Below are 115,343 nucleotides of genomic sequence, written 5' to 3' on the forward strand. Positions count from 1 at the left end.
CTGGAAATGTCTTAGCACGTATGAGTTTAGCCGATGGTGAGGGCTATATCGCCGCCGAGATTAAAATCGCTGAGCCGCAGCCTTTGGATCAAGTACAACAACGCTACTGGATTCCAGATATGACAGTAACTTCAAAATTAGCATGGCATGTCGGCAATCTTCATGGCGGACTGATGTATCGTGTGAGACATCGCCTGAAAAAGTTTCCTTGGCAAAAACAGTTGAAGTAAACCAAAGCTAGCTTCTCATTCAACAAACAGCGATGGCATGGTGATCTTACCCATCGCTTTTGAATTGCAAAGACAGTATTTTTCTCAATCAAAGCTCGAAAAATCATCTTCAAGCGAGTAAATTACACCCACATTTTGAGTGTGCATGGTTGATGATGGCGTTTACTTGGATTTTATTTACCTTGATGGCTGCTTTTATGCAGGCGTGGCGCAATGCATTTCAAAAACAACTCAGCACCACAGTCGATGTTTATGGCACGACATTGGCACGCTTTCTATTTGCACCGATCTTTGCTTTTAGTTATATCGTCATTCTCTATACTCAGCAGCCTGTCAGTGTTGAAGTCAGTTTTTCTAATAAATTTTGGTTTTATGTGGTGATCGCAGGAATTAGCCAAATCTATGCAACGGCTTTAATGGTTAAATTATTTCAACAAAAGAATTATGCCATCGGGGTCGGACTCGCCAAAAGTGAAGCTATTTTAGCGGCATTGGTCGGTGTGCTGTTTTTACAAGAGCATTTAACAGCATGGGGCTGGGTGGGTGTTTCGATTGGTGCAGTCGCGGTATTTTTACTAAGTAAAGGCAGACAACATACTGAACTTTCAATGAAAACATTAATGATTGGTTTAGGCAGTGGTTTGTGTTTTGCCATCACCTCATTGTTGGTACGTGAAGCAAGTTTAGAGTTGAGCATGTTGCCATTTCTACACCGTGCCGCATGGGTGCTGTGTAGCTTGATTAGCTTCCAGTGCATTATTTTGGTGTTATATCTTGGTCTCTTCAGTCGCCAGACTTTATCTAAAATGTGGCAAAGTCTTGGACTGACTTTCAAAGTGAGTGTCTGTAGTTTTCTTGCTTCATTGGGTTGGTTTAGTGCGATGAGTATGCAAACCGTGGCAATCGTGAAAACACTAGGTCAAGTTGAGATTTTATTTAGTTTACTGATCTCTGCATTTTTCTTTAAGGAAAAATTGGCGAGAACCGATCATTTGGGTTTGTGGTTGGTGATCGTAGCTGCGATTATGGTGATTTGGGCTTAAATTTTATAGGCTCATGAAAAAATACACATGTAAATTTGAATATATCGGAATTTAAATCAGTTATTTTTTATTGAAATGGGAAATAATTCTAATTTTAAAGTTTAGTATGCGAAATTATTTCATTCATGGAAAAAAATACCATTTTTTAGGAAAACAATCCCATCCCGATCTGCCTAAACTATGTCTCAAGGGTGTGAAAGGGATCGAAAAGAGTAGCATGCACCGAAGCTTATAAAGCAAGTGTGTACGAACCCAAAAGGTCTCGATTCGGCTTAGGACGCTATAGATCAAAAGTTTATAGGCAAAGGTTATGGCTTACAAAGTCATAAGTGTTGAAGTAAACAAACACAGTTTTCCCTGGACACCCTAAAAAATTCAAATATAAACAGAATATGACCAATCAGAATAAAATAATATTAACTACGTCAATAAAATTAAAAATGAATGTGAGAGAAATCTTAAATTAGAATGAATTTGAATATAAATCGATATTTTTATATTAAAAAACAAAATGATATAATTTAGAACAAAAGTTAAAATCAAAAGATGATCATACTGGAATAGGTCAGAAAAATAATGAATGCATTCGATCTTAAAATCCGCTATCCCCATCAAATAAATCGAAATGATGCAGATCATATCGGTATATTTAATGCAGAACAGATTATGAATAAATTTGATGAAATCGGTTGGAGACAACTAATGGTTCGTCAGCTACAGTTAGACGGTGCAAGCACCTGCTTTATTGTGCGTGATGAATATACTGAGCAGACGTTAAGGATTAGTATTGATGCTTTTGCCGAATCTAAACAACTTGAATTTAAAATCGACAGTGATATTCCTGTTCTCATACCGAAGAAAGATTTATTTGGATTGGTGACACGTAAAACAAAAGAAACCATTGCATTTAAACAACTGGCTTTAAGTCGAGCGAAAGAATATTTAGTGCTATTCCTAAATCGTGATTCGATTGTATTAGAAGAGTTATATAAGAAAAGCTTAAATAAAAGTATTCAAACTGCATCTTAATTTGTGGAATCAATATTTTAATTCGCAGTGCTTAGGCATCGATAAATGATGCCTGAGAAATTCGATTTTATGGATGAAATCGCTATAATCGAGGCGCAATTTTTACTGTTTTGATCTCCATGCCTTTAAATGACAATTTTATTTACGCTCCCCCACAGCAAGCTTTAGAAATTATCTATGAAGATGATGACTTAGTGGTGGTGAATAAACCTGCGGGATTGTTGTCAGTCATGGGGCGTTTGCCAGAACATCAAGATAGTGCTTATTTACGGGTATTAGACAAACATCCGAATGCCAAAGTAACGCATCGTCTAGATATGGCGACCTCCGGTTTACTGATGTTCGCAAAGCATCGTGATGCAGAAGTCGCAGTCAGTAAAATGTTTCAAGCACGTACCGTCAAAAAATATTATGTGGCATTACTACAAGGACAAATTGAAGCTGAAGGTCGTGTAGAAGTTCCTTTAATTACAGATTGGGAAAATCGTCCGCGTCAGATGGTGCATTTTGAGTTAGGTAAGCAAGCCAAAACCCTGTTTCAGTTAATGGAATATGATGCGGAAATGGATCAAAGTCGGGTGCGTTTAGAGCCTGTGACAGGACGTTCGCATCAATTGCGTGTCCACATGATGCATATTGGACACCCGATTATGGGAGATAAGCTTTATCATCCTGAGCCTAGCAAATTCCCTTTAAACAGAATGGCATTACATGCAGCCTATCTTGCTTTCCAACATCCATTACAACACAAAGATTTAGTATTACAGTCAGATATTCCTTTTTAAAATTTTAATCAGACTAAGCTATTTTTTATTGCTTGAACTGCTTAAAATATCTGCTAAATGATGAGAATAAGAGATAAAGATGCGTCTGTTGCAAACAATATTGATTGGATTGTTGAGTAGTTTTTCTTTATCTGCATGGGCATGTTCAGATTTGCCCAATATTTGCGAAATGCATGCCCAACATCATCAACAAATGCAAGACTATGGCCGCCAAGCGGCTGAAAATTATTATTGGCAACAACAAGAGCAATATGAAGAACAAGAATCGCGTACTTACTATTCTAGCTACGATCCAATGCAATCCAGAATAGAAGTTGCAACAGATTTACTAAATTCTGATTTACAAAAAAATTTACAAGAACAAAAGCTTAAACAAGATCCGCGTTATGAACGTTATATAAATGGGGGATGGGAGTTTTTTCAAGATAGCGCAAATCCGAAAAAGGGAGAATATTGCGCTGCGTTCTTTTGGAAGAGACAAAGTTTAATTAAAGTGTCGGGACCGGGAGGTGATTACGCAGGGGCGATGCTAACCTTTTGGGGTGAAGACATCCCACAACCTGGTAAAACCGAAATGATTCAAGTCACGCTGAAACAGAGTACAGGTGATGCTCAAAGCGTTCGCGTGTTTAATTATAAATTACCAAACTACCCCTATGCCGCAATTAGTTTTGCAGTGCCAAGTGCCCAAGCCTTATTTGATAATATGCTAGAAAATGAACACTTTATCATTGAGCAAAACGGTAAAAAAATTGTAGAAGCAGAGTGGACTGATGGTTTAAAAGCGCGTGATCAATTAAAAAATTGTGTTACAGGAAATAAAATTTAATCTCAACACTAGGTCTAAAAACTGACATAAAAATAGGTTAATCTATAGCCAAATAATTAAATTGAAACCAAAACAAAGGATACTCAAATGACACGTGATTACGACCAATTTCCAGAAAACGATAATGGTAATGTACTGTGGCAGATGGTTGAAGATGGTAATGATTTAACCGAGCCACATGAGGTTGAATTTTCAATTGTTTTCGAGAAACAGGAGCAAGTTGAAAAGTGTGCCTTGCATCTGTTACATCAAGAACAAAAAATTTCACTGTTTCAAGAAGAGCTACATTCTGATGGTTCAGATATGTGGGTATTAAATATCCATATCAATATGATGTTGGAATACGAAGATATTGCAGATTTAGAAGAATGGATGACGCGAATTGCGCAAGAGTTCGATGGTGAGTACGACGGATGGGGTTGTATGAGCTATATTTATGATGATGAAGACGAATAATGATACAGATTCAGCCTGCGTTTGCAGGCTGAATAGTATGATTAAAATTTAAATTGTGCTGACAGTGAGGCGTTGATTGGTTCGCCTGGCTGAATCCAAAGGTCGCTATAACTAGACAAGTAATAGGTTTTATCGAATAGATTGTTGAGATTGAACTGATAACGCAAGCGATCTGATGGAGAATAATAGGCATTCAGATTGACCAGTGTATAACTTGGTAAATTAAAACCATTATCTAAATTATGCCCACTACGTTCACCGACATAACTGATATTGCCTCCGATTCCTGCTTTTACCGCACCTTGTTGTAAAAACTCAAAATTGCTCGAAACGGCAGCCTGATGTTTAGGAATATTACTTAAACGTGAACCTTTGGCTATATCTTGGTCTTTTTCAATTTGTGCATTGGTATAACTATAATTTGCGTTGACTGACCAACGATTATTGAGTTGGCTATTAAAATCTAACTCGATTCCTTGGCTACTGACTTCACCTGCAGCCGTTTGAAAATTAGGATCGATTTGATCTGTAGTGAGCACATTTTGTTTCTGCATTTTAAACAAGGCGAGACTGAGCAGGCTACGATCATTAAGCTGATATTTGCTTCCAATTTCATAGCTTTGACCCTTTTCAGGCGCAAAGTTTTCACCAACACGATTCATACCACTGTTCATGGCAAATGAGCGACCATAGTTACTATAAAATGCCCAATGATCTGAAGCTTTGAAGTTCACACCTAAGCGTGGGCTGGCTTGATGAAGGGTTTGCTGAAGTTGTTTGTGGGTCAGTTGGTTTTCAAATTTTTGTTCGACTTGATCAAAACGAGTACCGACTAAGACACTCCATTGATCATTCAAAAACATTTGATCTTGTAGATTGAGGGCGAAGTAACGTTGACGTTCATCAGTGTCAGTAAATGGCGCTAAACTTGGCGAATACTGGCCGTATTGTGGCTGATAAATGTTAATGGTATTCGGATTGCTGGCACTATGATTACGACGTAGTTGGTACTGACGATAATCGAGTTGCCCTATTTCAGTTGAAACTAAAAGTTCATGTCTTGCCCACGATTGTTCAAATTTACCCAGTAATTCTGCCTGAAATAACAGGTCTTCACTTTGATAATCTCGATAGCGGCGTTGACGCTCTAAGGTTTGTCCATCGGTTTGCATACGGCGAGGTTCAGTGGATAAACCAGTAAGTTGAGCATCTTTATAGCTTAACGCAGTGTTGAGTTTCCATTCATCATTGAACGCATGGCTCAAACGCAACTGATAGAAGTGATCTTTGACTCGCATATCATCATCATTCGGCTCACCTGTAAAAGTTTTGGGATTCATTACAAACTTTTTTTGCGCGGTGCTAATGCCACGATCAAATGTACCGAGTTGCTGGGTAAATTCACTATCAAAATCGAGCTGGGTTTGATCTGAGATTTTCCAAGTGAGTTGCGGTGAGAAGAACCAACGTTTGCTGCTGACATGATCGCGGAAACTTTGATTATCTTCATGGGCGACTGCAAAACGATAAGCAAGTTCATCACTTAGCGGTGCAGTATTTTCGATACTTATCCGATATTGTTCATGGCTGTTGGCTCTTAAGTTTATTTTACTCTCATTTTGCCATTCAGGTTTCTTACTATTCAAATTCAGTAAACCACCTGTTTCTCCTCGACCGTACAAGGCTGCCATAGGCCCTTTGAGGAAATCGAGTGATTCAATATTGACCATATCTTTGGGTGCGCTGATGCCTCGATTGACACTTAAACCATTGCGGATCATTGCCGCACCCCAGTTCGGGTCCGTACTAAAACCACGAATCGAATAGTTATCCCAAAAGCCACCGCCCAAAGTACTTTGATGAAAAACGCCACTGACCAGTGTTAATGCATCATCTATTCGTTGAACATCTTGTTGTTCAAGTTGTTGTTTAGAAATAAAGGCTCGATTAAAAGGCACATCCACTACACCATGTGAAAATTTTGTGCTTGCAGTGCTTTGAGTGTCACTTTCTAGCGTGCTATTTGCTTGAATCCGAATGGTCTCAAGAGTCGCAGTTGGATCGCCTGCCCATGAAAAAGTTGAGAAAAAACCAAGCCCCAAACAAGACCAAATCCTGAGTTTGTATTGCATAAATGAATCAGCCAAAGAAAGACAAAAGAAAGTAAATGTAATACTATAACATTACATTAATTAATCTAGCTTTACTATGACGTTAAAAGACAATATTCAACGTTTGCAATCGATCGATGCTCTACGTGGTTTAGTGATTTTGATCATGTTACTTGATCATGTCAGAGAAACATTTTATTTACACAAACAAGTCCCTGATCCGATGGATGTTTCAGTTACTGAACCTGCTTTGTTTGGTAGTCGTGTGTTGGCACATTTGTGCGCGCCAATTTTTGTATTCTTAACGGGTATTTCAGCTTTTTTATTTTATTCCAAAACTCAAAGTGTGCAGCAAACACGTGCATTTTTATTGAAACGTGGTTTATTCCTGATTGTACTTGAACTTACATTGGTTAATTTTGCTTGGACTGCGACTTTTCCACCTGATGTGATTTATTTGCAAGTGATCTGGGTCATTGGGATTAGCATGGTGGTGCTCGCCGCATGTATCAGTTTACCTTTGCCTGTGATTATACTCAGTGCATTTGCCATTATCTTTGGGCACAATCTTTTAGACTCCATTCATTTTACTGACGGATCTTTCATTCAAACCCTTTGGTTGATCTTACATGAGCGAGGTTGGATTGAGATCGCAGGGGTGAAGCTACGGACGTCTTATCCTGTGCTGCCGTGGATAGGGGTGATTTTATTGGGATATGCCTTAGGACATTTATTTAGTCAAAAATATACAACTCAGCAGAGGAATAACTATTTATTCGGTATCGGTTTGATCAGTATCGGCTTGTTTGTATTGTTGCGCTTCGTCAATGCTTATGGTGATCAACCGTGGCTACATTTTGATTCCTTTAAACTGACGCTGATGAGTTTCTTTAATTTGACCAAATATCCGCCATCTTTACTGTTCATTTTATGGAATGTAGGTGTGGGCTTGATTTTGTTGGTGGCATTTGATCGCTGGCAACAGCAACGATGGTTTAAACCTTTAGTGGTATTTGGTTCAGTGCCGATGTTCTTTTATTTATTGCATTTATATGTATTGAAGTTGGTCTATGTGATTGCAGTCAGTATTTGGGGCGTAAATCAGGGAGACTATCTTTCAGTCAATCATGTGTGGATGCTATGGCTCATCACGATAGCAATGTCTTTTGCGCTTTATCCAGTGGTGCAATGGTTTTCACGCTTTAAGCATCAAAATAAACAGATTACGATTTTGAAATATTTCTAAGCAACGGATCGAATGACAAGCTAAAAACCACCTTAATATTGGGTGGTTTTTATTTGCTCACATCTAAATAAAGGCTTTCTTTGACTTCCTCCATCACCACATAACTATGGGATGATGCCGAAGCAGGCAGTTTTTTCAGTAAATCACCCAATAAGCGTCGATAAGCACTCATTTCTTTGAGTCGTGCTTTGACTAAATAATCAAACTCACCTGATATCAGATGACATTCTAAAACCTCAGGGATATCCACTAAATCGCGTGCCACCTGATCAAATACATCGCCTGATTTTGCAGATAGTTTGATTTCTAAAAACACCAACAGACTGCGATCTACATGTACGGGATTAAGCCGAGCGTAATAGCCCATAATAATACCTTCACGTTCCAATCGTTTGACGCGTTCTGAACAAGGCGTGGTAGATAAGTTCACACGTGAAGCCAACTCACTAATCGCGATACGTCCTTCACGTTGCAGAATGTCTAAAATCAAGCGATCAATACGGTCTAATTTACGCATAAAACATTCCCTTTTATTTTAATTTTTTCATGATAAAAACATTAAATTACCTAGATTATAGCCATAAAAACAGTCAAAAAAACTATTGAAGCAAAAATATACTAGTTAAATAAACTAGTGGGCGAGAGGGACCTATTATGCGCGTCATCGTTTTAGGAAGTGGTGTTATTGGTGTAGCGAGTGCTTACTATCTTGCACAACAAGGTGCCCAAGTGACTGTACTTGATCGTCAGTCTGGTCCAGCAAAAGAAACCAGTTTTGGTAATGCTGGGCAAATCTCGCCAGGATATTCAACGCCGTGGGCTGCACCAGGGATCCCATTTAAAGCAGTAAAATGGATGTTCCAGCATCATGCACCACTTGCTATTAATATAGATGGCAGCATGTGGCAGCTCCAGTGGATGGCACAGATGCTGAAAAACTGTAATCCTCAAAGTTATGCAGTCAATAAAGAGCGCATGATGCGTGTGGCTGAATACAGCCGTGATTGTTTGCGTCAACTGAGAAGTGAAACAGGCATCCATTACGAAAATCGTTCCAAAGGTACATTACAGGTATTTCGTAATGAAGCGCAGCTTGAAGCAGTGCAACGAGACATCCAAGTGCTGAAAGAATGTGGTGTTGATTTTAATTTACTCAATGCAGAAGAGCTGGGTAGCGTAGAACCAGCATTGGCACACACCGATAAATTAGTCGGTGGTTTACATTTACCAAACGATGAAACGGGTGATTGTTATTTATTCACCAACGCTTTGGCAAAAGTGGCGCAAGACTTAGGTGTCGAATTTAAATTCGATCAAAATGTTGAGCAACTGATCGTTGAAGGTGACGAAATTAAAGGTGTGATGGTCAATGGGGCGATTTTAACGGCTGATCGTTTCGTACTTGCGTTTGGTAGTTATTCACGCGATTTCTTAAAACCATTGCAATTGAATCTGCCAGTTTATCCAGTGAAAGGCTATTCATTGACGATTCCAATTGTTGAACCAAAATTTGCTCCGCAATCAACGGTTTTAGATGAGACGTATAAAGTCGCGATTACACGTTTCGACCAACGTATCCGTGTGGGTGGTATGGCGGAATTAAGTGGCTTTAACTTGGGCTTAAATGATGATCGTCGTGCAACTTTGGAAATGGTCACCCAAGACTTATTCCCAGGTGGTGACTTGCAACAAGCATCATTCTGGACAGGTTTACGTCCAATGACACCAGACAGCACACCGATTATTGGTGCAACCAAATATAAAAATCTGTTCTTAAATACTGGTCATGGCACTTTAGGTTGGACCATGGCATGTGGTTCAGGCAAATTAATCAGTGATCTAGTGATGAATCATCGTACCGAGATTAGTACTGATGGTTTATCAATCCAGCGTTATTCACACGCGGCATAATTTGATTATACAAGGACGTTGATTATGCCTCGCCCAATTACTGCGGTCATTCATACTCAGGCTTTGCGCCAAAATCTTGAGGTCGTGAGAACTTCTGTTCCAGATAGTAAGATGTTTGCAGTGGTCAAAGCCAATGCCTATGGACATGGAATCGAACGAGTTTACGATGCTTTAAAAACTGCGGACGGCTTCGCTTTACTTGATATAGATGAAGCGAAACGTTTGCGTGCATTAGGTTGGACAGGTCCAATCCTATTGCTGGAAGGAATTTTTTCGCCACAAGATTTATTTGATTGTGCTGAATATCAGTTGAGTTTTACGGTACATAGTGAGCATCAAGTTGAATGGATACAACAGCATATCTATCCAGCTCAGTTTGATATTTTCTTAAAAATGAACAGTGGCATGAACCGTCTAGGTTTCAAGCCTCAACAATACCGAAAAATCTGGCAACATCTGCAACGCCTCAATAATGTTTCCAACATCACCCATATGACGCATTTCTCTGATGCTGATGGCGAACGTTTTGGTCAAGCTGGGGTTGAATATCAACTCGCAGAATTTGAAAGCACCATTCAGGACTTACCTGGCGAAAGATCGGTGAGTAATAGTGCTGCCATTCTCAGATATCCCTCGCAAGTACACTCCGATTATGTCCGTGGCGGCATCATGCTCTATGGCAGCTCTCCCGATTATCCGAAGCATAGTATCCAAGATTGGGGACTTGCACCGACCATGAGTTTGCGCAGTGAATTGATCGCGATCCAGCAGTTAAATGCCAATGAAAGTGTGGGTTATGGTTCAAGTTTCGTAGCTGCACATGCGATGACGATTGGTATTGTCGCGTGTGGTTATGCAGATGGTTATCAGCGTACTTCTCCTACAGGCACGCCCGTGTTAGTCAATGGAATCCGTACTCGAACCATTGGGCGAGTCAGTATGGATATGTTGGCAGTCTATCTAACGCCAGTTCCGAATGCTGAAATTGGCAGTGAAGTTGTGCTTTGGGGAACATCAAAAACAGGTCAAATTCTCTCTATTGATGATGTTGCAGCAGCCTCAGGCACAGTTGGCTATGAACTTATGTGCGGCGTAACTGCACGAGTTCCATTTATCACTCAAGACTAAGGAAGTCATCATGTCACATTCAGATATCCAGAAAATCAATAGCACCGAAGTGATGAGTGCAGTCACGGTTTTTAATCAGGTTGTTTATCTATCAGGACAGGTGCCTAAAAATCCAGACCTCGATATTGAAGGACAGACTCTAGATATTTTGGCAACGATTGAGCAGCTCTTGGCTTCGGCAAATAGCGATAAATCACGCCTATTGTCGGTTCAACTGTTTTTAAAAAATCTCTCAGATTTTCCGACAGTCAATGCGATCTATGTCGATTGGTTAAAAGACTGTGTAGCGCCATCACGCGCTACGATTCAAGCTGATTTGGTCAATCCAAATTGGTTGATTGAAATTGCAGTGATTGCAGCACAAAAATAAAGCGAATCGCTTTATTTTTGTTTAAATGAGATTAAAAAAGAAGAAAAGTAACGTATTTGTTATAGATAAAAGTAAGGCAAATACGTATTTTCTTGCAGTCAAAATGAATAGGTCATTTATAAAGGACAGCTGGTTAAGCTCATAAATTAGCGACCGATTCATTTTAGGAAGTAGTAAAAAGGAACTTTTTTATGACGGTGATAGATAATCAGTCTTCAGGTGATGATGCACCTCAAGACTTACAACGAAAACTTTCCAATCGCCATTTGCAATTGATTGCCATTGGTGGCGCGATTGGGACTGGACTGTTCATGGGTTCAGGAAAAACCATCTCCCTTGCAGGTCCATCAATCTTGTTTATTTACATGATTATTGGTGGCATGTTCTTCTTTTTGATGCGAGCACTTGGTGAGTTGTTGCTTGCCAATTTACAGTACAAATCTTTCGTCGATATGGCACACGATCTGATTGGACCGTGGGCTGGATATTATTTGGGTTGGACTTATTGGTTAGGTTGGGTTTTGGTCGGTATTGCGGACTTAGCCGCTGTAATTAATTATCTTGGTTTTTGGCTGCCAGATGGAGTGATGTTTACTCCAATGGGACAGGCTCTGATTAGTGCGGGCTGCGTATTGTTCGTTTTGGCGTTGAATTTACTTACCGTCAAATTGTTTGGTGAAGTCGAGTTCTGGTTTGCACTGATTAAAATCTTGGCGATTATTGGTTTGATTGGGGTTGGGGGCTATATGATTTTTAGTCATTTTACCGCACCTCATGGCACAGTGGCTTCACTCAATAATATTTGGTCGCATGGTGGTATGTTCCCGAAAGGTGTTGATGGCTTCTTGGCAGGTTTCCAAATTGCCGTTTTTGCCTTTGTCGGTGTGGAGTTGATTGGAACCACTGCGGCAGAAACTAAAGATCCACACAAGAATCTTCCTAAAGCGATTAATGCGATTCCGATTCGTATTATTTTGTTTTATGTCTTGGCTTTATTGGTGGTGATGGCTGTTACACCGTGGGATCAAATCCGTGCAGATAAAAGCCCATTCGTTGAGTTATTCCTGAATGCTGGGATTGTGACCTCAGCGATCATCATGAATTTAGTGGTGCTGTCTTCGGTGATGTCGTCGATGAACAGTGGTGTTTTCTCGACCAGTCGTATGTTGTTTGGTCTGTCAAAAGATGGTCAGGCACCGAATTCATTTGGTCGCTTATCCAAAAGTGCAGTGCCAGCAAATGGTCTGATCTTCTCATGTGTATTTATCATGGGTGGAGCCGTGCTGCAGTATTTTGTCCCGAACACGATGGAAGCCTTTACTTTGGCAAGTTCGCTGTGTGTGATCCTGTTTATTAGCGTATGGAGCCTGATCATGGTCTGCTATATTCGTTATCGCAAATTACGCCCAGAGTTGCATGAACAGTCAAACTTTAAAATGCCGGGTGGTGTGTTCATGTCTTATGTGGTGATTGCATTCTTGTTATTCGCTTTGGTGATTTTGGCACTTGAACCTGACACCCTGAAAGCACTCTATGTGAGTCCGTTGTGGGTGGTGATTTTAGCGGTAACTTATCGAGTGTTATACAAGCCACGTATGCGTAAACTTGCGCGTGAATTGGCTTAATCGACTCTTTTGCATCTCCCATAAAAAGAGCTGATCTATCTTGATTGGCTCTTTTTATATCTACGCTGAGAAGTATTAATCAACCAATAAATGCTGATATTTATCTGCCTGTTTACGTAAATAATCCCAGACCAGTTTTATCCGTGGCTCATGCTGTAAATCTACAAAGGTAAGCATCCAGAAAGTATGATTAAAACGTACTTGTTCAGCTAAAACATCCTGAAGTTCAGGTTTATCATGGGCTAAAAATTTCGGCAAAATAGCCAATCCAGCACCTGCACTGACCGCGATTTGTTGTGCCAAAATACTGCTACTGCGAAAATTTGCAGTGAGTTTTAAGGGTAAGCGTTCTAGACAATACAGCTCAGGGCTATAGACCAAATCATCAATATAATTAACAAAACGGTGTTGGGTTAAATCCTCTAATCCACGAATTGGTGGATGTTGTGACAGATAGTTTTGACTGCCATAAATCTTTAATGAGTAATCTGACAGTCGCGTGATGATATAAGGTCCAGACGTTGGGCGATCAATAGACACCACAATGTCCGCTTCACGATGCGAGAGCTTAATCATCTTTGGCACAGGAATCAGGTCAATCGTGAGCTGAGGATAGTGAATCGATAACTCTGCTAATAGTCGTGCAAGAAATGCGGTACCAAATCCTTCAGGTGTGCCAATTCGCACACGACCTTGCAAAGGTTGATGCGGTTTCTCAATCTGAAGGAATGCCTGTTCCATTTGTTCAACCTGCGGAACAAGGGCTAATCCTTCCATCGTTAGTTCATAACCTGATGCTTCACGCTTGAACAAAGTCGTGCCTAAAGCCAGCTCCAATGCTTGAATCCGTCGAGCTACAGTACTGTGTTCCACGCCAATAATGCGTGCTGCATTGGTCAAGGTTTTGGTTCTCGCTAAAACCAGAAAAAACTGTAGATGATCCCAATCCACTTTCATTGTTATTGTCATCCCTGTGCATATTTGCACATCAATCGTGCATGAATTTGCGTTGGTGGTCAAAGCATTCTTTGCTAGTCTCAAACAAATGTTAAAAAAAGAAAATACGACGAATCGCTATTTTCGAACATCTGAACACAATAAAAATAGGCCTATGGAGAGGTTATGAATACAATCCAGAAAATCGAGCTGGACACAGCTAAGCTACTCATTAATGGACAGTTGATCGAGTCTGAAACCCAACACTGGAAAGATATCGTCAATCCTGCGACACAGGAAGTCATCGGTCGTGTGCCTTTTGCAACAATGCAGGAAGTGGATGCAGCGATTCAAGCTGCACAAGATGCTTTTGCCACTTGGCGTCAAACACCGATTCAAGCACGTATGCGCATTATGCTGAAGCTACAAGACTTGATTCGTGCCAACATGAAAGAGATCGCGAAAGTACTGACCGCTGAGCAAGGCAAAACCTTAGCCGATGCAGAAGGTGATATCCAGCGTGGCTTAGAAGTGGTTGAGCACGCTTGTTCTGTCGGTACTTTGCAAATGGGCGAGTACATCGAAGGCGTAGCACGAGGTGTAGATACCTATACTTTGCAACAACCATTGGGTGTTTGTGCGGGCATCACTCCATTTAATTTCCCAGCCATGATTCCATTGTGGATGTTCCCAATGGCGATTGTTTGTGGCAATACCTTTGTACTTAAACCTTCTGAACAAGACCCATTAACCACGATGATGTTGGTCGAACTTGCGATTCAAGCAGGTGTACCTGTTGGTGTGTTGAATGTGGTTCATGGTGGCAAAGAAGTAGTCGATCGTCTCTGTACACATCCACACATTAAAGCGATTTCCTTTGTCGGTTCAACTGCGGTGGGTACGCATGTGTATAACCTCGCAGGGCAACATGGCAAACGTGTGCAATCGATGATGGGGGCGAAAAACCATGTGGTGGTGATGCCTGATGCCAACAAAGAACAAACCCTCAATGCTTTAGTCGGTGCGGCTTTTGGTGCTGCAGGACAGCGTTGCATGGCACTTTCAGTTGCTGTGATGGTGGGTGAAAGTAAGCAATGGGTTCAAGAGTTGGTTGAAAAAGCCAAAACCTTGAAGGTTAATGCAGGACATGAGCCGAATACAGATATCGGACCTGTCATTTCTCAACGTGCCAAAGCGCGTGTGATTGATTTGATCAATAGTGGTGTCGAGCAAGGCGCAGAGCTGTTACTCGATGGTCGTGATGTGCAAGTTCAAGGTTATGAGTCAGGTAACTTTGTCGGAGCGACCATTTTTAATGGCGTGACCACAGACATGCGCATCTATAAAGAAGAAATCTTTGGCCCTGTATTGGCAATTATTTCTGTTGATACTTTAGAAGAAGCGATTGAGCTGATCAATGCCAATCCATTTGGTAATGGTGTTGGACTCTTCACTCAAAGTGGTGCTACAGCACGTACCTTCCAAAACTTAATTGATATTGGTCAAGTGGGGATTAATATTCCAATTCCTGTGCCTGTACCATTCTTTAGCTTTACAGGTTCGCGTGGTTCAAAACTGGGTGATTTAGGCCCTTATGGTAAGCAAGCGGTACAGTTCTATACGCAGACCAAAACCATTACCAGTCGTTGGTTTGAAGATAGCCATGAAGTTGGCGGTGTAAATACCACCATTAGTTTACGTTAAGGGGGAATCAGGGATGAATATCGCCTTTATCGGTCTCGGAAATATGGGCGGCAGAATGGCTCATAACCTGCTCAAAGCAGGACTTACAGTTTATGGTTATGACCTCAGTGAAGTGGCGAATCAGCACTTTGCTGAAGCGGGTGGTGTGGTCTGCGACAGTCCACAAGCAGCAGCCCAACAAGCAGATGTGGTGATCACCATGTTACCAGCAGCCAAGCATGTCAAAGAGGTTTACCTCGGTGAGGAGGGCGTGCTGGAAGTCTTGAAGGCAGGGGCATTGTGTATTGATAGCAGTACCATTGACCCGCAGACCATCAAAGATATCGCTGCGCTTGCGCAAACTAAAAATATTCACATCTGTGATGCGCCTGTGTCGGGTGGCACTATTGGCGCGAAGGCAGGTACTCTCACTTTTATGGTAGGTGCCAATGATCAGACCTTTGAGGAAGTCAAACCTGTGCTCAGCCACATGGGCAAGAATGTCATTCATTGTGGCGAGGTTGGTGCAGGACAAATTGCCAAGATTTGCAATAACTTAATTCTTGGAATCTCGATGGCTGCTGTGGCAGAGGGCATGGCATTGGGTGCCAAATTGGGGATTGATCCGCAAGCATTGGCGGGTGTGGTGAACACCTCAAGTGGTCGTTGCTGGAGTTCAGAGATTTGTAATCCATGGCCACATATCAATGAAAATGCACCTGCTTCACGTGGCTATCAAGATGGTTTTGCGACACAACTGATGCTGAAAGATTTAGGTCTCGCGGTCGAGGCAGCAGGTCAGGTCAAACAGCCTATTTTGTTAGGTGGCATGGTACAGCAGATGTATCAGCAGATGTGTATGCGTGGAAATGCGCATTTGGATTTCTCCAGCATTATCCAGCAATACCTACCAGACCAAGTTTAAACATCAAGCCATTGGATGGCTTGTAAACCAATAAATGCAACTCTGTCGTAAATAACTACAAATCCAGACTGAGGGAATAGAGATGTTGAATTATAAAGATGTGGCAAACGCATTTGATTTTGAAAATACGGCTCAACACATGTTGTCAGGTTCGTTGGATGAACTCAATGCATGCTTTGAGTGTTGTGACCGACATGTAGACGGTGAAAAAGTTGCTTTGTACTGGCAAGGCAAAGATGGGCGTAAGGAACAATATACTTTTGCGCAATTCAAACAGTGGTCCAGTCAATTTGCCAATTTTCTAAAATCACAAGGTGTACAGGCAGGTGATCGTATTTCGGGTTTATTACCACGAACGCCTGAGCTGATCGTGACGATTTTAGCCGCATGGCGAATTGGAGCCGTATATCAACCGCTGTTTACGGCTTTTGGACCGAAAGCGATTGAGCATCGTATTCAACTTGCACAAAGCAAGTTAGTCGTCACGGATGTGGGCAATCGCAGCAAGCTCGATGAAGTTGAACAATGCCCAGCTATCGTAACCGTTGCTGATGCAGAAGGTTCAGTGCCCAAAGCTAGCGATTTTAATTTTTGGCAGGAGCTGAATCAGCAGTCTGATCAATGTGAATTAGTGATGCGTAATTTGCACGATCCGTTCTTATTGATGTTTACCTCAGGGACCACTGGACCTGCCAAACCGCTCGAAGTTCCACTAAAAGCCTTAATTGCATTTGGTCGCTATATGCAAGATGCGATTGGCTTAACTGAAGATGATGCCTTTTGGAATATTGCTGATCCAGGTTGGGCCTATGGTTTGTACTATGCGATTACTGGGCCGTTATTCTTGGGACATGCGACATTGTTCTATGAAGGTGGATTCAGTACGGATAGTTTGTGTCAAATCGTCAAGGATTATCAAATCACCAATTTGGCAGGTGCACCAACGGCTTATCGTATGATGATGGCTGCTGATCCAGCACAAATGGCGCCGTTAAAAGGTCAGTTCCGTGTGGTCAGTAGTGCAGGTGAGCCACTGAATCCAGAAGTGATTCGCTGGTTCAAACAAGTTTTAGATGCGCCGATTTACGATCATTACGGACAAACTGAAGTGGGTATGGTGGTCTGTAACCATCACGGTTTAAGCCATGAAATACGTGCAGGTGCGGCAGGTTTTCCAAGTCCGGGTTATCGGGTTGCCGTGGTCAATGAACAAGGCGAAGAGCTTCCGCCAGACACCGCCGGAATTTTAGCGGTGGATATCAGCCAATCGCCAATGATGTGGTTTGGTGGGTATAAAGAAAGCCGTAAATCACCTTTTGTTGGCAATTATTACTTAACAGGCGATACCGCTGAGTTACATAGTGATGGCAGTATGAGTTTTGTGGGACGTAGCGATGATGTGATCACCACATCGGGTTATCGCATCGGTCCATTTGATGTTGAAAGTGCTTTGCTTGAACATGATGCGGTGATTGAAGCTGCGGTAATTGGTGTGCCTGATCCAGATCGTACCGAACTGGTTAAAGCCTTTGTGATTTTAGCGGCAGGTGTACAGTCTACAGTTGCTTTGGCAGAAGAATTAAGCCAATTTGTGAAAAAACGTCTTTCTGCACATGCATATCCACGTCTAGTGGAATTTGTCACCGAGTTGCCGAAGACGCCAAGTGGTAAAATCCAACGTTTTTTATTGCGTAATCAGGAAATTGCTAAGCAACAAGTAAAAGCAGGGTAAGGGAAATAACAATGCAATTTACCGAAGAACAATTGTTAATTCGTGATATGGCGAAAAGTTTCGCCCAAGAACAAATCAAACCGAATGCCAGTGATTGGGATCGAGATGGCACTTTTCCCAAAGCTGCGTTAGCGCAGATGGGGCAGCTTGGTTTTATGGGGATGCTAGTCCCAGAGCAATGGGGTGGGTCAGATACGGGCAATTTGGCCTATGTACTAGCACTCGAAGAAGTTGCAGCAGCAGATGGTGCGACCTCGACCATTATGAGCGTGCATAACTCGGTGGGCTGTGTACCTATTTTAAAATTTGGTAATGACGAGCAAAAAGAACGCTTTTTAAAACCCTTAGCCCAAGGTGAAATGATCGGAGCCTTTGCTTTAACCGAACCACACACAGGTTCAGATGCCGCAGCCATCAAAACTCGCGCAGTTAAGGATGGTGATGATTATATTCTGAATGGTGCAAAGCAGTTTATTACTTCTGGCCATAATGCAGGGGTGATTATCGTCTTTGCCGTGACTGATCCAAGCGCAGGTAAAAAGGGGATTAGTGCCTTTCTCGTGCCACGTGATACACCCGGATATGAGGTCATTCGTGTCGAAGAGAAATTAGGTTTACATGCTTCGGATACCTGTCAGATTGCTTTGACCGATGTACGTGTGCATAAAAGTTTGATGTTGGGTAAAGAAGGCGAGGGTCTGAAAATTGCACTTGCTAATTTAGAAGGTGGTCGTATCGGAATTGCAGCACAAGCAGTGGGTTTGGCGCGTGCAGCTTTAGAAGAAGCGACAGACTATGCCAAAGAACGTCTGACATTTGGTAAACCAATTTTCGAGCATCAAGCGATTGCCTTCCGCCTTGCTAGTATGGCAACAGAGATCGAAGCTGCACGACAACTGGTTCATTATGCTGCACGTCTCAAAGAAGCGGGTCAGCCTTGTTTGAATGAAGCATCGATGGCGAAATTATTTGCATCTGAAATGTCAGAGCGTGTCTGTTCAAGTGCCTTACAGGTCTTTGGTGGTTATGGCTATCTGAAAGATTTTCCAATCGAACGAATTTATCGTGATGCACGAATTTGTCAGATTTATGAAGGTACTAGCGATATTCAACGTTTAGTGATCGCACGTAGTCTATAAAACTCAAACAAGGATTGAATGATGCAGTGGCAAACTATTTTATTGGAAAAGCATAATGGTGTTGGGTTAATTACCCTCAATCGTCCTAAAGCTTTAAATGCGTTAAACAGTGAATTGATCAGTGAAGTGAATCAAGCCCTCGACCAACTGGAAAAGGATCGTGAGATTGGTTGTATCGTATTGGCAGGTTCAGAAAAAGCTTTTGCAGCAGGCGCGGATATTAAGGAAATGGCACAGCTAAATTTTCCTGATATTTATTTTGATGATTTTTTCCATCTTGCTGATCGTATTGCCCAACGCCGTAAACCTTTGATTGCTGCGGTGAGTGGTTATGCTTTGGGTGGTGGTTGTGAATTAGCACTGATGTGTGACTTTATCTACTGCGCTGAGAATGCCAAGTTCGGCTTACCTGAAGTGACTTTGGGCGTAATTCCGGGAATTGGTGGAACACAACGTTTAACTCATGCCATTGGTAAAGCTAAAGCGATGGAAATGTGCCTCACCGCACGACAAATGGGTGCAGTAGAAGCTGAGTTAAGTGGTTTGGTTGCACGTGTATTCAACAAAGAAGACCTACTCCAACAAACCCTACAAGCCGCTGAACAAATTGCGACACGTTCGCTGACTGCAAACATGATGCTGAAAGAAACCATTAATCGAGCTTTCGAAGTCAATTTGACCGAAGGATTACGATTTGAACGACGCATGTTCCATTCTATTTTTGCCACTGCGGACCAAAAAGAAGGCATGCGGGCGTTTGTAGAAAAACGGCAGGCAAATTTTAAAAATCAATAAGAGATCAATAAAATGAACAAAGAAAATCACTTAATGATTGAGCAACAAGGTGGTCTAGGCATGATCACCTTAGATCGAGTGACACATCTGAACGCACTATCGCTTGAGATGATTGAGGGGATTCGAGCCCAACTTGAGCTTTGGCGAGATGATGCTGCTATCCAAGCGATTTTAATCAAATCGAACAGCCCGAAAGCCTTTTGTGCAGGAGGCGATATTCGCTATCTGTATGACAGTTATAAACTGGGCACGACAGATCATCAGGGTTATTTTAGTGCCGAATATAACATGCTCACCACCATACGTGAGTACCATAAACCTGTCATCGTTCTGCTCAATGGTTATGTGCTTGGTGGTGGTTTTGGCTTAGCGCAAGCCTGCCACATCATTGTGAGTAGTGAAAAATCACGCTTTGCCATGCCTGAAACAGCGATTGGTTTTTTCCCAGATGTCGGCGCTACTCATTTCCTATCGCGCTTGGATGACATAGGCGTGTATATGGCGATTACAGGTGAGCAAATCAGTAGCAGTGATGCCCTTTATTTGGATTTGATTGACTACCATGTACCGAGCGAAAAACTGCTTGCCTTGCAAGATGCCTTGGTTGCAGAAAACGATTTAAGTCAACAAAACATTGAACATATTGTGAGTTGCTTTATCACCCGACCAGCAGAAAGTGAATTGAAACAGTATGCCGAGGCGATTCGTAAACATTTCGGTTTCCAACATTTGGATGAGATTGAGCAAAGTCTTGCGAATGAACAAGATGAGCAGTTACACGCATGGGCCAGCAAATTATTGCATCTACTGCAACAACGCTCATTTGTGGCAAAACAAACCAGCTTGAAACTACAACATCTTGGACGTGGACTTTCTTTGCAACAATGCATGCAACTTGAGCGTGATTTGCAGGATATTTGGTTTGAGCATGGTGACTTTATTGAAGGTGTGCGTGCACTGATTGTCGATAAAGATAAGCAACCGCAATGGAAACAGGCCAATCCAGAACTAGAGCAAATATTAGAAAAGCTGAGCTAAGTACGGCTCATCCGATTGATATTACAAAGGAGAAATACAAACAGGACGTAGACTTTTGATCAAGCATGATCATCAGCATAAAAATTCAGAATAAAAATTTCCAAGAAAGGAAAATGAAGATGCAAACATTACATGGAAACGGTTCACATCCTAAAAAGTCATCACATCGTTTGGCGGGTATCTCCAGTATGGTAGGTACCACCATCGAGTGGTATGACTTTTTTATCTATGGCGCAGCGGCGGCGCTGATTTTCAATAAATTATTTTTCCCAAATCTTGACCCCTTGACAGGTGTGTTGGCTGCATTTGGCACCTATGCAGTAGGCTTTATCGGACGCCCCCTAGGTGGTTTAGTGTTTGGGCACTTTGGTGACAAGATTGGTCGTAAGTCCATGTTGTTACTGACTTTGATGCTGATGGGTATTCCCACTGTATTGATTGGACTGTTGCCTACCTATGAATCAATCGGCTATTGGGCTGCGATTTGCTTGGTCATCTTGCGTTTTATCCAAGGTATGGCAATGGGTGGAGAGTGGGGCGGTGCTGTGCTCATGGCAGTTGAACATGCACCTGAGGGCAAAAAAGGATTTTGGGGTAGTTTGCCTCAAGCAAGTACAGGCGGCGGTTTAATGCTGGCTTCAATTGCGCTCGGTTTAGTGTCCTTACTGCCTGAACAAGCATTGTTTAGTTGGGGTTGGCGCATCCCTTTTCTCGCAAGTATCGTATTACTGGCTGTAGGTTGGTATATCCGTGTTAAAGTACCTGAGTCACCTGACTTTGAAAAAGTCAAAGAGCAAGCTGAGAATATTAAAGTTCCTGCGTTACAGGTCTTCAAACAACATCCAAAACAGTTGATTACGATTATTGTGGCACGTGCTGCTGAAAATGCATGGTTTTACATTGCATCAACATTTACTTTGGCTTATACCACGACTCAACTTGGAATCCCTCGACAAGAAATTCTATTTGCTACCATTTGTGGTGCAGCAGTCATTCTATTTATGACCCCATTGTGTGGACATCTGTCCGATCGGGTTGGTCAACGCAATATGTTTATGTTTGGCTTGTGTGTGCTGGCAGTATTTAGCTATCCATTCTTTAGTATGTTAAACACCAAAGACCCTGTACTGGTGTGGACTGCGATTGTTTTGGCCATTGGTGTGGTGTTCCCAATTATGTATGCACCACAAGCACAATTGTTCGCACGGCAGTTCCCTGCTGAAATTCGATATAGTGGCATCTCAATTTCAGTGCAGTTAGCAGGTGTATTGGGTGGTGGTATTGCACCGTTGATTGCAACCAAGTTATTGAGCGTCGGTGGTGGCAATCCATATTTGATTATGATTTATATCGGTTCGATGGCAGTCGTTGCAATTATTGCGACAACCTTTATGCCGCGTGACCGAATTGCGCAAACTTATCAGCAATCAAATGAACTAGATTTAAAAACGAAGATTACCGAACAGTCTTAGCTGCTAAATGTATAGATAGGAAAAAAGCCCTCATCTTTCGATGAGGGCTTTTTTTGAATCTAGAGCGGAAAGGATACTCGGGCTCGCGACTCCAGCGTTAGCGGTAGTCACGAACATAAATTACGTTAGATAGTAATCTATGGAACTACCCTTTATTGTATTGCTAATCGTTATTTTGAGGTTTGAATATGATTGAAATTGCCCAACAGCAAGATGCAAAAGTAATCTTAAATGTTATCCAAAAAAGTATAGTGTCTTGCTCTCTAGATCATCAAGGTAATCAAAATGTTATTGATGAATGGTTATCAAATAAAACTGAAGAAAATATCATTAACTGGATAAACAACTCTTATTCATATGTATATAAAAAGGACAATAAAATTGTAGGTTTTATTTTGATATCCAAGGGTGGAACTATTCTTCTAAATTATGTTTTACCTGATTATCAAGGCGAGGGCATAGGAAGTGCAATGATTGATTTCATCATTTCTCTTTCTCACCAACTCGATAAAATTACGCTTGAGTCGACGCTAACTGCGAAAAATTTTTATGAGCGTAAAAACTTTATCATTCTGGAAGAGATCTACGAATATGAAAAGTTAGTCGGCTTTAAAATGGAATTAAGGCTAGCTGGCAATCTTGCTTAAAGGATAAGAAAAAAGCCCTCATCTTTCGATGAGGGCTTTTTTGAATCTGGAGCGGGAAAGGAGACTCGAACTCCCGACCCCAACCTTGGCAAGGTTATGCTCTACCAACTGAGCTATTCCCGCTTATTGAGCAGTTTTTACGAAAACTTACACTAAAAAATTTGAGCGGGAAAGGAGACTCGAACTCCCGACCCCAACCTTGGCAAGGTTATGCTCTACCAACTGAGCTATTCCCGCATGCCGTGTATAATACATTAAGCAAAAATAGGGTCAATAATTTTATGCAAAGAAAATGATTAATTGCATAAAATAAAAGCACTTCTAGCAGAAAAATCTAAAAAAGTGAAATTTTGTATAAGCATTTTACTGAAACGGTGCTCATGTATACTAGTAAGCTATCGCAATCTGACCTATCGAGTGACTGATGACTTTAGAACAACAATTGATTGAACGTATAAATAGCCTAACTCCAACTCATCTTGAAGTGATCAACGAGTCAGCAGGACACGGTGGTTATTTTCCGGGTAAAGAGTCCCACTTTAAAGTCATTGTAGTGAGCGAAGCATTTCAAGGCTTACGCTTAGTACAACGCCATCAAAAAATTTATGCGGTTGCGGCTGAGCTGATGAGTCCAGACAAAATTCATGCGTTAGCAATTCATGCCTATATTCCGATTGAGTGGCAAGGACAAGCACCAGCAAGCCCAGATTGTTCACATGCACCAAAAAACTAAAGGTTGATTATGGACGCTCACTTAATTACTAAAATCATTCATATGTCAGCAGTAAGTTTGTTGATACTGGTCTTTGTTGCACGCGCTGCGACTTTATTTATTGATGTAAAAAATCAGCAACCTAACTCAAATGCACGCAAAAGCTTGGTTGGAATGCAGCATCTCTCTTTAACATTGATTATCGTGACAGGTGCTACGCTCTTATTTATGAATAATTTTGATGTAAAACCTTGGTTTTATGCCAAAGTCATCCTGTTTTTTGTACTGTGGTCATCATTGATCAAAACCTATAAAAATGACGACACTATTCTTTTGGTGCAACGTCGCGCTGGTTTATTGATCGGTTCAGTCGCATTAATTGGTATTCTTGGCTTGGTGATGATTAAACCGGTTTTTGCTTAATTGTTTGACATTGTTTTAGTAATTGTTTTGGCTCTAGGTTAAACTGCGTGCAGTTTACAAAAATATTGTAGAGGGAAATCATGTTAACGCGTGTGGTATTTAACCAAAAAGGTGGTGTGGGGAAGTCGAGTATTACAGTCAATTTGGCGGCGATTAGCGCTAAACAAGGTTTAAGAACGTTGGTGATTGATCTCGACCCACAAGCAAATTCCAGCCAGTACCTTTTAGGTGAAGATGCGACATATTCTGCCGATAAAGCAGCTTTAGAGCCTAATATTGAAAATTTCTTCGAAGATACTTTAGCTGCAACTCAGCAAAAAGGATTGATTGGAAATGCAATCGGATCAATTCTGAAAGCACCACGTAGTAAAGGTTTAGATAGTTACGTTCACCGTACTGCATTTAATAACTTAGATGTTATTCCTGCGAGCCCAAGCCTAGGTGCGCTTGAACATGCTTTAGAAACCAAGCATAAAATTTATAAATTGCGCGATTCAATTCAGTCGCTGAGTGCGCGTTATGATCGTATTTTCATTGATACGCCACCTGCATTTAACTTCTTTACTTTGTCTGCTTTAATTTCTTCTGATCGCGTGTTGATCCCTTTTGATTGTGATGTGTTTTCTAAACGTGCGTTACAAACTTTGATTGAAAACGTACTCGAAACGCAAGATGATCATAATGATCGCTTAGAGATTGAGGGAATCGTTGTGAACCAGTTCCAATCTCAAGCAAAATTGCCACGTGAAGTGGTTCAGCAATTAAAAGATGAAGGCTTACCAGTGCTAGAAAGCATGTTGCCACCTTCTGTCTTAATGAAAGAATCACATCAAAAGAATTTACCTTTGATTCATTTAGCATCTGAACATAAATTGACGCAAGCTTATGTCACCTTGTTTGGCGAGATTGAATCAAATAAATAAGAGAATTTTATGAAACGATTATATTGGATGCCTGTGTTGGCAGCGGCGATGTTATTAGGTGCATGTGCATCTACGGTTAAACCAAGCTATGTTTCTCCAACGCAATACCAAACATTGAACTGCCAACAATTACAAGCTGAATATAATCGTATCCAGCTTTATATCGAAAATGGGGTTCAAACACCGAAACGCACAGGTGTAGGTGTTGGTCTAGGACTCGGTGGTGGATGGGGTAGAGGTGGATGGGGCTTTGGTCCTTCGATTTCAGTGAATATGGGACAATCGATGAATACCAAAAACACTGAACTTGCCAATGTACTCGGTCAGCAAGATGCAATTGTACAAGCTGCTCAATTCAAGGGCTGTCCAATTATCGTCAAGCAACGTCCTAAATCATAACTTTCAGACTGCTTGTCATCATAATGCTGTGGTGGCAGGCAATTAAATTTTAGCAAAATGTTTCAATAAAATATTATAAAAAACATAATATTATAATTTTCTCTCCTTAATTTCTTCATCTTTTAAAGTTTAGCCTTAATTATAAAACTTGTTTGTCTACACTAAATTCGTTTAAGGTGGCGACCATGTAAGGTTAATGGGTATATCTATGATTGAGAGTTGGTTTTTTGTTTTGGCGATGATCGCAGTGTTACTTATTCCAGGGCCTACAAATGCTTTATTAGCCAGTTCAACACATCAACAAGGTGTTTTAAAAACAATCTCATTCATTCCTGTTGAATGGTTGGGTTATGTCTATGGCATAGGTTTATGGGCACTGTTCATTCATTTATTTGACCCGATTTGGCCAGCTTTAAATATCATCTTGCATGTGTGTAGTGTGGCATATGTATTGTGGTTAGCCTTTCACTTATGGAAAAGCTCGCATTTACAGAAACATTATCAACACCATCAGCAAATTAGTCGGGCTAAGCTGTTTATCTCGACCTTAAAAAATCCAAAAACGCTACTGTTGGCTGCGGGTATTTTTCCCGTAGAAACATGGAATTCTGCCGAAAATTCAATACTTGTATTTGCTGTCTTTACCGTTGTGCTTATTCCAGTTTCTATATTTTGGATGATCTTTGGACGTGCGTTACTAGCAGGAAATCTGATAGGAATTAATGCCGACCATTTATATAAAGGATCGGCAATGTTGCTGATGATTTGTATGCTACCAATGATTTTTCGATTCTTTTAAAACAACTACTTTAAGCTTTATTGCTTTTGATTTTCTGGCGAATAAAGCCAATAATTCCCGGTAGAATACTGATGATAATAATACCGAAAATTAAGTGGGTGAAATTATCTTTCACAATGGGCATGTTTCCAAACAAATAACCTAATGTAATAAATGATGCAATCCAACAGAACGCACCGACGACATTATAGGTTAAAAAATACTTATAATTCATGCTGCCAGCACCCGCAACAAAAGGTGCAAAGGTTCGTGCAAAAGGAACAAAGCGAGCAAAAATAATGGTTTTACCACCATGACGCTCAAAAAATTGCTGTGTTTGAAGTAAATGTTTTTTATTGATGAAGCGAGAATTGGTTTCAAAAACACGCGGGCCAATATAACGACCAATATGATAATTCAAGGTATCGCCCAATACCGCCGCAATAAATAGCAGTATACCCAATAACCATGGGTCCATCGCTCCAGTTGAAGCAGCCAAAGCACCCGCAGCGAAAAGCAAACTGTCGCCTGGCAAAAATGGCATGACGACCAGACCGGTTTCAACAAAGATAATTAAAAACAAAATGGCATATATCCATACACCATAGTTTTTGATAAATTCTAAAAGATGTTCGTCAACGTGCAGAATAAAATCAATCAGTTCCATGAAACTTTTAACAGTATAAATTTGAGCTAAATCCTAGCAGTGCGGTTATAGAATGTCAGTATAAAAAGCAAATTAATTAGTAACAGCGATCGAAGCGTGATAAGTAAAAAATAAACAGAAATTCATGGTTTTTGTTGCAAATATAGAACAATGCATTCACTAATTTGATGTTTATTGCAATATAAAAGATACATACACTGTTCTTATGTTAAAAAACAAACAGAGTAAAACAATCATGTTAAATCCAAATGTTGTTGTAAAAAATATCGTCACTCAGTCAGGTGTAGAGAATACGGTGACACTGATCGCTCGTATCCTAATGGCTTATATTTTCATTATTGCAGGCTGGGGTAAGCTGACGGCTTATGGAGCAACGGCAGGCTATATGGAGTCAATGGGTGTCCCTGCTGCACTTTTACCGCTGACTATTTTAGTTGAATTTGGTGGTGGTTTGGCATTGTTATTTGGTTTCCAAGCACGCTTTGCAGCATTTGGCTTGGGCGTTTTTAGTATTATCACGGCGTTTATTTTTCATGGCGCAGATGATCAATCTCAACAAATTAACTTTATGAAAAATTTAGCAATGTCGGGTGGATTATTTTATTTGATGTTACATGGCGCGGGTCGTCTCAGCCTTGATCACGCAATCGAAAAATAACACGCATACCATGCACACCCCGTAACCAACGGGGTGATGCGATTTAAGAGATAGTGAAAGAAATCGTTTGATTACAAATAGAAGCCGACATCGCTTTGAATTTCTGTTTAGATCTTCATAAATGCATAATTTAGGAGATGACAATGAAGAAAACGATTTTAAGCTGTGGTTTTGCCATATTAGCGGGTTTATCGACATTCACATGGGCTGGTAAAGACGATCATGTCATTGTGCAAGAAGCAGCGAAAAATATTGTGAGTGTTGCTCAGGCTACGAAATTGGCAGATGAAACAGGCGTGACGCTCACTGGTCAAATTACAAAGCACCTAAAAAGTGATCACTACGAGTTTAAAGATAAAAGTGGTGTGATTAGTGTTGAGATTGATGATGATATTTGGCGTAAAGCTGCTTTAAAGGTCGGCGACCATGTTCGCTTAGTGGGTGAGGTGGACACGCATCGCTATAAACCAACAGATATTGAAGTGATTAGCATTGAAAAAATTGTCCATTAAGCAAATAAAAAAGGAAGCTGAAGCTTCCTTTTTTATAGCCTATATAGTTTTAAAGCATAAAGTGAATTTGCATTTCCCCTACGAGGAAACCTAGCACTGCACCGACAATAATCAATGACCATTCATCTTCTTTAAAAGCAGGGCGAAGCATTCCTTCAAATTCTTCAGGGCTCAGCTTTTGCATACGCTCTACCAAGGTGTTGCGTACATTCATCGCATCTTCTGCATAAGATTCGACATAGCGCATGGTATCGGGTAGTTGTTTTAAAATACGTTCAGCTACTTCTGCTTTTAGGTTTTGATACTTTTCACCACCAATGGCATAAACCACCAATGGACGAACAATACCAGCTTGTAAATCAATTTCTTGTTTAACTTGACGGCTGACCAATTCAATGACTTTATCTGAATGTGTGCCAGAAAAAAGCTCTTCCATCATATTGCGAGAGGTGAGTAATTGTTTTGAGATTAATGCAGCGTAATCTGCGGCAACTTCATTTTGACGTTTAATGAAAAGACCTTGCCATGTATAACCCAGAATCTTTTTTGGGTACAACGGTCTGAACATCATTTGTAAAGCCATCCAGTCACTGAAAAAGCCGACAAATCCACCAAACATTGGCAACATCCACGGATATTTACCTTGGGTCACGATCCAACACAGCATTTGTACAACGCCGATTGCAAAACCAAAGACGAAACCCACGTTACTGAAAAATTTAAATTCTTGTTTACCCACTTTTTTAAAGATTTCGTTCAGAAGACGTTTATCTTTAAGTAAATTGTTGACCACCATATGCTTAATATCGAAGTACTTGGTCACATCTTTTTGTACTTCACTCATAATATGTTCAACAATTTCAGGCGCTTTAGTCTGAACTCGTTTAATTAATTTTTGACGGGCAAATTCAGGCATACCTTCCCATAAACCCGGTTGATATTGTTGCGCAACTTCACGGGTAATATCTTCGGCAGCAGCCATGAGAGGTTTTTCAATTTCTTTGGCAATACGTTTGGGATCGAGTCGTGCAAAAATTTCTTCAGGTTTGATCAGCTTTGAGGTCATCAGCTCAACAGCTGTCGTTGCCATTTTTTCCGCTTTACGTGGAACAATCCCTTGCCAACCGAGTGGTAATCCAAATAATCGTAAGCCTTTAAATTCAAGTGGGGCAAACATCATTTGAATGGCAATGACTTTGGTTATATAACCAATAAAACCACTAATAAACGGGATTGAAATATATAACCAGAAATTCTGTTGAAAATCCGCAATCATTTCTTGAAACATTATTTTATTGGTCCTTCAAGTCCTAATTGTTGCTCGTAATACGGCAAGCCATAGATGATAGTGAAAATTTTTTAGGATATCGGCAATTTGCCAATATCTTTAGGCTTTAATAAATTTTTAGTTACCCTTTTTTTAAGGATATCGCGATCGCATAAAACGCAAGCGATGATGCTGATTGAATACCTTTCCATGGTAAAGCAAAATTTCGCTTTATCATCTTAGCACCAATTTTTGCTTTGTGTTGAGCAGAATCGGCAAGAATTGTTGATTTAACTCTCTCTATTGGCAATGACTTTATGAAATTTTAGTTTAAATATCAGTGTCAATTTACAAGCACATCTAAAAAATAAGATAGATGATGAATTGCGATGCGTCAAAGCGTGAAAAATGTTAGAATGTGGCGCTTAATTCTCTTGCCATTCTGATTAGCCATGACGACCAATACTCAAATTACTGAAGATCGCATCCTTATTTTGGATTTCGGCTCTCAATATAGCCAGCTCATTGCACGTCGTGTGCGTGAAGCAGGTGTCTACTCTGAAATGTATGCATTCGATATGTCTGAAGAAGATATTCGAGCGTTTAATCCTAACGGGATTATTTTATCAGGTGGCCCTGAGAGCGTACATGAAGAGGGGAGTCCACGTGCACCTCAGATCGTATTTGAATTAGGTGTACCAGTTTTAGGTATCTGTTATGGTTTACAAACCATGTCTGAGCAACTTGGCGGTAAGGTTGAGCCGGGTACAGTACATGAGTTTGGCTATGCAGAAGTTGATATTTTAGTTCGTGATAAATTAATTGGTAACTTACAAGACCGTGAAAACCAACTGCATGTTTGGATGAGTCATGGCGATAAAGTCAGCGCGATTCCTGAAGGTTTCAAAGTAACTGCAAGTACACCAAGCTGTCCGTTTGCTGCGGTAAGTGATGAAACTCGCCGTTTCTATGGTGTTCAGTTTCATCCTGAAGTAACGCATACAGCTAAAGGTGCAGAACTTCTTTCTAACTTTGTACATCAAATTTGTGGTTGTCGTGGTCTTTGGACACCTGAACACATTATTGATTTACGTGTAGAACAATTGCGCCAACAAATCGGTGATCAAAAAGTTCTTTTAGGTTTATCAGGTGGTGTTGATTCATCTGTTGTTGCTGCGCTTTTGCATAAAGCGATCGGTGATCAACTGACGTGTGTATTTGTAGATAATGGTTTACTTCGTTTAAACGAAGGTGATCAAGTGATGCAAATGTTTGCAGATAACATGGGTATCCGTGTGATTCGTGCAGATGCAGAACAACGTTTCTTAACTGCGTTAGCAGGTGAAGTTGATCCTGAGAAAAAACGTAAAATCATTGGTCGTGAGTTTATTGAAGTATTTGCAGAAGAAGCACGTAAATTAGATGGTGTTAACTTCCTTGCACAAGGTACGATTTATCCAGATGTGATCGAATCTGCTGCAAGCAAACAAGGTAAAGCGCACGTGATCAAATCACACCACAATGTGGGTGGTTTACCTGATGATTTAGAGTTTGAATTGGTAGAGCCGTTACGTGACTTGTTTAAAGATGAAGTACGTAAATTGGGTACAACTTTAGGTTTACCGCATAGCATGATTTACCGTCATCCATTCCCAGGTCCAGGTTTGGGCGTGCGTATCTTGGGTGAAGTGAAAAAAGAATATGCAGACATTCTGCGTCTTGCGGATGACATCTTTATGCAAGAGCTTCGTGCAAGTGGTTGGTATGACAAAACGGCTCAAGCATTCGCTGTATTCCAACCTGTAAAATCAGTCGGTGTGGTAGGTGATGGTCGTCGTTATGCATGGGTGATTGCACTTCGTGCAGTTGAAACCGTTGACTTTATGACAGCGCGTTTTGCTCACTTGCCATACGACTTAGTTGATAAAATCTCAACCCGTATCATGAATGAAATCAAAGATGTTTCACGTGTTGTGTATGACGTGTCATCTAAGCCACCAGCAACGATTGAATGGGAATAATTCAGGGATTTCAAGAAGCGAAGCTTCTTGCCTGAATTGCGCCAAGAGCTGTGCTCGAGGCAGTAAAGATTTCTAAAAATCAAGGAAAGCCGACTTGGAAAAGTCGGTTTTTTTATTTATTAAAAGGTTGGTTATAAAATTAAGTGGGTTCAAACAGAATATATAGTTTTTAAGTCGTATCAGTAGAATTAATTTTATCAAGTAAGTTGAATTTATATCATAGAATATTAGGCATCGTTTCGAAAAGCAAACATGAGAAAAATTATAAAATAGGTTGAGAAGTATCCCTTTATAAAAACATGCCTTAAGCTTTCTTCAAAATACATGGGATATACTTTTCTTATAAAAATAGAGAAAGAAATTGAAAAGCACATAAACACCAAAATGTAGAATGATTTTGAAAGCATTATGTAATTTTCAGAAGGAGCTTTTTTATTAAAAAATATATTTGTTATTTTTTCTGTAAAAAAGATGGAGACTATGGAAGATAATATACCAGACAGAATACTAAAAAAAATTATATTTAACATGTAAAAATCCTATTTTTAAAGAGTAATTTGATTCTGGTACTTCCTTTATAAATCATAAAGAGACAAAGCTTGGCTACCATGTATTTTTATCATCAGACAACTTAAATTATATATTTAAGCTATTGAAATATTTATTAATTATATAAATCTCTCATTCTTTTACATTTTGACAAGAAGCATCAATACATATATTAACATAGGAGAGTGGAGTATTTATAAATTTCATAAACTACAGGAAAACAGCCTTTCTCATAAGTATGAGTTACTGCTGCTTTTAATCCCTCTATATAAAACTCGGAAAGATTAAGATTCTGTTTTTCACAAAATTTATAAATATCAAAATTTACTGCCAATATTTTTTGATCACCTTTTTCAGACTAAATCGACTCTGTCATTATTAACATTCTACTTTATGCTTGAAACTTAGGAAGTGGGTTTGCGTAAGTGTGCCTTGCTATAAATCCCTACATCTCACCACTTCTTTGAATAAAGCTAATACTCTGGAACTATCCCAAAGTCTATGAAAGATCCATACATCACCATTAATTCATTTTTTAATGCGATTTTAATTTCAGGCATCTCAAACTTGGTCACTTGCATGACATTATCGAGTTGTTTGGCGCCAAGAAATATCTTTAATTACACCCGTAATCACAAATCTAAGCAGCTCCATCTTTACACAAATCATTGTTAATAAATAATAAATTTACAAAGATGAATTTCACTCACTTTTCTATGAAACTAAATCATTTTTATTCATGTTGTGAATCAGGTATAAATCACATCATAAAGAAATTAGATTTATCACGGAAATTAGGGTGTCAGATCAATGAGTAAAGAATTTAAATTTACGATAAAGAGTATTCGTTTCGATGAAGACTATCGCCCTTCAGACAATACTCGCATTACCACCAACTTTGCGAATTTGGCTAGAGGCGAAAGTCGTCAAGAGAATTTGCGCAATACTTTAAAAATGATCGACAATCGTTTCAATACTTTGGCACATTGGGATAACCCAAATAGCGATCGCTATTCTGTCGAACTTGAAATTATTTCCGTTGAAATGAAAATTGATGCTGAAAGCAATACAAACGCATTGCCTTTGATTGAAATATTAAAAACCAACATTGTTGATAAAAAAACCAATCAGCGCATTGAAGGCATTGTCGGGAATAATTTTTCTTCTTACGTACGTGATTATGATTTTAGTGTGTTATTGCTTGATCATAATAAAAATCAGTCTGAATTTAAAACACCAGAAAATTTTGGTGATCTACATGGCAACTTATTTAAGAGCTTTATTAACTCAGATACATACAAAGAAAACTTCAAAAAACAGCCTGTGATCTGCCTCAGTGTTTCGAGCAGTAAAGTTTATCGCCGTAGCGAGAATCAACATCCAGTTTTGGGTGTCGAGTATCTCCAAGATGAATACTCTTTAACGGATGAGTATTTCCAAAAAATGGGCTTAAAAGTTCGTTACTTTATGCCGCCAAATAGTGTTGCGCCTTTGGCTTTCTATTTCTCAGGTGATTTATTAAGTGATTACACTAACCTCGAGTTGATCAGTACGATCAGTACGATGGAGAGCTTCCAAAAGATTTATCGCCCTGAGATTTACAACGCTAACTCTGCTGCAGGAACGTCTTATCAACCGAGTTTGAAGAACCAAGATTATTCACTGACTCGCATTGTATATGACCGAGAAGAGCGAAGCCGACTGGCGATTGAACAAGGCAAATTTGTTGAAGAGCAGTTTATCAAACCCTATCAGAATATTCTTGAGCAGTGGGCGAAGGGCTACGCTGATCAAAACTGCGTTGCCGTATAACTATTCCTATTGAGAAGATGATTGAAAATGAAAATATTATTACCGACTTCAACAGCTGGCAGCTTACCAAAACCATCTTGGCTTGCAGAACCAGAAAAGCTTTGGTCACCTTGGAAATTGCAAGATGAAGAGCTGATCCACGGCAAACAAGATGCGTTACGTTTGTCATTGCAAGAACAGCAGCATGCAGGCATTGACATCGTTAGCGATGGGGAGCAAACCCGTCAGCATTTTGTCACCACTTTTATCGAACACCTTGATGGTGTTGATTTTGAAAAACGTGAAACCGTACGAATCCGTGATCGTTATGATGCAAGTGTACCGTCAGTTGTAGGTGCAGTGAGTCGTCAAAAACCTGTTTTTGTTGAAGATGCTAAGTTTTTGCGTCAACAAACCACGCAACCGATTAAATGGGCGTTACCAGGTCCAATGACAATGATTGATACACTTTATGATGGTCATTACAAAAGCCGTGAAAAACTGGCTTGGGAATTTGCCAAAATTCTTAATCAAGAAGCAAGAGAGTTAGAAGCCGCAGGTGTAGATATCATCCAGTTTGATGAGCCAGCATTTAATGTCTTCTTCGATGAAGTAAATGATTGGGGCGTTGCGACTTTAGAGCGTGCACTTGAAGGGCTTAAATGTGAAACCGCTGTCCATATTTGTTATGGTTATGGCATCAAAGCCAATACCGATTGGAAAAAGACTTTGGGTTCAGAATGGCGTCAATATGAAGAAGCCTTCCCTAAGCTGCAAAAATCGAAGATTGATATTATTTCGTTAGAATGCCAAAACTCTCGTGTACCCATGGATCTGATTGAATTGATCCGAGGTAAAAAAGTGATGGTCGGTGCGATTGATGTAGCAACCAATAATATTGAAACGCCTGAAGAAGTTGCTGATACCTTACGCAAAGCACTCCAGTTCGTTGATGCTGACAAGCTCTATCCATCGACCAACTGCGGTATGGCACCTTTAGCGCGTGAAGTCGCACGAGGTAAACTCAATGCATTAAGTGCTGGTGCAGCCATTGTGCGTAGAGAACTTTCTGCTTAATATGCATCGAAATCTTAATATGTAATAGATTGCCGATTTTATTTGATTGAATCGGCAATTTTGGACTTGATTAAAAGCACATATCACTTCACTCAGTATTTATTTAAATCAAATATTTATCTGTACAAATCGAATGGTCTAGCTCAGTTAAAAGCACGGCTCAATTGCAGGAACTCAATGATGATTGAATCAACAGACTTTAAAAATGCGATGTCTTTTTTGACCAGTGCCGTGAGTGTTGTGACGACTACAGGTTTATCAGGTCGTTATGGATTTACTGCATCCGCAGTATGTAGTGTGACGGATTCACCGCCAACATTATTGGTTTGTATGAATAAAGCATCGAGTTCACATGCACATTTTGTCGAAAATCAAATTTTAACTGTGAATGTTTTAGGCGCACATCATGAACATATTTCGAAAGTATTTTCGTCTAAATTAATGCCAGAAGAGCGTTTTAAACATGGCATTTGGACAGAGTTGGAAACAGGTGCTCCTGTTTTGGATGATGCTTTGGTAAGTTTTGATTGCGAGATTGAACAAATCCAAGAAGTTGGAACACATACTATTTTTATTTGTCCTATTGTGGCGATTCAACGCAGTCAGCATGACCAAAGTTTGGTTTATTTTAATCGTGCTTATCATCAGGTGGGACAAACAGAAACTGCCTAAAGCTTTTTCATTACAGAAATAAGTTCTGAACAGCTTATGCCATTTGATCAATATGGTTAAGAATCATTAAATCAATAATTTTATAAAAATATAATTTTCAATCATTTATACATTTTTAGATCAACATAATATGATGAGCTTTTTAGCTCATTTTTTATTTAATATTTTAAGATATATCTTTTTAATAAATAATCCATTGAATATCAATTGAATAAAACAAAAATAATATCTTAACTTGATTAAAGATTTATTAAGATATATCTTTATACGCATAAATTAAGCAATTGCGAAAAATAAAAATGAGACATCACTTCAATCATCATGAAAATGAACGTGACACTCACCAACGAACAGGTCGTCGTGGGCGATTGTTTGAATCTGGACGGATGAAACTATTGGTTTTGCATTTAATCCAGCAAAGGCCAAAGCATGGTTATGAAATTATTAAAGAAATTAGTGATCTTGTGGGTGATGGCTATACCCCAAGTGCAGGGACGATCTATCCAACACTCACCAGTTTAGAAGAAATGAACTGTATTGCTCTTATTAATACTGAACGCAAGCAATACCAAATCACGGAATATGGTGAGGCTTATTTGCTTGAGCAAAAAGAGATGCTAAGCGCTTTATTGGAAAAGCTGCGAGTGAAACGAGAAATTCATAATAATGACGATTTGATTGATATTCATCGTGCGATGGAAAATCTCAAAACAGCATTGCGTTTAAAATTGAATGTCTCGGATTTATCGCAACAACAGATTCACCAAATCGCTGAAAAGATTGATCAAGCTGCGATAGCAATAGGTCGGTTATGAATTGGGAGTCAGTATGCCAGAGCTCAAACAAAAAAATAAACAGGCTGGTTTGCGTGAGACGCATCCTCGCATTGCGGTTTTATCTTTGCTCACTCAACAGAAAGCAGATCTTACTGTTAAGCAAATTTACCAACGCTTAAATTTACAAAAGCAGCAATTAAGTTTGCCAACAGTGTATCGAGTTGTGATTGATTTGGTTCTAGCAGGATTATTGGTGAGTTATCAATTTCATCGTGCTGAAACCAAATTTAATCTCCCCAATATGAGCAAGAATCAATTGCTACAAATTTACTGTGCAGACTTGACCAAGGCAAAGCAGGGGCGATTTTTACAGTCCTTAGAAGCGGTGTTTAATCAGTTTCAGATTGATCTTATGCAGATTGAAATCAAAGAAAGTACTTAAAACGTTTTTGGAGTAACTAGATGAAACAACATCAATATCATGTCACCTTGCAGCATTTAAAAGATGCGCAAGGGCAAGTGTCTAATTACAGCGAGCGATTAGAATTTTATACAGGTAATCATGATGATATTTTTGAGATCGTTGAACGGTTGAAGAAAGCAGCTTTATTTGATGATCAAACCACTAAATCATTTGCGGTTGGACTTAAATTATTTAGTGAGGTCATGCTGGAAAATCGAGATCATCCTTTATTTGAGGAATTTCTGCCGCAGTTCGGTCAATTTATGAAACATTTAAAGCAACAGGTAAAGAAATAGTGCCGAATTTAAACGATATGAATTTAATGGATAAAAAACGATTTATAAAGAAACTACCTGCAAAATATGCAGCTTGGATATTGCCCTTAATTCTGTCCTTTTTTATGAGTGGCGCTTTGTCATTGATTAATATGTGGATGAGTATTGGCTTCATTCCAGCATTTTTAAGTAAATGGTCAGCAGTATGGATGTTCTCTTGGCTGATTGCTTATCCATTGGTTTTGTTTTTATTGCCAATTGTAAGACGTTTAACTGGATGTATTGTTGATATGCAAACTCATTCATGACAATGTGGAGCCCTTCTATGGGCAGGAGGTCAGAAAGATAAGTTTGAATAAAGATTGTCTCATTGATAACACTCTGCGTATTACTAAAAGACTATATTGATTCATATTTCTGTTGATAAGATCAATAAAACAACTCATTGCAATAGCATAGGTAAAGAGAGCGACATCATGAGCAATAATAACGATTACGATATTTCTGATTCAAAAGATTGTGAAACTTATATTAATCAATTTATTCAAGATTTTACGATTCGATCTGCGGAGATTGGTAAAGGAACGATCATTAAGCGTGCTTTACCGAGTCGACAAAAACGCTTAGTGGGTGCGTGGTGTTTTCTTGACCATGCTGGTCCAGTCAGTTTTCCTGCTGGTGATGGCTTGGATGTGGGACCTCATCCGCATATTGGTTTGCAAACGTTTACATGGATGATTGAAGGCACCATGATGCATACCGATAGCCTAGGTTCAAAACAACTGATTCGACCAAAACAAGTGAATTTAATGACTGCGGGTCATGGTATTTCACATACTGAAGTTGCGCCTGATACTGAAACCAAAATGCATGCTGCACAACTTTGGATTGCTCTGCCTGATGACAAGCGCGATATGCAGCCTGATTTTCAGCATTATCCAGAGCTGCCAACTGTGGTCAAAGATCAGGTTGAATTCACCGTGCTCGTGGGTGATTTCTTAGATACAGTTTCTCCAGTTCAAGTGCATACTCCGTTATTAGGCGTAGACCTCACAGCTCAAGCTGATACCAAAACTCGTATTCCACTCAACCCAAAATTTGAATATGCATTTATGGCGCTTGAAGGCACAGCACGTGTAAACGGTCATGAATTAAATGCCGATAATATGGTGGTGCTAGAAACTGGATTGACTGAGATTGAGGTTGAAATCAATTCTGCTAATAGAGTACTTCTGATCGGTGGAGAACCGTTTGAATCACCTATTTTACTTTGGTGGAATTTTGTTGGAAGAACGCGTGAAGATTTAGATCAAGCACGTGAAGATTGGATCAATCATTCAACTCGTTTTGGTGAAATTCCAGATTATCAAGGCAAGCGCTTAGAAGCACCAGTATTACCAGAGCAGATGAGGGCGTCGAAATGAGTATTATTGCAAGTGCGAAAGTTTTGACTTTGGCTGAACCTTGGAAAGGTGAGGTTAGCAGTGGAACACACCAATTTTTGACAGATAAACCAGAATCTTTTGGTGGTCATGATACGGGACCAGCACCTTATGATTTTCTGACAAGCAGTTTGGCCTCATGCACCATGATTACCTTACGAATGTATGCACAACATAAAGAAATCGACTTGGGTGAGTTTAGTGTTGAAGTCGATTTTCATACCAATCGAGAACAACAGGAACGAATAGAGCGTCGGGTAATATTTGTACAACCGATTTCACAAGACTTAAAAGAAAAACTTCTTAATGTCTGTAGTAAGACACCAGTTACTAAAACTTTGTTACGCAGTTTAGACATTCAGACGGTGATTCTTTAAGGTGATAATGCTATTGTGCTTGGGCAAAACATAATTCTAAACGCAACTGTTAGAGGGATTGAAGCAGCAGTTGCGTAGCACAAAGCAGGCACACAAATGATTACCTTACATTATCTGCAATGCTCACGTTCGTTTCGAATACTGTGGGCATTAGAGGAGCTTGGTATGGACTACCAAGTTGAGTATTATCAAAGGTCGCCCAGTTACGCAGCTCCTGAAAGTCTCAAACAAATCCATCCATTAGGCAAAGCGCCAATATTAGTGGATGAGGATGATGTGATTGCCGAGTCCGCTGTGATCTTGGATTATCTGCAACAGCAGTATGATGCGCTTCAGCAATTTAAACCTCAGCAAGCTAAAGATCAAAGACAATATGCTTACTGGATGCATTATGCAGAAGGTTCTTTAATGCCGTTATTGGTGATGACTCTAGTCATCAACAATGTAAGTAAACATGTGCCTTGGGTGATTCGTCCAATTGCTGAAAAGATTACTGATGGCATAAAAGGTGGATTTATTCGTCCTCGTGTTAAAGAGCATATCCTTTATTTAGAGCAGTTCTTATCTGAAAATGATTATTTTGCAGGTGATTTTTCATTTGCCGATATTCAAATGGCATTCCCATTGATTGCCTTGCAAAAACGTTTACATGGTAAATATCCGAATATACAAGCTTTTGTACAACGTGTTCAGGAGCGAGCAGCTTTTCAGCGTGCGGAACAAAAAAGTTTGGATTCTGAGTGTTCTTAATATCCAAGCAAAAATAAAAAGGAACGATTTATCGTTCCTTTTTATTATCAATACAATTTTTTAACGTTTAATCACAATTGAATCAATACCACTATGTTGTAAGGTTTGCTGCGCTGCAAGGGCAGCATCTTGGCTATCATACGGTCCTGAGAAAACACGATACCAAGTTTGCCCATTTTCAACACTTTTCACCACATCAGCAGATAATCCATTCAGAATAATTTCTGCACGACGTGCATCGGCACTATCAGGATCAGGATAACTTCGTACTTGTAAAATATACGTTGCTGGCGCAGGAGCTGTTTGTTCAGAAGAACCGATAACAGCTGGATCTTCTGTTGTCGTTTCTGGTTTTGGCGATTCGATAATGACCACATTGCCCTGTTGTTTGGTTTCAGGAACAGCTTGTTCAGGAATTGGGGTCACTTGCTGTTGAGGCAATAAATCATAGAAGCGATAATCTTTGTTGGTATCTTCTTCTTGATAATGTTCCGATGGAACTTGATTCTTGGCAGGAACAGGCTGCCAAGGTTGCCAAAGCATGAGCATCACGCCTACACACAGGATCGCTAGAATTGCGACAAGCATGCCTAGCCACTTTGGAATAAGCGGTTTTTGCGGCTTGTTTGGTCGTTCAGATACACCACGTTGCGTTTTTCCAAACACCTGAAATTCCTCTTGATCCTATTATGCTATTTGTAACTTGAATCTTCTGAGAAACAAAGCATTATGTGTAAAATAATGCTTTGTTTACGATATAAAATGTAGCAACTTGAGTGGTTTCAAACCTTTCTTTGCATCTTGACTGCTATATAGCCAAATATGACACAAGGGCCTAGGTGATGTATTACATTGACTCAGGTGCTGATACACCTAGTAAGTCTAAACCATTACGTAAAACTTGCTGTACGTTAATTGAAAGTAATAAACGTGCTTGAGATAAAGGGATATTAGCTTCATCAACAAATTTAACGCCATCTTGTGCATACCATCCATGAAATAACGCAGCAAGATCTTTCAAGTAGTTACCAATTTGATGCGGTTCACAGACATTTGCAGCACGAATTACAATTTCAGGATAAGCTGCTAATTTAGCTAGAATTTCTGTTTCAGTATCCAATGCTAACAGGTTAGCAACTTGGCGTGCAGATGCGACGTCAAATGCAATGCCTTTCTCTTTGGCACGGTTCACAATACTGTTGACACGCGCATGCGCATATTGAATGTAATACACGGCATTATCTTTACTTTGTGAAACTGCAAGGTCTAAATCAAAGTCGATGTGTTGTTCAGATTTACGCATTACATAGTAGAAGCGTGCTGCGTCATTACCGACTTCTTTACGTAGGTCGCGTAAAGTCACGAACTGACCTGAACGAGATGACATTTGTACCATCTCGCCACCACGCCACAAGCTCACGAACTGAACTAAAAGTACAGTCAGTTTCTTCGAGTCATAGCCCATAGCATCGATTGCCGCTTTCACACGCGAGATATAACCGTGGTGATCTGAACCCCAAATATCAATTAGGTCAGTATAACCACGTTGTAGTTTATTCAGGTGATAGGCAATGTCGGATGCAAAATAAGTGGTTTGACCGTTACGACGTTTCACAACACGGTCTTTTTCATCACCAAATTCAGTCGATTTAAACCAGATATTGCCATCTTTTTCGTAAAGGAAGCCACGTTGATCTAAAGTTGTAAGCGCTTCATCAATTTTTTCAGCGAGAGATGCTTCGCTAAACCATTTGTCAAAGGTTACACCAAAGTCAGCAAGGTCGTCTTTAATATCATCTAAAATTGCATGTAATGCGGTTTGATGAAAAACGCGATAGCCTTCGCCTAAATGTTGTTGTGAGTTGGCAATTAAGCCATCGATATGTTTTTCTTTATCCCCAGAAAGTACGACTTTGTTGCCATCAGCATCGAGTTCTTCTGCGTATTGAACATCTTCGGGTACATCTTTGTAGATGTCAGCGACTGGACGAACCAGTGTTTCACCATGTTTATCTATAATGCTTTGTGCAATTTCTTTAACGTAGTCGCCTTGATACGCATTTTTAGGGAAAACTAATGTTTGTCCTGTGAGTTCTAAGTAGCGCAAATAGGTTGAGGTTGCCAAAATGTCCATTTGACGACCAGCATCGTTTACATAGTATTCACGATCAACTTTTGCGCCTGTTGCTTCAAGTAAGTTCGCAACAGTCATACCGTAGGCTGCACCACGACCATGTCCAACATGTAAGCTAGACGTTGGGTTGGCAGATACAAATTCAACTTGGATTTTCTTTGCTGCATTTGCTTGGCTACGACCGTATTGATCTTTTTGTGCTTGAATTTGATCAAGAACGACGAAGCGCTGATCTGCATTTAAAAAGAAGTTAATAAAACCAGGACCTGCAATTTCAGCTTTGCTGATATCAATCACTTCTGGCAGCGCAGCTAAGATTTTCTCAGCAAGATCACGAGGTTTCATGCCAGCAGCTTTAGAGCCGATCATGGCAATATTTGAAGCAAAGTCTCCGTGACTTCGGTCTTTAGTACGGGTTAAATGGCTCGTATTGGTAAAATCTGAAGGAAGGATCCCTTGTTGTTGAAGGGATTGCACCGCATGATCAAGAGCTGCTTGTATTGCCGTATTCATAGTTACCGAAATAAATGTCGCGGAAAAACGTTAAATATAGCAAATTTCACTCAGTTTAGGGGAGTGATTTGTACATGAGAATATATAAATTTAGTTAGATGTCATCTGTAGCTTTTTCCGATGACTAAGAGCGATATTATGATTTTGGGCTAATGTTATGAATCAATCAAAGGGCGATCGAATAAGACTAAAGTAAGGTAAATGCTATTGATAGCAGTATTTCACAAAACAGTTCGATCATTTATTTAAAAAATGGCTTAAGTGCGGCAGAATTAATCTAAATCAGTTTCTATTTTCTGGATGTAAAATATAATTATATTGATATGAATATGAAAAATATATTAATTTTGTAAATTATCAACAGTGTATATATTTATTAAATACTGTTGGAGATTGGCATCACTTTTTAAAATATCATTTTTATAGAAAATAGTATTAAGCTAATAGGCACACTGAGTTCTAGGAGAATTCGCAATGAATTTCCTTCGACTCTTAGCTGGAAAATGAGATAGGCAATGACATCAGGAAATCATAGTAAACACCCTCTTTACATCCCTTATGCTGGTTACACGTTATTAGAATTACCACTATTAAATAAAGGTTCTGCTTTTACGGAAGAAGAGCGAACTAATTTTAATTTACACGGTTTACTTCCTCATATTATCGAAACGATAGAAGAACAAAGTCAGCGTTCGTATCAACAATTCCGTGCTTTTAATGATGATATTAATAAGCATATCTATCTTCGAAATATTCAAGATACCAATGAAACTTTGTTTTATCATTTAATCGAAGATCATTTAGAAGAAATGATGCCTGTGATTTATACACCGACGGTAGGTGAGGCATGTCAACGTTTCTCTGATATTTATCGTCGTCATCGTGGTATTTTTATTTCTTATCCAGATCAAGATTTTATTGATGATATTTTACAAAATGTGAATAAAAACAATGTAAAAGTAATCGTGATCACCGATGGTGAACGTATTTTAGGTTTAGGTGATCAAGGCATCGGAGGGATGGGAATCCCAATTGGTAAACTGTCTTTATATACGGCTTGTGGTGGTATTAGTCCCGCTTACACGCTGCCAATTACCATTGATGTTGGTACCAATAATCAACAATTATTAAATGATCCAATTTATATGGGATGGCGTCAGCCACGTATCAATGGTGATGAATATTATGCTTTTGTTGATAAGGTCATTGAGGCAATTAAACGCCGTTGGCCAAAAGCATTAATTCAATTTGAAGACTTTGCACAAAAAAATGCAATGCCGCTTTTAGAGAAGTATCGCGATAAAATTTGCTGCTTTAATGATGATATTCAAGGTACAGCTGCGGTTTCCGTAGGCAGTTTGATTGCAGCAAGTAAAGCGGCAGGCAAACAATTAAAAGATCAAACCGTCGCATTTTTAGGTGCAGGTTCAGCCGGTTGTGGTATTGCTGAACAGATTATTGCGCAAATGGTGGCAGAAGGTTTGACTGATGCTGAAGCACGTGCTCGTGTCTATATGGTGGATCGTTTTGGATTAATTACGGAAAATCAGCCGAATTTACTCGATTTCCAGCGTAAGCTTGCTCAAAAAGCAGAAGTTGTTGATCCTTGGGCGAGTATCGACAATATCATTTCATTATTAGATGTTGTGAAAAATGCCAAGCCAACGGTTTTAATTGGTGTTTCAGGACAGCCGGGTTTGTTTACTGAAGAAATTATCAAGACCATGGCTGCACATTGTGAGCGTCCAATCGTGATGCCACTTTCCAATCCAACATCTCGTGTAGAAGCTGTGCCAGCAGACATCATTGAGTGGACAGAGGGGCGTGCTTTAATTGCAACAGGTAGTCCATTTGCTCCAGTGAATTATCAAGCGAAACTTTATAATATCGCTCAATGCAATAACTCTTATATTTTCCCTGGTATTGGTTTGGGCGTTGTGGCAAGTGGAGCAACCCGCATTACTGAAAATATGTTGATGGCTTCGAGTCGGGCATTGGCAGATTGCTCACCTTTATTGCAAGATCCTGAAGCAGATTTGCTTCCGTCTTTGGGTGAGATTCAACAAGTATCCAAAATTATTGCATTAGCAGTTGCTCAAGCAGCAATATTGGATGGTGTTGCAGTCAATATCAGTGATGATTTATTGCAACGGAAGATTGAAGAATCATTCTGGCAGCCGGCTTATCGAAAATATAAACGTATTCCATTCTAATGAAATGAAAAAAGGAGCTTAAAGCTCCTTTTTTATGCATCCAAAATTTCTTCTAATAGTTCATCACTTGGTGCAAAATAATAAGCGCCATCAATTGCGGTGGTGAAATGTAAGAGGCGATCATGGATACCATCCCCTGATGTGCCGAACATGCGTTGCAGCATGGCATCAATAATACTTAGGTTGTTGGTATAAGCGACAAAAAATAATCCTTGTTCTCCTTTACCATCGCCGTAAGGTAGGCTGTGACGCAAGATTTCCATCTCTTCACCATCTTCATCTTCGATGACTGTACGTGCAATATGTGCATTTTGGGGTTTAATATCATCATCTAACTCAATGGATTCAAGTTTAGTTCGACCAAAAACTTGTTCTTGAGCATCGACTTTCAGTTGTTGCCATTTTGCTAAATCATGAATATAGCGCTGAGCAAAAATGAAGCTTCCATCGGCAAAAGCTTCTGCATCTTCAGGCAGTAAGGCGGTTTCAGCACGATCATCTGGAAACTGTGGGTTTTCAGTGCCATCAATAAATCCTGTCATATCGCGACCGTCAAAAAATCTAAAACATGGGCGCTCATCCAGTACCTCAACTTTAGTTTGGATGCCTGTGAAGAAAGCTTGGCTCATCGCAAAACAAATATCGGCCCGAGCACTGGCGATGTGAATAAAAACATCTGCTGGTTCCACAGGCATATTAAATGCGCCTTGCTCTGGATTCAGTTGTTTAAAACCTGTGGGTGTTTCAGTGTAGAGTTGCGACCAAAGTTCAGGACCAAAAGCAATCGCAGTTTTAATTTGGTCATTGGGGTGTTGGGTGATTAAGCGATCACGCGTGGAGAGTAATGCTGCAATTTGTTGCTTTAATTCAGAAATAGTTAAATCTTTTAAACGAAGAACAATAAAACGTGCATGATCAGAGGGTAATGGAAGAATGACAGATTGCGCAGTCATTAAAGTCTCCTGAGTTATTTTTTAAAAATTTAAAAAGAAATGATTGTGCCTGATCTAAGCATGGCTTAATAGTTTATTTGCTCATTTTATTGAATGAAATATTTAAGATTAGACTTAAATAAAACGGTATAATTCAACTTTTATTGTGCTTGTTTATTATGTCTTTTCAGGTTTGGTTTGCTTTTATGTTGGCATGCTGGGCGATTAGTGTTTCGCCTGGCGCAGGTGCTATTGCCTCGATGTCCAGTGGCTTAAACTATGGTTTTAGGCATGGTTATTGGAATGCGTTAGGATTACAAATTGCACTTTTGATTCAAATTTTGATTGTGGCAGCAGGAGTGGGAGTGCTTTTTGCGACAACACCACTCGCTTTTCAAATCGTGAAGTGGTTCGGGGTGGCTTATCTTATGTATTTAGCTTATCAACAATGGACTGCGCCTATTAAAACTATTCAAATTGAACATGAACAGAAGAATAAATCAGCGCTCACTTTAGTGTTTCATGGCTTTGTGGTGAACATGAGTAATCCCAAAGCGATTGTTTTTTTATTAGCGGTGTTGCCGCAATTTTTAGATTTATCTCGACCTCAAGCATTACAATATTTGATCATGGCGATAACGATGGTGACGATTGATCTGATCGTGATGGCTGCTTATACAGGTTTAGCTTCAAAAGTACTGAGATTATTACGCTCGCCTCGGCAGCAAAAGTATTTGAATCGAGGCTTTGCGGTAATGTTTAGTTGTGCTGCGCTATTGCTGAGTGCAATACAGCAATCAAGCTAAACAGATTGCGATCGACTTTTTAATTTTTGCGCCATGAAGATGAATGCGAAACAAAGAGACATGCACAAAACGATACTCAAACCTGTGGCAATATCGAGAGCAGCGCTAGACCATAAGCCAACTGTTACTCCAATTTGAGCGAGAATAAAGGCCCAAATCACCATTTGCTTAGGTGAGTTAGCAAGCAAGCGTGCACTCAATGCAGGAATAACCAATAATGCGCCCATCAGTAATGAGCCAACTGCACGTAGAGCAAGGACTGTAAAGAGTGCCAATAACAACATGAAAATCAAACGCTGCCAATGAGCATTTACACCTTCACTCATCGCAATATCCGGATCAATCGCGATCTGAATTTGGGCAGACCATGAGCGATAAAGCACGACTAATGCTGCTGCGATAACAATTGCAAATAGCGGTAAATCAGCCCACTCAATACTGAGTAAGTCTCCAAAAAGATAACTTAATAATTCTGGTCTTAAACTCGGAAGCTGTTGAATAAGTAGTAAGCCACTACAAAGCAGAGTTGCTGAACATAACGCTAATAAAGCATCATTTGGCAATCGAGAATCATGCAAAATCCATAAGATTGCAACCAATAATGCCGCCAAACAACCGACACCTAACCAAAGCGGTAAGTGCAAAATACCTGCAATCGCGACACCTAGTAACGTACCATGTGCCATCGTGTCAGCAAAAAAAGACATGCGACGCCACAGCATTAAACAGCCTAGTGGAGCAGTGAGAAAAACTAACAATGTTCCCATCATCCAAGCGGGTAATAGTAGTTGTAACCATTCCATCATGGCTTAGACCTTTGGTTCTGGATGAATATGAGGGCGAGGATCATGTGTGCATGGTTCGGCATGATCACTATGACCGCAGTGGTTATGATGATGTTGATAGAACATGCGTTGAGTACCAAAGATCGCTTGATACTCTGGATGTTGTTGGATGCTTTCAGGTAAGCCACTGCAACAAATATGTTTGTTGAGACAGACCACACGATGTGTGCCCTGCATCACCCATTGTAAGTCATGCGAGACCATGAGGACTGCACATCCATAACGTTCAGGCAAACTGCGTACATATTCATACAGTTCAGCTTCGGATTGAATATCTAAGCCTTGCATCGGCTCATCCAGTACCAAAATATCTGGTTGACGTAGCAAAGCACGTGCTAATAGCACCCGTTGCCGTTCACCACCTGATAGCTGTTGTACTTTTGATGATTGCAGCTTTTGAATACCAGTATCTCGAATAATTTCTTCGCGTAGCGTGGCTGTACAAATTTCTAAATCTAATAAATCTTGCACACGTAAAGGTAGGCTGGCAGAAGGGTTAAATTTCTGTGGAACATACGCCATTTTTAATTTCTTAGAAAAATGCACTGTTCCTTTATTGGGCGACATGATACCTAATAAGATTTTTATTAATGTCGATTTACCAGCACCATTAGGACCAATAAGCGTGACGATTTCTTTTGCGTCTAAAGCAAAATCAACATTTCTTAAAATATCTCTTTCGTCACGTTGGACTGAAATATTTTCGAGTCGAATAAGCGCGGAACTCATTGGCGTGCGTTGCACTGATGACATTTTCCAGAAATTTCAATAATACTGTGTTGCGCTAAGAACTGATCAGACGCAGCCAACTGATCAAGTTGTTGAATGAGTCCTTGTGCAGAAGCTTCTTTCACAGAATGGCATTCAGTACAAATCAAAAATGCAGCCTGATGACCTTCACGTGGGTGACAACAGGGAATGTAGGCATTAATCGAAGTTAATCGATGGATTAAGCCCTTTTCTAATAAAAAATCTAAGGTTCGATAAACCGTAGGTGGTGCAGCAGGGCGATCAGCTTGACCTTTGATTTTAGCCAACAAGTCATAAGCACCCATCGGTGCGGATGCATTCAAAATGAGTTCAAGTACTTCTTTGCGTAAAGGAGTCAGACGAGCGCCAACCGCAGTGCATAATATCTCTGCTTCTGCGAGTCGCGTTTTAATATCGTGATGACCGTGAACGCCATGTAAAGCATTATCATGTTCATGTGAACAAGAACTCATAAGTTGACCTCATTGTTTTTGTAGGATCTATTGATGCTTCTGCTGAGTTTAAGTCGCTTAATCGAATATTTGATGTTTGCTTTTTCAGAAGATCTGAATCGAGCAAGCCACACTGATATCTACTAAGATACTTTCAACGAAGAGTGATTTTTTCACAATCAATAGACTGTCTATAATAACATGCAATTAAACGATAACTATCTATATATAGTTGCTGTAGAAGTACATCGGTACATGCAGCAAAAATAGGCATAGGTATTTTTTAACTTTTGTTATATTATAACATGCTTAATTCTGCTGAGTAATATTGAAATGTTGCGCCTTTTTATCTTTGTTTTCTTTTCGATGTTCAGTACATGGGGGTGGACTCAAAGCTTAGTGGTGTCAACACATCCAATTTACTTAATTGCTAAAGAAGTTACCGCTGGCGTTGAAGAGCCAGTCCTTTTGTTGAATGATCAAACAGGGCACGATGTACAACTTACACCTGCACACCGTAAGCTAATTCAAGATGCCAGTTTAGTGATCTGGTTAGGAAAGGCGCACGAAGCACCTTTAGATAAATTATTACACCAAAACCGAAAAGCGATTGCTTTGTTGGATTCAGGAATACTAACCGTATTGCCACAAAGAAGTTTGCGCGGTGCAGCATTAGCAAATACTATAGATAGCCATGTTTGGTTAGATCCGAATAATGCTGTGCGTATTGCATTTTTCATTGCCACTCTACGTTCTCAGCAATATCCTGAAAACAAAACTAAATACTTGGCCAATGCAAAAAACTTCTCTCAGCAGATGTTGCAAGCTTCGCAGCAGTATGACAGTTCCAATAAAAGTAAGCCGTATTGGTCTTTTCATGATGCCTATCAATATTTAGAGCGAGCGCTGAATTTAAAATTTGCGGGGGCCTTAACAAATGATCCACATATTCCGCCAACAGCCGCTCAAATTAAATACTTAAATGATAATCGTCCTAAAATAGAAATGTGTTTATTGGCTGAAACTTCAGCAAGTAAAAGTCAATATCAAAAGTTGAACCCTGTCATCTTTGAGTCGGTAGATGAAAGTATGCGTGGAGAAGATAGTTTTATCTCAGCTTGGAAAAAATTGGCTTCAAAAACCGATAAATGCGTATTAAGTGCTCAAAAATGATGAAAAAAATAAAAATCAATTGACTCTATCGTCAGTAAATATGCTAGTGAAAAAAGCAGACTTAAGTCGAGAAAAGATTGCATGTTCAGGGGTGTAACTCTATAATGCGATCGATTCGAAACGATCATCAATAAAACTTGTCAAGCAGTTACGCTGTAAGTGGATAAAAAATGAGCCAAACTAGTCGCTTGATTGACCGACGATTAGCAAAAGCTTTGGTCTTCTTACAAGCAAGTATGATTCCTGTTGCAACATTGATTGCATGGGGTCTTAAAGATACGACTGCTGCTTTGAGTGCCGCGCTTGGGGCTTTGGTATGTTGGTTAGCACATTGTTATTTTGCTTGGCAGTCGTTTAGAACGGCAGGCGCAAGAGCATCAAAACAAGTCATGCTAAATATGTATCGAGGTATGCTCGGTAAGTTTGCGATAGTAATCGTAGGATTTATATTAATTTTGAGCAATGTTAAACCGCTGTCACCGGTTGCGTTGTTTGGTGGATTTATCCTCGTTCAAGCGATGTCGTGGGTCGCGCCATTTTGGGTGTCACGTCTACAAAAACGAGTATAAAAACACATTTTAGATTTTTGGGAGTAGGGGCGAGATTATTGCAGTACGCATGATTCGTTTTACTTCTTTTTAATGATTGACATTGACCAGGTGTGATTTATGGCTGCTGAAGAACATGCCCTGACTTCGACCGAGTACATCAAGCATCACTTAACTAATATGACCTATGGCAAAATGCCAGATGGAACATGGAAGTTGGCTGAGACTGCTGAAGAAGCTCAATCGATGGGGTTCACTGCAATTCACTTGGATTCAATGGGTTGGTCTATCGGACTTGGTGTAATTTTCTGTTTGTTGTTTTGGACAGTTGCGAAAGCTGCAAATGCAGGTGTTCCAACTAAATTCCAATCAGCGATTGAAATGATCATCGAATTTGTAGACTCAAGTGTACGTGATACTTTCCACGGCAAATCACGCTTAATTGCGCCATTGGCATTAACCATTTTCGTGTGGATTTTCCTCATGAACGCAATGGACTTAATACCTGTTGACTGGATTCCATATCTAGCTCAACAAATTGGTGCAAGCGTGTTTGGTATGGATCCTCACCACGTTTACTTCAAGGTTGTACCATCTACTGATCCAAACATTACCTTAGGTATGTCTTTGTCAGTATTTGCACTGATCTTGTTCTATAGTATTCGTGAGAAAGGCATCGGCGGTTTCGTTGGTGAATTGGCACTTAACCCATTTAACCCAAGTAACAAATTTGCAAAAGCGTTATTGATTCCAGTGAACTTAATTTTGGAATTAGTAACTTTTCTTGCTCGTCCAGTTTCGTTGGCTCTACGACTGTTCGGTAACATGTATGCGGGTGAGTTAATCTTCATCTTGATCGCGTTATTACCGTTCTGGATCCAGTGGGCGTTATCTGTGCCTTGGGCTATCTTCCACATTCTTGTAATCACGCTGCAAGCATTTATCTTCATGATGCTGACCATCGTTTACTTGAGCATGGCAAGCGAAAAGCATTAATGGTATTGCCTGACTGTCACCTGATGGTTGGGCTTAAATTTTAGTTTAATTTGGTAATAACCTAACCTCTGAGGAATTTTTCATGGAACTCACTTTAGGTCTAGTTGCAATTGCATCTGCTATCTTGATCGCTTTCGGTGCTTTAGGTACTGCGATTGGCTTCGGTCTTTTAGGTGGCCGCTTCTTAGAAGCTGTTGCTCGTCAACCAGAATTGGCTCCACAACTTCAAACTCGTATGTTCTTAATTGCGGGTCTTCTTGATGCTGTGCCTATGATCGGTGTTGGTATTGGCTTGTTCTTCATCTTCGCTAATCCATTTGTAGGTTAATAGCTTAATTCCTAAATCCACATATTGAGGAATAGCGAAATGAATATCAACCTCACATTGTTCGGTCAAGCGATTGCATTTGCGATTTTTGTCGCATTCTGCATGAAGTTTGTTTGGCCACCACTAATCAATGCGATTAGTGAGCGTCAGCGTAAAATCGCTGATGGCTTAAATGCTGCTGAAAAAGCAAAAGCTGACCTTGCTGATGCGCAAGCACAAGTTAAGGCAGAATTAGATGCAGCAAAAGCACAAGCGGCTCAATTGATCGAACAAGCGAATCGTCGTGCAGCGCAATTGGTAGAAGAAGCGCGTACCCAAGCTTCGGCTGAAGGTGAGCGTATCCGTCAACAGGCGAAAGAAACTGTTGATCAAGATATCAATGCTGCTCGCGAAGAATTACGTCAACAAGTTGCTGCCTTGGCAGTTGCTGGCGCAGAGAAAATTCTGAACCAACAAGTTGATGCAGAAGCTCATAATGCCATGCTGAATCAGCTGGCTGCTAAACTTTAAGCGAGGCGAATATGGCTGAACTCTTGACGTTAGCACGCCCGTACGCCAAAGCAGCATTTGCTTACGCTTCTGAGCAAGGTGCAACTGACAATTGGTCGAATGCGTTACAAGTGCTCAGTGCTGCGGTGCAAGACGAAGCATTTTCCGCTTATTTAAATCGCCCTGAGCTGACTCCTGCGGAACAAGTAGGTCTTTTTGCAAAGGTTTTAGGTGAAGATCAAACTCAATCAGTGTCTAATTTTTTGACATTGCTTGCAGATAATGATCGCTTGGTTTTATTGCCTGAAATCGCAGCAGAATATGAATTACTTAAATCGCAGAACAACAACACATTGGAAGTTCAGATCGAATCTGCTTTTCCAATTGATGCGAAACAAGAGCATATTTTAGCTCACGCGCTTGAAAAACGTTTTAACAGAACCGTTCATGTGACTGTTAGCGTTAATCCAGCGTTAATCGCGGGTGTTGTGATTCATGCAGGCGACCAAGTGATAGATGACTCTGCGCTTAACAAGCTTGAAAAAATGCGGACTCGTCTTCTTGCGTAATAGCAATAAGACTGAACTTAAAAAAGATTGAGGAATAGCGCAATGCAACAACTGAATCCATCCGAGATCAGTGCGCTCATTAAACAGCGTATCGGCGATCTGGACACCAGCGCGACCGCGAAGAATGAAGGTACTATCGTCATGGTATCTGACGGTATCGTGCGTATTCACGGTCTTGCAGATGCAATGTACGGTGAAATGATCGAATTCGACGGCGGCTTATTTGGTATGGCACTGAACCTAGAACAGGATTCAGTGGGTGCCGTTGTTTTAGGTAACTACCTAAGCCTTCAAGAAGGTCAAAAAGCTCGTTGTACAGGTCGTGTATTAGAAGTTCCGGTTGGTCCTGAACTTCTTGGCCGTGTCGTAGATGCTTTGGGTAATCCAATTGATGGTAAAGGCCCAATTGATGCGAAATTAACTGATGCTGTTGAAAAAGTAGCACCAGGCGTAATTTGGCGTCAATCGGTCGACGAACCTGTTCAAACTGGTTATAAATCAGTTGATACCATGATCCCTGTAGGTCGTGGCCAGCGTGAGTTGATCATTGGTGACCGTCAAACTGGTAAAACAGCAATGGCGATCGATGCGATCATCGCTCAGAAAAACTCTGGCATTAAATGTGTATACGTTGCGATTGGTCAAAAACAATCAACAATTGCAAACGTTGTACGTAAGCTAGAAGAAACTGGCGCTATGGCGTATACAACTGTTGTCGCAGCTGCGGCAGCTGATCCTGCAGCAATGCAGTATTTAGCTCCGTATTCTGGTTGTACAATGGGCGAATACTTCCGTGATCGCGGTGAAGACGCGTTAATTATTTATGATGATTTGTCTAAGCAAGCTGTTGCTTACCGTCAAATTTCATTGTTATTACGTCGTCCGCCAGGTCGTGAAGCGTATCCAGGTGACGTATTCTATCTTCACTCGCGTCTTCTTGAACGTGCTTCTCGCGTTTCAGCAGATTATGTTGAGAAATTCACGAACGGTGCAGTAACTGGTCAAACTGGTTCTTTAACTGCATTGCCGATCATTGAAACTCAAGCGGGTGACGTATCTGCATTCGTACCAACCAACGTAATTTCGATTACTGACGGTCAGATCTTCTTAGAAACATCATTATTCAACGCAGGTATTCGTCCTGCGGTGAACGCGGGTATCTCTGTATCGCGTGTTGGTGGTTCTGCTCAAACGAAGATCATCAAAAAATTGTCTGGTGGTATCCGTACTGCTTTAGCACAATACCGTGAATTGGCTGCGTTTGCTCAGTTTGCTTCTGATCTTGATGAAGCAACGCGTAAGCAACTTGAGCATGGTCAACGTGTAACTGAGTTAATGAAGCAGAAACAATATGCTCCATACTCAATTGCTGACCAAGCTGTTTCTGTATATGCATCTAACGAAGGCTATATGGCTGACGTAGAAGTGAAGAAAATCGTAGACTTTGATGCTGCGTTAATCTCTTACTTCCGTTCAGAACATGCTGCGTTAATGCAACAGATCGATGAAACTGGTGATTACAACAAAGACATCGAAGCAGCATTCAAAGCAGGTATTGAGAGCTTCAAAGCGACTCAAACTTACTAAGTTTAGATTTAGTTAAGTTTGGTTCACGGATCAACCTTCGGAAGCTCGAAAGGGCTTTCGAATACTAGGTTAAGCGTATGGCAAATTTAAAAGAAATTCGCGCCAAAGTAGCTAGTATCAAGAGCACGCAAAAGATTACTCGCGCGATGCAAATGGTAGCTGCTTCTAAAATGCGTCGTGCGCAAGAGCGCATGGCTCAGGGCCGTCCGTATGCCGATAATATGCGCCGTGTAATTGCTCACTTGGTACAAGCGAATCCTGAATACAAACATCGTTATATGGTTGATCGCCCTGTTAAGCGCATCGGTTATATCGTGGTGTCTTCAGATCGTGGTTTGGCAGGTGGATTGAACATTAACTTGTTCAAGAAAGTTGTGCAGCATGTCAAAGCACAACGTGAGCAGTCAATTGAAGTTGAATTTGCTTTGATTGGTCAAAAAGCGGTTTCGTTTTTTAAGAATTACGGCGGTAAAGTGCTTGGTGCAACCACTCAGCTTGGCGATGCGCCAAGTCTGGAACAGTTGACGGGTTCAGTACAGGTCATGCTTGATGCATTTGATAAAGGCGAACTAGATCGAATCTATCTCGTATCAAATGGCTTCATCAATGCGATGACCCAACAGCCTAAAGTAGAACAACTTGTTCCTTTAGCACCAGCAGAAGAAGGCGATGACCTCAACCGTACTTATGGTTGGGACTATATCTACGAACCAGAAGCAGAAGTATTGTTAAATGGTTTGTTGGTTCGCTATATCGAGTCTATGGTTTATCAAGGTGTGATTGAGAACGTTGCATGTGAGCAGTCAGCTCGTATGGTCGCTATGAAAGCAGCGACTGACAATGCAGGCGATCTCATCAAGAGCCTACAACTCATTTATAACAAGCTGCGTCAAGCCGCGATTACTCAGGAAATTTCCGAGATCGTTGGTGGTGCCGCTGCCGTTTAACATTATTTTTGAATTGAGGAGACAGCAATGAGTAGCGGTCGTATCATTCAGATCATCGGCGCGGTTATCGACGTCGAGTTTGAACGTAATAGCGTTCCTAAGATCTATGAAGCTCTCCAAGTTGATGGTACTGAAACGACTTTGGAAGTTCAGCAACAGCTTGGTGATGGTGTAGTTCGTACTATCGCAATGGGTTCTACTGAAGGACTTAAACGCGGTCTTAACGTGACTAGCACAGGCGCACCGATTTCTGTTCCAGTTGGCCCAGCTACGCTTGGTCGTATTATGGACGTTTTGGGTCGCCCAATTGATGAAGCAGGTCCTGTAGCGACTGAAGAGCGTTTGCCAATTCACCGTCAAGCACCTTCTTATGCTGAACAAGCAGCTTCTACTGATCTTTTAGAAACTGGTATTAAAGTCATCGACTTACTTTGCCCGTTTGCGAAAGGTGGTAAAGTTGGTTTATTCGGTGGTGCTGGTGTTGGTAAAACCGTTAACATGATGGAGTTGATCAACAACATCGCGAAAGCACACTCAGGTTTATCTGTGTTTGCTGGTGTTGGTGAGCGTACTCGTGAAGGTAACGACTTCTATCACGAAATGAAAGATTCTAACGTTCTTGACAAAGTAGCAATGGTCTACGGTCAGATGAATGAGCCACCAGGTAACCGTTTACGCGTAGCGTTAACTGGTTTGACCATGGCTGAATATTTCCGTGATCAAAAAGACGAAAATGGTAAAGGTCGTGACGTATTATTATTCGTCGACAACATCTACCGTTATACACTTGCGGGTACTGAAGTATCAGCATTGTTAGGTCGTATGCCATCTGCAGTAGGTTACCAACCGACACTTGCAGAAGAAATGGGTGTTCTTCAAGAGCGTATTACGTCTACTAAGTCTGGTTCGATCACTTCGATCCAAGCAGTATACGTACCTGCCGATGACTTAACAGATCCATCGCCTGCGACAACATTTGCTCACTTAGATGCAACAGTTGTATTGAGCCGTGACATCGCATCTTCTGGTATTTATCCAGCGATCGATCCACTTGACTCAACTTCACGTCAGTTAGATCCATTGGTTGTTGGTGCTGAGCATTATGAAATTGCACGTTCTGTACAGAACGTATTGCAACGTTATAAAGAGCTTAAAGACATCATCGCAATCTTGGGTATGGACGAGTTAGCTGAAGAAGATAAATTGGTTGTTTACCGTGCGCGTAAAATCCAACGTTTCTTCTCTCAACCGTTCCACGTAGCTGAAGTATTTACTGGCGCGCCTGGTAAATTAGTACCACTTAAAGAAACGATTCGTGGCTTTAAAGGTCTATTAGCTGGTGAATACGATCACATCCCAGAACAAGCGTTCTATATGGTTGGTGGTATTGACGAAGTGATTGCTAAAGCTGAGAAACTCTAATTCGAGGAGATCATCTCATGGCGACTATGCAATGTGACGTCGTAAGTGTTAAAGAGTCAATTTACTCTGGTACAGTGACGATGTTAATCGCTAAAGGTGCGGGTGGCGAGCTTGGTATTTTACCAGGACATGCTCCACTTGTTACGTTACTCCAACCAGGACCGATTCGTGTTCAGTTGGAAAATGGTACAGAAGAAATTGTCTATGTATCAGGCGGTGTGTTAGAAGTTCAACCTCACGTTGTGACTGTGCTTGCAGATACTGCAATTCGCGCTGACAACTTGGATGAAGCGGCAATTATGGAAGCTCGTAAACAAGCTGAACAATTGTTAGCAAATCAAAAAAGTGATTTGGACTCTGCTGCTGCTCTTGCTGCGCTTGCAGAAACTGCTGCTCAGCTTGAAACGATCCGTAAAATCAAGAATCGTGCAATGTAATTGTAGATTCAAGATTGAGAAAGCCACCGTAAGGTGGCTTTTTTATTTTTAGGCATCTTGAATAATTATAAATTTGCTATAAATTACAAATCTTAATTTAGAATTATTAGTCCAAAGAGAAAATCATCATGAAAATGATAAAAAGTCTTCCATTCTTTATCGCTATGGCTTTTGTAGGGTGTGCATCAGTACCAACAGCAAATAACCAACTGAATGAGCAAGCCAAGAACTTAACAGCACCTTCTGAAGGCCAAGCAGCAGTTTATGTATATCGTTCAAATAGTGTGGTTGGCGCTGCACTTAAAAAAGATGTATGGATTGATGGTGATTGCCTCGGAGAAACGGCTCGTGGAACATTCTTTTTAAAAGAAGTTTCCGGCAATCAGAAGCATACAGTTTCTACAGAGTCTGAATTTTCTCCAAATCATTTAGAACTTATGACTGAAGCCGGTAAACAATATTTTATCCAACAATACATTAAACCTGGTGTATTAGCGGGTGGAGCAAATCTAAAACAAGTCGATGAGCAGACTGGTAGAAAAGCTATAGCTCAATATCAACTTGCACAGTCTGGTAAATGCAGTAAGCAAACAATCACACTTGATAAAAAATAATAAAAAACCATCCTTAGATATTTTTTGATTATTTAGTACGAAGATTAACACTTAGCATGAAAAGGAAGATTGTGCTAAGTGTTTGAATCTGCATTATTTCCCAATAATAATGTCGCTAGCTTTACCATGTCCATTTGGATGGTATTAAGTTGTTTTTCAACTTGAGCAAAATCAATTTTTGAAAGATCAACTTGTCCTTGTAACAATGGCATATTTAACAGCTGCTGATTCGCAGTTAATAAGCTTTGGCGAATTTGATCTACTTCACCGCTTTTCAAATTTAATGATAACAAAATATCTCGAAGCCCATTCAATTCTTGCTTTAAATTATTAGTCGCGCTGTCTAAACTTTGAATATTTTTGTCTTGAATGGCTTGTTGAAGATCGAGCTGTGATTGCTTAAGTGCGGTTATATAGTTATCAGTTCCGATTTGTAGTTTTGCAATATCATAGGCAATATTGAGCATATTGCCATCACTTAAGTTTTGAACTTTTTCAGAAATTGTTTGAGTGTTTTCAGAATTTGTAATTGTCTTTTCACTCTCGGTCTTCTGTTGGTTTTGTTCATTTTCTTGAGGGACTTGGTCACAACCCACAAATGTAAAGACTGTAACAAATGTAAATACCGTTAGAATAACTTTAGTAGAAAGTTTTGCCATCATTATTAACAGCACCGAATTACAAGAAGATCGTCACTATAATAGGAAAATATGAATAAAATAATGATTTTTGCAATTCAGCAACAGTCTAATGCTTTAGCCTATTGCTAGAAATATTTAGGTTTTAAAATAGAAAAGAACAGATTAACTGCTCTTTTCTATCATTATAAGTGCTTATTTTGCTAATTCAGCTTCAATCGCAGTGATGATACGCTCATCATCGGCAGTGATATCGGGTGCAAAGCGTGCCACAATTTCACCATTTTTATTCACTAAGAATTTTTCAAAATTCCACAATACTTCAGGTGGATTATTTGGAGTTAAACCATAATCAACCAGATCTTTCCACCAAGGACCTTCACCAATCCGTTCAGGAATTGCCTGTGTTAGTGTTTGATATAGCGGATGTTTGTCATCACCTGCGACTGAGATTTTTGCAAATAAAGGGAAATGTACATCGTAGTTGAGTGAACAAAATTGTTCGATTTCATCATTTGTGCCTGGCTCTTGCTCTAAGAAATTATTCGCAGGGAAGCCTAAAATTTCTAAACCTTGATCTTTTTTCGCTTGGTAAAGTTTTTCTAAACCTTCGTACTGTGGCGTTAAGCCACACTTAGATGCAACGTTAACAATCAGCAAAACCTTACCTTGGTATTGATCAAGATCAACCTCTTGACCTTTAATATCTTTCACTGGAATGTGATAAACCGATTGACTCATTGGCTACGTCCTAATTTGTTGTTGTGAAAATACTTGTTTGTTTTAACTGCTAATTTCGTGGAGTGCAATGCTCTTGAGATGAATCCATACAAATTATGCGTAAAAGTAGGAATGACCTCTATATTGAGGCATTTTTAAGTTGGATTGGAGTTTGTCCAGTATAGCGTTTGAAGAATTCAATAAAGCTAGAGCTATGGTGATAACCTAAGCGATATGCCAATTGTTTAATGGTCATACCTTGACGTATTTGATTGATGGCAAAAATGATTTTGGCTCGATTCCGCCATTCTGATAATGAAAGTTGTAATTCCTGTTGGCTTAATCGCAATACGTGGCGCTCGCTTACAGCAACCTTATGCAACACTTGTTGTAGGCTCAAGTTGAATAAATCGGGATCTGCAAGTTGCTCTAAGATTGGTGCGAGGATGGGATGGGTGCTTTGAGGTAAATAATGAGAGTGTGCAGGTGCTTGCTTTAATTGATCAAATAAGACTTGCAATAGGTGTTCAAGATACGCAGGTGATGAGTTCTTTTTTTGTTGTTCTAAAATTTGAATGACTAATGCACGAAAAAACGGTTCAATGCTAAAACAACGACAAACATCTCCTAATACATTGCCAAATTGAGGGTGTAATCGGATACAAATGTAATGAATTTCATGTGCCACTGGTAATGATTGATGTTCAGTGCGTGGTGGTAGCCATAGTCCATAACTTGGCGGCGATAAATAGTATTTTCCTTCTATATCAAATTCTAAAGTACCATTTAGACTGAAATTAAAATCGCCCCAAAGTGAAGTATGTGGACTGACAATATCATCTTTTTGGTAAAGAAATTCATGTACTTCAATACCTGTTAAAAAGGGGGATTGTTCAGCTTTTACATACTTCATTTGGGGTTCTCATTTAATTTTCACAAGTCATTTTAGGGTTATTTAAGCCTTTAGCTAGCGTGAAAATACTGATGAGTGCTAAAGCAACAAAGCTAATCACACCATAAATTAAGATATTTTCATTGAAGTGGTCAACCACGTAGCCTCCTAGCAATGAACCTACAGCAATCATGACTTGGAACATTCCCACAAATAAGGGCATCCCTTTTTCAACTGCATTTGGTGCATGAACAAACATCCAAATATTAGCTGAAGTTGGGAATGCTCCAAAAGCAAAACCCCAAAGCGCAGTCAGTACGATGGCACCAAATTCATGGATTGCAAAGATTGGAAAGCCAAAAAATACCACAGCGAAACAGACACTCACAAAAGCCAGCGTATAGCGAACATTTAAGTTGCCGCTATAGCCTGCAAAGGCATTTCCAAAAATACCTGCAATACCGTAAAGCAAGAGTAGGGAGCTGATGGTGGTGCCATCAAATCCTGCAATATTTTTAAAGAAAGGTGCTAAATAGCTATAGGCACAAAAATGGGCAAGACCTATTAACAATACAATCAACATACCACTACGCGCTTTGGGAATTCTAAGTAAAGCAGGTAGATCACGTAAATGAATGGCAGATTCTGGAATTAACTTGGGTAAAAAGACGATTTGTAATAGCAACACAATCAAGCCAATTGCAGCTGTGATTCCGAAGGCACTGCGCCAACCATAAAATTCGCTCAGCCATGTACCGATAGGAACACCTAAGACCGTTGCAAATGTGACACCTGCCATCACGACCGCTGTTGCTTTAGCGATAGGAAGGTGAGCAGGAGCGAGTTTACCGCTTAGAGCAATTGCTGTTGCCCAGAATCCACCTATGGCAATTCCGAGCACCAAGCGACTCAGCAGCAGAACATTAAAACTCTCTGCAAATGCAGTAATGGTATTGGCGATGACCATAATTGCGGTGAGTACGATTAAAACGTAGCGTCGATCAAGTTGTTTAACATAAATGGGCAGTAAGGGCGCGGCAAATGCTGCCATGACGCCAGGTAAAGTGATGATTAAACCAGCTGTACCCACAGAAATATTCAGATCTGTTGCGACACTATTAAGCACACCAACAGGAAGAAATTCACTGGTGACTAACGCAAAAGCGCCAATTGCAACAGCTAAAATTGCATACCAACTCCCTTGAGTTTTCGATGACTCGGTCGTGGGTATTTCGGGAGAATGAGAGTTTTCCATAAAAATTCCTTTATTGTTAAGGGTATAACAATAAAATTCTGAACAAAGTTTGTTTTTTATAACGATCGTTAGGAAATAAAATAGTTGATAAAAATCGATGCGTCAATTAATTTAATAATGATCGTTATGAAAATATCTGTGACCTTTATGACAAATGTACATGAGACTCTGCCGATACCTTGTGATGACAGCTTGAAAAAAAAGCGTGGTCGTCCGAAGTGTTTTAATGAGCAACAGGCTTTAGAAAAAGCAATGTTGTTATTTTGGGAGCATGGTTATGAAGCGACTTCAATTAGTGATTTAACCCAAGCTTTAGAACTCACTGCACCAAGTTTGTATAGTAGCTTTGGAGATAAAGCTGGGCTGTTTTATAAATGCATCGATTATTATTTGGCACATGAAGCTTGTCCGATTGTTCCTATTTTTTTAGAAGCCAAAACGGCTAAAGTTGCATTTGAGCTTTATTTATATGACAACGTTAAGCGTTTGGCCCAACCCAATAAACCAGCAGGTTGTATGTTGGTTGTTGCGACCATGAGTTGTTCCGACAATGCGCAGGCAGTGCAACACAATATTCTGGAAAAACGTTTGCAGACCAAGCAAAAACTGTTTGAGCGTTTAGAGCAGGGAGTTGCCAACGGTGATTTGTCAGCAACAGCACCTTTACAGGAAATGACAGACTTCTATGCAACAGTTGTGCAGGGTCTGACCATTCAAGCACGAGATGGGGCGACTGTTGAACAACTTCATAAGGTAGTTGAACATGCGATGCGTGGGTGGGATTTATTCTCATCTTAATGTCCATACAGCGATATAAATGTCTGAAATACGATATTTAAATTATTTTAGACATCTTTCAGAATACTCTTGTTGTTGAGATTTTGTGAGAGCGCGGATGAGTCAGTTAAATAAATATCAAAAATGGGCATTTGTATTACCTTTAATTGCAGTCTTGATTTGGTCACTCAACATTGCGGTGACGCGCTATGTTGCAGACTTTATTTCTCCAGTGAGTATTAGTTTTTATCGTTGGTTTGTTGCATTTTTAATTTTGACACCATTCATGCTACCGGAAGTATGGAAACAGCGTGATTTGATTGGTCCTTATATACCGAAGTTAGCCGTTCTAAGTGCTTTTGGCATGGTGCTCTACCAAGGTCTCTCGTATACAGCAGCACATTATACAACTGCGACTAATATGGGGATTGTTAACGCATTTGTGCCTATTTTCACGATTTTTATTTCATATCTTATTTTGAAAGATAGACCTAATCGTTTTGCAATCTTTGGCAGCTTATTGTCGTTCGCTGGTTTAATTTATGTGATGAGCCAAGGCCATCTATCGAGTTTATTTGCTCAAGGTGGGCATTGGGGCGATGCGGTGATGGTACTCGCAGTTGGCTTTTATGCTTTTTACGGCGTGTTCTTAAAAAAATGGCAACTACAACTGCCACTCATGACGAGTTTATATATACAAATTTCGTTTGCATTGTTGTATCACCTCCCATTTTTGTTATGGCTTGGACTAGATAGCATTAATGCAGAAAATGCAGGAAGTGTACTCTATGCAGGCGTGTTTCCATCGCTGATTGCACCTTTATTATGGATGGTTGCTGTTCAATCGATTGGTCCAAATAGAACCAGTATTTTTATGAACTTGATGCCTGTTTTTACCGCACTGATTGCTAGTTTTTGGTTATCTGAGCATTGGACAATTTACCATACGATCGGAGGCATCATGATTCTGATTGGTATTATCTTGGCACAGAAGAAAACAATCAAAATGCCAATTCAGATGGCTAAATCGAGCACATAAATACTAAAATATGAGATGCGTTCGGTTAAAATATCAACAAACGCATCAAAATATTGATCTAATGATTATTCTTTCTATATGATTTACAAATATATTTTTAACAGACACGAAATTTATGAATAAAAAAAAGCTGAATAAAAATATAAATATAATTTTATTTCACTTTTAAAACTGACAAAAATAGTACGCTTTTCACTTTTTTTGTTAGATAAATAATATATTTGTATAAGTTGAACGATTGATCCATAATACTTCACACAGCGAACTTATTCGTTATTAGAATGAATGAGTTGCTCACCAAATTTACGAACCCTCTGGATGTGATTATACACATCCTTTTTATGCTCAGTTATCCCTATATAACTGAGCTTTTTTTTGTCTTTTATTCACCTAACTAAGCGCGAATGATTTCACCTGTGAGAGCATTCAAAATTCGGCTTGGTTCTTGGCTGAGCCCGAGTTTACCTTCTAAATAGTTTAACGATTGGCCAAAATAATTTTGGGCTTGCTGTAATGTATGGGCAGGACTTAATCCAGCAGGATTTGCACTGGTCGAGACAATAAATCCGCCAAAAGAATCGCAGAGCTGTACACATAAAGGATGTGTGGTGACACGAACAGCAACTAAAGGATGCTGTCCTTTAATCCAAGTCGGAATGTGCTGGTCAGCAGGAAGTAACCATGTTGTCGCACGTTCAGTTGCTTGTCGATTTGACCAACTAGCAATAATTTGTTTACGAAGATCAGAACTAAGATTCTCAAGTAAATGCTCGACTTGTTGTATATGTCCAGCCAATAAAATCACCCCTTTTTCTACGGGACGATGTTTTAGTTCAAGAATGGTTTGAAAAGCTTGTTCATTATAGGGATCACACCCTAAGCCCCACACAGCCTCAGTTGGATAAGCAAGAACTTGCCCTTGTGTTAAAAGTTGAGCGGCTTCAAGAGGTGAGGTGGTGATCATGGAGGCTTAGAACAGATTTCAAGAAATGGTCTTAATTAGTTTACCGAATTAAATCACTTGGTAAAGCCTATTTACTTTTAAGAAAGCTGTTTAATTCGTTTGATGTTCAAGCATATTGCAAAAAGCAAGATGAGTTGTTTTCTCATCAGACGCATTTTCTAGTTCTAAAAAGAACATTTTTTCTTCTTGTTTGGTTGCATGTACGGTTTGTCGATAATTTTCTTCAGATAATGATTCAATGCGTGCTTGAGGATTAAAAACACGATATATAAGAATAACTTGAACTTAATTTGCTATTATCAAAGTGAATATTGCAATGCTGATTTTAGACATGTATCGCACCAACTGATTAAGTGATTTAGCTTCTAAAGTTTTATGTATTTGTTTTATCTATAATTAGTATTCTAAACGATTGGACGACAACGCAAATAGCGACCGCCTTGTTGCATACATAAACCCAGTAATTCAAGTTCCATTAATTGAGAAGTCAGCTCCGCAATTGAAGTCTGATAACGTTGAGCCAATTGATCAAGATCCTGTCCAACCCAATCCAGTATTTGATAAAGTGCAATCAAATGAGTCGGAAGATTCATTGGTTCAATAGAAAGATTCTCAGATGGTTTATGTTGAGTCTGCCAATGGGTGGGTAATGCTAAATCTTCAATAATTTGCTCAGGATGATCAACTAAAGTTGCTCCTTCACGAATGAGTTGGTGGCAACCTTGATGATGTTCACTATAAATATGCCCAGGTATTGCGAAAACCATTTTCCCTTGATTGGCTGCTTCATTTGCTGTGATCAAAGAACCACTTTTTAACGCGGCTTCAACCACCAATACCCCTAAGGTTAAACCACTGACAATGCGATTACGTCGTGGGAAATGTTGCTGTAATGGCATGGTAGTTGGAAGGAACTCGGTGATAATCGCACCTGTTTGAGTAATTTCTTGTGCTAGTTGTTTGTGTTGAGCGGGGTAGACGCTATCTAAACCTGTTCCAGTCACGGCAATGGTTCGATGATGTGCTAAGCCACCTTGATGAGCAGCATGATCAATGCCATGTGCTAGACCACTGGTGATATAAAAACCTTTTTCACTTAAATAATAGGCAAAATCATAAGCGACCTGTCGTCCATGTGGACTGGGCTTACGGCTACCAACCATTGCGATTTGAGGCTGTAACAATGCTTGTGCTTGACCTTGTCCAAATATAATCGGTGGATGATCTGAGTAGGGCAGTAATTGTGTTGGATAACCGATATCTTCAGTGGTTAAAATAAAATCCGTATGCTTGTAAATGAGTTCTATCAGTTGTTGAAATTGTTGTTGACCTTGTGCTGTTTGGAATTCTTCTAAACGTTTTAAATGATTAGCATGTAAGCCTAGTTTTTGCCATTCAGTCCAATGATGAGGTTGAGTTGCTTGTTCACAATCACCAAAATGACGCAGAATTTTTTGAAAGCTAGGTAGGGAATGTTGAACCAGATACCACACCATTACAGTGTGGTAGTGGTGTGGTTGTAATTGCTTTAGCATAGAGTTAGCAATTAGTCTTCAAGACGTGGTGGCTTAATGTCTGAACCAATTTTAATTGGCAATTCACTCTCTAAGACATAAGCGTAGCTGATACGATCAAAGCTCTTAAAGATCATTACACTACCTAAATACTGCCCAGGTAATTTCACTTTTTCTTTCGTTTTTGGATCTTTAACCACTTCGCCATCTTGATAGATACTGAAGACTTGTCCAGTTTCAACGCCATCCGCCGTACCACGATCTACGGTAACTACACCATTTTTAGCTGCAGTACCAATTGATCCCATAACTCGAATGATTTTACCGCCATCTTTCACTTGATTCGCATCAATCGGATAGAACAGTGTTGGTAACATAGCATCTTGTTCAGCCATGATACGATCGCCACGACGGACTTCACCATTGTAGCTGTCGGTCAGTTCTAAAGTAGTGATGTCATTTTCATTACGAATAGTCACACCAGAAGCAACTTGAGTCAGTTCAACACCAAGATTCTGCTTTTTACCATTTTGATCAATCGCAAAATAAGGTTCGCCTTCGCGGAATACGCCGTAACGTTGTCCATTTTCAAGACCTTTACCGCGCACATAAACGCTTTGACCTTTACCTGCTAAGACACGGTTATCAGCAGTACCTAAAATATAAGGTGTATTGGTAATCGCATCAGCTGGAAGAATAGTCGTACGCTCTAACCATTGTTGAATATGCGCCAATGGAATGACAGGGACGCTATTGTTTAATGCTTCGATACGAACACGTGGACGTAAAGTTGTAGAAGAATTTCCAGAATAGCGACGAATAATTCCTTCACAACCATCACCTTCGTCTTTACCGACCAAGGGCTTACCATTCAATGTACAGAGTAATAAGCGGTCACCTGGATAAATCCAATGTGGATTTTTAACGTGTTTGTTGCTTGCCCAAATTTCAGGCCAACGCCAAGGTTTACTTAAAAACTTGCCTGAAATATCCCAAAGCGTATCGCCTTTTTTAACTACATAGACATGAGGTGCGCCCACTTTTACCGAAGGAGGGTTCACATTTGGACTCGCAGCATGCGCAATATTCACGCTCATGCCTAAACCCGCACAAATTGCGGCAGCAATCAGTTGTTTTTTTAACCCCAAGGCATGAAATGCGTGTATGCCGTTTAAAACCTTTTTCATTATCATAATTCCTAAAAATTATGTGTGTAGTTGCGTTATAATAACGACCTTACACACAATTTTTTGATCAAGCATTCCCTTCAGTTGGTTTTCTGATCAATGGCATAAATGAGGAACAGTATGGCCTTATTACCTATTTTAAGTTTCCCTGATCCCCGTCTTCGAACCATTGCTAAGCCAGTCGAAGAAGTCACTGATGATATTCGTCAGCTTGCAGCAGATATGTTTGAAACCATGTATGAGGCACCGGGTATAGGTTTAGCGGCATCTCAGGTTGATCATCATATTCAGCTTATTGTTATGGACATCTCTGAAGAGAAAAACCAACCGATGGTGTTCATTAACCCCAAAGTCACTCCACTGACCGAAGATACTCAGCCTTATGAAGAAGGCTGTCTCTCTGTGCCTCAAATATACGACAAAGTTGAGCGTCCGTCACGCGTAAAAATCGAAGCAATTAACCTTGAAGGTCAAGCATTTGAGTTAGAAGCTGACGAACTTCTCGCTGTTTGCATCCAACATGAAATGGATCACTTAAATGGCAAACTTTTTGTTGATTATTTATCACCATTAAAACGTCAACGTGCACGTGAAAAAGTAGAAAAAGTGGTACGTCAACGTGAAAAAGAGAAAGTAGCAGTTAAACGCTAACGACATTTAGGTTCATTTAGATGCCTTTATTGTTTCGTGCTGGTTTGTTGCTTGCATTTACCGCAATCTGTTTACAGGTTGCGGTTTTCTTGCAGCCACTACTACCGAAGCAATATCAAATTGCACCAGTCTGTGAAACGATTACTCAGGCATTATTTATAAGTAAGATAAGCACTGATGCCCAAAGCTCAGCGCATTCTTCTCATCATCATTCGCATCAGTTTGAGCAAGATCAAGTATCGATGCCCAAACATGATCATCATGATCCGAATCATCAATGTCAGTACTGTACGGTATATGCCAATTTAGTCTTGCCACCTGATTTAGGTATCAAAGAAGTGTTGGTTCGTATTCAAATTCGTCTGATTGCCTATCAGCACGCTTTTAAGCATGTTTATTTTGCACTTCAACGTCTTTTCTTATTGCCACAAGGTCGGGCGCCGCCGCTCTTTGCATAAATTAAAACTTTATTGTCGTTAGGGTTTTAAAACCCTGACCCCGTTTTATCTATGTTTTAAGAGAGACCGATAATGGCTCAACCTAAATTTTTATTACAACCGCTGACGGTTGCGATTCTTGCTGCTTCAAATTCTGCGGTGCTATCGGCAAATACTGAAACTCAGTCACAAACTCAAATGGCGCAAGTCACACTTGCACCTATTGTTGTCACTGCACAACTCGCAAATGATGCGAATGGTTTGATTGTACACAGTGACCCTAAACAACCGATTCAACCTGTCCCTGCTTCGGATGGTGCTGCATATTTGAAAACTATTCCTGGTTTTAGCAGTATAGGCAGTGGGGGAACGAATGGTGATATCAGCTTTAGAGGAATGTTTGGTTCACGAATTAAAGTATTGAATGACGGTTCTGAGGAACTAGGTGCGTGTCCAGCACGTATGGATAATCCAACTTCATATATTTCACCTGAGAGTTTTGATCGTATTACCGTGATTAAAGGACCTCAAACCGTTCGCTATCCAACACCTGGTTCGGCAGCAACGGTTTTATTTGAAAGAGATCCAGTGAAATTCGATCAGAATCAAAACTATAAAGGTCAAGCGAGTGTGGTTGCAGGCTCATACGGTCGATTAGATCATAATGTAGATGCGGCGATTGGTAATGACACTGCTTATGCACGTATTAATGCGAACCGTTCTGTCGCCAATGACTATCAAGATGGTGATGGTAAGGATGTTCATTCAAATTGGGAACGTTGGGGTGCGGATATTGCATTAGGATGGACACCAACTGAAAATACGTGGATTGAATTGCAAGGTGGAAAAGGCGATGGTGAGTCGGCTTACGCGGGGCGTTCACTTGATGGATCGCAATTTAAACGTGAAAGTCTGGGACTACATCTGGAACAACGCAATATTAGTGAGGTGATTAAAAAGATCGAAGCACAAGTTGATTATAGTTTTAATGATCACATTATGGATAATTTCAGTTTGAGAGATGTGCCAGCAGGTGGTATGCCTATGGCAATGGACGTCACTCGCCGTACGCTTAATGCAAGAGCAGCGATCACGACAGATTGGGATAAAATCAGTCTCGTTTCAGGACTTGATTCTCAGCATAATAAGCAAGCGGGTAATATGTACATGCGTGGTCAGTTGCCGCCAGCAATGGATGAGACTCTCAGCTTTCAAAGTTATGGTACATTTACTGAAGCGACTATTCCTGTAAATGATAACAATAAAGTGATTACTGGCGCTCGTATTGATCATGTGGAAATCGAAAATCTAGCGAGCAATAAATCGCGTAAAAATACTGTGCCTAGTGGTTTTATTCGCCTAGAAAATCTCATGCCGCAACATGATTTGAAAAGCTATATTGGTTTAGGTTATGTAGAACGTACGCCTGATTTCTGGGAAATTTATCGGACAGTATTACCATCGACAAATGTGGGTATGGATGACATGAATGGTCATGGCGGTCATGGCGGTCATGGCGGTCATGGCGGTCATGGCAATATGCCAATGCCAAGTGCAACCAGAACAATGGATGACTTGGAATATCTAGACAATGAAAAAACGCTCCAACTTGATTTGGGTTATCAACTTGATCATGGGAAATACAATAGCTGGGCATCTGCTTATGTTGGTGTGATTAAAGACTTTATGTTGATCAGCTATGATGATCCTGATAATGAAATGCTTACCCCGAAAATTCGTAATGTAGATGCCACGATTGCAGGTGCAGAATTAGGTGTAGGCTATAAATTTACAGATCAAATCCAAACCGATGTGAGTGCAATGTATGCGTGGGGAGAAAATACAACGGACAATAAGCCATTACCGCAAATCGCACCTTTGGAAGCACGCTTGAACTTGCGTTATATTGCTGATCATTATTCTTTAGGTCTGTTATGGCGTGTTGTTGCGAAACAAGATCGTATCAGCAAGAACGAAGGAAATATAGTTGGCTATGACATGGGTGAAAGTAAGGCTTTTAACACGCTGTCTTTAAATGGTGCCTATAAACTAACTCAAAATGTTGAGTTGTCGGTCGGGATTGATAACATCCTTGATGAGACATATGCCGAACACTTAAATAAAGGTGGTGCTGCAACAGGTTTTTATCCTGCTGATACTCAATATAACAATATTGGTCGAAACTATTGGACTCGAATCAGTATGAAATTCTAAGCTATAAAAAATAAGGTGGCTCAGCCACCTTATTTTATTTTTAAGTTAAGCCAAACAGTCTTGTTTAGGCATTAAGCTATCGCAGTACAACGGATTAAGTGCGCATTGCAAATCATCAATTTGTTCTTGAGTGACATAGCCTTTGGCTGTGAGATATTCAGCCACACGATCATCGCGCAAGCTTAAAAATGCCGCATCATAAACGCCTAAATCTACAAATAAAGCTGCTGTTTCCAAGCTATTGAAATGATCTAAAAATACATCGTTTTCATGCATCAAAAAAATGTGTGTTAATTCTGCATTAGCATCTACATTTAAACGTTGTGCTAATTGCTCTGGGCGAGTTTTAATAAATAATAAATCGGAAAGCTCATCAAATTGGCTTTTATCTAATTGGTTTTCACCATCTTTCACATGCCCCAACCATGCTTTGAACACTAATACTGCACCGCCACGTAGTAACATGCTCCACATCTGATGACGTGTTTCATGGTCAAGATGGGAAGATTCTGCCTCTAGGCTATCTAAAAACTTTTCTTCTTGTTGTGCCAGTTTTTCAAATAAGCCTAAACCTTGAGGTTGATAAGCGGTCGGTGCAAACACATCGAAATTAAGTTCATTAAATACATTTAATGCTAATGGCACAGCTGATTGATAAAGTGTATCTAAAGCACGTAAATGTGTTTCATCAAGATTGCTTTGAGTGAAAATATTCTTCCAAGCGAGTTCTGGTAATAAAGCATTGGCGCTGTATTGGCGATAGAACTGTAACGCATTATGTTCTGAAGTGGCTTGATTGCTATTCATGATCATTGTCCTTTATGACGTTTGTGTTAGAAACCCAAAAGGAAAGACATAGGTTTCTATCAATTCGATCAATTTATGCGTGATTCAGAAAACAAGTAGAATACGACTAAAGTTGTATGTGTGGTTTTTGGTGTTAAATATCCCAATAAAAACAGAATATTAACTAATTGTAAGTAAGTGTACAAACGTTCACTAATGTAAGTGAACGTTTTTGCCATAGTCAAAAATTATTTGAGCATATTGGTCAATTTTTTATCAACCCACCTCTAGGTTTATGAAGTATTTTGCCTATGTTGCAAAATATTATGCTAATTCAGCCGAATTTAAGGCAGTGGCATAATTTTTAAACCAGATAACCATGCTCTCAAGCCTGCGGGTTTGAGTGGCTTTCTGAGTAAAACAATATTTTGTTGTTTTAAACGTTGTGGTAATTCTGGATCAGAGTCCGCCGTAATCAATGCGACAGGAATATGAGCAGGACGATACCGCTCTATAAAATCTAATCCACGTTGATCATTATTCAAATGCTGATCAATCAACCAAACTTGAATGTCTTCACTTTCAATTAGTTTGAGTGCTTCCGATGGTTCAGTGGCGGTAAAGATTTGATAGCCCCATTTACTGAGCAATGTACGCATACCTTCAAGGATCGTCTCATCATTGTCTAAACATAAGACTTTATAAGCGGTGTGTTGAAGTGCAGTTACTTGTGTTACAGATACAGGAATGACAGGAGCTTCGACCAAGGGTACTTCAATCAGGAAGCAAGAGCCTTTTCCGAGTTCAGAATAAACATGTACAGGAAAATCGAGCAGGCTCGTCATGCGTTGTACAATTGCAAGTCCTAATCCAAGACCTTGTTCACCCCAAGGGGATGTATGCCCACAGCGCTCAAATTCTTGGAATAATTTAACGCGTTGTTGCTCATTAATCCCTGGGCCGGTATCCCAAACGCCAATCCGAATATGGTTTGGACGTTGTGCAGTACGTAGTACGCCCACCACAACACGACCTTGTGCTGTATAACGTAATGCATTGCTGACAAAATTTTGAATAATGCGTCGCATCCATTGCGGATCAGTATCAATCCAAAAGTTAGTGTCATGAACATTGAATTGAATATTACGTTGTGCAGCAATGGATTTGAATTGCAGTTCTAAATCATTCAATAAGTCATGTAGTGAATATGCTTGACGCTTAGGTTGAATAGTTCCACCTTCCAAACGAGCAATATCCAAAAGGGCAGAAAGCATGCTTTCTGCGCCGTATAAGGCACGATCTAACTGTTGTAAAGTCTGTTGATCTTCGAATGAATGTACACTTTGTTCGAGTGCTGTACTAAATAAACGTGCAGCATGCATGGGTTGTAATAAATCATGACTAGCTGCTGCAATAAATCGACTTTTTGATTGATTAGCTTTATCTGCTTGCTCTCTAGCAAGCTGTTGTTCAGTCAGTGCATCTGCAAGTTGTTGGGTTCGGTCACTGACTCTTTCTTCTAACACCGCTTCATTTTCACGGAAAGCGGTAATATCAGCGAAAGTTGTGACAAAACCACCACCTTCAATCGGATTTCCACGCATTTGAATGACTAAACCATCTTTACGAATGCGCTCAAATTCATGTGCGCTACCGACTTTCATCCAATGAATACGTTTGCGAACATGTTCTTCCACAGGGCCAGGTCCGCATTCGCCACGTTCAGCGTTATAACGAATTAAATCTGCAATTGGACAGCCGACATAAACCAAATCTTTGGGATAATCAAAAAGTTTCAAATATTGATTATTCCATGCAACTAAGCACATATTCTTATCAACCACACTCACGCCTTGCGTCATGTGATCAATCATGGTCATCAGTAGATTTTGATTAAAGCGTTGCCATTGTGATGCTTGATCGAGGATGTTGGCGACTTGTCCTAGCGCTAAGCCATTATTAATCATTGCGGTTGTGAGCAGAGTACGAGCAGAGGCAGCACCAATAATTCCTGCTAAGTACTGTTCGGTAAAGCGCCACCACATTCCATTGGCAACATGGTTTTCATTGAGTATGAGATGATTTTGCTCACAAAATTGTTGAAATGCTTGAATGGTGGGTTTGTCACCAGTAATTCGTTTGGCTAAAGCGAATAAATCGCCAACTTTTAGGCGCGCTGCATTTTGTGGTAAATCATTGAGATCAATTGATGATGGTGTGGATGGCAGCGGTTTACTTTCATAGTAAAAAAAGCTTTCAGCTTGAATTTGTTCCGCGACACTTGGGCGATAAAGTCGAGAGATCCAAATATAAAAAACAATATTAAGTCCTAGTGCCCACATCACCCCATGTGTAAGAGGAGCAAATGATTCAAATCCCAGAATCGCTTCAGGACGTAAAGCATTGATATCCCAAGGACCAAATAATAATAAATGCTGTGAAAATTGTTGATATTGCTCAGGGAGGCTACGCAATACCGTTGGAAATAACAGCGTGTAGCTCCACATGATGAAGCCCACAATTAAACCGGCATAGACACCTTGTCGACTTGCTCCGCGCCAGTACAAACCACCAATCAGGGCAGGAGAGAATTGTGCTACGGCACTAAATGCCAGTAAGCCGAAAACGGATAATTGATTAATATCATTAAAGAAATGGAAAAATAAAAAACCTAATAGCATGACACTAACAATGCTAATTCGACGAGTTAGCTTCAAGACTTTAGGTAATTGCTGATCATGCCTAGAGATCACATTAAAACGCCATAAGGCAGGCATAATTAAGTCATTGCTGAGCATAATTGAGAGTGCAACAGAGGCAACCAATAACATGCCAGTTGAAGCAGAAAAACCGCCTAAAAAAGCCAATAATGTCAGCCAATCTTGTTGGTAGCTAAGCGGCAGCGCCAAAACCGCGACATCAGGCGTTCCCAATGACTCAGGCAGTGAATGCAATGCCCAACTGGCAATTGGGATAATCGCCATGATGGTCAATATCAAATAGGCTGCGAACCAACGACGCGCCCCTCGGATGTGTTTTTCATCACGTAATTCGACCACCGCGACATGGAACTGGCGGGGTAAACAGATCATGGCCAGAGCAGCGAGTAGCGTTTGAATCCAGAATGTTTCAGGAACGCCAAGTTGCTGTAAGTCATGAAAGTGCTGACTGACATCTGAACTAACTTGTTTGATATTATCGGGCGACTGTAATAAGAAAAAACCCGCAACACACAGCAGTGCGAATAATTTTACAAAAGATTCAAACGCGACTGCCAACATCAGACCACCATGTTGTTCTGTATGAGCAATATGTCGTGTTCCAAAAATCATCGCCAATATTGCTAGTACAGCAGTCAACATCAATACCCCATTGGTGGTGGTATCAACATGAGCATTTTGTTCAAGAATAACCGAAGCACTTAATGCAATGGCACGTAACTGCAAAGCCAGATAAGGCACAATTGCAATTACAGCTAAAATTGTAACCAGTGCGGCTAGGCTGCCGCTCTTACCATATCGTGCTGCAACAAAATCGGCGATCGAGGAAATAGCATGATTCTGACGGATTCGACCTAAGCGCTTCCAAATATCATAACCAAACCAAATGAACAGCAGTGGTCCTAAATAAATGGGTAGAAAAATAATCCCTTCACGAACGGCTGCTCCAGTTGCGCCATAAAAAGTCCATGAAGAGCAATAAACGCCTAAGGTTAAGCTGAACATGAGCATACGACCACGAGGGCTTAATCGGCTTGCATGTTTTTCGCCGAAGAAAGCACAGCCGAATAACAACACAATATACAGGGCCAAAACCCCAATAATCAGCCAACTGTTCATATTGCCTACATGATCAAATTCCATTTTTTATCATACCCGATACGATGACGCTGGTAAGCAGAGTGTGTGCATTTAGAGACCAAAGTCTAAGTTACGAGTCAAGCATAATCTTGTTACTTTGGATAATGAAAAATCCCATGCGAAATGGGGTCCACGGCTGGACACAAAAATAAGGAGTTAATTATGGATGACTCACAGGTAGAACGTATTCTACAAAATCCAAAGTTTCAAGAAATGGTTAGCAGAAAACGCACTTTAAGTTGGACATTAACAGCAATTATGTTGTTTATCTACGTCGGATTTATGCTTTTAGTTGGCTATAACAAAGAGTTTCTAGCAAGTTCATTTAGTGGTGGCATTACAACCTGGGGCATGCCCCTCGGTTTAGGCATCATCGTGTTGTCATTTTTATTATGTGGTGTGTATTCATATATTGCCAATACGAAACTTGATCAACTCAATGAAGAAGCACTCAAGGAAGTTGAGGCAATCACACATGAAAAAGGGATGCACTGAGATGAAAGGGACGTCTATTAAAGCGATCATTTTCGCACTCGCAACGTTGTGTAGCTCAGGTATTGCATTTGCTGGTCCTGATTTAGGAGCAGCTGAGCAGCAAGCCACCAACTGGCATGCGATCATTATGTTTATGATCTTTGTTGGTTTCACGCTTTTTATTACCAAATGGGCAGCTAAGCAAACACAATCTACCCAAGATTTCTATACTGCGGGTGGTGGAATCAGTGGTTTCCAAAACGGTTTAGCGATTGCGGGTGACTATATGTCAGCAGCATCGTTCTTGGGTATTTCAGCATTGGTGTTTAGTTCAGGCTTTGATGGCTTGCTCTATTCACTTGGTTTCATGGTCGGTTGGCCGATTGTTTTATTCCTTGTTGCTGAGCGCTTACGTAACTTAGGAAAATATAACCTTTCTGATGTGGTGTCATTCCGTTTGGAAGAGAAGCCAGTTCGTACTTTAGCGGCAGTGAGTTCATTGGTTGTTGTTGCTTTCTATTTGATTGCTCAAATGGTGGGTGCAGGTCAGTTAATCAAACTATTATTCGGTTTGAACTATAATATCGCGGTTGTGATTGTCGGTTTATTGATGATGGCATACGTGATGTTTGGTGGTATGTTGGCAACGACTTGGGTTCAAATCATCAAAGCGGTGATGCTACTCAGTGGTGCAACATTCATGGCATTCATGGTGATGAAAGCTGTGGGCTTTAGCTTTAGCAATATGTTTAACCAAGCGATTGGTGTATACAGCCAAGCGCATAATATGAGCTGGGATGAAGCTGCAAAAATCATGGGGCCGGGCAAGCTTGCTGCGAATCCAATTGATGCACTTTCTCTTGGTTTAGCATTGATGTTTGGTACAGCAGGTTTACCGCACATCTTAATGCGTTTCTTCACAGTAAAAGATGCGAAAGAAGCACGTAAATCAGTTGTTGTTGCAACAGGCTTTATTGGTTATTTCTATCTTTTAACTTTCATTATTGGTTTCGGTGCAATCTTATTCGTTGCAAACAATCCTCAGTTCCTTGATGTTGCGAAAGCGGCTATGACAGGAAAATTAGAGTTGGTTGGTGGTAACAATATGGCGGCAGTTCACCTCAGTGATGCGGTTGGTGGTGACCTATTCATGGGCTTCATCTCAGCAGTTGCTTTTGCCACAATCCTTGCGGTTGTAGCAGGCTTAACGCTTTCAGGTGCATCTGCAATTTCTCATGACCTTTATGCAAACGTATTCAAAAAAGGTAAAACCACTCCTGCATCTGAATTGAAAATGTCAAAAATTGCAACTTTAGGTTTAGCAATCTTTGCCATGATCTTAGGTATTTTGTTTGAAAAGCAAAACGTTGCATTCATGGTTGGTTTAGCATTCTCTGTTGCATGTTGTGCAAACTTCCCAGTTCTCGTCTTATCTATGTTCTGGAAAGGCTTAACCACGCGTGGTGCGGTAATTGGTGGTGTGGTTGGTTTGGTTGGTGCGGTAAGTTTAATTATCTTATCAAAAGCAGTTTGGGTTGATACTTTGGGTATTTCTGAAACGGCACCGAATCCATTTAATGGACCTGCATTATTTGCAATGCCATTATCATTCCTTTGCTGTTGGTTCTTCTCTGTAACAGATAAAACTGCTCGTGCAGAGAAAGAGCGTAAAGCTTTCGATGCTCAGTTTGTTCGTTCGCAAACAGGTATTGGTATCTCTGGTGCATCAGATCACTAATTAAATTCAATATCGAAATCAAAGCCCTCAATATTGAGGGCTTTTTTGTTGCTTAAATTTTATTGATGCATGCTCGCCAGTTGTTGTGATTGATTGCGATATAAAGACAAGCCCATTTTCTGTAAATGTCGTCCTTTATTTTCTAGAAAATGATTTAAGGATGGGAGATATTTTGCGCCTGTATACAGCGTTAAGTTTCGTCCAATCAGATAATAGGCAAACCATGCGGCAGATTGAGGTTTTAAACCTAGTTTCTGCATTTTATTGCGACCAATAAAAAATTGGGTAATTTCTAAATGTTGTTTATACGCTAACTTCTGTTGGAAAGAGCGAAGATAACGATATTTACGTTCAAAAGGTTCTTTCGATAGACTAGAGCCGAGTGAAATACTACTTGCATCAGATTCGGGATGTACAAATTGCATCCAATAAATCAATTTCCACCCTTCTGATTCTTTATTGACGAGCCATTTTTCTTCAATACCCATCAGCCAGCCAGCGTATTTCCAGAAATGTAAAAAGCTGTCGACTTCATTCGCACTAGGAAAAATTCCTAAAGCACGAATACCAATTAATACCACACCGCTAAACGCGATATTGGTCATGGCTTGATCATATTGATTAATCGGTAAGCCCCACGTTTCTGCATCCCATTTCTCAGATTTATTTAGTTGTAGGCGAACAAGCGAGTGAATAAAACGAACAAAAATCGTCGAGGTAAACCCCTTGCTAAAACGTTCAAAACCGTTTTGTTCAGTGATATCTACCCACCATTTTGTTGTCTCAGCTAGTCGTGTTCCTGCCTGTTTTTTTAATGCACCAGTAAGTACCAAAGGTTGGTTAAAACCTGGATACATATAACCCGTCATTAAAGATAAATCACGAAGAATTAATCCATTATTGATGCCTAATCGATAAGTAAATTTCAAGGCTGCATCAATTTTAGTTTGATCATACCAAATTGGTTTTTGTTCGATTAGATTAAAGAATGCCGTAAGTTCAGGAATCTGCTGCGGTAGTTTATCTAAACCCTCATACAGCGCTGTTTCAAAATACTTACGATGTTGTTTTGGATTTTGTAAAACCCATTGCATAAGCTGATCCATGGGCTCATCACCACTCTGCAAAGCAGTATTGAGTGCAAGATACTCTTCATAGCTGGGTTGAATCTCTTGTTGAGTCATATAACCGAGAATTTTAGTTTTGATATTGGACTGAATCATGTCCTCAAACGAGGCGAGACGTTTTGGTTTGACAATGCTTTGCATGAGTTAAAGCCTTTGATTGTTATTTAATCAAAGCTTAATATGAATAAATATTCGTATTCAATTCGCATTTTTATTGAGGCCTTGTATGAGAAAAAGACCACAGCAGCAACGTGCCAAAATGATTGTCGACAGCATATTAGAAGGTACACAAAAATGTATTTCTGAGTATGGAGTGTTACACGTGACTACACCTAAAATTTCAGAAAAATCAGGGGTGAGTGTTGGATCGATTTATCAGTATTTTGAAAATAAAGAACAAATTGTGGCAGAGCTTTTATTGCGCAAAAGTGAACATTTGGGACAAGCATTAAAACAACTGGTGATCTTACAACAACAAAGTTCTATTCAAGACATCATCACATTAAGTATCGCCTTTGGCTTTGAATCTTTGAAATCCGATCAAGGTTTTTTTATTGAAATTTTAAAAAATTGGCATGCATATAGTGATTCTGAAGCAGCACAAATATTGGAAAGACATTTTCTAGAAATCGGGATGTATTTATTTGGACGTTATTATCCGCATTGGGATTTTGAGACTTTAAAGCATAAGTCTTTTGTGATTATTAATAGTACTTTATTCACGATGATGCGCTATGCAAGTAAAAATACTTTCTTAATCGAAGAACAGCGATTACAACAAGAATTATCTAAAATGATTGTTTCATTTCTCGATACAGTATGATGCTATGAGCAAAATGACAAAGATAACAAGCGCTAGGAAAACAACATGCAAACGCTAAAGCTTTTTTGGAAAAATTTTCGTGTATTACCCTCGGCATGGTTGTTATTGGTCCAACTCGCGCTTTTGATTTTAGCTGTATTTACCTATTCAGATAGTGAATATCGCGCTTTAACGTGGTCACTTGGTGTATTAGCACTATTGATTATTGCGAAGGTGATCCGCCAAACGCCAGTATTTACATTTTGGGGATTGTTTTTTGTCGTTGGCGCTTTTGCTTTTTCGATTTTAATTTTTGCAGGCTATGACAATAAAACAATTCAAATTACTGCTTATAGCTTTGAAGCCCTTGCATATTTTTATGCAGCTTATGGTTTATTACGTTATATGTTTGCAGATCGTTATTTGACTAAGGATGAATTGTTTGCAGCAGGTGCAGTCTTTACCTTAATTGCTTGGGCATTTGCATTTTTATATAGCATTTGTCAGCTTTTACTACCGAATAGTTTTCAAAATCCGAATAATCCACAAGAATTACAGCGTTGGTTGGATCTTTTGTTTCTTAGCTTCAGCCTTCAATCTGCTACAGGCTTGTCTGATCTTTTACCGATTCGCCCTGCTGCACGCGTATTGGCAATGTTACAGATGTTCTGTGGCGTAATGTATTTAGCAGTAATCGTGTCTAGATTAATTGCATTGCAATATATTCCACACTCAAATGCTCAATCTACAGATAAAGAATAGTGTGTTACAGCTTTACAACTGCGTTAATTTTCACGTTTCTTATAATAAATATCGAGTTTTACATTTTTTAAACTCGCTTTTATTCACATTGTGAATGTCTTATTTGACCAATAGGTCTATCCATTATCATTACAATAACGTGGGGGAATTATGCCTTCCAAGCCATCTTCGCAGTTTGCGAATGTGAATCCAAACGTGTTTTTAAGCACGGTCATTATCATTGCAATTTTTCTTGCAATCGTGGTGATCGCACCAAGTTCATTTGAAATTTTGACTCAACAGTTAAAGCAATGGATTACAGATTCATTTAGCTGGTTTTACGTTCTATCTGTTGCAGTCTTCTTGATCATGCTGATTTATATTGCATGTTCTGCCAGTGGAAAAATCAAATTAGGTCCTGACCACAGTCAACCTGAATACAGTAATGGTTCTTGGTTTGCCATGTTGTTTACCGCAGGTATGGGTATCGGTTTGATGTTCTTCGGGGTAGCTGAACCGGTTATGCACTATGTGAGCCCACCCAGTGGTGATCCTGAAAGTGTAGCCTCGGCTCAACAAGCTTTGCGGATCACTTTTTTCCACTGGGGTTTACATGCTTGGGCAATTTACGCCGTGGTTGGTTTGGCTTTAGCTTATTTTGCCTATCGTCATAACTTACCGCTCAAAACACGTTCAGCCTTATATCCACTTATTGGTAAAAAAATCTATGGTCCATTAGGCGACAGCATTGATACATTCGCAACTATAGGAACTGTATTTGGTGTTGCGACCTCTTTAGGTTTTGGCGTAACTCAAATCAATTCTGGGCTACATTACTTATTTGGCGTAGAGCAAAATAGCTATGTACAAGTTGGTCTCATTATTTTTGTCAGTATTCTGGCTTCGATGTCGGTATTTCTCGGTTTGGACAAAGGCGTAAAACGCCTATCAGAGTTGAACCTCATCTTAGCTTTAACCTTATTGGCATTTGTGTTTATTGCTGGGCCAAGTATTTATCTATTACAAACCACAATCCAAAACACAGGTTCATATATCTCTAATTTATTTAGTATGACCTTTAACCTATATGCTTATCAGCCGAGTGGATGGATAGGTGGATGGACCATTCTCTATTGGGCTTGGTGGATTTCATGGTCACCATTTGTAGGAATGTTTATTGCGCGCGTATCACGTGGAAGAACCATTCGTGAATTTATCATTGGTGTACTTCTGATCCCAACAGGTTTTACCATCATTTGGATGGGTTTTTTAGGCAATGCTGCATTGTTCAGCATCATGCAAGAGCATAATTCTCTTTTGTTAGGAGCTGTCCAAAAAGATTCATCGGTAGCATTATTTGAATTCTTAAACCATTTACCTTTTTCTGGTGTAATGAGTTTACTTGCCACAGTTTTAGTCATGCTGTTCTTTGTCACTTCGGCAGATTCAGGTGCTCTAGTAACAGACTATTTGACCTCGAAAACTGAAAATTCGCCGACATGGCAAAGATTGTTTTGGACTATGTTAATGGCAGTTTTAGCCATTATTCTCTTACTTGTCGGCGGTTTGGCTGCGCTACAATCCTCCATCATTATGAGTGCATTGCCTTTTACAATTGTGATGTTGCTAATGAGCTGGGGATTGCTCAAAGCTTTGAAGATTGATGTCACCAAAATGAAAGCGATTCAAGAAGCACGTATTACGCCTCGAGCAATCAACAATCCACGCAGTTGGCAACAGCGTTTAGGATTAATCATGCATTATCCACATACGCAGGCTGAAGTGCAGCAGTACATTGATAATGATGTGCGTAAAGCGTTTGAAAGTATTCAACGTGAATTTAAACGTCGTCATTTAGAAGTGGATATTCGAGAAATTGAAGATGGGCTGCAATTACATGTAGATCATCATCATGAAATTAACTTCACCTATAAGGTGATCAATCATACGACTGTGCCGCCAAGTTTTATGCTCGGGAGAGCAGAAGCAGATGACACAAACTACTTTCAAGCGGAAGTGTTTTTGCGGGAAGGTGGTCAAAATTATGATGTGATGGAATGGACGCAGGAAGATTTAATTCAAGATATTATTGATCAGTATGAGCGTCATCTTTACTTCTTAAATATTGTGAGAGGCAGCGCTTCTTAACAAAAGATGTGTAGGGCAGTATTGAAAACAACGGTTTTGAGTGATCAAAACCGTTGTTTTTATTTTATATGATCAAATTTCAATCATAGTCTTCTTGCAATGAAAATTTTTTCTCGTGGATTGACTTACTTAAAATGACGGAAAAATATAAAAAAGACATTTTCTTGCTGGTAAATAAAACAGATTTAAAGATAAATTTATTAAATAACAGGCACTTAATTTATTTTAATTCTTTTTTGAAATAATGAATAAATTTTAAATTATATAAATCAGTGAATTAGATAAGCTAAAGTTTAAAAATAAAACAACCGAATTATTAAATTTTTAAAAGTGCTTGCACCTGTTTGGAAATGCTGTAGAATGCACATCCATCGGCGGTGATGCAGATAAAAACTTGTTGAGAAACAAGGATTTGGCTAGAAAGGTTGGATTCTTGGATTGGTTGATAAGTTTGATAAATATCTAAATTACCTGTTGACTTTGAAGAAATTCAGAGTAATATAGCCGACCTAGCTTGATGATGACGAATCATTGAGAAGATCATTAAGAGAATAGAAGAACAACTTGTGTGGATTTTTACTGGTTAATCGATCGAAAATATTTCATTGATTAGATGGTAGAAATTACTCGAAGTTTATTTGAGAAATTAAAGTCAGAAAATTGATGAGCCAAGATTTGTAGCCATAAGCTACTAATGATTATAAACTGAAGAGTTTGATCATGGCTCAGATTGAACGCTGGCGGCAGGCTTAACACATGCAAGTCGAGCGGGGAAAGGTAGCTTGCTACCTAACCTAGCGGCGGACGGGGGAGTAATGCTTAGGAATCTGCCTATTAGTGGGGGACAACATTCCGAAAGGAATGCTAATACCGCATACGTCCTACGGGAGAAAGCAGGGGACCTTCGGGCCTTGCGCTAATAGATGAGCCTAAGTCGGATTAGCTAGTTGGTGGGGTAAAGGCCTACCAAGGCGACGATCTGTAGCGGGTCTGAGAGGATGATCCGCCACACTGGGACTGAGACACGGCCCAGACTCCTACGGGAGGCAGCAGTGGGGAATATTGGACAATGGGGGGAACCCTGATCCAGCCATGCCGCGTGTGTGAAGAAGGCCTTTTGGTTGTAAAGCACTTTAAGCGAGGAGGAGGCTACTAGTATTAATACTACTGGATAGTGGACGTTACTCGCAGAATAAGCACCGGCTAACTCTGTGCCAGCAGCCGCGGTAATACAGAGGGTGCGAGCGTTAATCGGATTTACTGGGCGTAAAGCGTGCGTAGGCGGCTGATTAAGTCGGATGTGAAATCCCTGAGCTTAACTTAGGAATTGCATTCGATACTGGTCAGCTAGAGTATGGGAGAGGATGGTAGAATTCCAGGTGTAGCGGTGAAATGCGTAGAGATCTGGAGGAATACCGATGGCGAAGGCAGCCATCTGGCCTAATACTGACGCTGAGGTACGAAAGCATGGGGAGCAAACAGGATTAGATACCCTGGTAGTCCATGCCGTAAACGATGTCTACTAGCCGTTGGGGCCTTTGAGGCTTTAGTGGCGCAGCTAACGCGATAAGTAGACCGCCTGGGGAGTACGGTCGCAAGACTAAAACTCAAATGAATTGACGGGGGCCCGCACAAGCGGTGGAGCATGTGGTTTAATTCGATGCAACGCGAAGAACCTTACCTGGTCTTGACATAGTAAGAACTTTCCAGAGATGGATTGGTGCCTTCGGGAACTTACATACAGGTGCTGCATGGCTGTCGTCAGCTCGTGTCGTGAGATGTTGGGTTAAGTCCCGCAACGAGCGCAACCCTTTTCCTTATTTGCCAGCGGGTTAAGCCGGGAACTTTAAGGATACTGCCAGTGACAAACTGGAGGAAGGCGGGGACGACGTCAAGTCATCATGGCCCTTACGACCAGGGCTACACACGTGCTACAATGGTCGGTACAAAGGGTTGCTACCTAGCGATAGGATGCTAATCTCAAAAAGCCGATCGTAGTCCGGATTGGAGTCTGCAACTCGACTCCATGAAGTCGGAATCGCTAGTAATCGCGGATCAGAATGCCGCGGTGAATACGTTCCCGGGCCTTGTACACACCGCCCGTCACACCATGGGAGTTTGTTGCACCAGAAGTAGGTAGTCTAACCGCAAGGAGGACGCTTACCACGGTGTGGCCGATGACTGGGGTGAAGTCGTAACAAGGTAGCCGTAGGGGAACCTGCGGCTGGATCACCTCCTTAACGAAAGATTGATGGCCGGTAAGAATCCACAACAAGTTGTTCTTCGAAGATGTATCTGAGGGTCTGTAGCTCAGTTGGTTAGAGCACACGCTTGATAAGCGTGGGGTCACAAGTTCAAGTCTTGTCAGACCCACCACTACTGACGAAGTGATGAATAATCACAAGCTGCTAGATTGAAAGATATGTCGTTCATTATGATTTAAGCTGGGGACTTAGCTTAGTTGGTAGAGCGCCTGCTTTGCACGCAGGAGGTCAGGAGTTCGACTCTCCTAGTCTCCACCATGAATTAAAAAGAGTTTGTAAAAACGAAATTAATTCAAAGCTAAAGTAAATTATAGAAATTAATAAATGCCTAAATAAATCAAAAGAGATTTTGATTTGAGTTTATTAACTTCTGTGATTTATCACAGTTTACTACGCACCGACGAGGTGGTAGTTAATCATTAACAGATTAGAAAATTGAGTCTGAAATAAATTGTTCAAACTCGATTAATTCAACACTAACAGTAATACGTAAGTATTTCAGTTGGATGAAGAGTTAATCTGAGAACTAGCAAAAACACTGAATCAAGCGTTTTGGTAATGAATTTAGATTGAAGCTGTATGGTGATTAAGTTCACAGACAACGAATAGTAGCAATTAAGTTTGCAACGCTAACACTCACTTGTATGTGTTAACGACTGTTTGGGGTTGTATAGTCAAGTAATTAAGTGCATGTGGTGGATGCCTTGGCAGTCAGAGGCGATGAAAGACGTGATAGCCTGCGAAAAGCTCCGGGGAGGCGGCAAATATCCTTTGATCCGGAGATTTCTGAATGGGGGAACCCACCCGCTATAAGGCGGGTATCATAAACTGAATACATAGGTTTATGAAGCGAACGAGGGGAAGTGAAACATCTCAGTACCCTTAGGAAAAGAAATCAATTGAGATTCCCTTAGTAGCGGCGAGCGAACGGGGAGCAGCCCATTAAGTTATGTGTGTTCTAGTGGAACGCTCTGGGAAGTGCGAACGTAGAGGGTGATATTCCCGTACACGAAAGGGCACACATAATGATGACGAGTAGGGCGAGGCACGTGAAACCTTGTCTGAATATGGGGGGACCATCCTCCAAGGCTAAATACTCCTGACTGACCGATAGTGAACCAGTACCGTGAGGGAAAGGCGAAAAGAACCCCTGTGAGGGGAGTGAAATAGATCCTGAAACCGCATGCATACAAGCAGTGGGAGCCGACTTGTTCGGTGACTGCGTACCTTTTGTATAATGGGTCAGCGACTTACATTCAGTAGCAAGGTTAACCGCATAGGGGAGCCGTAGAGAAATCGAGTCTTAATAGGGCGTTTAGTTGCTGGGTGTAGACCCGAAACCAGGCGATCTATCCATGAGCAGGTTGAAGGTTGGGTAACACTAACTGGAGGACCGAACCCACTGTCGTTGAAAAGCCAGGGGATGACTTGTGGATAGGGGTGAAAGGCTAATCAAGCCTGGTGATAGCTGGTTCTCCCCGAAAGCTATTTAGGTAGCGCCTCGGACGAATACCATTGGGGGTAGAGCACTGTTTCGGCTAGGGGGTCATCCCGACTTACCAAACCGATGCAAACTCCGAATACCAATGAGTACTATCCGGGAGACAGACTGCGGGTGCTAACGTCCGTAGTCAAGAGGAAAACAATCCAGACCGCCAGCTAAGGCCCCAAAATCATAGTTAAGTGGGAAACGATGTGGGAAGGCATAGACAGCTAGGAGGTTGGCTTAGAAGCAGCCACCCTTTAAAGAAAGCGTAATAGCTCACTAGTCGAGTCGGCCTGCGCGGAAGATGTAACGGGGCTAAAACTATGTGCCGAAGCTGCGGATTTACGCATTAGCGTAAGTGGTAGGGGAGCGTTCTGTAAGCCGATGAAGGTGTATTGAGAAGTATGCTGGAGGTATCAGAAGTGCGAATGCTGACGTGAGTAACGACAAAACGGGTGAAAAACCCGTTCGCTGAAAGACCAAGGGTTCCAGTCCAACGTTAATCGGGGCTGGGTGAGTCGACCCCTAAGGCGAGGCCGAGAGGCGTAGTCGATGGGAAATTGGTTAATATTCCAATACTTCTGTGTAATGCGATGAGAGGACGGAGAAGGTTAAGTCAGCCTGGCGTTGGTTGTCCAGGTGGAAGGCTGTAGGCATGCATCTTAGGCAAATCCGGGGTGCTCTATGCTGAGAGCTGATAGCAAGCTGTACTTGTACAGTGAAGTGGCTGATACCATGCTTCCAGGAAAAGTCTCTAAGCTTCAGTTACACAGGAATCGTACCCGAAACCGACACAGGTGGTCAGGTCGAGTAGACCAAAGCGCTTGAGAGAACTCTGCTGAAGGAACTAGGCAAAATGGTACCGTAACTTCGGGAGAAGGTACGCTGCTGACGGTGATGGGACTTGCTCCCTGAGCTATTGGCAGCCACAGAAACCAGGCCGCTGCAACTGTTTATTAAAAACATAGCACTCTGCAAACACGAAAGTGGACGTATAGGGTGTGATGCCTGCCCGGTGCTGGAAGGTTAATTGATGGGGTTAGCGTAAGCGAAGCTCTTGATCGAAGCCCCAGTAAACGGCGGCCGTAACTATAACGGTCCTAAGGTAGCGAAATTCCTTGTCGGGTAAGTTCCGACCTGCACGAATGGCATAATGATGGCGGCGCTGTCTCCAGCAGAGGCTCAGTGAAATCGAAATCGCTGTGAAGATGCAGTGTACCCGCGGCTAGACGGAAAGACCCCGTGAACCTTTACTGCAGCTTGACATTGAACTTTGACCTTACTTGTGTAGGATAGGTGGGAGGCTTTGAAGTTGGAACGCTAGTTCCAATGGAGCCGTCCTTGAAATACCACCCTGGTAATGTTGAGGTTCTAACTCTGCCCCGTAATCCGGGGCGAGGACCATGTCTGGTGGGTAGTTTGACTGGGGCGGTCTCCTCCTAAAGAGTAACGGAGGAGTACGAAGGTGCGCTCAGCGTGGTCGGAAATCACGCGTAGAGTATAAAGGCAAAAGCGCGCTTAACTGCGAGACCCACAAGTCGAGCAGGTACGAAAGTAGGTCTTAGTGATCCGGTGGTTCTGTATGGAAGGGCCATCGCTCAACGGATAAAAGGTACTCTGGGGATAACAGGCTGATACCGCCCAAGAGTTCATATCGACGGCGGTGTTTGGCACCTCGATGTCGGCTCATCTCATCCTGGGGCTGAAGCAGGTCCCAAGGGTATGGCTGTTCGCCATTTAAAGAGGTACGCGAGCTGGGTTTAGAACGTCGTGAGACAGTTCGGTCCCTATCTACCGTGGGCGCTGGAAATTTGAGAGGATCTGCTCCTAGTACGAGAGGACCAGAGTGGACGAACCTCTGGTGTACCGGTTGTCACGCCAGTGGCATCGCCGGGTAGCTATGTTCGGAAGGGATAACCGCTGAAAGCATCTAAGCGGGAAGCCTACCTCAAGATAAGATTTCCCTAGGACTTTATGTCCTCTAAAGAGCCGTTCGAGACTAGGACGTTGATAGGTTGGGTGTGGAAGCACGGTGACGTGTGAAGCTGACCAATACTAATTGCTCGTGAGGCTTGACTATACAACACCCAAACAGTTGTTGTATTCAAGATAAATTCAATACTTAACTTGATTTAGTGTATAAACTAGTTACAATACAGACCAATGATCTAATCCGTTAATAACTCTTTCGGTACTAAGTGGCAAAGAACTTAAAATTAAGTTCAAGAGTAAGACCACCGAAAGCCAAAACAGTTTGCTGGCGACAATAGCAAGAGTGAACCACCTGATCCCTTCCCGAACTCAGAAGTGAAACCTCTTCGCGCTGATGGTAGTGTGGCACTTGCCATGTGAGAGTAAGTCATCGCCAGCTTTTAAATTCAAAACACCCCTAACCTAACGGTTAGGGGTGTTTTTTATTTGCTATTAATTTTAATTATATGATTGTGATTGATTAAGAAGATGTTATGGATGAAATCTCATTAGAAAAAATTAAATCAAATCTTAAACAAGTAGAAAATATACTATCTAATTCTACTCGCGTACACATTGATCGAATTGAATATAGGACTTTCGATGAAGGGATGTGTGATGCTGTCTATTTTATTTGTAAAAAAGCACAAGGTTTGAATTCATTAGAAGCATTTATAACACTGGTTATTCATGAACTTCATTTTTATGAAGAATGGGATATTCTTGAAACAACTACAACAGATTTAAAAAATATTTTTGATATTTGGTTGTTACCCATATTAGAGAAAGCTAATTTTAAAAAATTGACTGAATTAGAAGTCCAAGAACAAACACAATGGATAATGTATTCTATTCAAAAATTAATAAAGGAAAGTCAGAATGCAAAAAATCTAAAATATTTTGATCGTTGGGGAATTTATCATAATGGCGGCAAGGTTCTTCCAATTGAAAGTTTTATTTTGCCTATTTCTTCAGATCTAAAATTAGCCTTAGAATTAACAGCAGAGTGGAATGAGGTAGAAATATTTTATGAAACGTCCGATGAGTATGTGTTGTTCTCATGGTTTACGGGCGCATAATCAGTGAATAAAGCTATAAATATGGGGAGAGCTTTTCATAAATCCTACGTTTTCTACTTTCCTACTCAGCTGACAAGCCTATAATGATTGAGAATCATTCCAAATCTAATAAGGAAATAACATGTCGACCGATCAACAATTTCCAACGCCTGCAAACTTAGGGATCGCAGTATATTCAAACAATGCTGAAGCGATTGGTAATACACCATTGGTTCGTATCAATCGTCTGATTAAAACTGGCGCAACAGTATTGGCAAAAGTTGAAAGTCGTAACCCTGCATTCTCAGTGAAATGCCGTATTGGTGCAGCCTTGATTGTGGATGCAGAAAAACGTGGTGTGTTGAAAGCGGGTATGCATATTGTTGAACCAACCAGTGGTAATACAGGGATTGCATTAGCATTCGTTGCAGCGGCAAAAGGTTATCCAATCACTTTGACGATGCCTGCTAGTATGAGTCTAGAGCGTAGAAAAGTACTAAAAGCTTTAGGCGCGAATCTTGTTTTAACTGAACCTGCCAAAGGTATGAAAGGTGCAGTAGATGAAGCGGTTCGTTTAGCAACGGAAAATCCTGAGCTTTATTTTCTACCACAACAATTTGAAAATCCAGCCAATCCACAGATTCATGTCGACACTACAGGTCCAGAAATCTGGCAGGCAACCAATGGGCAAGTTGATATTCTAGTTGCAGGTGTTGGCACTGGCGGAACAATTACAGGCATTTCCCGTTATTTTGAGCAAGTTCAGAATAAGCCAATTTATTCTGTCGCAGTTGAACCTGCTGAATCTCCAATCATTACTCAAACTAAAAATGGCGAAAGCATTTCACCTGCACCGCATAAGATTCAAGGCATTGGAGCGAACTTCATTCCTAAGAACTTAGATTTAGATTTGGTAGATGAGGTTGTACCAGTGAAGAGTGCTGATGCGATTGAGTGGGCAAGAAAGTGTGCAACTCAAGAAGGCATTTTGGTTGGTATCTCAAGCGGTGCAGCTTTAGCAGCAGCAGCTCAAATTGCAGAACGTCCTGAAAATACAGGTAAAACCATTGTGGTGATCTTGCCTGATAGTGGTGAGCGTTATTTATCTTCTGTTTTATTTGAAGGTTTATTTGACGAAGCTTGATTGCATTGTTCAGTAAGTAAAAACCATGCCTAAGCGCATGGTTTTTTTATTTTTACTTCATCTTATAAGGCTTTCTTTAAGGTCTTTTCATGGCGCTTAACTGAGCGTGCATATTTCTTTGCTTTATGGCGAGTCCAAAAACTACGTTCATAGCCAGTCGGTCCGACATTGTAATACGCTACTGCCTTAGACCAACTGCCAGCAGACTTGTAATAGCTAGAAAGAATATAAGCACCACAGTTGATATTGGTATTTTCATCATACAAATTTCCAGGGCAAGATGTACTCCAATAACTGGAAATAATTTGGCTTAAACCAATCGCACCTGTAGGAGAGCGCGCTGAACTATTATAATTTGACTCTTGGCGAATTAGTGCAGCGAGCAAAGTCGGTGAAATATCATAACGTTCGGCACTTTGTACAATCATGGGTGATAAACGATTGGCAGTATTTGGAGCAACAGAATAGGCATTTTGCAAACCTGAAGATAATTGACTAGATCGATTGGCAAATGATCCACTTAAACTACTGCATGCTGTCATACTGATCGCTATCATGATCAAACTAATTTTTAAAATCATTCCATTGAATTTATTGATACGACTATATTGATCAGTATGATTGAATAAGAATTGCAAAATAATAAACCAAAAGTACAAAGATGAATTGATGGTATTAACACCCTGTAAATGAGTCAATAATAGTTATTTTATGATCATGTGAATATCGTCTTCATCTATAAGAAAAGCCCCGACATCCTGTCGAGGCTTTTTCATATTTGGTTTATTGCCGTTAACTCCTGTCAACGACCACGTCCTGTGCTTCTTGTTGTTCTGAATGAGACTTCCTGTCTCTCTATAATTGCTATGATAGAGCTTAATACTTTAGTCGTATATTCGCCAATCACCACAACTGATGTACGTTTATGCGTACATGATGTAATCATAACGCTTCTTTTAAAGTTTGCTCATGACGTTTTACCGAGTTGGCATAGCGATGTGCTTGATTGCGCATGTAGAGACTTCTTTTATAACCTGTTGGACCGACATTGTAATAACCGAGTGCTTTAAACCAATCACCTGTCGCTTGATAGTATTTTGCAAGAATATATGCGCCACAATTAATATTAATCTGTTCATCATAAAGATTTCCCGAACAAGTCTGTTGCCAAAACTTGGGACGTACTTGGGTCAAACCCACAGCATCTGCTGATGATCTGGCATTGGCGATATAGCTAGATTCTTGTCGGATCAGTGCAGCAAGCAAATGAGGCGAAATATTATAAGATTCAGCGCTTTGTAGGATCATCGGTGCGACACGATTTGCAGTCGATGGATGAACAGAAAAAGCCGTTTGAATGCCTTGTGAAAATTGTTGTGAATGGCTGATTGTTGGTGATTTTGTTGTTGAACATGCAACGATGAAGTAGGTACTAACAACAATAAAGCTGAGTTTAAGACATTTGTTTTGAAACCGATTAAAAGAAAATCTGTATCGCGTTATCATCTTGAAAAAAGTATATCCATCCTATAAAAGCACGCGGATAGTAAAAAGTGAACTAGTTTGGGTCAATGATGGTTCATAGGCAAAATCGTTGGTTTTTATATTTTAGGCTTGACTTAATTTAGAAAAAAGAAGCCTCGACATCCTGTCGAGGCTTCTTCGTATTTGGTGCTATCATCAACTCCTGTCGATGACCACGTCCTGTGCTTCTTTTTGTTCTGAATGAGACTTCCTATCTCTATGTCTTGCATTCTAGATAAGTATTGGCATGCTGTATATGCGTCAATCACCTGATTTCGTGTAGGCCGTGGCTTACATAGTTGAATATCTCAGTGCTTCAAATTTGCCGTCTTTATTATCCATGCCACTAGCTTTTGAGCAATCGGTGCACAGACTAATACACTTGGAAACGCAAACATCCACGCCACAATCCAAGCTGACATCCACATTGAAAAGAAGTTATCAATTAAACCGACCGCTTTAAAGGTGGTAATTCCTGAGATGAGAAATGACATCATGCAAGATAATATGAATGGAAATAAAAGACTTGCTACTTTCACGTAATCACCTCTGAATTGCATTTAAATTTAATGCAAAATTTTGCCCGAATAATTGGGCAGTTTTAATATCACCAAAATCAAAAGCATTGGCTGCACTTTGATGTTCAGCTTGTGCCATTAAACCTGACCAAGAACCAAGACGATTGAGTGCTTGAGTGTAAGGTACACCTTGATGTTGTTCAGGTAGAACAGGATTACCAATCCATATCATACCGTGTTGCATACAAAAGGTGAAAAGTGAAATGAGTGTAGACTGTTTATCTCCAGCAGGAAGTGATGAAACCGTAAATCCTGCCGAGAGTTTTCCTTTTAGGCTTTGCTTTTTCCATAATGGTCCTGTGAGATCCATCAATTGTTTGAAGATGCCTGAGACACCACCTAAATAAGTTGGACTACCCCAAATGAGTCCATCATATTGGGTGATGAGGTCTGGATGAGCCATCAATGATTCCGCTGTAAACAAATCAATTTGAATATTCTCTACTTGTGCAGCACCTATTTGAATTTGCTCTGCAATAAATTGTGTATGACCTTGGCGGCTATGGTAGATAATTGCAATAGATTTCATGGTTTTGTCCTCGATTAGAAAAAATTAAATAATTCAGCGGTGAGAAATAAACCACACCCAAAAATACTGTGATTGATCAAACTTTTGATGCGGTTAATAAAAGGCTGATGTGTCTTTGAGGCAGCGATACCTAAACCCATCGCGGGTTGCATGATCAGGAAAGGTATCAAAATAGTGATCACACCAAAGGAAAGTGCAGAAGGAAATTGAGGTTGAGCCAACCAATTTTGGCCTACCACTAAAATAAAGCTAAAAGAGAAAATGACACCAATACTGTAATGAGCAATCCAGCCAAGTAGATATTCATGTCGAATTTCTGGACTTTGAGCAATGGATTGATGCTGGATTTTTCCACGGAAAATCCAGCCCACCCAACGTCCAAGTAAAGTAAAATTTAACGTTGGGATATTGAATCTTTTTAATATCAACAACCAAATATCCATGATCATTGTTGCACCAATACCAAGTCCAAAAATGTAGATCAATCGTTCCAAGATATTCATTTCATCACCTTGAGCCTTGCCAATAAAATCTGATAAATTGATTGTGCAAGTTCAAGTAAACTTGAAGTCAAGGGGTATTTATGGATATTGGTGAAGTCGCAAAAAAAGCAAAGCTCACGACATCGACATTGCGCTTTTATGAAGAGAAAGGGTTAATCAAATCGATTGGTCGTCATGGCTTACGTCGTCAGTACGGTAAACAAGTTTTGGATCAACTGGCTCTCATTGCATTAGGGCGAGCAGCAGGCTTTTCATTGGATGAAATTGCAAGCATGTTTGGGCAAGATGGAAAGCCTGAGTTGAATCGGAAAATGCTGAATGATAAGGCAGAACAATTAGAGCAAATGACACGACGTTTACATTTCATTAGCGAAGGATTGAGACATGCTGCGGTATGTCCCGCAGAAAATCATATGCAATGTCCGACTTTTCAGAATTTTTTAAAAGCTGCGATTGCAGGCGAATATCAGCCCACAAAACTCTAAATAAAAATGATTTTTAGAGAGTACTGGATTGTATCGCCATAAAGATTTCATTTTATTGAAGTCAAAGCTTCATAAAAACTTGTTCTAATTTTTCTTAATTTTTACCAAATGTATAAAATCATGAACAAGAAAACTTTATTGGCTTTATTGTGCTGTAGTGCTTTGGCTTTAACGGCATGTAATGATGATCAAGATCAAAAAACATCGGTCGATCAAGTGACTGAGCCAACCTTGATCTCTTTTGCTAAGCTGCCTGTAGAAACCTATGCGATTGGACCAGATTCAGGCAACGCTGTCAGTGGCGCTAATGGTATTTATCCACCATTTAAAGGGCAACCTGTACAAGGTTTCTCGGCTGCTTTGAAGAATGAAGATGGTAGTTATATGGCGATGTCTGATAATGGTTTTGGTACGCAAGACAATTCAGCGGATTATTTATTGCGTATTTATCAAATCAAAGCCGATTTCAGAACAAAAAATAAAGGCACAGGGCAAGTGTCCGTCCAAAGCTTTATTCAATTACGTGATCCCAATAAGCGTATTCCTTTTGAAATTGTGAATGGAAATACTTCAGAACGTTTATTAACGGGTGCCGATTTTGATCCTGAGTCGATGCAACGTGCAGCAGATGGCAGCTATTGGATCGGTGATGAGTTTGGTCCTTACTTATTACATTTCTCAGCAGAAGGAATTTTATTGGATGCACCAATTGGATTGCCTAATCCTTTAAATTCAATCCAAGAACTACGTTCTCCTCAAAACCAATTTAACAAAGCCAACATCAATTTTGTTGAGCCTTTGGTACAGCGCAGTGGCGGCTTTGAGGGAATGGCGATTTCTCCGGATGGCAAATATCTATATCCTTTACTGGAAAAGCCATTACTGAATGATGCTACAGGTCAACTTCTGATTTCTCAATTTGATATTCAGAAGAAAAGTTATACGGGACAATATTATTGGTTCGCTTTAAATAGCAAGGCAACCAATATTGGTGATTTCCAATTGTTTAGTGACAAAGAGGGTATCATCATCGAACGTGATGCGAGCCAAAATAACCTAGGCGGGTATAAGAAGCTGATACGAGTTACATTGACCGAGCCTAAACAAATGGTTGTGCGTGAAGATTTGGTGGATTTAATCAAAATTGCCAATCCAAATTTACTCTATGGCACAGCGCGTGATGGGGATATTGGAACAGGTCAGGTCTTTGCTTTCCCGTTTGAAACGATTGAAGATGTAATTATTGAAAATGGAACGACATTAACTGTATTGAATGACAATAATTTTCCAGGTTCATCGGGGCGTAATGCCAAACTTGCGGATGATAACGAAATTATTCAGATTCGTTTGCCGAAAGCATTATTTTAAACGTCGGGTAAAATTAGCCGAAATGGTCATTCCGCATTTCGGCTGAAAGCGTATACTGATCAGGCAGAAGGAGTCCTCATGTCTGAATCAGTTACGCGCCCAACCCATATTGAATATGGTTCAAAATCGTTTACTGCGATTTTATGGTCTTTGTTCTTTGCTGGTTTTGCTTCCTTTTCATCCCTGTATTGTGTACAGCCGATGATGCCGATCTTTGCAAAATTCTTTCAGGTCACACCAACGCACAGTAGTTTCCCTTTATCTTTTTCAACCATTGCACTCGCGATTGGTTTGTTGTTCACAGGATTCATATCTGATCGTTACGGACGCAAAAGGATTATGGTGTTTGCCTTATTTTTTGTTTCCGTATTATTGTTGATTAGTGCTTCATTTCCGATTTGGGAAATTTTTCTGACTACTCGAATTTTTATTGGCTTAGCAGTGAGTGGTGTGGCAGCGGTTGCAATGACTTATATCGGAGAGGAGATCGCACAAAAAGATATCGGTTTTGCCATGGGATTGTATATTTCAGGTACGGCAATTGGTGGAATGGGAGGGCGTTTAATCGCAGGGGTTTTAGTTGATTTTATTTCTTGGCAATCTGCTACTTATATTATTGGTTTTCTAAACCTCATTATCGCTTGTTTGTTCTATTTTTTATTACCTAAATCGCAGCATTTTAAGCCTTTTCCCTTTCGATTTTCTCGTTTTAAGGCAGCATTTGAGCAGAACTTAAAAGATCCAAAACTAAGGATTTTATTTGCCCAAGGTTTTATCTTAATGGGCTGTTTAGTGACAGTGTTTAACTACATTAGCTATCATTTATTAGAAGCACCATTTCACTTATCACAAGCATGGATTGGTGTGATTTCGATTGCTTATCTGGCAGGCATTTATAGTTCGCCTAAAGCCGCGCAATGGGGCTTTAAGTATGGACGAGATAAAGTTCTGCCTGTATTGCTAATGATGATGATGGTTGGGTTATTGATTACCTTAATTCCATCACTTTGGATGATTTTGTTAGGTTTGACGATTTTTACCTTTTCATTCTTCGCGGCACATTCGACCGCAAGTAGTTGGGTTTCTGTACAAGCGGTTCAATATCGTGCAGTGGCTTCTTCGCTGTATTTATTTTGCTATTACATGGGTTCAAGTTTGCTTGGTAGTAGTGGTGGTTTAATTTGGGAAAAATTCGGTTGGATAGGAATTAATTTGGGTGTAGGGATTGTATTGGCTTTAGGGCTGATTCTAGCATTACGGTTGAAGTCACGGGATGCTTGAATAAAAACAGAAGTATTTCAGTTTGCTGTAGATTCTCCCTTTTCTGAGTATCATGGTCATTCATGAATAGAATTTGATAGAGTCTTTATTGAAAGCATTGATATGCTTAAGTAGAAAATAATGCATAAAATATGAACATTAATGTTGTTTAAATGTAAAATATAAGGATAATGATTCTCATTTAATTGGAGAGTCTCATGCATTATCCTATTTCTCAATTTGGTATTTTCCCTAGAAGTGCACTTTATCTTGCTGTCTGTAGCTGCTGGTTTGGGGCGGCAGCACATGCTGCAACGGAAGTAATCACAGCTCAAACAGAGGTTTTGCCTACGATTGTCGTAACAGCAGATGAGTCATTAGAGAATAATTACACTAAGAAAAATGCCAGTACCTCGACCAAGCTCAATTTGAATATTAAAGAAACGCCACAGTCAGTATCCGTGATTACACAAAAACAAATCGAAGATATGGGAGCAACGAATTTAGGCGAAGCTTTATTAAATACCACGGGGATTATTTTAACGGGGGATAATACCGAGCGAACCAATTTCTCCATACGTGGTTTCAATATGGGGGATGGATGGAACTCCAACTTGATGCAATATGATGGTGTTGCGGTAAATGCAACAAATGTTGCCTCCTCAAAACCAGATATGGCAATGCTAGAGAGTGTCGAGGTTTTACGTGGAGCAGCAGGACTATTACAAGGCTCAGGAGAACCATCAGGTACAGTTAATTTGATTCGTAAAAAGCCAACCGCTGACTTTCATGCCAGTGGTGCTGTGAGCTATGGTTCATGGAATACAGTTCGTGGTGAAGTTGATGTATCTAACCGCTTAAATGAATCAGGAAGTGTAAGAGGGCGACTGGTTTTAGCTTATCAAGACGGTGATTCTTGGATGAAGGCGGTCACACGGGATACTAATTTACTTTATGGGATTATTAGTGCCGATCTGACAAAAAATACCTTACTTAATTTTGGTTACTCGCAACAAAAAGAACATGCTGTGCCAGTCAATAGTTTGCCTCGCTATTCAGATGGTTCTGATATTGGTTTAGATCGAGACAATTGTGGCTGTGATTATCGAGATTTTTGGGATAAGAAAAATAGCCAAGCCTTTATTGATTTAACGCATCAGTTTGAGAATGGGTGGATGCTAAAGGGAAGTTATTTAAGAGCTGATATTGATATGGATATGGCTTTTACCAGTTTTGCCTTTGCTTCATCAGGCTCAATTGATAAAACTAACTCAAATGCAACCATCAATAAATATGGCTATCGTTACAATCAACAACTCGATGTATTTGATCTTTTTACCAAAGGAAAATTCAACCTGTTGGGACGTGAGCATGAGCTAGTTGCAGGGATCAATCATCAGAAAAATGATACTCCTGGACAATGGACCAGTTGGGATACCATGATGGCGGATGGATCATTATGGGATAGACAGCTCAGCACCAAACCTACTGGTATTGAGCAAATGCAGATCAATGTGTTTAATTTTAATCCTTACGCTTTGCCTTATGCTGCACCACGATATGATCAAGATGGTGGTCGTTCTTATTTAAAAACTGAACAAACGGGTCTTTATCTGACCACTCGTTGGAACTTGGCTGATTCATTAAAATTGATTACAGGTGTACGAGAAAGTAATTTTAAATATGATTCAAAATATCAAAGTAATGTCTCTGGTAAGTTTGTCGACGGTCGTGCCGTTGATTATAAGAAAGATAATATTTGGACACCTTATGTCGGCTTAACTTATGATTTTAATGATACTTATACGGGTTATGCGAGTTTCACCGATACCTTTGTGGTACAGAATGTCAAAGATCGTAATCAAAGATTGCTTGATCCGGTTCAGGGTAATGTCTACGAAATTGGGGTGAAAGGAAGTTTTAATGACGACAAACTGATTGCATCAGTTGCAGCTTTTAGAACCAATCAAATTAATCGATCCATCCAAGATCAGAGCAGCAAAGGGCAATGTACATTTAATGGTGGAGAGGGATACTGTAATGTCTCTGCTGGTGAAGTGATTAGCGAAGGGATTGAAACGGAATTACGTGGAGAAGTGTTACCTCATTTAAATCTGTCAGCAGGTTATACCTACAATACAACGGAATATAAAAAAGATCTGACTAAGCAAGGGCAAACCTTCAACGAAACCACGCCTGAACATATTGCTCGTTTATTTGCGACTTATAAACTAGCCAATAACTTAACCGTGGGTGGTGGGGTAAATTATCAGAGTGAGTGGTTAGTGGGTCGTTATGGTTCTAAGTCTGCAAAGCAGGAAGGCTATGCATTGGTCAACCTGATGGCAAGTTATCCATTGAGTGAAAATATTACGATTGCTGTCAATGCCAATAATGTCTTTGATAAAAAGTACTATTCATATTTAACCACGGACTCGAATCGGTATGGTGAACCAAGAAATATGAAGCTAACGCTACGCGCAAAGTTTTAAAATAGGCTTCCGTGAATGGTTGTAATTTACACAATCATTCACGACTAGCAGCGTCTTGCTTGTACAGGATTTTGATTTTGTTATGTATTGAATGAATATAAACCAAAATAAAACGACAACTAGAGTCGCAGAAACTTGATCAAAGTCATTAAAATTGAGTAAGTTAATCAAGTGCCTTGTTGGGTATCAATATCATATTTAAATTGGGGAAAAATATGGAATTACATAGTCGAGTTTATTATAAACATCCTGATGCAAAGGTAATGGGGCAGCTGGAAACGCTATTCAAAGATCATGATGGAAGTTCGGAGAGATTTTTAGAAGTCGCATTGACGATCAACCCAGAAAGTACTGAACTGGCACAAGATTTATTGGATCAAGTCGATTCGATTCAATATGATTTGGGACCAGAAACTTTAAACTATATTGCTGGCTATGCCGTTTTAGATTTTACGCATGGTTCAGAAGGTGATGAAGTCATTGAAAATATTTTAGTCTTTTTAAAGGCTTTAATTCCTGAAATTTCAGTACAAGCATGGGGCTGTGGTGATGATGATCCGTGGGAGTTTTGGTTCAAATTTGATGGGGATGAACTTATTCGTGAAGATGATGAACCATTCAATGATCCTGACGAAGATGAAGAGATTAAAGCTTCTATTTATACATGGTGGCATCAAGAGCTACCTTCAGAGATTAAAGAAGGTTTCTTGAACGAAGAACAATAATTATCAACAAGTTATGCCTATATTCCCTCAAGTGGTTACAAATAGCTGCTGAGGGAATATCTTTGTTTGTTTTTTAACCTATAAAAATGAATCAAATTCATGTTAAAATGATCGGCTTTCATCTTTGATGCTATCCCAGCATTTCAGCTAGCCGAGATTCGCAAGCCATGTCTACTGCCTATACCATGCAGACCGCGCCAAAAGCGTTGTTTGATTACGACAAATATTGGGCGTCGTGTTTTGAACCCGCACCATTTTTGCCGATGTCACGAGAAGAAATGGATCTGCTTGGCTGGGATGCGTGTGACTTTATCCTCGTTTGCGGCGATGCTTATATTGATCATCCATCCTTTGTTTCAGGTGTGATTGGACGTGTATTAGAGGCGCAAGGCTTTCGTGTTGGTATTATTGCGCAACCTGACTGGACCAATGCAGAAAGTTTCCGTGTATTAGGAAAACCAACGATTGCTTGGGGCGTGACCGCAGGTAATATGGATTCAATGATCAACCGTTATACGGCAGATCGTAAAATCCGTTCGGATGATGCCTATTCTCCAAATAATGAAGCGAATAAGCGTCCAGATCGTGCTGCAACGGTATATTGCCAACGTTGTCGTGAAGCTTACCCAGATGTGCCTGTATTGCTGGGTGGGATTGAAGGTAGTCTACGTCGTATCGCACATTATGATTATTGGTCAGACAAAGTTCGCCGTTCAATCTTGATGGATTCTAAAGCTGATTTATTGATGTATGGTAATGGTGAGCGTGCCATTATTGATGTGATGCATCGTTTAGCCAAAGGTGAAAAAGTTCACGAGATCACAGATGTTCGCGGTACAGCATTTATTATCAATAAACATAATAAAAAATCGAAAGCAAAATTCGTTGAAATCGCCAGTAACGATGTCGATACCATCGGACGTGTTGATCAAATCATCAATCCTTATGTGATGACTGAAGATATTGATGGCTGTGAAGTTGAAAAAGAAAAAGGCAACTCACTGGCGCAGTATCAAAACTTCCAAAAAGAATTTGTGGCAAACCCAATTGTACGTGAAGGCGACAATCTAGATCCAGATACGCAGATCGTACAGCTGAAACCTGCACCATCAAAAGCAATTAAACATAAATTACCGCCACGTGAATTGGCGGTAATTCGGTTACCTTCTTATGAAGAAGTGGCTGAGGATCAGGTACTCTATGCACATGCCAACCGTATTTTGCATCTAGAAACCAACCCAGGTAATGCTCGTGCATTGGTACAACGTCATGGTGAGCGTGATGTTTGGATTAATCCACCACCGATTCCGTTAACCACGGAAGAAATGGATTATGTATTTGATTTACCTTATGCACGTTTACCGCATCCGTCTTATGAGAATGCGCGTTTCCCTGCTTTTGATATGATCAAATTCTCGGTCAATATCATGCGTGGTTGTTTTGGTGGTTGTACTTTCTGTTCGATTACAGAACATGAAGGTCGTATTATTCAAAACCGTTCTGAAGAATCAATTCTTCGTGAAATTGAAAAGATCCGTGATACTGCACCTCAATTTACAGGCATTATCTCAGACTTAGGTGGTCCAACAGCAAACATGTATCGTTTGCATTGTAACGATCCTGAGATTGAAAAGAATTGCCGTAAACCATCTTGTGTCTATCCGGGCGTTTGTCAAAACTTACACACCGATCATGCACCATTGGTTCAGCTTTATCGTAAAGCACGTGAAATCAAAGGTGTGAAGAAGATTTTGATTGGTTCAGGTCTCCGTTATGATCTTGCAGTATTAAATCCTGAATATGTCAAAGAATTAGTCCAGCACCATGTCGGTGGCTACCTGAAAATTGCGCCTGAACATACCGAAAATGGTCCATTATCGAAGATGATGAAACCGGGAATTGGTACCTATGATCGTTTCAAACAAATGTTTGAGCGTTTTAGTAAGGAAGCAGGTAAAGAACAATATTTGATTCCATACTTCATTGCGGCGCATCCTGGAACGACCGATTACGACATGATGAACTTGGCAATTTGGTTGAAAAAGAATGGTTTCCGTGCCGATCAGGTACAGACTTTCTATCCTTCACCAATGGCGACAGCGACCACGATGTATTACACAGGCAAAAACCCATTGTCTAAAGTGGCGCGTTATACTGAAAATGTTGATATTGTAAAAGGTGAAAAACGCCGTCGTTTACACAAAGCATTCTTACGTTACCATGATCCAAACAACTGGCCATTATTACGTGAAGCGTTAAAGGAAATGGGACGTGTTGATCTGATCGGTAATTCAAAACAGCATTTGATTCCAACCTATCAACCACAAGGTACTGCTGAGGGTGAGTATAAGTCTGCGCGTAAAAAGAATTCGACCGTTGCTGGAGATTCGGTAAAACGTGGACAACCACAAACTCGTTCACAATCGGGTCAGAAGCATACACAAAAGGGACAAGTTTTAACTCAGCACACGGGTTTACCACCGCGTGAGACTGGTGAAAAAAGACCATTTTCTGGAAAGCCAAAGTCCAAAGCGAAAACCAATCGTTAATTTCAAACAAAAAAGAAGGCATTAAAAAATGCCTTCTTTTTTATGTAAATTTGAGGTCGATCACAATTTACTCATAAAACTATAAGTTATAGAAACATATACTGACAATAACGACTTGAATCTTGAGCCTGTAATGATTATAAATAAAGGGCAGAGGGCTTTTATGACTTTGGTCTACTTGTCAAATACCATTAAAAAATTTAAGTTTGAACTGCTAAAATTACTTTGCTATCGCTCGTTGTTGATTAGAAGTGTTGATTAAAAAAATGGCTTGAAGCCAAACGATTATAAAAAATCTAAAGGGATTCGTTAGAAATGTATTATTTTATAACAATAGTAGGACTACTGCTGATTGCAGCGCTTGCATTACGGCGTTTACATCAAAACCAACGTCAAGACAGTCCATTAAAACGTCGTGGTATTCTCAATATCTCTGAGCAAATCACCTTGATGCGTTTACAGGCTGTGCTACCACGTCATACAATTTTGGCGCATGTTTCTTTTGATGCGCTATTGACCACTAAATTTGTTCATACACGCAAAAAGTACCAAGGTTTGGTTGCTGATTTTGTTGTACTCGACCAGCAACATCAAGTGCTCGCGATTATTGAAATTGCAGATGAATCGTATGTGAATCGTCTGCATCAAAAACATTATCAAGATAGCTTATTGGAGTTAGCGGGTTATCGCGTGTTGAGATATAGCAGCATTCCAACTGAACACGAGTTAAGAGTGGATTTGGTTCCTGATTTATTTGAACCAAATATCGCTACTGCTACTTCTCACACGACCATGCCGCAGACAGATCGTATGATGAAATACAATAATATTCTTGCGGTGAAGTCTACTTAATCTGGGCGAACTGCGGTAACGGTCATTTCGACTAAAACATCAGGTGTATAAAGTTTAGATTCTACACAGGTACGTGCTGGGGGATGACCTTCAGCAATCCATGCATCCCAAACCGCATTCATCGCTGCATAATCTTTCTCGATGTCTTTAAGAAAAATAAGTACAGATAATATATGAGTTTTATCTGTACCTGCTTCTGCAAGTAAACGATCGATATTATCTAATGTTTGCTGTGTTTGAGCGGTCACATCTACACTGGTATCATCTGCTAATTGACCTGCTAAATGAACCAAATTTCCACAAATTGCGACTTCGCAGTAACGAGAAGTGACATGCAAACGCTGCACAGACATAAGATTTACCTGATTTAAAAAACGATAGAAAAGATTGTACTTGATACAATTCTTACGCAGTGTAAATTAGTTTAAATTAGGCTGAAAAAGTTTCTATTTCCATTAATTTACGTTGTTTGAAAATCAAAATAGAGTGGAATTGTGGGCAAATAATAATATTGCCAAGATTCAAAAATTGAATTTTGGCTTGTCGAAGTTGATTTAAGCAAACCGCAATTGAACTCTGGTTCGGACACAGTTGTTTGAGTTGGCTTAAAGCTGAAGTGGTCGTGTGATGCATGGTGTTATTCCTTATCATCATCGTAAAAAATTGGGCAAAGATATGACTTTGCCCGATTCGTTTATATGTTTTGTTGTTCGGATTGATACCAATTGACATGGCGTGTGATGTACATGACGGATGCAATTAAGATGAAAGATAAAATGGAGCCAAATAAGAAAGTTTTTCCGCTAGATTGTAGTAATAGATACATCATGCCGTATAAAGCACTGAGCAAAACACCGAAGAGTATGGCTGCTTTAAAACCTTGAACAACGAAGTATAAATACCACGTAATTAAACCAATACATGCGACTGCCGCAATTAGATAAGCGAGGGAAAAAGCGTAATATTCGCTGATAGATAGCAGTAAAACAAAGAACACACCTTGTGCCATGGCAACCAAAGCATACTGAACAGGATGAATTTTAAGATTCTTCAAAACTTCGAATAAAAAGAAGCAACCAAAGGTAATAATGATCACCATAATGCCATATTTGATGGCACGATCAGTTTGGGTATAAATATTGACGGGTTCTAAAAACTGAGTCGAAATGCCCGAAATATTGTTTGAAGATGTATTTGAAGCAGCATAAGCAGCTTCAACATCACTGATCAGATTGCTTTGAGTATTTAAAGCTTGGTAAAAACACTGACTGTTTTCACAAGTTGAGAGACGATCTAAATTACGTTTACCTAAAGCAATATTTTTCCAATCTGCTTCAAAAAGTTGTCTTTTGCTGAGTTTCTTAAACGGTAAACTTTGACCATCGTATTTCACATCACCCCAATTGCCTTTAGCTTGATATGTCATTTCGTAACTGGTTGGGATAAAGGCAAATTCGCTTAAACCTTCTAGACCAAATTGCAGATTAAAGCTAAAACCTTGTTGGAATTTTTGGATCAGTTCAGGATATTGCTTGCTGGTGATATGCAGTAGATCAAAGCCATGTTGCCCTTGGCTTTGCTCAGAAAAGTCAAATTTATAATTTTTTCCATCAATATTAAAGGTTGGCTTGGCGTTTAGACCGCGAGCATCTTGGATAGGAAAAATGATTTCAGCTTGATCCCAAAGATAGTTGTGTTGTGGTTCAATCGTAGCGCCTTTAAATACGCCTTTTCCTTGCATGTGATTTTGATAACTAATCGCTTTATACATACTACGTTTGTAGGTATTGTCTGAAACTTTAAATTGAGCTGTCCAGTCTGTTGTTTCTGCACCTAAGCTAATAAATGCCGTTTGCGTACAATCGTAAGTTTTCTTTTTTTCATCGGTACATGTAGTTTGAATTTGATAGGGAAGTTTTAAATAGGGTGCAATCACTTGTTGTGGGCGAATTTGTTCTTTTGCGATGTCCTGAATCACTTGTTGTTGATAGCTTTGGCGTTCATCTACTAAGTTAGAGATGAAAAAAAGACCAATATAAAAAATCAAAATCAGGAACAAAATCGCTCCTATTTTCAGATTAATAAAGTTTCTGCGCATGGTGGATTCCATTGTCATTGTGCTATGACAAGTATCTCGAATCGATATGCGTTCTAAATGAGTTGTTATTGAAGCTTATGTGAAGTTTCGATGAAGTATAATTTTTACCAGTATCCCTGATTTGTGTTTCTCTAAGAAATTCAAATCATTTTCAGGGATATTTTGAATGCTGATGTGACCTTGATGCTGTTGGATAATCTGCTGCACGATACTCAGACCAATACCTGTGCTTCGTTGCTGATTATGCGGACGTGGTAATGAAAAATAGGTTTCAAAGACACGATTTAAAGCGTATTCAGGAATAGCTTCCCCCTCATTGAATAATAGAATTTCAATGTCATTAGTAACGGTAATTTCCCTGAGTTGAATGGCGAGAACACTTTGTTCAGGGCAAAAGTCTCTTGCGTTATCTAAGACATTATTGATGGCTTGTTTCAGCCAAAAGGGATCAGCATAGATTGAGCAATCTTCAGGAAGATTCAGCTCTATTTGAATCTGTTTAATTTGAAGAGCACTCTGTTGTTGTATCACACAATCCCGAATCAATTTTGATAAATCAATATTTTGAAACTCTAAAGCATGCTGATTCTTCTCTAGGCGTGTTAGCAATAGCATGCGTTCGATTAAGGATTGCAAGCGATGACTTTGCGCAACAATATGTGCTGCAAATTTTTGTTGATCTTCTAATGGTAGATCATCTTGTAATAGTTCCGCACTGGCTTGAATTGCCGTGAGTGGACTTTTTAACTCGTGGGTTAGCGTATTGACATAGTTCTCGACATAAGCGCGATCTTCGAGTTTTTCTCGCATTTCACTTAATGCTTGAGTCACTTGGTTAAGCTCTTTGGCAGAATAAAAGAATGGAGCCTGATTGACGGGTGCTAGCGCCTGAGCATAACGACGCACTTTATCAATACTGTGTCTTAACCAATATGCCACCATGCTTGCGAGTAATAAACTCAGTGCAGCGATCCATAGTGCTTGATGAATGAGTTGACGTTCTGCGCGAGCAATATAAGGCTGTACGGATTGATTCGGTTTACCAATACTGACTACACCAAGTAATTGTTGTTTGTAGATAATAGGTGCAGCAATATGCATCACGCTGCTGTTTCGATCATAAGGATTGGTTGCAGTAGATCGTGCGCCGTATTTACCTTGCAGCGTCAAATAAACATCATTCCATTTTGAATAATCTTGTCCAACCGCTTGTCCTTCTGAGTCGTAGATGACAATACCGTGCTGATCTGTAATATACAGTTGTTGGTTAATTTCATCTTTTTGATGCTGCCAAATTGTGGCGTTGATTTGGCGAGATAATGCTGCTTGAATTTTTTGATCAAATTCAGGTGTACTAACTTCTTGTTGCGCCACATCTTCTGCAATCAGTTGGGCAATAATATTGGCATTCTCGGCGAGAGTATCTTCGACCACTTGGCGGACATTTGGTTTAACCTGTTGATTCAACGTATAAGCAATTAAACTCAGGCTTAGCACGACCACCAAGCTAAAGAAAAACCAAATGCGGATAAAGATGGACATAGTTTTACTTCAAGAATTTAAGTCATTAGATCAAAAGGTAATTGAATCTTTTTAGCTTCAATCTCAAGTATATCTCCAGATTGTATTTCTATTTTAAGATATGTATTACCATTCAATAAAGTAGAATAATTTAATATCTGGTTGATAGAAATACTTTCTCCCCATTCATTTTTTCTTGAAAGGTTGAAAGCTGTAAATTTTTCTACTAGATAAATTTTATCTTCTGACTGAGTATTTTTAAGATGAATTTTAAGATTGGATTGAATCCAATCTATATGAATAGAGATGAGTGACCAATCATGCATAATATTATTTTCTTTATCTGTGATGATTCATAATTATAACTTCTATTAAGTACACTTTAATTTAAAAAATTAAATCAATCTCTATATTTATAAATTGCTATGAATAGTAAACAATCGTGCGTTCTATCCTTCTTAAATTCTATTGCGATTGGGTTGATCCATTTTTTTGTAAAATATATTGGTAGAGTATTTGGAAATCCTTCAACAATAATAATTGATTTTGAGGCAGAGCTTTGTTTTATCTTAAAATAGTTCTGATTTATAACCTTATCTTTCCCATAGTTTTCTATTGCAATATATCTAATAATATTAGCTAAATCATCTTTTGATTCATACAAATAGCAGTCTTTGTTTAACTCTTTTATATAATTTTTAGATATATCTTCTATTAGAATGATTTTATATGAATATATATAAGTAAGATAAATGAATGAGGTAAATATCAATATATATGCTGAAGTTTTTAAATTAAAGTTCATGCTATGATTAATTTATTGTGCTGGAATTCTAACCAAACTATACCCAAACCCTCGATGCGTCCGAATTGGATCATCATCAGGGGTAATTTGTTTAAGCTTTTGTCTTAAACTTTTGATATGTGTATCGACTGTACGTTCTAAGCTATGTTCAGGATGTTCCCAAATATGATCCATCAATTGCTGACGGCTAAAGACTTGTTCAGGATGTTGAATCAACAAAAACAACAAGCGATACTCATAACGTGTTAGTTGTAGTATTTCCCCATGATATTGAATCTGTAATGACTGTGGATTGCACGTCCATGTCGCAGATTGCAGGATAATTTCTGCTTGGGTGATTGATGGTTGTGATGAGATATTTTGCGCCTGTATTTCCATTCTGCGCCAAATAGCTTTGATTCTTGCCACAATTTCTCGTGCGCTAAAAGGTTTTGTACAATAATCATCTGCGCCGATTTCTAAACCAACAACGCGATCAATTTCGTCATCACGTGCGGTGAGGAACAATAAAGGTGTTTGATATTTTTGGCGTAGCTGTTTGCAGACTTCAAAACCATTCAGATCAGGTAAGCCGACATCTAAAATAATAAAATCAAAAGCTTGTTCCGAAAGAAATTGTAATGCCTGAGCACCTGTATTTGCCCAGCTTACACTCCAGCCTTCGCGCTCAAGCGCATAACGTAGCGGAAGAATAATCGCAGCTTCATCTTCAACACAGAGAATTTGTTTTTGATTCATCATGATTAACTAATCAATATTTTCTAATTTTATTGAAGTAGTTTAGCGGAAGATACGGTACAGAAAAGTAGGAATACTCATTTTTATAATTATTTAATAAAACAAAGGACACTTGAAGTGCCCTGTAATATTCGGATTTGATCGTCACGCCAACCACAGGAGCAAATGCTAAAAGCGAGGATTTCTTTAGCAAGAGCAAGCAACATGGATAATGTCACTGCGTTGCTTAGAGTACTGAAAACTGCATAAAAAGCAAACATAAATTTGAACAAGGATTGTGCTTTTGCCTAAAAAAGCAACGTTACCACAAGGAAAGCTGTGATTCTTCTTGTTTACTCTGTAATTGATAGACACCAACACCCACCAAGCGAAATTGAAAACTCGAATCAATATGCATCTCTGCGAGCAACTGCAAAACCACTTGCTCTAAATCTTGCTGAGAGCCAAGAGGGAGTTTAAAACTTTTACTATGCTTTAGCGTTTGAAAATTTTTGAGTTTGAGTTTGATGTTAACCCCACGAGCAGTCAGTTGCTTTCGTTCTAAGCTGCGCCAAACCTGTTCGGCTAAAGGTTGCCAAGCATGATTACATTGGATCAATGTGTAGTCATCATCAAAGGTAATTTCCTTCGATATTTGTTGTCGCTCACGCTCTGCTTTTACTGGACGATGATCAATGCCTTGCGCATACAAATACAGTTGTTTGCCGTATTTGCCGAAATGGTGGATGAGTATATTTTCTTCGATTTTTTGCAGATCGCCCAAAGTATGTAGATTTAATTGAATTAACTTTTCATGCGTGACTTTGCCCACACCAGGAATTTTATTCAGTGCTAAGTCTTGAATAAAATGTTGAATTTGATGGGGTTTAATCACGAATAACCCATCGGGCTTGTTCCAGTCAGATGCGATCTTAGCCAAAAACTTATTCGGTGCAACACCTGCGGAGGCAGTCAGTCCTGTGACGGCAAAAATATCTGCGCGAATTTGTGCCGCCACCTCAGTTGCACTCGGAATATTTTTCAGATTTTCAGTTACATCCAGATAGGCTTCATCCAAAGACAATGGTTCGATGAGGGGAGTATATTGCTGAAATATTTGATGAATTTGTGCAGAAACCTCGCGATATTTTTCAAAATGAGGTTCAATCACCACCACTTGAGGACAAAGCTTTTTTGCTTGTCCCATCGACATCGCAGAACGTAAGCCAAAAACGCGGGCTGGGTAGGAGGCTGCTGCAATGACTGCACGTGGATGATGTGAGGAAATGACCACAGGTAAATCTTTAAGTTCAGGTCGCTCACGAAGTTCAACTGAAGCATAAAAAGCATCCATATCGATATGAATGATTTTGCGTTGCTCAATCGGCATTGCTGATGCCTTGTTCTTTCAGAAAGATGCGCCATTGTTTCGGTGAATCTGCATACACATTTAAATCCACAGGTTTTGAAATACCTGCTATTTTTCCAGTTTGGGTGTGTTGCCAAAACAGCCATTTACGTCCATCTTTTAGCTCAGGTTTAGCCTCGTAATCTCGTACCCAAAGTGGCGTGTCGGTAAAATTACCCATCAAAACGATGTGATAAAAACTCTTAGAAATATAGAAAATAGGTTGCTTGCCATAATGTTGCTGTAGTTGATCATGCATGACCTGAATTTCTTTGAGTAACTGCTCTTTGGTATAGGTATTAATACAATTACTGTCGTATTCCAAGTCAATCACGGGTGGCAACGCATCTGCTTTTTTTGGCACGGTTGCAATAAAATTCTCAGCTTGGACTTTACCGTCACGACACAGACGATAGAAATGATATGCACCGACATGCAACCCCTGTTCGCGAGCTTTTAGCCAGTTATCCTGAAACTTACGATCTTTAAAATCTCCACCTTCTGTGGCTTTGAGATAGACAAATTGATATTGCATCGGAGAGATTTTTTTCCAGTTAATCTCACCTTGATGATGTGAAACATCAAAACCACGAATGGAATAATCATGTGCAGAAGCTTTTTGTTGGTAGAACAAACCGAAATAACTGACGAGACCTAGCATGAGCGCTAAGCCGATACTGGTAAAGGTTGGATAATGTTGAGAAAGTAAGTATTTCGTCGATTTTTTTGCCATGTTGTCAGAGATTACGCGATATCTAAATGAGAGTCGGATTTACAATACTGATCATGGATAGATTGTACTCGTTTTGCTTTGGGATGAACCATCTGACTACCAAATTGTTCCACAAATCTACAGGATGCATAATCTTCAGCCTGTCGCTGATATTCACGAACCCAATTTTCTCTGAGAGCTATGCGCTCGTTTGGTACGGGCCATATATCTTGTCTTAAACGCTCTACACCTATTCGCCAAGGTTTAGGGCTGATTCGGGCACGAAAGCAATTTTGATTTTGGCACATCAGGTCATAATAAGGATCAGCATAAATCGCTTTAAAAAATAATTGAACTTGCTCACCTCGAGGTTCAAAGATTTGATGCATAACCAAAATCCGATAACCATTCGGAGTGCGATAAACACGTAAATGCCATGTTGGATAATGGGTTGAGAATGTTCTAATTTTCTCTAAAGCGAGTTGTTCAGGTGTGCCTTTACGTTTCTGTTGGAATTTAAATATCCATTTTGCAATCGTGCTTGTGAGCAAAAGCGAAAGGACAAATCCAATGCCAAAGATAAACCAAGAAGAAAAATAGAATGCGCCAAAACCGCTGCAAGCCAACAATACAAAGAAAGCGATTAGATACAAGTTGGAATGAGGTTGCGTCACAAAATCAATATCAGCAAATAATACATCAGGTGTGTTTAGACATAAGGCACCATAGCTATTACGTGTAATAATCATATCATCGTATCGGCTAATGATTTCCTCTCGAATGGGTAAACCCTCTGCGCCGTTATAAGCAACTTTATGGTCGATACGTCGAATTTTTTGATCAATTTTAAGTTGTTCGATCGCTTCAAGGACACGCTGCTCAGCATGCTGTTGAGCAGCTTCTAGACTTATATCAGACCAACCAAAGCGTTTAATCGTATATTGACGAGCTTCAAATTTAGTTTTGGTTTTGGCTTCAGCCCAATATTTTGGGATTACCATCTCGAAATCCTTATTCTTATTTAATAGCTTAGTCTTAAATTAATCGATCGTTTCTTTGGGTATTTGCCAAAAAACCGCAGCAGTAATGATATTAATACAGCCTAAAGTAATTAATGTGGCATGAAATGCAGTGGTGATGGATGCGGTTGAAAAATGCTGACCATATAGATTGATCAGTGTGCCTGCCAAAGCAACCCCGATACTCATTGAAAGCATCATAATCATTGATAAGAAACTATTACCACTACTCGCATCATGCTGTGGTAAATCTTTAAGGGTGAGGGTATTCATGCCAACAAATTGCAATGAGTTGAGCGTTCCAAATATAAATAAATGCAGTACTTTTAACCATAATGGCGTAGCCACGGTCATTAATGAGAAACTGGCAATACACAAACCGACTAAGATTGTGTTCGTCAGGAGAAAGCGTCGATAGCCGACGCGTTGAATCAGCGGACGAATCATTGGTTTAGAGAATAATGAACCAAGAACCATTGGGATCATCATTAAACCTGTAATGAACGGCTCGAATCCAAAAGCCACTTGCAGCATCAGCGGTAGAATAAAAGGAATTGCATTGCTGCCGAGTCGAGCAAAGAAATTCCCTAACACCCCAATCGAAAAAATCTTATAGCGAAATAAACGTCCATGAAATAAAGCATTTTGATGGGTATGCGCATGATATGCATATGCAATTGTCGCAATCGCCCCCGCAATCAATAAAACGATACTAACTAAACCTGAATATTGAGATGCTGCAATATTTTCAATCCCTAAAGAAAGCCCAACCATCGCAATCATGAGCAGAACAAAACCACTCAAGTCAAAGGTTTTGACGGTTGGTTCTTTTTGATTTGGCATGACTTTGAAAGTCATGATCATGCCTAAGATTCCCATCGGAATATTAATCAGAAAAATCCAATGCCATGTGGTGACTTCGACTAGCCAACCACCCAATGTCGGACCCATGAGTGGACCAATCAAACCAGCTAAGCTCATCAAGCTCATGGCAGAGAGGAACTGAGAGCGGGGAATGAGTTTGAGTAATGCCAAACGTCCAACAGGCATGAGCAGCGCACCACCAATCCCTTGAATGACGCGGAAAAATAATAGTTGTTCTAAATTTTGAGATAAGCCACAGCCCAATGAAGCTAAACTGAAAATGACCATCGAACTGAGATAAATATTACGGATACCAAAACGATCAGCAAGCCAACCACTTAATGGAATACAGGCTGCAACAGATAATACATAAGCGACAATAACGCCATGCATTTGCAGCGGATTTTCATTAAGTTGAACCGCCATCGCTGGAATCGCAGTATTGACGATAGTGGTATCTAAGGCTTGCATAAAAAAGCCAATCGAAACCAAAAGCACCAACAAGCGATATTCAGGTTGTACAGTTTGGTGGGTGGTGGTCGTCATGAGCCGTCATGAATGAGAAATCAGTTTAAGTTTAATGCAACTGTGCTTGAAATAAAGACAAAAATTGTCAAAGAGACGTCATTGAACTGACATCAAAGTGTCATCGAATTTGAATCTCAAAACACTAGATTAGCCATACAAAATAAATGTATGGAATTTGATCATGAAATTTAAGATTTCTGTTTTATTGACAGCATTACTGTCGGTGGGGCTTGTTGCTTGTAATGATGATAATAACACTCAAGCTAATCTAGTCGAAGTGGTTGAACCTACACCTGAAAACATTAAGTTAAGTTTATTGGGACGTTACGAAACAAATATTTTTGCACAAAGCGCAGCAGAGATTCCTGCTTATGATGCGGCTAGCAAACGTTTATTTGTCGTGAATGCACAAAAAGGCTTAGTAGATGTTTTAGATGCGAGTAAGCCTGAGAAACCTGTACATATCGCTGAGTTATCGGCACGGACATATTTAGCTAATTCTGAAGTAAATAGTGTCGCGGTAAAAAATGGCATTGTTGCACTTGCAGTTCAAGCACAAAATAAGACAGACACGGGTATTGTTGTTTTGTTTAATGCCAAGGATTTAAGCTTTATTAGTCAAGTGAATGTCGGTGCGTTACCTGATATGTTGAGCTTTAGTCCTGATGGTAAAACCATTTTGGTGGCAAATGAAGCTGAACCAAATGATGACTATTCGATTGATCCTGAAGGTTCAATCAGCATTATTGATATTAGTAATATTAAACAACTGAAAGTCCGCACGGCTGACTTTAAAGCATGGAACACTCAAAAAGCAGATTTAATTGCAAAAGGTGTACGTATTTTTGGACCGAATGCAACAGTCGCTCAAGATCTTGAGCCTGAATACATCACCATTTCGCATGACAGCAAAACGGCATGGGTTACACTGCAAGAAAATAATGCAATTGCAAGAATTGATATTGCTCAGCAGAAAGTCACTGATATTTATCCATTAGGTTATAAAGATCATGGCGTAATTGGGAATGAACTGGATGTCAGTGATCGAGATAGCAAAATAGACATCAAAAACTGGGCTGGTTTGGTCGGTATGTATCAACCTGATTCGATTGCTAATTATCAATCCAATGGTCAAACCTATTTAGTGACTGCTAATGAGGGTGATAGTCGTGAATGGTTAAAAGATGGAGATGCTTATTTTGCTGGAGATATAAGTAAAGGTTATGTTGAAAATATTCGTATGAAGCATTTATTTAATAACAAAGGCTTCAATACGGATGGGGATTATCCTGCTCATTTACAAAAGATTGCAAACGGTGTGAAAGGTGCGAAGCTTAATCCAGTTACATTTGCATATTGTGGGGCGACCACAACAGAAGCAGGTGATTGCCGTAAAGATGCAAATCTAGGTCGTTTAAATATCGCTTGGAATATGGGATATCAAACCAATGCAGATGGTTCAGCAAAACTCGATGCAAATGGACGTTTAACTTACGATAAATTGTACGCCTATGGCGCACGTTCATTTAGTATTTGGAATACGCAAGGTCAACTGGTTTGGGACTCTGGTAGCGAGTTCGAAAAGAAAATTGCTGAATTATTTCCAAACTATTTTAATAGTGACCACGAAGCTATTGCTCTAGATGATCGCAGTGATAATAAAGGACCTGAACCTGAAGGGATCACTGTTGGAACAATCGGCAAGAAAACCTTTGCATTTATTGGTTTAGAGCGTATGAGCGGTATCATGGTTTATGACATCACTACTGCAAATAAGCCAAAGTTTATTGAATATTTCACAACGCGTAATTTTGTTGAAACCGATCCGAAAAAACAGGGCGATTTAGGGCCTGAAGGTTTAACCTTTATCTCAGCAAAAGATTCACCTAATGCGAAGCCACTACTCGTGGTAGGTAATGAAGTCAGTGGTTCTACAGCAGTTTATCAAATAAACGTGCAATAAAAGAACAATAAAAAGCGGATCAACTTGATCCGCTTTTTTTGTAATCTAGATTTTTAAATTTCAATATGTACAGGAGCATTGAGGTTTTTGATGACATTAGAAATTTGTTCAGGATTTTCACAAATAATCACTTTGGCACGATGCTGTGGCGGTATAAAACCCTCCTCCACTGCATGATCCAATTGCGCAATCAATGCATCATAAAAATGATTGACGTTGTAAATGATCATCGGTTTTTGATGCTGATTAAGCTGTCCCCATGTCGCAATTTCCAAAATTTCTTCAAAAGTACCGAGACCACCAGGTAGCGCGATAAATGCGCTAGCACGTTCAGCCATTAATGCTTTACGCTCATGCATAGTTTGGACGACATGCAACTCCGTTAATTTATTGTGCGCAATTTCATAATCCAACATAAATTCAGGAATCACACCGACAACTTCACCGCTATGTTCCAATACGGTATCTGCAACTTGTCCCATTAAACCAATACTGGCACCGCCATAGACGATTCCGAAACCTTGATTGGCAATATGTTGTGCTAACTCAATGGCTTTCTCACGATAAATGGGTTTATTACCCGTACGAGAACCGCAATATAAAGCAATAAGAGATTGAGTTGTTTTCGGGAGAGAAGAGGTCTTGTTTTCAGTCATTCTTAATACACTATTCATTTCGTTTATTTTTCACCTTATCATTTTCATTGTGCTTGTCTAGGCTAAATGACTTTTATGACAGTTTAATGCACACTTTACATACAATGTGCTTTTACAAACTTTAGAAAAAATTTGAAAACATCATCCACATAAAATAGATGAATTTCGATGAAATCTTGCCTATACTGAAAATCCTTTTATTAATTTATGTCCCTCTATGAGTAGTGGTTGTTGTCGCTCCGCTTTGATCTTATTTTCTAAAAAAAATGTTTTGGCTGTTTGTGCCGATCTTTTAAATGTTCAATTTAATAACCATATTGCTGATTTTGCAGAGGAGTCATTTTAATGATGTTCGAATGGATGTCTGACCCTTCTGCATGGGTAGGTTTAGCAACGTTAGTGGTACTAGAAATTGTACTGGGTATTGATAACCTTGTTTTTATTGCAATTTTAGCTGAAAAACTCCCTCCAGAACAACGTGATACTGCTCGTAGAGTCGGCTTGATTCTCGCTTTATTAATGCGTTTGGGATTACTCGCTGCCATCGCATGGGTGGTAACACTGACTGAACCATTATTTTATGTGTTCGATCATGCTTTCTCTGGACGAGACCTGATTCTATTATTCGGTGGTGTGTTCTTATTATTTAAGGGAACCATGGAGCTTCATGAGCGAATCGAGGGTCATCAAACGCATAAAGAAGAAAATCCTGTACATGCGACTTTCTGGATGGTTATTGTTCAGATTGTCGTTTTGGATGCAGTCTTCTCTTTAGATAGTGTGATTACTGCGGTTGGTATGGTGAAGCACCAAAGCGTAATGATGCTCGCAATGATTATTGCTGTAGGTATTATGCTGTTGGCAGCAAAACCTCTCATGGACT

The 115,343-nt window shown here is 40.0% G+C and carries 108 protein-coding genes, 4 tRNA genes and 3 rRNA genes (2 of these 115 cut by a window edge); 76 read left to right on the forward strand and 39 right to left on the reverse strand.

The window, feature by feature from the left end; all coding sequences use genetic code 11:
- The 6 genes from F933_RS09435 to F933_RS09460 form a co-directional block, all read left to right on the forward strand.
- Positions 1 to 230, forward strand: the 3' portion of a protein-coding gene (locus F933_RS09435) for a carbon-nitrogen hydrolase family protein (protein WP_034710682.1). Its footprint begins 736 nt before the window's first position; the window shows 230 of its 966 coding nt (coding positions 737-966); its start codon lies beyond the left edge, outside the window; its stop codon occupies positions 228 to 230.
- A gap of 155 nt (positions 231 to 385) precedes the next feature.
- Positions 386 to 1,273: a DMT family transporter gene (locus tag F933_RS09440; protein ID WP_034710964.1), complete on the forward strand. Its 888-nt coding sequence runs from the start codon at positions 386 to 388 to the stop codon at positions 1,271 to 1,273.
- Positions 1,274 to 1,849: 576 nt separating this feature from the next.
- A complete protein-coding gene (locus tag F933_RS09445; protein ID WP_005060664.1) occupies positions 1,850 to 2,302 on the forward strand; it encodes a hypothetical protein in 453 nt (150 codons plus the stop codon).
- Positions 2,303 to 2,421: 119 nt separating this feature from the next.
- The gene (locus F933_RS09450) at positions 2,422 to 3,087 is read left to right on the forward strand and encodes an RluA family pseudouridine synthase (RefSeq protein WP_005060665.1); all 666 of its coding nucleotides are present in this window, start codon (positions 2,422 to 2,424) and stop codon (positions 3,085 to 3,087) included.
- Positions 3,088 to 3,166: 79 nt separating this feature from the next.
- Positions 3,167 to 3,916 carry a hypothetical protein gene (locus F933_RS09455; RefSeq protein WP_005060667.1) on the forward strand — a complete coding sequence of 250 codons (750 nt, stop codon included), beginning with the start codon at positions 3,167 to 3,169 and terminating at the stop codon, positions 3,914 to 3,916.
- 87 nt (positions 3,917 to 4,003) lie between these two features.
- Positions 4,004 to 4,372 carry a ribonuclease E inhibitor RraB gene (locus F933_RS09460; protein WP_005060671.1) on the forward strand — a complete coding sequence of 123 codons (369 nt, stop codon included), beginning with the start codon at positions 4,004 to 4,006 and terminating at the stop codon, positions 4,370 to 4,372.
- 41 nt (positions 4,373 to 4,413) lie between these two features.
- On the opposite strand, the gene F933_RS09465 is transcribed toward F933_RS09460, so the two are convergent.
- A complete protein-coding gene (locus F933_RS09465) occupies positions 4,414 to 6,504 on the reverse strand; it encodes a TonB-dependent receptor (RefSeq protein WP_005060673.1) in 2,091 nt (696 codons plus the stop codon).
- A gap of 76 nt (positions 6,505 to 6,580) precedes the next feature.
- Between F933_RS09465 and F933_RS09470 the strand changes: the two genes are divergently transcribed.
- On the forward strand, positions 6,581 to 7,729 hold the full coding sequence (locus F933_RS09470; RefSeq protein ID WP_005060675.1) for an acetyltransferase domain-containing protein: 1,149 nt from the start codon (positions 6,581 to 6,583) through the stop codon (positions 7,727 to 7,729).
- Positions 7,730 to 7,778: 49 nt separating this feature from the next.
- Here the strand turns inward: F933_RS09470 and F933_RS09475 are convergent, their stop codons facing one another.
- Positions 7,779 to 8,246, reverse strand: a complete 468-nt coding sequence (locus F933_RS09475) for an Lrp/AsnC ligand binding domain-containing protein (RefSeq protein WP_005055512.1) — start codon at positions 8,244 to 8,246, stop codon at positions 7,779 to 7,781.
- 137 nt (positions 8,247 to 8,383) lie between these two features.
- Here F933_RS09475 and F933_RS09480 point away from each other — a divergent pair, with 137 nt between their 5' ends.
- The 4 genes from F933_RS09480 (at position 8,384) to F933_RS09495 (ending at position 12,763) form a co-directional block, all read left to right on the forward strand.
- Positions 8,384 to 9,640: a D-amino acid dehydrogenase gene (locus F933_RS09480; protein ID WP_005060678.1), complete on the forward strand. Its 1,257-nt coding sequence runs from the start codon at positions 8,384 to 8,386 to the stop codon at positions 9,638 to 9,640.
- 24 nt (positions 9,641 to 9,664) lie between these two features.
- The gene (gene alr / locus F933_RS09485) at positions 9,665 to 10,768 is read left to right on the forward strand and encodes an alanine racemase (protein ID WP_005060680.1); all 1,104 of its coding nucleotides are present in this window, start codon (positions 9,665 to 9,667) and stop codon (positions 10,766 to 10,768) included.
- A 10-nt stretch (positions 10,769 to 10,778) separates the two neighbouring features.
- On the forward strand, positions 10,779 to 11,138 hold the full coding sequence (locus tag F933_RS09490; protein WP_005060683.1) for a RidA family protein: 360 nt from the start codon (positions 10,779 to 10,781) through the stop codon (positions 11,136 to 11,138).
- 191 nt (positions 11,139 to 11,329) lie between these two features.
- A complete protein-coding gene (locus F933_RS09495) occupies positions 11,330 to 12,763 on the forward strand; it encodes an amino acid permease (RefSeq protein WP_005060686.1) in 1,434 nt (477 codons plus the stop codon).
- A 75-nt stretch (positions 12,764 to 12,838) separates the two neighbouring features.
- Here the strand turns inward: F933_RS09495 and F933_RS09500 are convergent, their stop codons facing one another.
- A complete protein-coding gene (locus tag F933_RS09500) occupies positions 12,839 to 13,720 on the reverse strand; it encodes a LysR family transcriptional regulator (RefSeq protein ID WP_005060688.1) in 882 nt (293 codons plus the stop codon).
- 165 nt (positions 13,721 to 13,885) lie between these two features.
- Between F933_RS09500 and F933_RS09505 the strand changes: the two genes are divergently transcribed.
- The 8 genes from F933_RS09505 to F933_RS09540 all read left to right on the forward strand — a co-directional run bounded on the left by F933_RS09505 (position 13,886) and on the right by F933_RS09540 (position 23,130).
- Positions 13,886 to 15,403 (forward strand): CoA-acylating methylmalonate-semialdehyde dehydrogenase, encoded by a 1,518-nt coding sequence (locus F933_RS09505; RefSeq protein ID WP_005060690.1) that lies wholly within the window; start codon positions 13,886 to 13,888, stop codon positions 15,401 to 15,403.
- Between the two features lie 13 nt (positions 15,404 to 15,416).
- A complete protein-coding gene (gene mmsB, locus F933_RS09510) occupies positions 15,417 to 16,307 on the forward strand; it encodes a 3-hydroxyisobutyrate dehydrogenase (protein WP_005060692.1) in 891 nt (296 codons plus the stop codon).
- 82 nt (positions 16,308 to 16,389) lie between these two features.
- Complete coding sequence (locus F933_RS09515) at positions 16,390 to 18,039, forward strand: AMP-binding protein (protein WP_005060695.1); 1,650 nt, start codon at positions 16,390 to 16,392, stop codon at positions 18,037 to 18,039.
- 11 nt (positions 18,040 to 18,050) lie between these two features.
- Positions 18,051 to 19,178 (forward strand): acyl-CoA dehydrogenase family protein, encoded by a 1,128-nt coding sequence (locus F933_RS09520; protein ID WP_005060697.1) that lies wholly within the window; start codon positions 18,051 to 18,053, stop codon positions 19,176 to 19,178.
- A 21-nt stretch (positions 19,179 to 19,199) separates the two neighbouring features.
- Positions 19,200 to 19,973 carry an enoyl-CoA hydratase gene (locus F933_RS09525; RefSeq protein WP_005060700.1) on the forward strand — a complete coding sequence of 258 codons (774 nt, stop codon included), beginning with the start codon at positions 19,200 to 19,202 and terminating at the stop codon, positions 19,971 to 19,973.
- A 12-nt stretch (positions 19,974 to 19,985) separates the two neighbouring features.
- Complete coding sequence (locus F933_RS09530) at positions 19,986 to 21,011, forward strand: enoyl-CoA hydratase/isomerase family protein (RefSeq protein WP_005060702.1); 1,026 nt, start codon at positions 19,986 to 19,988, stop codon at positions 21,009 to 21,011.
- 119 nt (positions 21,012 to 21,130) lie between these two features.
- Positions 21,131 to 22,483, forward strand: coding sequence for an MFS transporter (locus F933_RS09535; protein WP_005060705.1), 1,353 nt, complete (start codon positions 21,131 to 21,133; stop codon positions 22,481 to 22,483).
- Positions 22,484 to 22,671: 188 nt separating this feature from the next.
- Positions 22,672 to 23,130: a GNAT family N-acetyltransferase gene (locus tag F933_RS09540; protein WP_005060707.1), complete on the forward strand. Its 459-nt coding sequence runs from the start codon at positions 22,672 to 22,674 to the stop codon at positions 23,128 to 23,130.
- Positions 23,131 to 23,177: 47 nt separating this feature from the next.
- On the opposite strand, the gene F933_RS09545 is transcribed toward F933_RS09540, so the two are convergent.
- Positions 23,178 to 23,253 (reverse strand) — tRNA-Gly (locus tag F933_RS09545).
- 41 nt (positions 23,254 to 23,294) lie between these two features.
- Positions 23,295 to 23,367, reverse strand: a tRNA-Gly gene (locus F933_RS09550).
- A 187-nt stretch (positions 23,368 to 23,554) separates the two neighbouring features.
- Between F933_RS09550 and F933_RS09555 the strand changes: the two genes are divergently transcribed.
- The 5 genes from F933_RS09555 (at position 23,555) to F933_RS09575 (ending at position 26,386) form a co-directional block, all read left to right on the forward strand.
- The gene (locus F933_RS09555; protein ID WP_005060708.1) at positions 23,555 to 23,863 is read left to right on the forward strand and encodes a BolA family protein; all 309 of its coding nucleotides are present in this window, start codon (positions 23,555 to 23,557) and stop codon (positions 23,861 to 23,863) included.
- 9 nt (positions 23,864 to 23,872) lie between these two features.
- A complete protein-coding gene (locus F933_RS09560) occupies positions 23,873 to 24,265 on the forward strand; it encodes a SirB2 family protein (protein ID WP_005060709.1) in 393 nt (130 codons plus the stop codon).
- An 80-nt stretch (positions 24,266 to 24,345) separates the two neighbouring features.
- Complete coding sequence (locus F933_RS09565) at positions 24,346 to 25,188, forward strand: ParA family protein (protein WP_005060712.1); 843 nt, start codon at positions 24,346 to 24,348, stop codon at positions 25,186 to 25,188.
- A 9-nt stretch (positions 25,189 to 25,197) separates the two neighbouring features.
- Entirely contained in the window at positions 25,198 to 25,587 is a 390-nt protein-coding gene (locus F933_RS09570; protein WP_005060714.1) for a hypothetical protein, read from the forward strand.
- A gap of 208 nt (positions 25,588 to 25,795) precedes the next feature.
- Complete coding sequence (locus F933_RS09575) at positions 25,796 to 26,386, forward strand: LysE family translocator (protein WP_034710691.1); 591 nt, start codon at positions 25,796 to 25,798, stop codon at positions 26,384 to 26,386.
- A gap of 10 nt (positions 26,387 to 26,396) precedes the next feature.
- Here the strand turns inward: F933_RS09575 and F933_RS09580 are convergent, their stop codons facing one another.
- Positions 26,397 to 27,032, reverse strand: coding sequence for a DedA family protein (locus tag F933_RS09580; RefSeq protein WP_005055536.1), 636 nt, complete (start codon positions 27,030 to 27,032; stop codon positions 26,397 to 26,399).
- 235 nt (positions 27,033 to 27,267) lie between these two features.
- Here F933_RS09580 and F933_RS09585 point away from each other — a divergent pair, with 235 nt between their 5' ends.
- Both F933_RS09585 and F933_RS09590 read left to right on the forward strand, forming a co-directional pair.
- Positions 27,268 to 27,690: a DoxX family protein gene (locus tag F933_RS09585; RefSeq protein WP_005060717.1), complete on the forward strand. Its 423-nt coding sequence runs from the start codon at positions 27,268 to 27,270 to the stop codon at positions 27,688 to 27,690.
- Between the two features lie 143 nt (positions 27,691 to 27,833).
- Complete coding sequence (locus tag F933_RS09590; RefSeq protein WP_005060720.1) at positions 27,834 to 28,202, forward strand: NirD/YgiW/YdeI family stress tolerance protein; 369 nt, start codon at positions 27,834 to 27,836, stop codon at positions 28,200 to 28,202.
- 49 nt (positions 28,203 to 28,251) lie between these two features.
- Here the strand turns inward: F933_RS09590 and F933_RS09595 are convergent, their stop codons facing one another.
- Complete coding sequence (locus F933_RS09595; protein WP_171065796.1) at positions 28,252 to 29,478, reverse strand: DUF445 family protein; 1,227 nt, start codon at positions 29,476 to 29,478, stop codon at positions 28,252 to 28,254.
- A 443-nt stretch (positions 29,479 to 29,921) separates the two neighbouring features.
- Here F933_RS09595 and guaA point away from each other — a divergent pair, with 443 nt between their 5' ends.
- From guaA to F933_RS09650, 11 genes are all read left to right on the forward strand, one after another.
- Complete coding sequence (guaA, locus tag F933_RS09600; protein WP_005060724.1) at positions 29,922 to 31,490, forward strand: glutamine-hydrolyzing GMP synthase; 1,569 nt, start codon at positions 29,922 to 29,924, stop codon at positions 31,488 to 31,490.
- A 1,359-nt stretch (positions 31,491 to 32,849) separates the two neighbouring features.
- Entirely contained in the window at positions 32,850 to 33,851 is a 1,002-nt protein-coding gene (locus F933_RS09605; RefSeq protein WP_005060726.1) for a DUF1852 domain-containing protein, read from the forward strand.
- A gap of 27 nt (positions 33,852 to 33,878) precedes the next feature.
- A complete protein-coding gene (locus tag F933_RS09610) occupies positions 33,879 to 34,907 on the forward strand; it encodes a methionine synthase (RefSeq protein WP_005060728.1) in 1,029 nt (342 codons plus the stop codon).
- 180 nt (positions 34,908 to 35,087) lie between these two features.
- Entirely contained in the window at positions 35,088 to 35,579 is a 492-nt protein-coding gene (locus F933_RS09615; protein ID WP_034710966.1) for a flavin reductase, read from the forward strand.
- 299 nt (positions 35,580 to 35,878) lie between these two features.
- Complete coding sequence (locus F933_RS09620; protein ID WP_005060733.1) at positions 35,879 to 36,394, forward strand: PadR family transcriptional regulator; 516 nt, start codon at positions 35,879 to 35,881, stop codon at positions 36,392 to 36,394.
- Between the two features lie 13 nt (positions 36,395 to 36,407).
- Entirely contained in the window at positions 36,408 to 36,797 is a 390-nt protein-coding gene (locus F933_RS09625; protein WP_005060736.1) for a Fur family transcriptional regulator, read from the forward strand.
- Between the two features lie 20 nt (positions 36,798 to 36,817).
- The gene (locus F933_RS09630) at positions 36,818 to 37,114 is read left to right on the forward strand and encodes a DUF3861 domain-containing protein (RefSeq protein ID WP_005055551.1); all 297 of its coding nucleotides are present in this window, start codon (positions 36,818 to 36,820) and stop codon (positions 37,112 to 37,114) included.
- A gap of 17 nt (positions 37,115 to 37,131) precedes the next feature.
- Positions 37,132 to 37,401: a DUF2798 domain-containing protein gene (locus F933_RS09635; protein ID WP_155757861.1), complete on the forward strand. Its 270-nt coding sequence runs from the start codon at positions 37,132 to 37,134 to the stop codon at positions 37,399 to 37,401.
- Between the two features lie 168 nt (positions 37,402 to 37,569).
- A complete protein-coding gene (locus F933_RS09640) occupies positions 37,570 to 38,517 on the forward strand; it encodes a pirin family protein (protein ID WP_005060742.1) in 948 nt (315 codons plus the stop codon).
- Positions 38,514 to 38,912, forward strand: coding sequence for an OsmC family protein (locus tag F933_RS09645; protein ID WP_005060744.1), 399 nt, complete (start codon positions 38,514 to 38,516; stop codon positions 38,910 to 38,912). Before F933_RS09640 ends, F933_RS09645 begins: the two co-directional genes overlap by 4 nt.
- A 96-nt stretch (positions 38,913 to 39,008) precedes the next feature.
- On the forward strand, positions 39,009 to 39,662 hold the full coding sequence (locus tag F933_RS09650) for a glutathione S-transferase family protein (RefSeq protein WP_034710699.1): 654 nt from the start codon (positions 39,009 to 39,011) through the stop codon (positions 39,660 to 39,662).
- Between the two features lie 60 nt (positions 39,663 to 39,722).
- Here the strand turns inward: F933_RS09650 and F933_RS09655 are convergent, their stop codons facing one another.
- Both F933_RS09655 and argS read right to left on the reverse strand, forming a co-directional pair.
- Positions 39,723 to 40,328 (reverse strand): SPOR domain-containing protein, encoded by a 606-nt coding sequence (locus F933_RS09655; RefSeq protein ID WP_005055557.1) that lies wholly within the window; start codon positions 40,326 to 40,328, stop codon positions 39,723 to 39,725.
- A gap of 181 nt (positions 40,329 to 40,509) precedes the next feature.
- Positions 40,510 to 42,309 carry an arginine--tRNA ligase gene (gene argS / locus F933_RS09660; protein ID WP_005060746.1) on the reverse strand — a complete coding sequence of 600 codons (1,800 nt, stop codon included), beginning with the start codon at positions 42,307 to 42,309 and terminating at the stop codon, positions 40,510 to 40,512.
- Between the two features lie 515 nt (positions 42,310 to 42,824).
- Here argS and F933_RS09665 point away from each other — a divergent pair.
- Entirely contained in the window at positions 42,825 to 44,522 is a 1,698-nt protein-coding gene (locus F933_RS09665; RefSeq protein WP_005060749.1) for an NAD-dependent malic enzyme, read from the forward strand.
- A 32-nt stretch (positions 44,523 to 44,554) separates the two neighbouring features.
- On the opposite strand, the gene F933_RS09670 is transcribed toward F933_RS09665, so the two are convergent.
- Complete coding sequence (locus F933_RS09670) at positions 44,555 to 45,475, reverse strand: Dyp-type peroxidase (RefSeq protein ID WP_005060751.1); 921 nt, start codon at positions 45,473 to 45,475, stop codon at positions 44,555 to 44,557.
- A 158-nt stretch (positions 45,476 to 45,633) separates the two neighbouring features.
- Between F933_RS09670 and F933_RS09675 the strand changes: the two genes are divergently transcribed.
- Positions 45,634 to 46,260 carry a LysE family transporter gene (locus tag F933_RS09675; protein WP_005060753.1) on the forward strand — a complete coding sequence of 209 codons (627 nt, stop codon included), beginning with the start codon at positions 45,634 to 45,636 and terminating at the stop codon, positions 46,258 to 46,260.
- On the opposite strand, the gene znuB is transcribed toward F933_RS09675, so the two are convergent.
- The 3 genes from znuB to F933_RS09690 are packed head-to-tail and all read right to left on the reverse strand — an operon-like array spanning position 46,257 to position 48,328.
- A complete protein-coding gene (gene znuB, locus F933_RS09680; protein ID WP_005060755.1) occupies positions 46,257 to 47,066 on the reverse strand; it encodes a zinc ABC transporter permease subunit ZnuB in 810 nt (269 codons plus the stop codon). The two genes, F933_RS09675 and znuB, sit on opposite strands and share 4 nt — an antisense overlap.
- A gap of 3 nt (positions 47,067 to 47,069) precedes the next feature.
- On the reverse strand, positions 47,070 to 47,858 hold the full coding sequence (znuC, locus tag F933_RS09685) for a zinc ABC transporter ATP-binding protein ZnuC (protein ID WP_034710702.1): 789 nt from the start codon (positions 47,856 to 47,858) through the stop codon (positions 47,070 to 47,072).
- Complete coding sequence (locus F933_RS09690) at positions 47,831 to 48,328, reverse strand: transcriptional repressor (protein WP_005055565.1); 498 nt, start codon at positions 48,326 to 48,328, stop codon at positions 47,831 to 47,833. The genes znuC and F933_RS09690 overlap by 28 nt, the downstream gene beginning before the upstream one ends.
- Positions 48,329 to 48,640: 312 nt before the next feature.
- Here F933_RS09690 and F933_RS09695 point away from each other — a divergent pair, with 312 nt between their 5' ends.
- From F933_RS09695 to F933_RS09745, 11 genes are all read left to right on the forward strand, one after another.
- Positions 48,641 to 49,480 (forward strand): metal ABC transporter substrate-binding protein, encoded by an 840-nt coding sequence (locus tag F933_RS09695; protein WP_005060760.1) that lies wholly within the window; start codon positions 48,641 to 48,643, stop codon positions 49,478 to 49,480.
- Between the two features lie 170 nt (positions 49,481 to 49,650).
- Positions 49,651 to 50,049, forward strand: coding sequence for an ATP synthase subunit I (locus F933_RS09700; protein ID WP_005060761.1), 399 nt, complete (start codon positions 49,651 to 49,653; stop codon positions 50,047 to 50,049).
- A gap of 99 nt (positions 50,050 to 50,148) precedes the next feature.
- Positions 50,149 to 51,024 (forward strand): F0F1 ATP synthase subunit A, encoded by an 876-nt coding sequence (gene atpB, locus F933_RS09705; RefSeq protein WP_005055569.1) that lies wholly within the window; start codon positions 50,149 to 50,151, stop codon positions 51,022 to 51,024.
- Positions 51,025 to 51,106: 82 nt separating this feature from the next.
- Positions 51,107 to 51,352 (forward strand): F0F1 ATP synthase subunit C, encoded by a 246-nt coding sequence (gene atpE / locus F933_RS09710; protein ID WP_000424060.1) that lies wholly within the window; start codon positions 51,107 to 51,109, stop codon positions 51,350 to 51,352.
- Positions 51,353 to 51,391: 39 nt separating this feature from the next.
- Positions 51,392 to 51,862, forward strand: a complete 471-nt coding sequence (locus tag F933_RS09715) for a F0F1 ATP synthase subunit B (protein ID WP_005055570.1) — start codon at positions 51,392 to 51,394, stop codon at positions 51,860 to 51,862.
- 11 nt (positions 51,863 to 51,873) lie between these two features.
- A complete protein-coding gene (locus tag F933_RS09720; RefSeq protein WP_005055571.1) occupies positions 51,874 to 52,410 on the forward strand; it encodes a F0F1 ATP synthase subunit delta in 537 nt (178 codons plus the stop codon).
- A 42-nt stretch (positions 52,411 to 52,452) separates the two neighbouring features.
- Positions 52,453 to 53,997 (forward strand): F0F1 ATP synthase subunit alpha, encoded by a 1,545-nt coding sequence (gene atpA, locus F933_RS09725; RefSeq protein ID WP_004656522.1) that lies wholly within the window; start codon positions 52,453 to 52,455, stop codon positions 53,995 to 53,997.
- Positions 53,998 to 54,074: 77 nt separating this feature from the next.
- The gene (atpG, locus tag F933_RS09730; RefSeq protein WP_005055572.1) at positions 54,075 to 54,944 is read left to right on the forward strand and encodes a F0F1 ATP synthase subunit gamma; all 870 of its coding nucleotides are present in this window, start codon (positions 54,075 to 54,077) and stop codon (positions 54,942 to 54,944) included.
- 27 nt (positions 54,945 to 54,971) lie between these two features.
- A complete protein-coding gene (gene atpD / locus F933_RS09735; protein ID WP_004801985.1) occupies positions 54,972 to 56,366 on the forward strand; it encodes a F0F1 ATP synthase subunit beta in 1,395 nt (464 codons plus the stop codon).
- 17 nt (positions 56,367 to 56,383) lie between these two features.
- Positions 56,384 to 56,803, forward strand: coding sequence for a F0F1 ATP synthase subunit epsilon (locus tag F933_RS09740; RefSeq protein ID WP_005055573.1), 420 nt, complete (start codon positions 56,384 to 56,386; stop codon positions 56,801 to 56,803).
- A gap of 128 nt (positions 56,804 to 56,931) precedes the next feature.
- On the forward strand, positions 56,932 to 57,417 hold the full coding sequence (locus tag F933_RS09745) for a DUF2846 domain-containing protein (RefSeq protein WP_005060766.1): 486 nt from the start codon (positions 56,932 to 56,934) through the stop codon (positions 57,415 to 57,417).
- 74 nt (positions 57,418 to 57,491) lie between these two features.
- Here the strand turns inward: F933_RS09745 and F933_RS09750 are convergent, their stop codons facing one another.
- The 4 genes from F933_RS09750 to F933_RS09765 form a co-directional block, all read right to left on the reverse strand.
- Positions 57,492 to 58,079 (reverse strand): hypothetical protein, encoded by a 588-nt coding sequence (locus F933_RS09750; protein ID WP_005060768.1) that lies wholly within the window; start codon positions 58,077 to 58,079, stop codon positions 57,492 to 57,494.
- A 171-nt stretch (positions 58,080 to 58,250) separates the two neighbouring features.
- On the reverse strand, positions 58,251 to 58,796 hold the full coding sequence (locus F933_RS09755; RefSeq protein WP_005060771.1) for a glutathione peroxidase: 546 nt from the start codon (positions 58,794 to 58,796) through the stop codon (positions 58,251 to 58,253).
- A 118-nt stretch (positions 58,797 to 58,914) separates the two neighbouring features.
- Entirely contained in the window at positions 58,915 to 59,688 is a 774-nt protein-coding gene (locus F933_RS09760; RefSeq protein ID WP_005060773.1) for a helix-turn-helix transcriptional regulator, read from the reverse strand.
- Between the two features lie 13 nt (positions 59,689 to 59,701).
- Complete coding sequence (locus F933_RS09765; RefSeq protein ID WP_005060777.1) at positions 59,702 to 60,922, reverse strand: MFS transporter; 1,221 nt, start codon at positions 60,920 to 60,922, stop codon at positions 59,702 to 59,704.
- A gap of 138 nt (positions 60,923 to 61,060) precedes the next feature.
- On the opposite strand from F933_RS09765, the gene F933_RS09770 reads away from it, so the two are divergent.
- Together F933_RS09770 and F933_RS09775 are read left to right on the forward strand one after the other, a co-directional pair.
- Complete coding sequence (locus F933_RS09770) at positions 61,061 to 61,720, forward strand: TetR/AcrR family transcriptional regulator (RefSeq protein WP_418654836.1); 660 nt, start codon at positions 61,061 to 61,063, stop codon at positions 61,718 to 61,720.
- A 97-nt stretch (positions 61,721 to 61,817) separates the two neighbouring features.
- Positions 61,818 to 62,738, forward strand: a complete 921-nt coding sequence (locus F933_RS09775; RefSeq protein ID WP_005060780.1) for a DMT family transporter — start codon at positions 61,818 to 61,820, stop codon at positions 62,736 to 62,738.
- Positions 62,739 to 63,132: 394 nt separating this feature from the next.
- Here the strand turns inward: F933_RS09775 and tsaC are convergent, their stop codons facing one another.
- The 3 genes from tsaC to F933_RS09790 all read right to left on the reverse strand — a co-directional run bounded on the left by tsaC (position 63,133) and on the right by F933_RS09790 (position 66,403).
- A complete protein-coding gene (tsaC, locus tag F933_RS09780) occupies positions 63,133 to 63,702 on the reverse strand; it encodes an L-threonylcarbamoyladenylate synthase type 1 TsaC (RefSeq protein ID WP_005055581.1) in 570 nt (189 codons plus the stop codon).
- 404 nt (positions 63,703 to 64,106) lie between these two features.
- Entirely contained in the window at positions 64,107 to 65,237 is a 1,131-nt protein-coding gene (gene dprA, locus F933_RS09785) for a DNA-processing protein DprA (protein ID WP_034710713.1), read from the reverse strand.
- Between the two features lie 11 nt (positions 65,238 to 65,248).
- The gene (locus tag F933_RS09790; RefSeq protein WP_005060785.1) at positions 65,249 to 66,403 is read right to left on the reverse strand and encodes a LysM peptidoglycan-binding domain-containing protein; all 1,155 of its coding nucleotides are present in this window, start codon (positions 66,401 to 66,403) and stop codon (positions 65,249 to 65,251) included.
- 120 nt (positions 66,404 to 66,523) lie between these two features.
- Here F933_RS09790 and def point away from each other — a divergent pair, with 120 nt between their 5' ends.
- The 3 genes from def (at position 66,524) to F933_RS09805 (ending at position 69,705) form a co-directional block, all read left to right on the forward strand.
- A complete protein-coding gene (gene def, locus F933_RS09795) occupies positions 66,524 to 67,054 on the forward strand; it encodes a peptide deformylase (protein WP_005055584.1) in 531 nt (176 codons plus the stop codon).
- 20 nt (positions 67,055 to 67,074) lie between these two features.
- Complete coding sequence (locus F933_RS09800; RefSeq protein WP_005060787.1) at positions 67,075 to 67,512, forward strand: DUF2946 family protein; 438 nt, start codon at positions 67,075 to 67,077, stop codon at positions 67,510 to 67,512.
- A gap of 72 nt (positions 67,513 to 67,584) precedes the next feature.
- The gene (locus tag F933_RS09805; protein WP_005060790.1) at positions 67,585 to 69,705 is read left to right on the forward strand and encodes a TonB-dependent receptor domain-containing protein; all 2,121 of its coding nucleotides are present in this window, start codon (positions 67,585 to 67,587) and stop codon (positions 69,703 to 69,705) included.
- A gap of 45 nt (positions 69,706 to 69,750) precedes the next feature.
- Here the strand turns inward: F933_RS09805 and F933_RS09810 are convergent, their stop codons facing one another.
- Together F933_RS09810 and F933_RS09815 are read right to left on the reverse strand one after the other, a co-directional pair.
- Positions 69,751 to 70,512, reverse strand: a complete 762-nt coding sequence (locus F933_RS09810; RefSeq protein ID WP_005060791.1) for a hypothetical protein — start codon at positions 70,510 to 70,512, stop codon at positions 69,751 to 69,753.
- A gap of 323 nt (positions 70,513 to 70,835) precedes the next feature.
- A complete protein-coding gene (locus F933_RS09815) occupies positions 70,836 to 74,330 on the reverse strand; it encodes a hybrid sensor histidine kinase/response regulator (RefSeq protein WP_167539087.1) in 3,495 nt (1,164 codons plus the stop codon).
- A 183-nt stretch (positions 74,331 to 74,513) separates the two neighbouring features.
- Between F933_RS09815 and F933_RS09820 the strand changes: the two genes are divergently transcribed.
- Both F933_RS09820 and F933_RS09825 read left to right on the forward strand, forming a co-directional pair.
- Complete coding sequence (locus tag F933_RS09820; protein ID WP_004680029.1) at positions 74,514 to 74,846, forward strand: DUF485 domain-containing protein; 333 nt, start codon at positions 74,514 to 74,516, stop codon at positions 74,844 to 74,846.
- Position 74,847: 1 nt separating this feature from the next.
- Entirely contained in the window at positions 74,848 to 76,563 is a 1,716-nt protein-coding gene (locus F933_RS09825; protein ID WP_034710716.1) for a cation acetate symporter, read from the forward strand.
- A gap of 59 nt (positions 76,564 to 76,622) precedes the next feature.
- Here F933_RS09825 and F933_RS09830 read toward each other — a convergent pair whose 3' ends face one another.
- A complete protein-coding gene (locus F933_RS09830; RefSeq protein WP_005060798.1) occupies positions 76,623 to 77,831 on the reverse strand; it encodes an oxygenase MpaB family protein in 1,209 nt (402 codons plus the stop codon).
- Positions 77,832 to 77,916: 85 nt separating this feature from the next.
- On the opposite strand from F933_RS09830, the gene F933_RS09835 reads away from it, so the two are divergent.
- From F933_RS09835 to cysK, 10 genes are all read left to right on the forward strand, one after another.
- Positions 77,917 to 78,513 (forward strand): TetR/AcrR family transcriptional regulator, encoded by a 597-nt coding sequence (locus F933_RS09835; protein ID WP_005060800.1) that lies wholly within the window; start codon positions 77,917 to 77,919, stop codon positions 78,511 to 78,513.
- A gap of 45 nt (positions 78,514 to 78,558) precedes the next feature.
- Entirely contained in the window at positions 78,559 to 79,254 is a 696-nt protein-coding gene (locus F933_RS09840; protein WP_005060802.1) for an ion channel, read from the forward strand.
- Positions 79,255 to 79,404: 150 nt separating this feature from the next.
- Positions 79,405 to 81,381 (forward strand): BCCT family transporter, encoded by a 1,977-nt coding sequence (locus F933_RS09845; RefSeq protein ID WP_005060805.1) that lies wholly within the window; start codon positions 79,405 to 79,407, stop codon positions 81,379 to 81,381.
- Positions 81,382 to 82,083: 702 nt separating this feature from the next.
- A 16S ribosomal RNA gene (locus F933_RS09850) occupies positions 82,084 to 83,621 on the forward strand.
- 59 nt (positions 83,622 to 83,680) lie between these two features.
- Positions 83,681 to 83,757 (forward strand) — tRNA-Ile (locus F933_RS09855).
- A gap of 70 nt (positions 83,758 to 83,827) precedes the next feature.
- Positions 83,828 to 83,903, forward strand: a tRNA-Ala gene (locus F933_RS09860).
- Between the two features lie 414 nt (positions 83,904 to 84,317).
- Positions 84,318 to 87,211: ribosomal RNA gene (locus tag F933_RS09865) — 23S ribosomal RNA — on the forward strand.
- Between the two features lie 176 nt (positions 87,212 to 87,387).
- Positions 87,388 to 87,502: ribosomal RNA gene (rrf, locus tag F933_RS09870) — 5S ribosomal RNA — on the forward strand.
- The 16S, 23S and 5S rRNA genes sit together here with 2 tRNA genes alongside, the layout of an rRNA operon.
- Before the next feature lie 94 nt (positions 87,503 to 87,596).
- Positions 87,597 to 88,181 (forward strand): hypothetical protein, encoded by a 585-nt coding sequence (locus tag F933_RS09875; protein ID WP_005060808.1) that lies wholly within the window; start codon positions 87,597 to 87,599, stop codon positions 88,179 to 88,181.
- A gap of 121 nt (positions 88,182 to 88,302) precedes the next feature.
- A complete protein-coding gene (cysK, locus tag F933_RS09880; protein ID WP_005060809.1) occupies positions 88,303 to 89,304 on the forward strand; it encodes a cysteine synthase A in 1,002 nt (333 codons plus the stop codon).
- 62 nt (positions 89,305 to 89,366) lie between these two features.
- Here cysK and F933_RS09885 read toward each other — a convergent pair whose 3' ends face one another.
- The 5 genes from F933_RS09885 to F933_RS09905 form a co-directional block, all read right to left on the reverse strand.
- A complete protein-coding gene (locus F933_RS09885; RefSeq protein WP_005060812.1) occupies positions 89,367 to 89,885 on the reverse strand; it encodes a lytic transglycosylase domain-containing protein in 519 nt (172 codons plus the stop codon).
- 361 nt (positions 89,886 to 90,246) lie between these two features.
- Positions 90,247 to 90,810 carry a lytic transglycosylase domain-containing protein gene (locus F933_RS09890; protein ID WP_034710719.1) on the reverse strand — a complete coding sequence of 188 codons (564 nt, stop codon included), beginning with the start codon at positions 90,808 to 90,810 and terminating at the stop codon, positions 90,247 to 90,249.
- Positions 90,811 to 91,136: 326 nt separating this feature from the next.
- Positions 91,137 to 91,367 carry a DUF2798 domain-containing protein gene (locus tag F933_RS09895; protein WP_005060817.1) on the reverse strand — a complete coding sequence of 77 codons (231 nt, stop codon included), beginning with the start codon at positions 91,365 to 91,367 and terminating at the stop codon, positions 91,137 to 91,139.
- A 4-nt stretch (positions 91,368 to 91,371) separates the two neighbouring features.
- Positions 91,372 to 91,935, reverse strand: a complete 564-nt coding sequence (locus tag F933_RS09900; RefSeq protein WP_005060819.1) for a flavodoxin family protein — start codon at positions 91,933 to 91,935, stop codon at positions 91,372 to 91,374.
- A gap of 14 nt (positions 91,936 to 91,949) precedes the next feature.
- Positions 91,950 to 92,438, reverse strand: coding sequence for a DUF2938 domain-containing protein (locus F933_RS09905; RefSeq protein ID WP_005060821.1), 489 nt, complete (start codon positions 92,436 to 92,438; stop codon positions 91,950 to 91,952).
- An 80-nt stretch (positions 92,439 to 92,518) separates the two neighbouring features.
- On the opposite strand from F933_RS09905, the gene F933_RS09910 reads away from it, so the two are divergent.
- From F933_RS09910 to F933_RS09940, 7 genes are all read left to right on the forward strand, one after another.
- Positions 92,519 to 92,923, forward strand: coding sequence for a helix-turn-helix domain-containing protein (locus F933_RS09910; protein WP_005060823.1), 405 nt, complete (start codon positions 92,519 to 92,521; stop codon positions 92,921 to 92,923).
- A 120-nt stretch (positions 92,924 to 93,043) separates the two neighbouring features.
- Complete coding sequence (locus F933_RS09915; RefSeq protein WP_167539079.1) at positions 93,044 to 94,291, forward strand: esterase-like activity of phytase family protein; 1,248 nt, start codon at positions 93,044 to 93,046, stop codon at positions 94,289 to 94,291.
- Between the two features lie 78 nt (positions 94,292 to 94,369).
- Complete coding sequence (locus F933_RS09920; RefSeq protein ID WP_005060826.1) at positions 94,370 to 95,572, forward strand: MFS transporter; 1,203 nt, start codon at positions 94,370 to 94,372, stop codon at positions 95,570 to 95,572.
- Between the two features lie 197 nt (positions 95,573 to 95,769).
- Positions 95,770 to 98,043, forward strand: coding sequence for a TonB-dependent siderophore receptor (locus F933_RS09925; RefSeq protein ID WP_005060829.1), 2,274 nt, complete (start codon positions 95,770 to 95,772; stop codon positions 98,041 to 98,043).
- A gap of 215 nt (positions 98,044 to 98,258) precedes the next feature.
- Positions 98,259 to 98,768, forward strand: a complete 510-nt coding sequence (locus F933_RS09930) for a hypothetical protein (protein ID WP_005060831.1) — start codon at positions 98,259 to 98,261, stop codon at positions 98,766 to 98,768.
- Between the two features lie 167 nt (positions 98,769 to 98,935).
- Complete coding sequence (locus F933_RS09935; RefSeq protein WP_005060833.1) at positions 98,936 to 101,317, forward strand: YgiQ family radical SAM protein; 2,382 nt, start codon at positions 98,936 to 98,938, stop codon at positions 101,315 to 101,317.
- Positions 101,318 to 101,632: 315 nt separating this feature from the next.
- The gene (locus F933_RS09940) at positions 101,633 to 102,169 is read left to right on the forward strand and encodes a DUF2726 domain-containing protein (protein ID WP_005060835.1); all 537 of its coding nucleotides are present in this window, start codon (positions 101,633 to 101,635) and stop codon (positions 102,167 to 102,169) included.
- Here the strand turns inward: F933_RS09940 and F933_RS09945 are convergent.
- The 10 genes from F933_RS09945 to mdtD all read right to left on the reverse strand — a co-directional run bounded on the left by F933_RS09945 (position 102,166) and on the right by mdtD (position 111,859).
- Positions 102,166 to 102,522 (reverse strand): RidA family protein, encoded by a 357-nt coding sequence (locus F933_RS09945; protein ID WP_005060837.1) that lies wholly within the window; start codon positions 102,520 to 102,522, stop codon positions 102,166 to 102,168. The two genes, F933_RS09940 and F933_RS09945, sit on opposite strands and share 4 nt — an antisense overlap.
- A gap of 76 nt (positions 102,523 to 102,598) precedes the next feature.
- A complete protein-coding gene (locus F933_RS09950; RefSeq protein WP_005060839.1) occupies positions 102,599 to 102,802 on the reverse strand; it encodes a hypothetical protein in 204 nt (67 codons plus the stop codon).
- Positions 102,803 to 102,863: 61 nt separating this feature from the next.
- Positions 102,864 to 104,267: a cell envelope integrity protein CreD gene (creD, locus tag F933_RS09955; protein WP_005060841.1), complete on the reverse strand. Its 1,404-nt coding sequence runs from the start codon at positions 104,265 to 104,267 to the stop codon at positions 102,864 to 102,866.
- 75 nt (positions 104,268 to 104,342) lie between these two features.
- Entirely contained in the window at positions 104,343 to 105,809 is a 1,467-nt protein-coding gene (creC, locus tag F933_RS09960) for a two-component system sensor histidine kinase CreC (RefSeq protein WP_005060843.1), read from the reverse strand.
- Positions 105,810 to 105,826: 17 nt separating this feature from the next.
- Positions 105,827 to 106,114 (reverse strand): hypothetical protein, encoded by a 288-nt coding sequence (locus F933_RS09965; RefSeq protein WP_005060844.1) that lies wholly within the window; start codon positions 106,112 to 106,114, stop codon positions 105,827 to 105,829.
- 491 nt (positions 106,115 to 106,605) lie between these two features.
- Positions 106,606 to 107,334: a two-component system response regulator CreB gene (creB, locus tag F933_RS09975; protein WP_005060849.1), complete on the reverse strand. Its 729-nt coding sequence runs from the start codon at positions 107,332 to 107,334 to the stop codon at positions 106,606 to 106,608.
- Positions 107,335 to 107,632: 298 nt separating this feature from the next.
- Entirely contained in the window at positions 107,633 to 108,700 is a 1,068-nt protein-coding gene (gene dinB / locus F933_RS09980) for a DNA polymerase IV (RefSeq protein WP_005060851.1), read from the reverse strand.
- Positions 108,690 to 109,451: a glycoside hydrolase family 25 protein gene (locus F933_RS09985; RefSeq protein WP_005060853.1), complete on the reverse strand. Its 762-nt coding sequence runs from the start codon at positions 109,449 to 109,451 to the stop codon at positions 108,690 to 108,692. The genes dinB and F933_RS09985 overlap by 11 nt, the downstream gene beginning before the upstream one ends.
- 11 nt (positions 109,452 to 109,462) lie before the next feature.
- Positions 109,463 to 110,431 carry a hypothetical protein gene (locus F933_RS09990; protein ID WP_005060855.1) on the reverse strand — a complete coding sequence of 323 codons (969 nt, stop codon included), beginning with the start codon at positions 110,429 to 110,431 and terminating at the stop codon, positions 109,463 to 109,465.
- A gap of 39 nt (positions 110,432 to 110,470) precedes the next feature.
- The gene (mdtD, locus tag F933_RS09995) at positions 110,471 to 111,859 is read right to left on the reverse strand and encodes a multidrug transporter subunit MdtD (protein WP_005060856.1); all 1,389 of its coding nucleotides are present in this window, start codon (positions 111,857 to 111,859) and stop codon (positions 110,471 to 110,473) included.
- A gap of 163 nt (positions 111,860 to 112,022) precedes the next feature.
- Here mdtD and F933_RS10000 point away from each other — a divergent pair, with 163 nt between their 5' ends.
- Positions 112,023 to 113,804 (forward strand): choice-of-anchor I family protein, encoded by a 1,782-nt coding sequence (locus F933_RS10000; protein WP_005060857.1) that lies wholly within the window; start codon positions 112,023 to 112,025, stop codon positions 113,802 to 113,804.
- A gap of 53 nt (positions 113,805 to 113,857) precedes the next feature.
- Here F933_RS10000 and F933_RS10005 read toward each other — a convergent pair whose 3' ends face one another.
- The gene (locus F933_RS10005) at positions 113,858 to 114,478 is read right to left on the reverse strand and encodes an LOG family protein (RefSeq protein WP_005060858.1); all 621 of its coding nucleotides are present in this window, start codon (positions 114,476 to 114,478) and stop codon (positions 113,858 to 113,860) included.
- A 327-nt stretch (positions 114,479 to 114,805) separates the two neighbouring features.
- Here F933_RS10005 and F933_RS10010 point away from each other — a divergent pair, with 327 nt between their 5' ends.
- Positions 114,806 to 115,343: the beginning of a TerC family protein gene (locus F933_RS10010; RefSeq protein WP_005060861.1), read on the forward strand. The gene runs 1,052 nt beyond the window's last position; only the first 538 of its 1,590 coding nucleotides appear in the window; the start codon lies at positions 114,806 to 114,808; its stop codon lies off the right edge, out of view.

The organism is Acinetobacter beijerinckii CIP 110307, from assembly GCF_000369005.1.
Taxonomy (GTDB): Bacteria; Pseudomonadota; Gammaproteobacteria; order Pseudomonadales; family Moraxellaceae; genus Acinetobacter; species Acinetobacter beijerinckii.

Bases quoted from the DNA above. Each gene is read 5' to 3' on its own strand.
- F933_RS09890 (WP_034710719.1), bottom strand. From the start codon at position 90,810: ATGATAACGCGATACAGATTTTCTTTTAATCGGTTTCAAAACAAATGT.
- dprA (WP_034710713.1), bottom strand. From the start codon at position 65,237: ATGCTAAAGCAATTACAACCACACCACTACCACACTGTAATGGTGTGG.
- F933_RS09520 (WP_005060697.1), top strand. From the start codon at position 18,051: ATGCAATTTACCGAAGAACAATTGTTAATTCGTGATATGGCGAAAAGT.
- F933_RS09745 (WP_005060766.1), top strand. From the start codon at position 56,932: ATGAAAATGATAAAAAGTCTTCCATTCTTTATCGCTATGGCTTTTGTA.
- F933_RS09910 (WP_005060823.1), top strand. From the start codon at position 92,519: ATGGATATTGGTGAAGTCGCAAAAAAAGCAAAGCTCACGACATCGACA.
- F933_RS09585 (WP_005060717.1), top strand. From the start codon at position 27,268: ATGTTAAATCCAAATGTTGTTGTAAAAAATATCGTCACTCAGTCAGGT.
- F933_RS09630 (WP_005055551.1), top strand. From the start codon at position 36,818: ATGAAACAACATCAATATCATGTCACCTTGCAGCATTTAAAAGATGCG.
- F933_RS10000 (WP_005060857.1), top strand. From the start codon at position 112,023: ATGAAATTTAAGATTTCTGTTTTATTGACAGCATTACTGTCGGTGGGG.
- F933_RS09760 (WP_005060773.1), bottom strand. From the start codon at position 59,688: ATGAAGTATGTAAAAGCTGAACAATCCCCCTTTTTAACAGGTATTGAA.
- F933_RS09555 (WP_005060708.1), top strand. From the start codon at position 23,555: ATGACTTTAGAACAACAATTGATTGAACGTATAAATAGCCTAACTCCA.
- F933_RS09530 (WP_005060702.1), top strand. From the start codon at position 19,986: ATGAACAAAGAAAATCACTTAATGATTGAGCAACAAGGTGGTCTAGGC.
- F933_RS09470 (WP_005060675.1), top strand. From the start codon at position 6,581: ATGACGTTAAAAGACAATATTCAACGTTTGCAATCGATCGATGCTCTA.
- F933_RS09940 (WP_005060835.1), top strand. From the start codon at position 101,633: ATGTATTATTTTATAACAATAGTAGGACTACTGCTGATTGCAGCGCTT.
- F933_RS09985 (WP_005060853.1), bottom strand. From the start codon at position 109,451: ATGGCAAAAAAATCGACGAAATACTTACTTTCTCAACATTATCCAACC.
- atpD (WP_004801985.1), top strand. From the start codon at position 54,972: ATGAGTAGCGGTCGTATCATTCAGATCATCGGCGCGGTTATCGACGTC.
- F933_RS10005 (WP_005060858.1), bottom strand. From the start codon at position 114,478: ATGAATAGTGTATTAAGAATGACTGAAAACAAGACCTCTTCTCTCCCG.
- atpE (WP_000424060.1), top strand. From the start codon at position 51,107: ATGGAACTCACTTTAGGTCTAGTTGCAATTGCATCTGCTATCTTGATC.
- F933_RS09445 (WP_005060664.1), top strand. From the start codon at position 1,850: ATGAATGCATTCGATCTTAAAATCCGCTATCCCCATCAAATAAATCGA.
- F933_RS09580 (WP_005055536.1), bottom strand. From the start codon at position 27,032: ATGGAACTGATTGATTTTATTCTGCACGTTGACGAACATCTTTTAGAA.
- F933_RS09845 (WP_005060805.1), top strand. From the start codon at position 79,405: ATGCCTTCCAAGCCATCTTCGCAGTTTGCGAATGTGAATCCAAACGTG.
- guaA (WP_005060724.1), top strand. From the start codon at position 29,922: ATGACGACCAATACTCAAATTACTGAAGATCGCATCCTTATTTTGGAT.
- F933_RS09810 (WP_005060791.1), bottom strand. From the start codon at position 70,512: ATGAATAGCAATCAAGCCACTTCAGAACATAATGCGTTACAGTTCTAT.
- F933_RS09645 (WP_005060744.1), top strand. From the start codon at position 38,514: ATGAGTATTATTGCAAGTGCGAAAGTTTTGACTTTGGCTGAACCTTGG.
- F933_RS09625 (WP_005060736.1), top strand. From the start codon at position 36,408: ATGCCAGAGCTCAAACAAAAAAATAAACAGGCTGGTTTGCGTGAGACG.
- F933_RS09935 (WP_005060833.1), top strand. From the start codon at position 98,936: ATGTCTACTGCCTATACCATGCAGACCGCGCCAAAAGCGTTGTTTGAT.
- F933_RS09560 (WP_005060709.1), top strand. From the start codon at position 23,873: ATGGACGCTCACTTAATTACTAAAATCATTCATATGTCAGCAGTAAGT.
- F933_RS09930 (WP_005060831.1), top strand. From the start codon at position 98,259: ATGGAATTACATAGTCGAGTTTATTATAAACATCCTGATGCAAAGGTA.
- argS (WP_005060746.1), bottom strand. From the start codon at position 42,309: ATGAATACGGCAATACAAGCAGCTCTTGATCATGCGGTGCAATCCCTT.
- mmsB (WP_005060692.1), top strand. From the start codon at position 15,417: ATGAATATCGCCTTTATCGGTCTCGGAAATATGGGCGGCAGAATGGCT.
- atpA (WP_004656522.1), top strand. From the start codon at position 52,453: ATGCAACAACTGAATCCATCCGAGATCAGTGCGCTCATTAAACAGCGT.
- tsaC (WP_005055581.1), bottom strand. From the start codon at position 63,702: ATGATCACCACCTCACCTCTTGAAGCCGCTCAACTTTTAACACAAGGG.
- F933_RS09925 (WP_005060829.1), top strand. From the start codon at position 95,770: ATGCATTATCCTATTTCTCAATTTGGTATTTTCCCTAGAAGTGCACTT.
- F933_RS09590 (WP_005060720.1), top strand. From the start codon at position 27,834: ATGAAGAAAACGATTTTAAGCTGTGGTTTTGCCATATTAGCGGGTTTA.
- F933_RS09885 (WP_005060812.1), bottom strand. From the start codon at position 89,885: ATGATTTTAAAAATTAGTTTGATCATGATAGCGATCAGTATGACAGCA.
- F933_RS09775 (WP_005060780.1), top strand. From the start codon at position 61,818: ATGAGTCAGTTAAATAAATATCAAAAATGGGCATTTGTATTACCTTTA.
- F933_RS09875 (WP_005060808.1), top strand. From the start codon at position 87,597: ATGGATGAAATCTCATTAGAAAAAATTAAATCAAATCTTAAACAAGTA.
- F933_RS09540 (WP_005060707.1), top strand. From the start codon at position 22,672: ATGATTGAAATTGCCCAACAGCAAGATGCAAAAGTAATCTTAAATGTT.
- F933_RS09640 (WP_005060742.1), top strand. From the start codon at position 37,570: ATGAGCAATAATAACGATTACGATATTTCTGATTCAAAAGATTGTGAA.
- F933_RS09535 (WP_005060705.1), top strand. From the start codon at position 21,131: ATGCAAACATTACATGGAAACGGTTCACATCCTAAAAAGTCATCACAT.
- F933_RS09595 (WP_171065796.1), bottom strand. From the start codon at position 29,478: ATGATTGCGGATTTTCAACAGAATTTCTGGTTATATATTTCAATCCCG.
- F933_RS09610 (WP_005060728.1), top strand. From the start codon at position 33,879: ATGAAAATATTATTACCGACTTCAACAGCTGGCAGCTTACCAAAACCA.
- F933_RS09790 (WP_005060785.1), bottom strand. From the start codon at position 66,403: ATGAAAAAGGTTTTAAACGGCATACACGCATTTCATGCCTTGGGGTTA.
- F933_RS09495 (WP_005060686.1), top strand. From the start codon at position 11,330: ATGACGGTGATAGATAATCAGTCTTCAGGTGATGATGCACCTCAAGAC.
- F933_RS09650 (WP_034710699.1), top strand. From the start codon at position 39,009: ATGATTACCTTACATTATCTGCAATGCTCACGTTCGTTTCGAATACTG.
- F933_RS09820 (WP_004680029.1), top strand. From the start codon at position 74,514: ATGGATGACTCACAGGTAGAACGTATTCTACAAAATCCAAAGTTTCAA.
- atpB (WP_005055569.1), top strand. From the start codon at position 50,149: ATGGCTGCTGAAGAACATGCCCTGACTTCGACCGAGTACATCAAGCAT.
- F933_RS09490 (WP_005060683.1), top strand. From the start codon at position 10,779: ATGTCACATTCAGATATCCAGAAAATCAATAGCACCGAAGTGATGAGT.
- F933_RS09575 (WP_034710691.1), top strand. From the start codon at position 25,796: ATGATTGAGAGTTGGTTTTTTGTTTTGGCGATGATCGCAGTGTTACTT.
- F933_RS09765 (WP_005060777.1), bottom strand. From the start codon at position 60,922: ATGGAAAACTCTCATTCTCCCGAAATACCCACGACCGAGTCATCGAAA.
- F933_RS09615 (WP_034710966.1), top strand. From the start codon at position 35,088: ATGATTGAATCAACAGACTTTAAAAATGCGATGTCTTTTTTGACCAGT.
- F933_RS09755 (WP_005060771.1), bottom strand. From the start codon at position 58,796: ATGAGTCAATCGGTTTATCACATTCCAGTGAAAGATATTAAAGGTCAA.
- F933_RS09455 (WP_005060667.1), top strand. From the start codon at position 3,167: ATGCGTCTGTTGCAAACAATATTGATTGGATTGTTGAGTAGTTTTTCT.
- F933_RS09635 (WP_155757861.1), top strand. From the start codon at position 37,132: ATGAATTTAATGGATAAAAAACGATTTATAAAGAAACTACCTGCAAAA.
- F933_RS09450 (WP_005060665.1), top strand. From the start codon at position 2,422: ATGCCTTTAAATGACAATTTTATTTACGCTCCCCCACAGCAAGCTTTA.
- F933_RS09835 (WP_005060800.1), top strand. From the start codon at position 77,917: ATGAGAAAAAGACCACAGCAGCAACGTGCCAAAATGATTGTCGACAGC.
- F933_RS09465 (WP_005060673.1), bottom strand. From the start codon at position 6,504: ATGCAATACAAACTCAGGATTTGGTCTTGTTTGGGGCTTGGTTTTTTC.
- F933_RS09715 (WP_005055570.1), top strand. From the start codon at position 51,392: ATGAATATCAACCTCACATTGTTCGGTCAAGCGATTGCATTTGCGATT.
- znuB (WP_005060755.1), bottom strand. From the start codon at position 47,066: ATGATGGAATGGTTACAACTACTATTACCCGCTTGGATGATGGGAACA.
- F933_RS09805 (WP_005060790.1), top strand. From the start codon at position 67,585: ATGGCTCAACCTAAATTTTTATTACAACCGCTGACGGTTGCGATTCTT.
- F933_RS09720 (WP_005055571.1), top strand. From the start codon at position 51,874: ATGGCTGAACTCTTGACGTTAGCACGCCCGTACGCCAAAGCAGCATTT.
- F933_RS09800 (WP_005060787.1), top strand. From the start codon at position 67,075: ATGCCTTTATTGTTTCGTGCTGGTTTGTTGCTTGCATTTACCGCAATC.
- F933_RS09965 (WP_005060844.1), bottom strand. From the start codon at position 106,114: ATGCATGATTGGTCACTCATCTCTATTCATATAGATTGGATTCAATCC.
- F933_RS09695 (WP_005060760.1), top strand. From the start codon at position 48,641: ATGTTGCGCCTTTTTATCTTTGTTTTCTTTTCGATGTTCAGTACATGG.
- F933_RS09525 (WP_005060700.1), top strand. From the start codon at position 19,200: ATGCAGTGGCAAACTATTTTATTGGAAAAGCATAATGGTGTTGGGTTA.
- F933_RS09900 (WP_005060819.1), bottom strand. From the start codon at position 91,935: ATGAAATCTATTGCAATTATCTACCATAGCCGCCAAGGTCATACACAA.
- F933_RS09565 (WP_005060712.1), top strand. From the start codon at position 24,346: ATGTTAACGCGTGTGGTATTTAACCAAAAAGGTGGTGTGGGGAAGTCG.
- cysK (WP_005060809.1), top strand. From the start codon at position 88,303: ATGTCGACCGATCAACAATTTCCAACGCCTGCAAACTTAGGGATCGCA.
- F933_RS09815 (WP_167539087.1), bottom strand. From the start codon at position 74,330: ATGAACAGTTGGCTGATTATTGGGGTTTTGGCCCTGTATATTGTGTTG.
- F933_RS09665 (WP_005060749.1), top strand. From the start codon at position 42,825: ATGACATCAGGAAATCATAGTAAACACCCTCTTTACATCCCTTATGCT.
- alr (WP_005060680.1), top strand. From the start codon at position 9,665: ATGCCTCGCCCAATTACTGCGGTCATTCATACTCAGGCTTTGCGCCAA.
- atpG (WP_005055572.1), top strand. From the start codon at position 54,075: ATGGCAAATTTAAAAGAAATTCGCGCCAAAGTAGCTAGTATCAAGAGC.
- creC (WP_005060843.1), bottom strand. From the start codon at position 105,809: ATGTCCATCTTTATCCGCATTTGGTTTTTCTTTAGCTTGGTGGTCGTG.
- def (WP_005055584.1), top strand. From the start codon at position 66,524: ATGGCCTTATTACCTATTTTAAGTTTCCCTGATCCCCGTCTTCGAACC.
- F933_RS09945 (WP_005060837.1), bottom strand. From the start codon at position 102,522: ATGTCTGTGCAGCGTTTGCATGTCACTTCTCGTTACTGCGAAGTCGCA.
- creB (WP_005060849.1), bottom strand. From the start codon at position 107,334: ATGATGAATCAAAAACAAATTCTCTGTGTTGAAGATGAAGCTGCGATT.
- F933_RS09830 (WP_005060798.1), bottom strand. From the start codon at position 77,831: ATGCAAAGCATTGTCAAACCAAAACGTCTCGCCTCGTTTGAGGACATG.
- F933_RS09920 (WP_005060826.1), top strand. From the start codon at position 94,370: ATGTCTGAATCAGTTACGCGCCCAACCCATATTGAATATGGTTCAAAA.
- F933_RS09915 (WP_167539079.1), top strand. From the start codon at position 93,044: ATGAACAAGAAAACTTTATTGGCTTTATTGTGCTGTAGTGCTTTGGCT.
- F933_RS09505 (WP_005060690.1), top strand. From the start codon at position 13,886: ATGAATACAATCCAGAAAATCGAGCTGGACACAGCTAAGCTACTCATT.
- F933_RS09440 (WP_034710964.1), top strand. From the start codon at position 386: ATGGCGTTTACTTGGATTTTATTTACCTTGATGGCTGCTTTTATGCAG.
- F933_RS09515 (WP_005060695.1), top strand. From the start codon at position 16,390: ATGTTGAATTATAAAGATGTGGCAAACGCATTTGATTTTGAAAATACG.
- F933_RS09740 (WP_005055573.1), top strand. From the start codon at position 56,384: ATGGCGACTATGCAATGTGACGTCGTAAGTGTTAAAGAGTCAATTTAC.
- F933_RS09605 (WP_005060726.1), top strand. From the start codon at position 32,850: ATGAGTAAAGAATTTAAATTTACGATAAAGAGTATTCGTTTCGATGAA.
- F933_RS09825 (WP_034710716.1), top strand. From the start codon at position 74,848: ATGAAAGGGACGTCTATTAAAGCGATCATTTTCGCACTCGCAACGTTG.
- F933_RS09690 (WP_005055565.1), bottom strand. From the start codon at position 48,328: ATGAGTTCTTGTTCACATGAACATGATAATGCTTTACATGGCGTTCAC.
- mdtD (WP_005060856.1), bottom strand. From the start codon at position 111,859: ATGACGACCACCACCCACCAAACTGTACAACCTGAATATCGCTTGTTG.
- znuC (WP_034710702.1), bottom strand. From the start codon at position 47,858: ATGTCATCAGTGCAACGCACGCCAATGAGTTCCGCGCTTATTCGACTC.
- F933_RS09475 (WP_005055512.1), bottom strand. From the start codon at position 8,246: ATGCGTAAATTAGACCGTATTGATCGCTTGATTTTAGACATTCTGCAA.
- F933_RS09570 (WP_005060714.1), top strand. From the start codon at position 25,198: ATGAAACGATTATATTGGATGCCTGTGTTGGCAGCGGCGATGTTATTA.
- F933_RS09840 (WP_005060802.1), top strand. From the start codon at position 78,559: ATGCAAACGCTAAAGCTTTTTTGGAAAAATTTTCGTGTATTACCCTCG.
- F933_RS09905 (WP_005060821.1), bottom strand. From the start codon at position 92,438: ATGAATATCTTGGAACGATTGATCTACATTTTTGGACTTGGTATTGGT.
- F933_RS09675 (WP_005060753.1), top strand. From the start codon at position 45,634: ATGTCTTTTCAGGTTTGGTTTGCTTTTATGTTGGCATGCTGGGCGATT.
- F933_RS09990 (WP_005060855.1), bottom strand. From the start codon at position 110,431: ATGGTAATCCCAAAATATTGGGCTGAAGCCAAAACCAAAACTAAATTT.
- F933_RS09620 (WP_005060733.1), top strand. From the start codon at position 35,879: ATGAGACATCACTTCAATCATCATGAAAATGAACGTGACACTCACCAA.
- creD (WP_005060841.1), bottom strand. From the start codon at position 104,267: ATGCGCAGAAACTTTATTAATCTGAAAATAGGAGCGATTTTGTTCCTG.
- F933_RS09480 (WP_005060678.1), top strand. From the start codon at position 8,384: ATGCGCGTCATCGTTTTAGGAAGTGGTGTTATTGGTGTAGCGAGTGCT.
- F933_RS09500 (WP_005060688.1), bottom strand. From the start codon at position 13,720: ATGAAAGTGGATTGGGATCATCTACAGTTTTTTCTGGTTTTAGCGAGA.
- F933_RS09670 (WP_005060751.1), bottom strand. From the start codon at position 45,475: ATGACTGCGCAATCTGTCATTCTTCCATTACCCTCTGATCATGCACGT.
- F933_RS09460 (WP_005060671.1), top strand. From the start codon at position 4,004: ATGACACGTGATTACGACCAATTTCCAGAAAACGATAATGGTAATGTA.
- F933_RS09750 (WP_005060768.1), bottom strand. From the start codon at position 58,079: ATGATGGCAAAACTTTCTACTAAAGTTATTCTAACGGTATTTACATTT.
- F933_RS09950 (WP_005060839.1), bottom strand. From the start codon at position 102,802: ATGCATCACACGACCACTTCAGCTTTAAGCCAACTCAAACAACTGTGT.
- F933_RS09700 (WP_005060761.1), top strand. From the start codon at position 49,651: ATGAGCCAAACTAGTCGCTTGATTGACCGACGATTAGCAAAAGCTTTG.
- dinB (WP_005060851.1), bottom strand. From the start codon at position 108,700: ATGCCGATTGAGCAACGCAAAATCATTCATATCGATATGGATGCTTTT.